Annotated in this window: 93 protein-coding genes (1 of these 93 only partly in view); 65 read left to right on the top strand and 28 right to left on the bottom strand. The window is 40.2% G+C overall.

Annotation, left to right across the window (positions count from 1 at the left end; translation table 11 throughout):
- Positions 1-208: 208 nt before the first annotated feature.
- Together malK and malT are read right to left on the bottom strand one after the other, a co-directional pair.
- The gene (gene malK, locus CW745_RS08120; RefSeq protein ID WP_101108149.1) at positions 209-1,354 is read right to left on the bottom strand and encodes a maltose/maltodextrin ABC transporter ATP-binding protein MalK; all 1,146 of its coding nucleotides are present in this window, start codon (positions 1,352-1,354) and stop codon (positions 209-211) included.
- Between the two features lie 227 nt (positions 1,355-1,581).
- The gene (gene malT / locus CW745_RS08125) at positions 1,582-4,266 is read right to left on the bottom strand and encodes an HTH-type transcriptional regulator MalT (RefSeq protein ID WP_101108150.1); all 2,685 of its coding nucleotides are present in this window, start codon (positions 4,264-4,266) and stop codon (positions 1,582-1,584) included.
- A 636-nt stretch (positions 4,267-4,902) separates the two neighbouring features.
- On the opposite strand from malT, the gene malE reads away from it, so the two are divergent.
- The 3 genes from malE (at position 4,903) to malG (ending at position 8,648) form a co-directional block, all read left to right on the top strand.
- Entirely contained in the window at positions 4,903-6,087 is a 1,185-nt protein-coding gene (malE, locus tag CW745_RS08135; RefSeq protein ID WP_101108152.1) for a maltose/maltodextrin ABC transporter substrate-binding protein MalE, read from the top strand.
- Positions 6,088-6,194: 107 nt separating this feature from the next.
- Entirely contained in the window at positions 6,195-7,748 is a 1,554-nt protein-coding gene (gene malF, locus CW745_RS08140; protein ID WP_101108153.1) for a maltose ABC transporter permease MalF, read from the top strand.
- A gap of 9 nt (positions 7,749-7,757) precedes the next feature.
- Positions 7,758-8,648, top strand: coding sequence for a maltose ABC transporter permease MalG (gene malG / locus CW745_RS08145; protein ID WP_101108154.1), 891 nt, complete (start codon positions 7,758-7,760; stop codon positions 8,646-8,648).
- 67 nt (positions 8,649-8,715) lie between these two features.
- Here the strand turns inward: malG and glpQ are convergent, their stop codons facing one another.
- Positions 8,716-9,705: a glycerophosphodiester phosphodiesterase gene (glpQ, locus tag CW745_RS08150; protein ID WP_101108155.1), complete on the bottom strand. Its 990-nt coding sequence runs from the start codon at positions 9,703-9,705 to the stop codon at positions 8,716-8,718.
- Positions 9,706-9,755: 50 nt separating this feature from the next.
- On the opposite strand from glpQ, the gene glpD reads away from it, so the two are divergent.
- Complete coding sequence (gene glpD, locus CW745_RS08155; protein WP_202973177.1) at positions 9,756-11,282, top strand: glycerol-3-phosphate dehydrogenase; 1,527 nt, start codon at positions 9,756-9,758, stop codon at positions 11,280-11,282.
- 176 nt (positions 11,283-11,458) lie between these two features.
- A complete protein-coding gene (locus tag CW745_RS08160) occupies positions 11,459-11,689 on the top strand; it encodes a hypothetical protein (RefSeq protein WP_101108157.1) in 231 nt (76 codons plus the stop codon).
- On the opposite strand, the gene greB is transcribed toward CW745_RS08160, so the two are convergent.
- Entirely contained in the window at positions 11,686-12,180 is a 495-nt protein-coding gene (greB, locus tag CW745_RS08165) for a transcription elongation factor GreB (protein WP_101108244.1), read from the bottom strand. The genes CW745_RS08160 and greB overlap by 4 nt on opposite strands.
- 113 nt (positions 12,181-12,293) lie before the next feature.
- Between greB and CW745_RS08170 the strand changes: the two genes are divergently transcribed.
- Positions 12,294-12,719: a YbaY family lipoprotein gene (locus CW745_RS08170; protein WP_101108158.1), complete on the top strand. Its 426-nt coding sequence runs from the start codon at positions 12,294-12,296 to the stop codon at positions 12,717-12,719.
- A gap of 12 nt (positions 12,720-12,731) precedes the next feature.
- Here CW745_RS08170 and CW745_RS16605 read toward each other — a convergent pair whose 3' ends face one another.
- Positions 12,732-12,983: a YkgJ family cysteine cluster protein gene (locus CW745_RS16605; protein ID WP_153069752.1), complete on the bottom strand. Its 252-nt coding sequence runs from the start codon at positions 12,981-12,983 to the stop codon at positions 12,732-12,734.
- 150 nt (positions 12,984-13,133) lie between these two features.
- Here CW745_RS16605 and CW745_RS08180 point away from each other — a divergent pair, with 150 nt between their 5' ends.
- From CW745_RS08180 to CW745_RS08190, 3 genes are all read left to right on the top strand, one after another.
- On the top strand, positions 13,134-13,634 hold the full coding sequence (locus CW745_RS08180; RefSeq protein ID WP_101108160.1) for a molybdopterin-dependent oxidoreductase: 501 nt from the start codon (positions 13,134-13,136) through the stop codon (positions 13,632-13,634).
- Positions 13,635-13,707: 73 nt separating this feature from the next.
- A complete protein-coding gene (locus tag CW745_RS08185; protein WP_193755565.1) occupies positions 13,708-14,703 on the top strand; it encodes a GGDEF domain-containing protein in 996 nt (331 codons plus the stop codon).
- A gap of 47 nt (positions 14,704-14,750) precedes the next feature.
- Entirely contained in the window at positions 14,751-16,796 is a 2,046-nt protein-coding gene (locus tag CW745_RS08190; RefSeq protein ID WP_101108162.1) for a S9 family peptidase, read from the top strand.
- 64 nt (positions 16,797-16,860) lie between these two features.
- On the opposite strand, the gene CW745_RS08195 is transcribed toward CW745_RS08190, so the two are convergent.
- Positions 16,861-17,349: an RNA-binding protein gene (locus tag CW745_RS08195; protein ID WP_101108163.1), complete on the bottom strand. Its 489-nt coding sequence runs from the start codon at positions 17,347-17,349 to the stop codon at positions 16,861-16,863.
- 490 nt (positions 17,350-17,839) lie between these two features.
- Here CW745_RS08195 and CW745_RS08200 point away from each other — a divergent pair, with 490 nt between their 5' ends.
- The 6 genes from CW745_RS08200 (at position 17,840) to CW745_RS08225 (ending at position 26,231) form a co-directional block, all read left to right on the top strand.
- Complete coding sequence (locus tag CW745_RS08200) at positions 17,840-19,897, top strand: DUF2298 domain-containing protein (RefSeq protein WP_101108164.1); 2,058 nt, start codon at positions 17,840-17,842, stop codon at positions 19,895-19,897.
- Positions 19,898-19,906: 9 nt separating this feature from the next.
- Entirely contained in the window at positions 19,907-21,985 is a 2,079-nt protein-coding gene (locus CW745_RS08205; RefSeq protein WP_101108165.1) for a DUF2298 domain-containing protein, read from the top strand.
- Between the two features lie 109 nt (positions 21,986-22,094).
- The gene (locus CW745_RS08210; RefSeq protein WP_101108166.1) at positions 22,095-23,090 is read left to right on the top strand and encodes a glycosyltransferase family 2 protein; all 996 of its coding nucleotides are present in this window, start codon (positions 22,095-22,097) and stop codon (positions 23,088-23,090) included.
- A 5-nt stretch (positions 23,091-23,095) separates the two neighbouring features.
- Positions 23,096-23,509 carry a GtrA family protein gene (locus CW745_RS08215; protein ID WP_101108167.1) on the top strand — a complete coding sequence of 138 codons (414 nt, stop codon included), beginning with the start codon at positions 23,096-23,098 and terminating at the stop codon, positions 23,507-23,509.
- 90 nt (positions 23,510-23,599) lie between these two features.
- Positions 23,600-24,727 (top strand): hypothetical protein, encoded by a 1,128-nt coding sequence (locus CW745_RS08220; RefSeq protein WP_101108168.1) that lies wholly within the window; start codon positions 23,600-23,602, stop codon positions 24,725-24,727.
- Between the two features lie 409 nt (positions 24,728-25,136).
- A complete protein-coding gene (locus CW745_RS08225) occupies positions 25,137-26,231 on the top strand; it encodes a lipid A deacylase LpxR family protein (protein WP_101108169.1) in 1,095 nt (364 codons plus the stop codon).
- A gap of 269 nt (positions 26,232-26,500) precedes the next feature.
- Here CW745_RS08225 and CW745_RS08230 read toward each other — a convergent pair whose 3' ends face one another.
- From CW745_RS08230 to CW745_RS08250, 5 genes are all read right to left on the bottom strand, one after another.
- A complete protein-coding gene (locus tag CW745_RS08230; protein WP_101108170.1) occupies positions 26,501-26,710 on the bottom strand; it encodes a hypothetical protein in 210 nt (69 codons plus the stop codon).
- 147 nt (positions 26,711-26,857) lie between these two features.
- Complete coding sequence (locus CW745_RS08235) at positions 26,858-27,736, bottom strand: LysR family transcriptional regulator (RefSeq protein WP_101108171.1); 879 nt, start codon at positions 27,734-27,736, stop codon at positions 26,858-26,860.
- Between the two features lie 354 nt (positions 27,737-28,090).
- On the bottom strand, positions 28,091-29,143 hold the full coding sequence (locus CW745_RS08240) for an acyltransferase (protein ID WP_101108172.1): 1,053 nt from the start codon (positions 29,141-29,143) through the stop codon (positions 28,091-28,093).
- Between the two features lie 5 nt (positions 29,144-29,148).
- Positions 29,149-30,501, bottom strand: a complete 1,353-nt coding sequence (locus tag CW745_RS08245; RefSeq protein WP_101108173.1) for a hypothetical protein — start codon at positions 30,499-30,501, stop codon at positions 29,149-29,151.
- Positions 30,501-32,555 carry a PA14 domain-containing protein gene (locus CW745_RS08250; RefSeq protein ID WP_193755566.1) on the bottom strand — a complete coding sequence of 685 codons (2,055 nt, stop codon included), beginning with the start codon at positions 32,553-32,555 and terminating at the stop codon, positions 30,501-30,503. The genes CW745_RS08245 and CW745_RS08250 overlap by 1 nt, the downstream gene beginning before the upstream one ends.
- Positions 32,556-32,850: 295 nt before the next feature.
- Here CW745_RS08250 and lepA point away from each other — a divergent pair, with 295 nt between their 5' ends.
- The 6 genes from lepA to pdxJ all read left to right on the top strand — a co-directional run bounded on the left by lepA (position 32,851) and on the right by pdxJ (position 38,972).
- Positions 32,851-34,647, top strand: a complete 1,797-nt coding sequence (lepA, locus tag CW745_RS08255) for a translation elongation factor 4 (RefSeq protein WP_101108175.1) — start codon at positions 32,851-32,853, stop codon at positions 34,645-34,647.
- 203 nt (positions 34,648-34,850) lie between these two features.
- Positions 34,851-35,771 (top strand): signal peptidase I, encoded by a 921-nt coding sequence (lepB, locus tag CW745_RS08260; protein WP_101108176.1) that lies wholly within the window; start codon positions 34,851-34,853, stop codon positions 35,769-35,771.
- Between the two features lie 8 nt (positions 35,772-35,779).
- Entirely contained in the window at positions 35,780-36,463 is a 684-nt protein-coding gene (gene rnc, locus CW745_RS08265) for a ribonuclease III (RefSeq protein ID WP_101108245.1), read from the top strand.
- Entirely contained in the window at positions 36,460-37,362 is a 903-nt protein-coding gene (gene era / locus CW745_RS08270) for a GTPase Era (RefSeq protein ID WP_101108177.1), read from the top strand. Before rnc ends, era begins: the two co-directional genes overlap by 4 nt.
- Positions 37,363-37,520: 158 nt before the next feature.
- On the top strand, positions 37,521-38,225 hold the full coding sequence (recO, locus tag CW745_RS08275; RefSeq protein ID WP_101108178.1) for a DNA repair protein RecO: 705 nt from the start codon (positions 37,521-37,523) through the stop codon (positions 38,223-38,225).
- Positions 38,226-38,234: 9 nt separating this feature from the next.
- Positions 38,235-38,972 (top strand): pyridoxine 5'-phosphate synthase, encoded by a 738-nt coding sequence (pdxJ, locus tag CW745_RS08280; protein ID WP_101108179.1) that lies wholly within the window; start codon positions 38,235-38,237, stop codon positions 38,970-38,972.
- A gap of 79 nt (positions 38,973-39,051) precedes the next feature.
- On the opposite strand, the gene CW745_RS08285 is transcribed toward pdxJ, so the two are convergent.
- Positions 39,052-40,596, bottom strand: a complete 1,545-nt coding sequence (locus CW745_RS08285; RefSeq protein WP_202973178.1) for a phospholipase D family protein — start codon at positions 40,594-40,596, stop codon at positions 39,052-39,054.
- Between the two features lie 176 nt (positions 40,597-40,772).
- Here CW745_RS08285 and CW745_RS08290 point away from each other — a divergent pair, with 176 nt between their 5' ends.
- Positions 40,773-42,002, top strand: a complete 1,230-nt coding sequence (locus CW745_RS08290; RefSeq protein ID WP_101108180.1) for a cysteine desulfurase — start codon at positions 40,773-40,775, stop codon at positions 42,000-42,002.
- Between the two features lie 127 nt (positions 42,003-42,129).
- Here CW745_RS08290 and CW745_RS08295 read toward each other — a convergent pair whose 3' ends face one another.
- The 3 genes from CW745_RS08295 to CW745_RS08305 form a co-directional block, all read right to left on the bottom strand.
- Entirely contained in the window at positions 42,130-45,243 is a 3,114-nt protein-coding gene (locus CW745_RS08295; protein ID WP_101108181.1) for a glycosyl hydrolase family 18 protein, read from the bottom strand.
- Between the two features lie 299 nt (positions 45,244-45,542).
- Positions 45,543-48,656, bottom strand: coding sequence for a glycosyl hydrolase family 18 protein (locus CW745_RS08300; protein ID WP_101108182.1), 3,114 nt, complete (start codon positions 48,654-48,656; stop codon positions 45,543-45,545).
- A gap of 720 nt (positions 48,657-49,376) precedes the next feature.
- Positions 49,377-51,626, bottom strand: a complete 2,250-nt coding sequence (locus CW745_RS08305; protein WP_101108183.1) for a glycosyl hydrolase family 18 protein — start codon at positions 51,624-51,626, stop codon at positions 49,377-49,379.
- Between the two features lie 507 nt (positions 51,627-52,133).
- Here CW745_RS08305 and CW745_RS08310 point away from each other — a divergent pair.
- Positions 52,134-53,684, top strand: a complete 1,551-nt coding sequence (locus tag CW745_RS08310; protein ID WP_101108184.1) for a lytic polysaccharide monooxygenase — start codon at positions 52,134-52,136, stop codon at positions 53,682-53,684.
- A gap of 183 nt (positions 53,685-53,867) precedes the next feature.
- On the opposite strand, the gene CW745_RS08315 is transcribed toward CW745_RS08310, so the two are convergent.
- From CW745_RS08315 to CW745_RS08330, 4 genes are all read right to left on the bottom strand, one after another.
- Positions 53,868-56,270: a glycoside hydrolase family 9 protein gene (locus CW745_RS08315; RefSeq protein ID WP_101108185.1), complete on the bottom strand. Its 2,403-nt coding sequence runs from the start codon at positions 56,268-56,270 to the stop codon at positions 53,868-53,870.
- 470 nt (positions 56,271-56,740) lie between these two features.
- A complete protein-coding gene (locus CW745_RS08320) occupies positions 56,741-57,604 on the bottom strand; it encodes a delta-class carbonic anhydrase (protein WP_101108186.1) in 864 nt (287 codons plus the stop codon).
- A gap of 284 nt (positions 57,605-57,888) precedes the next feature.
- Positions 57,889-57,993, bottom strand: a complete 105-nt coding sequence (locus CW745_RS08325; RefSeq protein ID WP_101108187.1) for a MetS family NSS transporter small subunit — start codon at positions 57,991-57,993, stop codon at positions 57,889-57,891.
- Between the two features lies 1 nt (position 57,994).
- On the bottom strand, positions 57,995-59,479 hold the full coding sequence (locus CW745_RS08330; protein ID WP_101108188.1) for a sodium-dependent transporter: 1,485 nt from the start codon (positions 59,477-59,479) through the stop codon (positions 57,995-57,997).
- 435 nt (positions 59,480-59,914) lie between these two features.
- Here CW745_RS08330 and CW745_RS16980 point away from each other — a divergent pair, with 435 nt between their 5' ends.
- From CW745_RS16980 to CW745_RS08365, 7 genes are all read left to right on the top strand, one after another.
- Entirely contained in the window at positions 59,915-60,364 is a 450-nt protein-coding gene (locus CW745_RS16980; protein ID WP_101108189.1) for a prepilin-type N-terminal cleavage/methylation domain-containing protein, read from the top strand.
- An 80-nt stretch (positions 60,365-60,444) separates the two neighbouring features.
- Complete coding sequence (locus tag CW745_RS16985) at positions 60,445-60,906, top strand: prepilin-type N-terminal cleavage/methylation domain-containing protein (RefSeq protein ID WP_101108190.1); 462 nt, start codon at positions 60,445-60,447, stop codon at positions 60,904-60,906.
- Positions 60,907-61,127: 221 nt separating this feature from the next.
- Positions 61,128-61,628, top strand: a complete 501-nt coding sequence (locus CW745_RS16990) for a prepilin-type N-terminal cleavage/methylation domain-containing protein (RefSeq protein WP_101108191.1) — start codon at positions 61,128-61,130, stop codon at positions 61,626-61,628.
- Complete coding sequence (locus tag CW745_RS08350) at positions 61,621-62,145, top strand: prepilin-type N-terminal cleavage/methylation domain-containing protein (RefSeq protein ID WP_101108192.1); 525 nt, start codon at positions 61,621-61,623, stop codon at positions 62,143-62,145. The genes CW745_RS16990 and CW745_RS08350 overlap by 8 nt, the downstream gene beginning before the upstream one ends.
- On the top strand, positions 62,145-62,864 hold the full coding sequence (locus CW745_RS08355; protein ID WP_101108193.1) for a prepilin-type N-terminal cleavage/methylation domain-containing protein: 720 nt from the start codon (positions 62,145-62,147) through the stop codon (positions 62,862-62,864). The genes CW745_RS08350 and CW745_RS08355 overlap by 1 nt, the downstream gene beginning before the upstream one ends.
- Positions 62,845-63,303, top strand: a complete 459-nt coding sequence (locus CW745_RS08360; protein ID WP_153069753.1) for a hypothetical protein — start codon at positions 62,845-62,847, stop codon at positions 63,301-63,303. The genes CW745_RS08355 and CW745_RS08360 overlap by 20 nt, the downstream gene beginning before the upstream one ends.
- Positions 63,300-66,173 (top strand): DUF6701 domain-containing protein, encoded by a 2,874-nt coding sequence (locus CW745_RS08365; protein ID WP_101108195.1) that lies wholly within the window; start codon positions 63,300-63,302, stop codon positions 66,171-66,173. The genes CW745_RS08360 and CW745_RS08365 overlap by 4 nt, the downstream gene beginning before the upstream one ends.
- A gap of 277 nt (positions 66,174-66,450) precedes the next feature.
- Here the strand turns inward: CW745_RS08365 and xseA are convergent, their stop codons facing one another.
- Positions 66,451-67,788 (bottom strand): exodeoxyribonuclease VII large subunit, encoded by a 1,338-nt coding sequence (gene xseA / locus CW745_RS08370; protein WP_101108196.1) that lies wholly within the window; start codon positions 67,786-67,788, stop codon positions 66,451-66,453.
- Between the two features lie 188 nt (positions 67,789-67,976).
- Here xseA and guaB point away from each other — a divergent pair, with 188 nt between their 5' ends.
- From guaB to rpoS, 11 genes are all read left to right on the top strand, one after another.
- Entirely contained in the window at positions 67,977-69,443 is a 1,467-nt protein-coding gene (gene guaB / locus CW745_RS08375; RefSeq protein WP_101108197.1) for an IMP dehydrogenase, read from the top strand.
- A 182-nt stretch (positions 69,444-69,625) separates the two neighbouring features.
- A complete protein-coding gene (guaA, locus tag CW745_RS08380) occupies positions 69,626-71,206 on the top strand; it encodes a glutamine-hydrolyzing GMP synthase (RefSeq protein ID WP_101108198.1) in 1,581 nt (526 codons plus the stop codon).
- 154 nt (positions 71,207-71,360) lie between these two features.
- On the top strand, positions 71,361-72,716 hold the full coding sequence (locus CW745_RS08385; RefSeq protein ID WP_101108199.1) for a glycoside hydrolase family 18 protein: 1,356 nt from the start codon (positions 71,361-71,363) through the stop codon (positions 72,714-72,716).
- Positions 72,717-73,023: 307 nt separating this feature from the next.
- Positions 73,024-73,593 carry a phosphopyruvate hydratase gene (locus CW745_RS08390; protein ID WP_238596753.1) on the top strand — a complete coding sequence of 190 codons (570 nt, stop codon included), beginning with the start codon at positions 73,024-73,026 and terminating at the stop codon, positions 73,591-73,593.
- A gap of 99 nt (positions 73,594-73,692) precedes the next feature.
- Entirely contained in the window at positions 73,693-73,968 is a 276-nt protein-coding gene (ftsB, locus tag CW745_RS08395; RefSeq protein ID WP_101108201.1) for a cell division protein FtsB, read from the top strand.
- Between the two features lie 387 nt (positions 73,969-74,355).
- Complete coding sequence (ispD, locus tag CW745_RS08400; RefSeq protein ID WP_101108202.1) at positions 74,356-75,039, top strand: 2-C-methyl-D-erythritol 4-phosphate cytidylyltransferase; 684 nt, start codon at positions 74,356-74,358, stop codon at positions 75,037-75,039.
- A gap of 4 nt (positions 75,040-75,043) precedes the next feature.
- A complete protein-coding gene (ispF, locus tag CW745_RS08405; RefSeq protein ID WP_101108203.1) occupies positions 75,044-75,529 on the top strand; it encodes a 2-C-methyl-D-erythritol 2,4-cyclodiphosphate synthase in 486 nt (161 codons plus the stop codon).
- Positions 75,526-76,569 (top strand): tRNA pseudouridine(13) synthase TruD, encoded by a 1,044-nt coding sequence (locus CW745_RS08410; RefSeq protein WP_101108204.1) that lies wholly within the window; start codon positions 75,526-75,528, stop codon positions 76,567-76,569. The genes ispF and CW745_RS08410 overlap by 4 nt, the downstream gene beginning before the upstream one ends.
- Positions 76,566-77,303 (top strand): 5'/3'-nucleotidase SurE, encoded by a 738-nt coding sequence (gene surE, locus CW745_RS08415; RefSeq protein ID WP_101108205.1) that lies wholly within the window; start codon positions 76,566-76,568, stop codon positions 77,301-77,303. Before CW745_RS08410 ends, surE begins: the two co-directional genes overlap by 4 nt.
- Before the next feature lie 278 nt (positions 77,304-77,581).
- Complete coding sequence (locus CW745_RS08420; protein WP_238596754.1) at positions 77,582-78,334, top strand: peptidoglycan DD-metalloendopeptidase family protein; 753 nt, start codon at positions 77,582-77,584, stop codon at positions 78,332-78,334.
- Between the two features lie 118 nt (positions 78,335-78,452).
- Entirely contained in the window at positions 78,453-79,409 is a 957-nt protein-coding gene (gene rpoS, locus CW745_RS08425) for an RNA polymerase sigma factor RpoS (RefSeq protein WP_101108247.1), read from the top strand.
- A 63-nt stretch (positions 79,410-79,472) separates the two neighbouring features.
- On the opposite strand, the gene CW745_RS08430 is transcribed toward rpoS, so the two are convergent.
- Entirely contained in the window at positions 79,473-79,658 is a 186-nt protein-coding gene (locus tag CW745_RS08430; protein WP_101108207.1) for a DUF3545 family protein, read from the bottom strand.
- Between the two features lie 191 nt (positions 79,659-79,849).
- Between CW745_RS08430 and CW745_RS16995 the strand changes: the two genes are divergently transcribed.
- The 9 genes from CW745_RS16995 (at position 79,850) to groL (ending at position 89,764) form a co-directional block, all read left to right on the top strand.
- Complete coding sequence (locus CW745_RS16995) at positions 79,850-81,469, top strand: tetratricopeptide repeat-containing response regulator (RefSeq protein ID WP_101108208.1); 1,620 nt, start codon at positions 79,850-79,852, stop codon at positions 81,467-81,469.
- A complete protein-coding gene (locus CW745_RS08440; protein ID WP_101108209.1) occupies positions 81,469-81,993 on the top strand; it encodes a GspH/FimT family pseudopilin in 525 nt (174 codons plus the stop codon). Before CW745_RS16995 ends, CW745_RS08440 begins: the two co-directional genes overlap by 1 nt.
- Positions 81,987-82,604 carry a prepilin-type N-terminal cleavage/methylation domain-containing protein gene (locus tag CW745_RS08445; protein WP_101108210.1) on the top strand — a complete coding sequence of 206 codons (618 nt, stop codon included), beginning with the start codon at positions 81,987-81,989 and terminating at the stop codon, positions 82,602-82,604. The genes CW745_RS08440 and CW745_RS08445 overlap by 7 nt, the downstream gene beginning before the upstream one ends.
- Before the next feature lie 128 nt (positions 82,605-82,732).
- Complete coding sequence (locus CW745_RS08450) at positions 82,733-85,183, top strand: glycoside hydrolase family 2 protein (protein ID WP_238596755.1); 2,451 nt, start codon at positions 82,733-82,735, stop codon at positions 85,181-85,183.
- A 70-nt stretch (positions 85,184-85,253) separates the two neighbouring features.
- Positions 85,254-86,399: a 3-phenylpropionate MFS transporter gene (locus CW745_RS08455; protein ID WP_101108212.1), complete on the top strand. Its 1,146-nt coding sequence runs from the start codon at positions 85,254-85,256 to the stop codon at positions 86,397-86,399.
- Between the two features lie 121 nt (positions 86,400-86,520).
- Positions 86,521-86,988 (top strand): FxsA family protein, encoded by a 468-nt coding sequence (locus CW745_RS08460; protein ID WP_101108213.1) that lies wholly within the window; start codon positions 86,521-86,523, stop codon positions 86,986-86,988.
- Positions 86,989-87,156: 168 nt separating this feature from the next.
- The gene (locus CW745_RS08465) at positions 87,157-87,402 is read left to right on the top strand and encodes a DUF1107 family protein (protein WP_101108214.1); all 246 of its coding nucleotides are present in this window, start codon (positions 87,157-87,159) and stop codon (positions 87,400-87,402) included.
- A 279-nt stretch (positions 87,403-87,681) separates the two neighbouring features.
- Positions 87,682-87,972 (top strand): co-chaperone GroES, encoded by a 291-nt coding sequence (locus CW745_RS08470; RefSeq protein WP_101108215.1) that lies wholly within the window; start codon positions 87,682-87,684, stop codon positions 87,970-87,972.
- Positions 87,973-88,123: 151 nt separating this feature from the next.
- The gene (gene groL / locus CW745_RS08475) at positions 88,124-89,764 is read left to right on the top strand and encodes a chaperonin GroEL (protein WP_101108216.1); all 1,641 of its coding nucleotides are present in this window, start codon (positions 88,124-88,126) and stop codon (positions 89,762-89,764) included.
- Between the two features lie 327 nt (positions 89,765-90,091).
- On the opposite strand, the gene CW745_RS08480 is transcribed toward groL, so the two are convergent.
- Positions 90,092-90,823, bottom strand: coding sequence for a hypothetical protein (locus tag CW745_RS08480; RefSeq protein WP_101108217.1), 732 nt, complete (start codon positions 90,821-90,823; stop codon positions 90,092-90,094).
- 172 nt (positions 90,824-90,995) lie between these two features.
- Entirely contained in the window at positions 90,996-92,723 is a 1,728-nt protein-coding gene (locus CW745_RS08485; RefSeq protein WP_101108218.1) for an AIPR family protein, read from the bottom strand.
- Between the two features lie 628 nt (positions 92,724-93,351).
- Here CW745_RS08485 and CW745_RS08490 point away from each other — a divergent pair.
- The 3 genes from CW745_RS08490 to CW745_RS08500 all read left to right on the top strand — a co-directional run bounded on the left by CW745_RS08490 (position 93,352) and on the right by CW745_RS08500 (position 95,747).
- Complete coding sequence (locus CW745_RS08490; RefSeq protein WP_101108219.1) at positions 93,352-94,671, top strand: DASH family cryptochrome; 1,320 nt, start codon at positions 93,352-93,354, stop codon at positions 94,669-94,671.
- A gap of 21 nt (positions 94,672-94,692) precedes the next feature.
- On the top strand, positions 94,693-94,854 hold the full coding sequence (locus CW745_RS08495; protein ID WP_101108248.1) for a DUF2256 domain-containing protein: 162 nt from the start codon (positions 94,693-94,695) through the stop codon (positions 94,852-94,854).
- 368 nt (positions 94,855-95,222) lie between these two features.
- The gene (locus CW745_RS08500) at positions 95,223-95,747 is read left to right on the top strand and encodes an aggregation factor core (RefSeq protein ID WP_101108220.1); all 525 of its coding nucleotides are present in this window, start codon (positions 95,223-95,225) and stop codon (positions 95,745-95,747) included.
- A gap of 973 nt (positions 95,748-96,720) precedes the next feature.
- On the opposite strand, the gene CW745_RS08505 is transcribed toward CW745_RS08500, so the two are convergent.
- On the bottom strand, positions 96,721-98,196 hold the full coding sequence (locus CW745_RS08505; protein WP_101108221.1) for a sensor domain-containing diguanylate cyclase: 1,476 nt from the start codon (positions 98,194-98,196) through the stop codon (positions 96,721-96,723).
- A gap of 391 nt (positions 98,197-98,587) precedes the next feature.
- On the opposite strand from CW745_RS08505, the gene CW745_RS08510 reads away from it, so the two are divergent.
- The 6 genes from CW745_RS08510 to CW745_RS08535 all read left to right on the top strand — a co-directional run bounded on the left by CW745_RS08510 (position 98,588) and on the right by CW745_RS08535 (position 105,175).
- On the top strand, positions 98,588-99,103 hold the full coding sequence (locus tag CW745_RS08510) for a TetR/AcrR family transcriptional regulator (RefSeq protein WP_101108222.1): 516 nt from the start codon (positions 98,588-98,590) through the stop codon (positions 99,101-99,103).
- Between the two features lie 2 nt (positions 99,104-99,105).
- On the top strand, positions 99,106-100,155 hold the full coding sequence (locus CW745_RS08515; protein WP_193755568.1) for an alcohol dehydrogenase family protein: 1,050 nt from the start codon (positions 99,106-99,108) through the stop codon (positions 100,153-100,155).
- Between the two features lie 607 nt (positions 100,156-100,762).
- Entirely contained in the window at positions 100,763-101,413 is a 651-nt protein-coding gene (locus CW745_RS08520; protein WP_101108224.1) for a TetR/AcrR family transcriptional regulator, read from the top strand.
- A gap of 35 nt (positions 101,414-101,448) precedes the next feature.
- Positions 101,449-102,411 (top strand): alpha/beta hydrolase, encoded by a 963-nt coding sequence (locus CW745_RS08525; protein WP_193755567.1) that lies wholly within the window; start codon positions 101,449-101,451, stop codon positions 102,409-102,411.
- Between the two features lie 55 nt (positions 102,412-102,466).
- The gene (locus tag CW745_RS08530; RefSeq protein ID WP_101108226.1) at positions 102,467-103,654 is read left to right on the top strand and encodes a serine hydrolase domain-containing protein; all 1,188 of its coding nucleotides are present in this window, start codon (positions 102,467-102,469) and stop codon (positions 103,652-103,654) included.
- Between the two features lie 150 nt (positions 103,655-103,804).
- Positions 103,805-105,175 (top strand): VCBS repeat-containing protein, encoded by a 1,371-nt coding sequence (locus CW745_RS08535; protein WP_101108227.1) that lies wholly within the window; start codon positions 103,805-103,807, stop codon positions 105,173-105,175.
- Between the two features lie 436 nt (positions 105,176-105,611).
- On the opposite strand, the gene CW745_RS08540 is transcribed toward CW745_RS08535, so the two are convergent.
- The gene (locus CW745_RS08540; protein WP_101108228.1) at positions 105,612-106,622 is read right to left on the bottom strand and encodes a zinc ABC transporter substrate-binding protein; all 1,011 of its coding nucleotides are present in this window, start codon (positions 106,620-106,622) and stop codon (positions 105,612-105,614) included.
- 138 nt (positions 106,623-106,760) lie between these two features.
- On the opposite strand from CW745_RS08540, the gene CW745_RS08545 reads away from it, so the two are divergent.
- From CW745_RS08545 to CW745_RS08560, 4 genes are all read left to right on the top strand, one after another.
- Positions 106,761-107,492, top strand: a complete 732-nt coding sequence (locus CW745_RS08545; protein WP_101108229.1) for a metal ABC transporter ATP-binding protein — start codon at positions 106,761-106,763, stop codon at positions 107,490-107,492.
- On the top strand, positions 107,482-108,279 hold the full coding sequence (locus tag CW745_RS08550; RefSeq protein ID WP_101108230.1) for a metal ABC transporter permease: 798 nt from the start codon (positions 107,482-107,484) through the stop codon (positions 108,277-108,279). Before CW745_RS08545 ends, CW745_RS08550 begins: the two co-directional genes overlap by 11 nt.
- Before the next feature lie 70 nt (positions 108,280-108,349).
- On the top strand, positions 108,350-109,009 hold the full coding sequence (locus tag CW745_RS08555) for a DUF1826 domain-containing protein (protein ID WP_101108231.1): 660 nt from the start codon (positions 108,350-108,352) through the stop codon (positions 109,007-109,009).
- Positions 109,010-109,121: 112 nt separating this feature from the next.
- A complete protein-coding gene (locus CW745_RS08560; protein WP_101108232.1) occupies positions 109,122-110,456 on the top strand; it encodes a dihydroorotase in 1,335 nt (444 codons plus the stop codon).
- Between the two features lie 100 nt (positions 110,457-110,556).
- Here CW745_RS08560 and CW745_RS08565 read toward each other — a convergent pair whose 3' ends face one another.
- Entirely contained in the window at positions 110,557-111,105 is a 549-nt protein-coding gene (locus CW745_RS08565) for a carboxymuconolactone decarboxylase family protein (protein ID WP_101108233.1), read from the bottom strand.
- Between the two features lie 261 nt (positions 111,106-111,366).
- On the opposite strand from CW745_RS08565, the gene CW745_RS08570 reads away from it, so the two are divergent.
- Both CW745_RS08570 and CW745_RS08575 read left to right on the top strand, forming a co-directional pair.
- Entirely contained in the window at positions 111,367-111,960 is a 594-nt protein-coding gene (locus CW745_RS08570) for a TetR/AcrR family transcriptional regulator (RefSeq protein ID WP_101108234.1), read from the top strand.
- Between the two features lie 8 nt (positions 111,961-111,968).
- Positions 111,969-112,673 carry a haloacid dehalogenase type II gene (locus CW745_RS08575; protein ID WP_101108235.1) on the top strand — a complete coding sequence of 235 codons (705 nt, stop codon included), beginning with the start codon at positions 111,969-111,971 and terminating at the stop codon, positions 112,671-112,673.
- Positions 112,674-112,687: 14 nt separating this feature from the next.
- On the opposite strand, the gene cydC is transcribed toward CW745_RS08575, so the two are convergent.
- Positions 112,688-114,466 carry a cysteine/glutathione ABC transporter ATP-binding protein/permease CydC gene (cydC, locus tag CW745_RS08580; protein WP_101108236.1) on the bottom strand — a complete coding sequence of 593 codons (1,779 nt, stop codon included), beginning with the start codon at positions 114,464-114,466 and terminating at the stop codon, positions 112,688-112,690.
- Positions 114,463-115,343, bottom strand: partial view of a cysteine/glutathione ABC transporter permease/ATP-binding protein CydD gene (cydD, locus tag CW745_RS08585; protein WP_101108237.1) — the 3' portion only. It continues 916 nt past the right edge of the window; the window shows 881 of its 1,797 coding nt (coding positions 917-1,797); its start codon lies beyond the right edge, outside the window; its stop codon occupies positions 114,463-114,465. The genes cydC and cydD overlap by 4 nt, the downstream gene beginning before the upstream one ends.

Here is a 115,343-nt window from a genome sequence, read left to right on the forward strand (position 1 = left end):
CCTAGTTGTTTGCTTAATAATTAAGCTGAGATTGCCTCTTCAATAGAAAACACATAAACTAATCATGTCTGCTATTTGCGGGCTGGTTTAGCCATTGTTCATGTCACTCCTACATCACCTGAACAATGGCTTCTTTTAATTTTTGCGTCCTGTATATAGCTCTCAGGAGCAATCGACTCCCCTTGTATTAAACCGAGGTAAGCGTGGTTTAATGACTGGCGCCAATTTCTTGATAGGTACGCTGACAAGCAGTGCCATCCTTTTTGAATAGGTGGCAGCGATATTCTGGTAACCTAAATTTGAACTGTTGTCCCAGTGCTACATCGGCGACATCAAAATAACGAATGATTAAATCGCTCTCGATGCAGGTTGCTTCAACGTAGATCTGCGTTTCATGGCCAAGTTGTTCTAATACTTGAATTTCACTGCTGAGTATTAGCCCGGTTTTTTCTGGGGCGCCGTTGTTACATTGTTGAGAAACAGAGGTATCAATATGCTCTGGGCGTATGCCGACAGAAACGGCTTCACCGATGCTTAAATTGTCGTGCTCAACTTGCACGGTTAAAGGGGAATCGTTAGGTAGCAAAACTTTAACGCCGTGGCTGGTTAGTTCCACGACCTTGGCATTGATAAAGTTCATTTTAGGCGAGCCAATGAAACCAGCTACAAAACGATTTTTAGGATAGTGGTACAGCTCTAGTGGTGTACCAACTTGCGCGATACGACCTCCCTCTAAGACCACAATACGATCTGCCATCGTCATCGCTTCAACTTGATCATGGGTGACATATACCATGGTAGAATTAAGGCGTTTATGCAGTTTACTTATTTCAATACGCATCTGGACACGTAATGAAGCATCGAGGTTTGAAAGAGGTTCATCGAAAAGCAATACTTTAGGGCGGTTAACTAGAGTGCGACCGATCGCAACACGTTGTTGCTGACCACCCGATAATTCTTTGGGTTTTTTCTCTAATTGACTGCCGAGTTGTAAAATTGATGAGGCGTAATCTAGACGCGCTTCAATCTCTTTTGGATCGGTTTTTTTAAGACGAAGACCAAAGGTCATGTTGTCTTTTAAATTAAGGTGAGGGTAGAGTGCATATGATTGAAAAACCATACTAATTGAACGTTCAGAAGGGGGAACATCATTTACGCGCTTATCATCTATGTACAGATCGCCAGCGGTAATATCTTCGAGGCCAGCTATCATACGTAATAGTGTCGTTTTACCACAACCTGATGGCCCTACAAAGGCAATAAATTCACCATCGATGATCTCTAAATCAATATCTTTTTGAACCACTACTTTACCAAATGCTTTGGTGACTTTTTTTAGTACAACACTTGCCATTGGTTTTTCCTCATCTTGTTATGCTTTGTTTCGATGAGGATATTGTGTCGTAGCAATCGGGTTTTATCATCCTCCTACCGAGGGGGAGTAGATAAAACCATGGATGCTGAGGGGGATGGGGTTTTGCTTGAAGTGCCTATTCTCATGGGCTTTAGGGGTTGTTTGAATATATGGCATTTGTTACAGAGTGTAACAAATGCCATGCAAGACTTTTTAGTTGGCATTTATTAAATTAGCGCGATTAATTGCTCGCTCAATTGAAGTGCCTCTTTACGGTTTTCTAAGCCGAGCTTTTGGTAAACATTACGGATGTGTGATTTTATAGTGGTCGGTGCGACGCCCATGTTATGAGCTATTTCATGGTTTCGGCATCCAGAGTGAATCAACCCCAGTACTTGCCATTCGCGTGGTGTTAACGGAATGTTTTTAACCAAACGTGGCGTACGTGAATGATTCGTTATCTTTAACACTGCGGTACTATCAAACGGGTTCTTAGGGCCTTCATTTAAACTGATTCCTGATAATGAGAGCAGTTTCATGAGTTTATTTTTTACCGCATGGATCATCGAGGGATCATTGGCTAACTCTTGATAAATTGGTTTTAAATTTTCTGATTCACGAATAAAACAGGTATCTAAGCCGGTATATAAAGAAGACTCAACTGCTTGATGTAAATGCTGACGTGCATTAGAGAATTTTTGCAGTTTTGTCTCAATACTGGTGAGTAAAATGAGATTACGATTTACTTCCATCTGTAATTGACATTGTTGTGCATCAACCATATTCGCTTGTGCTATTTGTAAAGCCTCATCAAATTTTCCGAGCTTTATATAGGCGCGAATCAAATTACGATTATGACATTGGTCAAAATGATTAAAGGCATTGTTGGGAGTTGGCGCTTTTTGTAACCATTTTTCAATAGCCGCAATATCATTATTAAGGCGCCAATATTTAAGGCGTGCATAATTGGCCGCCGCTATCCAGTCACTGTGGTAATTTTGATTACGTAATAGACGCTCAATTTCATTAATCAGTTGTTTTGCTTGTTGCATGTTGCCACGTTCAAGGGCAACTTTTGCTTGTAGCGTATAAGTATAAAGGTACCACTGTTCATCGTATGATTTAATCACCTCTAACGCTTGCTCACAAAGCTGATCTGCAAGTTCAAATTCCCCTGCTTGATAGGCGCGTTGTACTCTAAAGTGGAGCGGGAAGGCATATAAAGGCAGTGACTCTAAATGATGTTTTTTGATTAACTCAACTGCTTTTTGTAGGTGATCCTCTGCCTGCTGATGCAGGCTTTGTGCCTGTAATATTTCTGCCTGTTGATAGAGGCACCAAATAACATTTTGGTGCATATCTTGCTCACTAGCAAGCAAGATAACCTCTTGAAAATATTGATATGAAAGGTCAAGTTGACCAAGGCAGTGGTACGCCTCACCAATAATTGTCTGGGCAATAATATTAGTGCGCGCACTGGGGGATGCATGATTTAACAGTGTTTCTTTCGCTTGAGTAAGGGCATCGTTAATACGCCCTTGATTGATCGAAATTTGTGCTTTAATTACCATTAGTTCACTTAATATTTCTTGTGATAATAATAACTGGTGCTGGATAAACATTTTTTCAGCTTGTTTAATAAAGGGGGCTACTTTGTAATGCTGATGATGACTTTGAAGCATCCACGCTTTTAATATCACCAACTCTGGGTGTAGCCAGATAGACTGTCTAATTAAATTAAAACAAGCTTGTAATTGATTAAACTGACCATCATGAAAAAGTGACCAGCCAGCTTGCTGTAACAATGTAATGGTTAAATGCTGGTCTTCGCTTCGTAACACAAAGGGCAATGCTTCATCCGCTTGCTGATGTTTAAGCCAAAGTGTGGCGACTTCTGTATCGGAAAGAGGTTTAACATTGATCTGTTTGCTTTTATGCAACAGAAAGTTTTTCAAAAAACTATTACAGGCATACCAGTTTTTCTCTTTAGGTAACTTAATGATCAAATTGCTTTGTTCGCTTAGTTGTGCGAGTAAAGCATCACCTTTATCGGTTTCACACAGTTGATTAATCATCTGTGCATTAATTTTACTCAATGGTGCGATACGAAGTAGCAGTGTTTGCAGTTGCTCAGAAAGGTGAGTAAACACCTCTTCATCAAAATAATCCCACAGGTAAATATGCTCGTTATTTGCGATTTGCAGGGCATACTCTGTGAAGCTTTGCGCATCTTTACTGAGGATTGCCACTAGTTGCAATGCAGTAGGCCACCCTGAAACGGCTTCATTAAGGTTAAGCACAGTAGTTGATGGCATTGCAAAATTAAGGCTACTTTCAAAAAAAAGGAGACTTTCTTGATCACTAAACGAGAGTGCATCAAGAGACAACTCAAAGAGCTGTTGTTTAATGCGCAGATTAGAGATAGGTAAAGCTGTCGCTGCACGGGTGCTAATTAATAGTTGCCAATCGTTGGGCATATGCTTAATAAAAAAACTTAATGCTTGTAAAATACTGGTGTCGGTAATGTGGTGAAAGTCATCTAAAATGATGCAAAGAGGTTTTTGTTGCTCCGCGCTTTCATTAAAAAATAACGTGAAGAGTGCAATCAAATCTAAGTCACTGTTCTGTTTTACCATCTCTATGGTCGCAGGGCAGTGTACGCCTTCTATATCAGCCATCGCATATATAAAGTAATTAGCAAACTGTTGCGCATTATTATCGTATTTATCGATGCTAAACCATGCACAGCCATCCTGCTTATTTGCCCATTCAGATAACAAACTGGTTTTACCATAACCCGCGGGAGCCGTTATTAACCCCAGCTTGATCGCATTAAAATCATGTAATAGGTGTAAGCGAGTGACCGAATTTTTGAGTAGTCGTGGCGCATTCAGTTTAGACTTAATTAACATCTTTAATCCTTAATCGACGGCATTACTTTTCATTTTAACTATCCCTATGTGCATTAAATTAAGCATCCTGCTCATTGCATCTGTCTTTTCTCTTTATTATTGCTGTTGGAGCTCTCCCCACTTTGTGAGCCTAGGGTCTGTTGATCTTTCGAGTTTATTTTTGCAACAATTTGTTGGCTATTTATACAAGGCTGAGCCTATGCCGTGTGGTTATTCCACATCAATAGGCGAAAACGCAGTAAAAATGGTCAACAAATGTTGCCCTTCGGGTTCAACACAACACGCTTTGCCCTGTGTTAGACGAAATTCGCTTAGAATGACTAAGCCACATCCCGTCTGCCTTGCTCAAAACGCGTTGTGTTGAACAAAATTTAAACGACAAAGATCAACAGCCCCTAGAGTACGCCTTATTTTTCTCTATTACCTGCATGACTTTGTAACAAAATGAAACAGCTTGATGCAGTACGATCTTCTACTCCCTTTATAAACGGTGGTTTAGCTGGCCTTGTAACGGAAGCTTTAGGGGGCGTAGCTGAGAGGTGGATGACCCATTTGCTGATTAACCTTATTGTTTATAGCGTAAAGCACGGCAGCTAATGCCAGTCATCATACTTAACTATTAATAAGGTAATCACTATGAAAAAAACACTTAGTACACTTGCTGTTTCAGTATTAGTTGCACTTGGTAGCGCCAACATTGCACATGCAAAAATGGATGAAGGTCAAATTACAATCTGGATAAACGGTGATAAAGGGTATGACGGTTTAGCATTAGTTGGGAAAAAGTTCGAAGCGGAAACAGGGGTTAAGGTCATTGTTGCTCACCCTGATAAATTAGAAGAGAAATACCAACAGGTAGCTTCAACGGGCGATGGTCCAGATATCATTTTTTGGGCACATGATCGTTTTGGCCAATGGGCGCAAGCGGGGTTATTAGCAGAGGTTAAACCTACAGCTTCATTGAAAGCGAAAATGGTCGACTTTACTTGGGATGCGGTGACTTATAACAATAAATATATCGGTTATCCAGTAGCGGTTGAGTCACTTTCACTTATCTACAACAAAGACTTAGTGCCGAATCCTCCTAAAACGTGGGAAGAGGTGAGCGCTATTGATAAGCGCCTTAAAAAAGACAATAAGTCTGCCATTATGTGGAACTTAAAAGAACCGTTCTTCACATGGCCATTAATCGCAGCTGACGGTGGTTATGCTTTTAAGTTTTCTGAGGGGGCGTATAACCCGAAAGATACTGGCGTAAATAACGCGGGCTCAAAAGGCGCATTACAATTTATCGTCGATATGATTGAGCGTAAAGAGATAAGCCCTGATGTTGATTATTCGATTGCTGAATCTGCATTTAACACAGGTAAAACGGCAATGACAATCAATGGCCCTTGGTCTTGGGGCAACATTGATAAAAGTGGCATCAACTATGGTGTTGCTGTGTTGCCAACCTATAAAGGTCAATCTGCGAAACCTTTCGTTGGTGTGTTAACAGCGGGTATCAATAGCGCAAGCCCAAATAAAGAGCTTGCTAAAGAGTTTATTGAAAATTACCTGTTAACCGATGAAGGGTTAGCATTAGTTAATAACGACAAACCACTGGGCGCAGTCGCGCTTAAATCATTCCAAGCTGAGTTAGAAAAAGATCCACGTATTACAGCAACCATGGCGAATGCGGAAACGGGCGAAATTATGCCAAATATCGCCGAGATGTCTAAGTTCTGGTATGCAGAGCGAACTGCAATTAATAATGCGGTACAGGGCCGTCAAACGGTGTCTGAAGCATTAGATGATGCGGCTGCTCGTATTATTAAATAGTGGTCGATACCCGTTATGAGTTAAGCATCTAAACCGTAACGGGTATAAACAAGCGTAATATTTCAGCGTTGCGCTTTATTGAAAGTCGGGGGTTAAAAGAGGTATTTATGGATCAAGCAATTGAATCAGGCCGGTCGTTAAGTGTACGCGCTAATTGGATTAAATGGATTGTATTAACACTTGTTTCTTTGGTGGCCGGTTATGCCATTATATTAATGTATGCACAAAATGAGACCATTTTCGCGTTATTAACATTAGTCATTGTCGCATCTGGTGTGGTCGTTTTTGCTCGCGAAGATACCTACTCCCATCGTTATATTTATCCAGGTATTGCTGCCATGGTGATATTTATTATCTTTCCACTCATGTACACCGTAGGCATCGCTTTTACCAATTACAGTGGTACTAACCAGCTTACCTTTGAACGTGTACAGGCACAGTTTCTGGCTAAAACCTATGAGCAACCTAACTCCTCTTATGCCTTTGAACTTTATCAAGTTAGCGATAATAAAGTGCAACTACACTTTCAAAAGCAAGATAAGCATTATTCAACATCAATTTTCGCGTTAGATGAGAGTGCACCTATTTTCCTCTCTAACCGTGCCGATAAAGTCGGAGAGAAAGCGCCACTTCGTTTCGTTATTCAAAACCGTAATGCGCTACGAAAATTAGATATCGTTTCTCTGGAAGGGCATTCGTTATCCATGAGTGGCTTGCGTGAGTTTGCAGCTAGCACACCGCTGTATGAGTTACAGTCGGATAATTTGACCTTAGTCAGCCTGCTTGACGGCGAGCGATTAAAACCCAATATGGAGATCGGCTTCTATCAAGCGGTTAATGAGCAGGGCGAATTTATCGGTCGTGAAATTTCACCCGGTTTTGTGGTTGGCAATGGCTGGGAAAACTTTACTCGTATCTTCGTTGATAAAGGCATACAGGGTCCCTTCGTACAAATATTTATTTGGACAGTTATCTTTGCAGGCTTAACCGTATTATTTACTTTAGCAGTGGGTTTAGTACTTGCTTCTGTGGTGCAGTGGGAAGAGTTAAAGGGCAAAGCGATTTATCGTATGTTGTTAATTCTCCCTTACGCTGTTCCTGCTTTTATCTCAATATTGATATTTAAAGGTCTGTTTAACCAAAGCTTTGGTGAAATTAATCAGTTATTAGAAGGTTTGTTTAATTTTAAAGTGAATTGGTTTACCGACCCCTACATGGCTAAAACCATGATACTTATTGTGAATACTTGGTTGGGATATCCGTACATCATGATCCTGTGTATGGGGCTATTAAAATCGATTCCGAGTGATCTTTATGAAGCTTCTGCCATTGATGGTGCAGGGCCGATTGATAACTTTTTCAAGATCACATTGCCGTTAATGATCAAACCGTTAACGCCATTACTTATCGCCAGTTTTGCGTTCAATTTTAATAACTTTGTATTGATTCAGCTACTGACTAATGGTGCGCCAGATATTATTGGTTCATCGACGCCAGCAGGACATACCGACCTATTAGTAAGTTACACCTACCGTATCGCCTTTGAAGGCGGTGGTGGTCAAGACTTCGGGTTAGCCAGTGCCATTGCCACACTGATCTTTATTGTCGTGGGTGCTCTCGCATTATTGAACTTACGTGTTTCGAAAAAACAACAAGCTTAGGGGGCACAGATGCCAATAGTTAAATCTAAAAATGAAAAAAAACGTATTTGGTTTGCCCACCTTTTTTTATGGGTATTCTGTGCGGCCATTTTGTTTCCACTGTTAATGGTTATTGCTATCTCATTTCGTGAGGGGAATTTTGCTTCGGGATCATTAATTCCTAGCGATCCAACCCTAGAGCATTGGAAGCTAGCTTTAGGCATGGTGGTGACACACGCCGATGGTAGCGTCACCAATCCTCCTTTTCCTGTGCTGTTATGGTTATGGAATTCAGTAAAAGTCGCGGCTATTACTTCTGTATGTGTATTAGCGTTGTCGACAACCTGTGCCTATGCCTTTGCACGTATGCGCTTTGCAGGTAAAAAAGTGTTATTAGAGGGAATGCTTATTTTTCAGATGTTCCCCGCAGTATTAGCCTTGGTTGCGTTATATGCACTGTTTGACAAAGTGGGGCAGTACATCCCGTTCCTAGGGTTAAATACCCATGGCGGATTAATATTTGCGTACCTTGGCGGTATTGCGTTACACGTTTGGACCATCAAAGGTTACTTTGAAACGATTGATAAATCGCTCGAAGAAGCCGCTTCGTTAGATGGTGCAACACCTTGGCAGACTTTTAGAATGATTCTGCTACCACTGTCTGTACCTATTTTGGCCGTAGTTTTTATTCTCTCATTTGTCGCAGCGATAACAGAAGTGCCCGTGGCTTCAATTTTGCTGGTGGATGTCGATAAATACACCCTTGCGGTTGGTATGCAGCAATATCTTTACCCACAAAATTATCTGTGGGGCGATTTTGCTGCCGCCGCGGTTCTGTCGGCATTGCCTATCACCATTGTATTTTTACTCGCTCAAAAATGGTTAGTGGGAGGCCTAACAGCTGGGGGGAATAAGGGCTAGTTATTGAACACTTTTTGTAAAAATTGGGAAGCATGATGTTTACCATGCTCTCCCTTTTTTATTGGTATTATTGCCCCTGTAAAAACTGTACCGCGAGATCCGGAAAATCGGTAAATAAACCATCCACATCCGCTTTGATATAAAAAATATTAAGCAGATCATTAAAGCTATTTGCGTAATCGGGAATTTCTCCCTTATCTCGGCGGAAGGTATAGGGATGAACTAATAAATTATATTGATGTGCTTGTTCAACCAGTTGCGTAAAAATTAACTGCTGTTGTGTGGAGCGACTATCAACAATGCGAGGAAACCAAGGGCCAATCGCATCAGCATATTCACTGATTTTCTGCATCGCACCCATTTCATACATCCAGTCGTACTGATAATTTATTTTTTTGCCACCAATATAGTGACCTGTCTCAAACCAAGCGGTTTCAGCAATTAACTGCACTAGTTTGAGGTTTATATCGAGTGCTATAAACAGCTCGTTTTTAATTCGCAGCAACTCATGCGGATCAAAACACTGTAAAAAAATAGCATCGCTCTTTTGATGGTAGCCATAGTGTTTCAATGTTTGTATTACTGCCAGTGAGATATCTTTGCCTTCAGAGCGATGAAAGGCAGGCGCTTTTATCTCAGGGTAGATACCAATATTTCTACCGCGACTTTTATTCAATCCTTGAATAAGTTCAATCTCTTGCGTGAACGTATGTACTTTAAAGTCTGACTTCCAGAGTGGGAAGCGTGCGGGATAAACCGCTTTCTCCTGTGTAATAAAAGCTTCGGTCATCTGCAAAGACTGGATTTCAGAGAGTGTAAAATCAATGGCATAAAAGCGCCCATCTTGACGAGCGCGATCAGGAAAAACAGTCGCCACATTGGTTACAGTGTCCAAAAAATGATCATGTAATACTAATAACTGATCATCTTTACTCATCACTATATCTTGTTCAATGAAGTCGGCATTCATCGCATGGGCCATTGCTTTCGCCTCCATACTATGTTCGGGGAGGTAGCCACTTGCTCCTCGGTGCGCAATCACTATTTTTTTGCTCATAATTTATACTCTTATCATTCATATTCTATAGTGTAGTTATGAGTGTAGATATGAATAGAGAAATTGAAACTGTTGATATGTTAATTGTAGGAGGTGGCATTAATGGTGCGGGAATCGCCTGCGATGCAGCAGGAAGAGGCTTGTCAGTTGCACTCTATGAACAACAAGACTTTGCCGGCGCAACCTCTTCAGCAAGCTCTAAATTAATCCACGGTGGTTTGCGTTATTTAGAGCAATATCAATTTCGCTTGGTGGCAGAAGCGCTGGCCGAGCGTGAGGTACTACTCAAAAAAGCGCCACATCTTATTATGCCGATGCGTTTTGTTTTGCCTCATCAGCCATCATTAAGGCCTGCTTATTTAATTAAGCTAGGGCTTTATTTGTATGACCGCCTTAGTAGTCGAAGTCAATTGCCTGCGAGCAAAGCGATAGATTTTCATCATTCGGGAATTTTGCAATCGCAATTTGAAACCGGCTTTGAATATTCAGATTGTTTTGTTGATGATGCAAGATTGGTTATCTTAAATATTATACAGGCTAAACAGTTGGGAGCTAAGGTCAAAAATTACTGCCAAGTAATTGATGCAAAAGAGGTTGAACAATACTGGTTAGTGACACTTTATGATCAAGTTAATCACCAAACTTTCCAAAAACGAGCTCGTTTATTAGTAAATGCCGCCGGTCCTTGGGTGAGTCAATTTATTGATCAAAAGCTCAATGTTGAGAGTGAACAAAAAGTCCGTTTAGTTAAAGGTTCACATATTATTCTGCCAAAACTTTATGAGCAACCGCATGCTTATATTCTACAAAATGATGACCAGCGTATCGTTTTTGTTATTCCATATTTGGACCGATTCTCTTTAGTTGGAACGACAGATCAAACCTACCAAGAGGCAACGCATCAGGTTGAAATTTCAAAACAGGAATCTTTATATTTGTTGGATGTGGTTAATCGTTATTTTATTAAACAGAGTGGCATACAGGATATTATTCACAGTTTCAGTGGCTTGCGTCCATTGTGTGAAGACAAAAAAAGTAGTGCACAAAAGGTTACTCGCGATTATAAATTAGTATTACAACACGCGAATAATAGCGCACCACTTATCTCTATATTTGGCGGCAAGATAACCACTTATCGTAAATTAGCCGAATCTGCTTGCAAACTTGCGATGCCTTTTTTTCCTCAGATGAAAAAATCATGGACAGCAAAGACCCCTTTACCTGGCGGTGATTTTAACGGTACACCTGAGCAATTGACCTCACAACTTTTGCAAAGTTTTAACTGGTTAGATAAAAAAATTGCGCGTCGATATATTGCCCAATACGGTACTTTAGCGTGGCAGTTATGTGGCAATAAAAAAGGGCTTGGGGAATTTTTTGGCGCAGGATTATATCAATTAGAGATAGATTATCTAGTGAAAAATGAGTGGGTTATTTATCCGCAAGACTTACTTTGGAGGCGCACCAAATTAGCGTTATTTTTAGGTGAAAAAGAGTTGCAAAAAATAACGAAATATTTTAAAAATAGCCCCATCTGTAAGGGAGCCATGTCGGCTAAAGGAGAGATAAAGGACTAAACTTTAATCGCTGTAGTGAATAATTAAGGTCTGTTTTTTGACCTTTTAAATCAATAAAGTAGCATCAATTTGTTATCTTTATTGGCAACTTAACTTAAAGGTGATCTAGGTATTACCTATTTTTCAAATAAAGCGCTAAAAATAAGCTTTAAGACTAACGATAATAGGAGTGTTGTATGGGAAATCGAAACAGTGGTCATCTCTCAAATGATGCATCAGATACGGAAATCAGTGAATGGTTGGAAGACCACACCGATGAACACATTGAATTTATTGAACAGCAAGCTAGAAAAAAACACAGTGGTGCTGAGCGAGGGAAAGTTCGTCGCAGCATCGAAGAGATCAAAGAGAGAAATCGCCTGAGGGAATTACTCGGCGAAGATTATGACGAGTTATTAGACAGTTAAATTAGATCATACTCAATTGTATTAATATACCAAGTGCTAACACCACTTGGTGTATTAACCAATGCTTCGTCATCTACCTCTTTTTTGAGCAAAGCACGTGCCATCGGACTATCTATAGAGATGTAATCTTTACGCTGCTCAATTTCACCACGTTGGTATATTTCATCAGGCCCGACAATCTTAAAACGTTTTACTTCACCTTGCTCATTTTCAATGGTTACCCAAGCCCCAAAAAATACTTTTCCCGCTTGCTGTTTATTAGGTGTTACGACGGTGAGTTTTTCGAGACGTTTGTTTAAAAAGCGAATACGGGAATCGATTTGTCGTAATAAGCGTTTGTTTTCTTTGTAATCTGCATTTTCAGAGCGATCGCCTAAACTGGCTGCCCAAGCCACTTTTTCGGTTATTTCTGGGCGGTACTCCTGCCACAGGTAATTCAATTCACTTTTGAGTTTTGTAAACCCTTCAGGGGTGATGAGGTCGGTGCGCAATTTCATTGTTCCGTTAATTATTTTAGATGTAAAGGTTAGCGTTTTTTTAGCGCTAATTGAACTATTTTTAAAATACAGCCTCTAATTGTTAGATCTAATTTTAGAGGTTTTATATGTTTACAAAAAAAATAGTGACTTTAATGTGTTTGATTTTTAGCGTTGTGTTATTAACGGGATGCAATGACAGCGTCAATAAAAGCGATGATGCTTTGAGCTTATTAGAAACCGAGGTCTATTATCTACAAAAAATTCGTTTACCTGAAGGTGCAAAGCTTGAAGTGCGTTTAGAGGATGTTTCGAAAATGGATGTTGCTGCTGAAGTGATTAGTAGTGCCGTCAGAGAATTAAAAAGTTCGCCTCCCTATGCGTTACAAATTGCTTTTCCCAGTGATCAAATTAAGGCTAATCACCGATATTCATTACGTGCTTCGATTCGTTCAGGGGATGAACTGTTGTTTATCTCAACAACGCATATCAATCCTTTTGAAGTAGGTATTGCAACACCGATAAAAATCAAAGTTGACCACGTACAAAAGTAAATATCTATTTAACTATTGCGTCGATGACTCGAGTTCAGTGAGGTTAATGAAAGCGGTTTCATTTTTATCGGCGCAAATCCATTCACAAGCTTTAAAATCTAGGCAAACTTGTGGCCTAAGTGGGTTTTCAAAAAGTTTGCAAAGGTTATTTTCATCCAGCTGGATACAGCGCTCACCTGCTTTTTTACCTTTTTCCATCCCTGGAATTGCAGAGGTAATGCTTGGTGCAATGCAACATGCGCCACAGCCTAATCGACATTCCATATACTTATCCAACCCTAACTATTAAAAAAAGAGACTATTGTAACGTTTTTCGTTTTTTTTATGACAATTTTTTTCTGATTAATCGACTTTTACACTTTACTAATGAGCAGTTAGTACCATAGTTAATAAGAATAATATTGGAGATAATTAATGTTAGTAAAGCGGTCAATAAAAATTAGTTTTTTAATGCTCTATGTGGTGTTGTCTTCATGCCTTCAGGCATCGCAAAAAGCATTGTTAAATATCTCCTCTACATCTCAATCCGTTAACCAAGAGTTTTCGTTAAAGCAATTACAGCAATTGCCACAACAAAAAATTACCGCGCAACTTCCATGGTGTAATGAAGTGAATACCTATGAAGGACCACTTCTTGAAGATGTTTTTAAATTAGCAGGTATTCAAGGACGTTGGTTAACCTTTACCGGGTTAGATAATTATCAAATCTCTTTTGATTATAAGAGTATTAAAGAGTACAAGCCTATTTTGGCCTTACAACGCGATGGAGAATTGTTATCTATTAGGACTAAAGGGCCGTTATTATTGGTTTTACCCATTGATCAATACAGTGAATTAAATACACCGCTTTATCATGATTATATGGTCTGGCAATTGATAAAAATTGGGGTAGAAGATGTTAAGGGTAGCCTCTAAGCGGATTAAACGCAGTCATGTTTTAGTATTAACTGCAATTCTGTTTGTGACTTGCACCTCCATAAGTACCATCATGTTAATTAAAACCCATAATCTATTGTCATGGAGTGAGCGGGCTACTGGCCGTGCTTTGGTGCATTTGGTGGTAATGCAACAAGCATATTTATCCATTTTAGCATTGCATGAACATGTTGATGATGACGGGGCGGATGCGGAGCTATTGAAACATTACGATTTAGCTTGGTCAGCCTATGAAACCCTAATTAATGGAACTCGTCATGCGTATTTTATGCATGATCCACAGAACCTTGCTGATTTAAAAGTACATTTTAAAACTTTTAAAAAAAATGACCCCAAAAATAATGCATTGGTAAATGACAAATTACGTAATGCGTTACAACAAACACAGCAAGCTCATACCTACCTTCTTGGATTGCTAAATCATGAGTTTCAAGGTTTTGCTCGTCTGAATCATGAAAGAGATATTAAGTTGGTTAACATTAACCATGTGCTGGTAAGTAGCTTATTTGGGGTTAGTTTTAGCACTGGATTATTTCTATTTATTATCTTTCGTGATAGGCGACGCATGGCTTACTTAGCTTATCATGATGCATTAACTGGTATTGCAAATCGTGTTTCGTTAAAAGAAAAAATTACTCAGTTACAAAATAACAAAGTAGATTTTTGCAGTCTACTGATCGATATTGATGGCTTTAAATCAATTAATGATACCTATGGGCATGATATTGGAGATGAATTGTTAATTCATCTTGCTAATGAAATGAAAGCGGTTTGCGGTGAACGTCACTTTTTAGGACGATTAGGGGGAGATGAGTTTGCAATTGTTCACTTAGATAGACGTGGCATTGAGCAAATGTCGCAACAACTTTTAACGATCACTGCAAACAAAATAGTCATTAAAGGTTGTCAATGCGATGTTGGCTTAAGCATTGGGATTAGTTGTGCCATGGCAGAGCATGAAAGTTGGGTGGATGTTTTAAAAAGTGCCGATGATGCAATGTATACAGCTAAAGAAAGAGGGGGAAATCAGTACCAAATGCATGAATAGGAATAGTCATGCTATTATGTCGCCATAATTTTTAATGAGCGCTAAATATGATACCCAAAACAGCCCCTATCGCGAAAAAAAAATCACATATCCATGAAATTCATCAACATCAGCGTCAAGATAATTACTTCTGGTTGCGTGATGATAACCGCCAATCCCCTGAAGTATTAAATTATTTAAAAGAAGAGAATAGTTATACGCAGGATCAGATGCTACCCCTGAAAGAGTTGCAGCAAGAACTTTATGAAGAAATGGTGGCACGTCAAGAGCCTGAACTTGAATCGGTTCCCTATTTTAAGAAAGGTTTCTGGTATCTTTCACGCTTTGATGAAGGTAAAGACTATAGTGTTTATTGCCGTTATAAAGGCACTATGGAAGCTCCTGAAGAGGTGTTTTTAGATTGTAATCAACGGGCGGATGGCCATGAATATTACCAATTAGGGGATTTAACGCTTTCGCCTAATTCTATGTTGCTCGCCTATTCAGAAGACACCGTTAGTCGCCGTCAATATCGTTTACGTTTTAAAGATTTGCAAACCGGTCGAGATCTGGATGATGTGATTGAAGATGTTTCTGCTGTAGTCTGGGCAAATGACAATAAAACCATTTTTTATGTTAAAAAACATCCAGAAACCCTATTGCCTTATCGGGTCTACCGTCATCAATTAGGTGATGACGCTTGCGATGATGTGCTCGTTTATGAAGAGTTAGATGATACTTTTTATGTCAATATTTATAAAACTCGATCTGAGCAATATTTGGTTATCTGCATCGATAGTACGCAAACTTCAGAGTGTTTATTACTGGATGCTAATCAACCAGAGGAACAGTTTGTTGCCTTTTTACCGCGTCAGCGTGATCATGAATACAGCATCGACCATTTCCAGAATAAATTTTATATTCGCACTAATAATAGCGGTAAAAACTTTGCGTTAAAAACGTCAACACAGCCAACGCAAACCGATTGTAATAGATGGGAAACCCTTATTGAGGCGCGAGATGATACCTTGCTAGAGGGCTATGAGTTACTTAATGAATGGTTAATTGTTGAAGAGCGTTATGCCGGTTTACCGCAACTGCGCCAAATTAATCATCAGACAGGTGAATCTCAAACACTCTGCTTTAACGATCCGGTTTACACTGTGTTTAGCCATTACAATCCCGATCCTGATACGACTAAGTTTCGTTATCAATACACCTCCTTTACGACACCATCTACAGTTTTTGAACTCGACCTTGAAACAGGTAATACAACGCTCTTAAAACAGAGTGAAGTGATGGGCGAGTTTGATAGCCAACATTATCAAAGTGAGCGAGTGTGGGTTGTTGCCCGTGATGGTATCAAGGTGCCGGTATCATTGGTTTACCATAAGCAACACTTTAATCATCAAAATTCTTTGCTGGTTTATGCTTACGGCTCTTATGGCTACAGCATGGATATCGGTTTTAGCAGTGCTAACTTAAGCCTTTTAGATCGTGGCTTTGTATATGCTGTCGCGCATATTCGTGGTGGCGAAGAGTTAGGGCGAGATTGGTATGAACAGGGCAAGTTACTTAAAAAACAAAATACCTTTAATGATTTTGTCGATGTCTCTAAAAGTTTAGTAGAGCAAGGTTACGGCGATAAAAATCGCGTATTTGCTATGGGAGGCAGTGCTGGTGGCTTACTAATGGGGGCTGTCATTAATCAAGCGCCTGAAATATATAAAGGTGTCATAGCAGCTGTTCCTTTTGTTGATGTTGTGTCAACCATGTTAGATGAATCGATTCCATTAACCACCGGTGAATACGATGAGTGGGGGAATCCGAATGAGAAAACCTACTACGAATATATGCTTTCCTATAGTCCTTATGATCAAGTAAGCGAGCAGCATTATCCAAATATGTTAGTAACTACTGGCTTACATGACTCGCAAGTTCAGTACTGGGAGCCTGCAAAATGGGTGGCTAAATTACGTGACTTAAAAACGGATGATAATCAGCTGTTGTTATATACCGATATGGAAGCGGGACATGGTGGTAAATCAGGAAGATTCAAGCATTTTGAAGATACCGCGCGCGAGTTTGCTTTTTTGGTTAATTTGTCAGGCTAATTTTTAGTAAACATAAAAAAACGCCCCTCGGGGCGTTTGTTATATTGATGCCTGTTCTTACAAACTAAGCTTCTGCACCTTTAGGCTCTTCAGTGCGAGGAGTACGTTCATTTGCTTCACGTACTTTAAGAGAGCGATCTTGGAACTCTTTCTCATTTAATGCTTCAATTGCTTGTTGTGCATCTTTTTCTGGCATCTCTACAAAACCAAACCCACGACGTTTACCTGTATGTTTGTCTTTCATAAGGCGCACAGAGAGTACTTTTCCTTGTTCAGCAAAAAGAGTGCGAATCGCCATCTCGTTTGCACGGTAAGGTAAGTTACCTACGTAAAGTGTGGTAGTGGCAAAATCACCATCATTGCTTGGGGTAGCTTTAGAGCTCGAAGAACTTGATGACTTCCCTGTTTTGATGAATTGAATCGCAAGTCCTGTTGCGATAGCGCCAATGGCAAAAGAAATTTCAGCTGAAATAGGTAAAGCGGTGAAATTAATAATGATAAAACCTAAAATCGCAACGGCGATAGAAAGCAAGATTGAAGTGTTTGACTTCATAATAAAATAACCTCAAAGGTAAAAATGAATATGTATAAATAGGAATTACTAAATCAACTTTTTCAAAGGATTTGTAGAAAATATAACCAGTACATGTCTGATTGCGCTACGTTTAATCATCCTCAAAAAAGCAAACATATTGTAAGCTAATTATTTTTCTTTCGTTAACTTCTTTAACAAAATGAGATTTAGGTAGACTACTAACACCCCTATTTTGTGAAATAGGGCACGCTTAAAGAATCTACAATATTTCTATTTTTATATTCCTATCTCTTTATTGGTAGGTTATGTAAGCCATTTTTTCTTTAGGAGTGTTAATTCACTCAAAGAATATAAGTTTACTGATCAAATTTATCGCTACTGGGGATTAAAATTTGTTATAGTTAGGCCCCTTTTAACTTCTAAGATAAGGCGTTTATATTAAATAAAACATGAGGTTACGTTAGTTCTTGTTTGTTAATATGAGTGTTGCTAATACAAGGAGTGTATTATGCACTTAATCTTTCTATTTTTAATGGTATTGATTATTACCATTAATTTCTCAGCGATTGCGCTTTTTGCAACACGTTGGGTTAGTCATTATGCATTGGCAAAAATAAGTGGATTATTATTGCTGTGTTTAACGCTATTTTTTATTGAACACTTTATCGGCTTAGGTAATCTCAATTGGTTATGGCCGATATCAACCTGCTTTTCACTATTTTACCTCGCTAAAAATAAAACAACTTTATTTAAGCAGCATAAAACCTGTGAGTTGGTGTTCTTCATTGGCCTTGTTTATGGATTAATGTGGCGTTTAGCTTTTCCCGATATTAATGGCCAGTCGGAAGACTTAACCGACCTTGCTTTTTTAAGTAGCTATTACCCTGGGCACACATTACCCGCAGTGGATAACTGGTTACCTCCCTACAGCTTTAACTTCTATTATGCGTTTCAACATTACTGTGGCGCATTGCTCGGACGCTGGTTAGCTCTGCCGATTGGCATGACTTACAACGTCGCCTTTGCTGTGTTACTGGCATTCTTAGTAAGCATGGTGTGGAGCATTGCTTCACTAGCAACCTCAAAATACTTACCTCGTGTGTTGTTGGTGGTTGCTGTGGTGATGGGGGGATCTGGCATTAGTGCATTTGTTCCTTTTATGTACCAAGCTAATGCGAAAGATGCGGGGGGGCAGAGTTATGAGTCGCTTAGCCGTCTATGGTCAAGCGTGCGTTTTATTGGTATGTACGATAAAAATGTCAGTACCGACTTTGGTAAAAGCTTAGTGGGTATTGAATCGACTGAAAAAGCACCACAAAATCCTGATTTACCGATAGAAACAATTGGTTATTTAACGATGCAGGGGGATTTTCACCCGCCATTAGGTGGGTTCTTGCTAGTGTTGATCGCAATATGTGCGATTCTCTTAATTGAGCAACCTCGTGCTTATCCCATTAACCCCAATGCGCCCCCTACTAAAGGAGCCTATCAAGCTATCTTAGTAGCAACCGGCCCGTTGATGTGGATAACAAATACTTGGGTGCTTCCTCTGCAGTCGATATTAGTGTTTGCATGGATTGCCTACCGTTGTATCAGAAAATTATCGGTTAATTGGACAGCAATAATATTAGGTGGCTTAATTCCACTGTTTTTGATGTTGCCATTTCTAAACGAGTTTACGCGTAGTGCGTTGTCTTTATCCATTGGCTTGGTGAGCAGTGAACTACGCACTCCGTTTGTTTCTGGTTTATTACTACTTTGGCCACAGTTATTACTACTTGCAATAGGTGCATACCTTGGGCGTAAACAACCGATCATCTGGTTATTTGTGGTCACTTTTACGCTGTTTTTAATCGCTTCAGAACTATTTTTTGTTGATGATCCGATGGGCGGGTTATATGAGCGATTTAATACCACTTTAAAATGGTGGTCTTGGTTACAGGTTGCCGTTGTTGTGTCGTTATCAACGCTATTTATGGCAAGCAAAAATCGTATCGTGCGTGGCGTTAATTTGATTGTCCTATTTGCCCTTGCTAGCTATGCACTGGAATTAGCTTATTACTTTAATAAAACCAGTAAACCTTCTCGTGGCAAATTAAAGGGGGATTACTTCCTGACAAAAGATCAAATCAAAAAGCAGACTCTAGAGTATCTTATCTCTGCTCCTTATGGTGTTGTCCTAGAAGGGATTGATAATGCTGCTTATGGCAAAACATCAAGCTTTGCACTGTTTAGTAATAAGTCTTCTCTAGTTGGTTGGCACTCACATGAGTCTCAATGGCGAGGGCATCCAGCCTTTATTAATCAGCGTGGTAGTGATGCGCGTGCTTTCTATCAGGGGGAGCTTGAAAATAGCCTTGCATGGTTACAACAAAACCGCGTTACTTATATTGTTTGGTCACAAGAAGACAGTACCCGAGCAAAACAACAGAACACCAGACAACGAATTCACTCACGTATCCATTTGCAATACCATTGGGTGGCTATTCAAAAGTATGGATACGAAGAGTACGGCATTTGGGTTTTAAAAGATCCTAAAATGCAAAAAAATAGCACTAAAGGTTAAGGATTTAACATGCAAACTATCTACTTAGTACTGACAATGGGGCTGTTATGGCTGAATATCGCCGGCCTAACCCTTGCCAGTTATCGCTTTTTACCAGATCACCATTTAGCGCGTTCGACGGGCATTATTGTGGTCTGTTTAGTGCTTTTTTTCATTGAGCATTTTATTGGTCTGGGCAGTTTAAATTGGTTATGGCCATTTAGTAGTGCACTGTCGCTACTTCTGGTTTATAAGCACCACGCATTGCCCGCTGAAAAACGTTTTTGGCGTTCAGAGTTATTATTCGCGATGGTGTTTTTCTACAGCTTTGCGTGGCGCTATAGTTACCCAACTATCTACCCATCATCTGAGCGAATTACCGATCTTTACTTTATTAGTAACTACTTACCGGGTAATACCTTACCGCCTATTGATAACTGGAATCCGCCACACGCTTTCGATTTTTATTATGCCTTTCAGCATTATGCTGCGGCTCTTATCGGTCGTGTTTTAAACTTTGACCCCGGCACCACTTATAATGTCGCTTTTGGTTTGATCATGGCGTTAAGTATCACCCTTGCATGGTCGGTTGCGAGTAAATTTATTAAAAGTCGCGCCCTTAAAGTATTACTTGTTGCCACTATGGTCTTTGGTGGAACAGGTATTTCGCCCCTTGCACATATCGCCTTTAATGGCGTAGAAGGGCCGAAAAATGATAGTGAGCAGGAAGCGTCGAGTTATAAACATAGACAAGCAACCGATGCCTTTAAAATGCTTATTTATAGCGCGCGCTTTGTGGGATCGCGAGAAGATGTCAATTTAGATGAGTTACATAATGCGAATGATTGGTCGCGTACCATTTTCCCATCTACGACGCCTGATCCATTACCGAGTAGTAATTGGGAACCTCGCGAGCTGCCAATGGAAAACTTTGGTTATCAGTTCTTTGTTGGGGACTACCATCCGCCATTAGGTGGCTTCTTCCTCTTGCTGTTTACGCTTGCATTACTCGCCGCTATTGAGCGTGGCGTGCAAGTTAAGCTATTACAAGCATTATTAGGTCTAAGTGTGCCTGTGATGATTATTACCAATACTTGGACGTTCCCACTTCAAGGTCTGTTATTAATGGGCTGGGTCGCTTATCGCTACTGGGATAAAAAAGTGGTCAATTGGGATTGGTTAATTGGGGGAGGGCTGCTGGCAGGTATGCTGATTTATCCTTTCTTCACCGATTTTGCTAATGGCTCATTAAGCACACCGGTGAAACTGGTGACTGGTTTTGATCATACCCCTATTTCGCGCTTTTTAGTGTTATTGTGGCCATTATTATTACTTATTGTAATGGGACTGTTTGAACCTAAATATCGCAAATGGAGCATCACCATTGCACTCACATTTGCCTTTATGTTGTTTGTTTCTGAAATGATTTACATTGACGATCCAACTGAGGGTAAGTACCTACGTACCAACAGTGTGATGAAGTGGTGGGGTTGGATCTATGTCGGCGGTATTATTTCACTCGGTGCAGTTTGTTTAGGATCGAGCAAAAAGTGGATCCGTTGGTCAACCATTGTCGTTTTATTGTTAGTGAACGTTTACGCCTATGATGTTGCGCGCCATTGGATATACTCAAGTAAAGGTGCAATGGGTAAACTTTCTGGGCATGCTTGGTATACTGCCGATGGTAGTCATCGAGACATGTTTAATTATTTACAAGCGCAGCCCTTTGGTGTGTTGCTGGAAAACTTACCTGATAACGCTTATATGAACTCTAGTATTTATGCGCTATTTAATGACAAAGCGGTATTGTTGGGGTGGCCTTCACACCTTCGCACTTGGCATGGTGATGTGCCACAGGTTTGGAACTTAACCAATGAAATTAGACTCTTTTATCAAGGTAAATTAGCCAATTCTGCGGACTGGTTACAAGCAAATAAAGTTAATTATGTTATCTTAGAGCGTCATCAAGATGCGGGCAGTTTTGAGTTAATTGATCAGCAAATTAAAGCAGATTACACATGGCAACGTTTTAGCCCACAACACCAAACGGCAAAAGGAATTTGGACACGTAAGGTGTTGTTTGAAAATCAAGAAGATATACGCCAGTAATAGTATTTACTGGACTTTATAAATGGTGGCACTCTTGAGTGGTGCCATTTAGGACGCGTTTTATATGAATAACAACGACCTAAATAATGACAACTAAAGGAATAGTTTTATGGTAGTTAATCCAGAATTAAGCATTGTAGTGTGCGTTTTAAATGAAGAAGAGAGTATTGATCTTTTTCTTGACGCCGTTACCCCTTTTATTGAGCAATCAGTAAACTCTTACGAGATTGTATTTGTTAATGATGGCAGTACCGACCGTACCCTTGAGATAATTAAAGAGCGTGTCGCCGATCCTGAGCGACACGTCAAACTGGTTAACCTTTCTCGTAACTTTGGTAAAGATACCGCATTAACTGCGGGTCTCGACTACGCCAAAGGTCAGGCGGTGATTCCGATGGATGTTGATCTACAAGATCCACCTGACTTGATCCCTGAAATGGTGAAAAAATGGCGTGAAGGTGCCGACTCAGTGATTGCGGTGCGTAAAGACCGAAGTGACGACGGCATCGTTAAACGTAAAACAGCAACGGCATTTTACAAAATAATTGGCCGCATGAGTAAAGTCGATATGCCACAAAATGCCGGTGACTATCGTCTTGTCGACCGAAAGGTTGTCGATGTGTTACAAAAAATGCCAGAAAAAGCACGTTTTATGAAAGGCTTATTCGCATTTCCGGGATTCACGAAAGACTACGTTTATTACAGTCGCCCTGCACGTGTTGCCGGCACGACAAAGTGGAACTATTGGAAGTTATGGAACTTTGCTTTGGATGGTATCTTCTCATTCTCAACCGCACCACTAAGAATCTGGACGTATGCCGGTGTATGTGTAGGTTTTGCATCACTTGCTTATTTAACCTTCGTGATTATCAAAACCTTAGTCTTTGGTGTTGATGTACCGGGTTACGCATCGTTGATCACCCTTATTCTGTTTTTCAGCAGTTTAAACCTGATTGGTATTGGTGTGTTAGGTGAATATATCGGGCGTATTTTTGAAGAGGTGAAAAACCGTCCGCTTTACGTTATCGAAGGTTATTACGGTCATGAAGAACAGGATCAAACGGTTACTCAACCTGCCTCCCGTGTTCGCCAAAAAATAGAATAATCACCATGAAACTACTCAGAGAGTTGGCGACTAACACACTGTTTCAACAGTTAGTGTCATTCGCCATTGTTGGCGTAGGAGCAACATTAACCCATGCGTTGGTGTTTAATGTTGCCTTCGACCAACTACAATTTCACCATCTCTTCGCTAATATACTTGGTTTTTGTGTTGCTTTTACTGTTTCCTATTTAGGCCAATTTCATTGGACCTTTAAGGCGCAAACAATTCAACTCGCAGATAAACGTAGCGCTTTTTTTAAATTTTTAAAAACAGCGCTACTTGGTTTTGCAGTTAATCTATTTTGGTCATTTCTCATTTTGGAAGTGTTACATCTGCACCACTATTTCTACTTAGCGTTATTAACTTTTGTCACCCCAATATTAATTTTCATGTTGAATAAATTTTGGGTATTTAAATAAAAACAATCGAATAAGTATGTGAGCTAAATTTCTGTCAGAAAAGAGAGCCACTATTTATTTCGTTTGATATAACAGTAAAGGACTACTGATATGCAAGGCATTACTGCTTCCCTGAACAATTGGGTAGCTCAATCAACCGAGGGCAAACAAGCCTATGTAACACTCGCTGGATTGGCGATATTATCGAGTATTATTCTGTTTATTCCATTTTGGATAGCGGGGGATTTCGACACTGTTTTTCGTCAGTGGGACGGCCCTAATTATGCTTACGTTGCAAAAACTTTATACGATATTCCTGCTGATCACCCTTTAACGCCTTACGGTACTACGCAGGCCTATTTTGCCTGTCATCTACCTATTTATCCGATGACCATTCGCTTGTTTTCCTTTATGGGATACAACAATGCGATGATTTTTACTACCTTGATGTACACAGTATTAGCCACGTTAACTTTTTATCAGCTACTCAAAGAGACCAAAGCGGTAGAAAGTCCAATGTGGTCGGCATTTATTAGCTTATTTATTCCTGCGCGTTATCTGCTTACACACAGTATTGGTGCAACCGAAAGTACCTTTTTATTCTTCACCTTTGCGTCTTTACTTTCATATCACCGTGGCCACTATATTTTGGCCTTTTTCTTCGGTGGAATGATGAGTATAACCCGTATTGTAGGTATCTTAATTGGTGGTGCCTATTTCATTATGTTGGTTAAGGAGCGTAAATGGAAAGTGTTACCTTGGCTGTCGATTGGTGCCTTGCCATTGTTATTAACCTTTACTTTCCACCATTACCAATTTGGTGATTTTTTTGCCTATTTTAGTTGGAATAACTCATTGATCCATGGCTCTCCTGTTGATATCTTTAAATATTATGCATCGAGCGGTAACGCGCAGTCAGCGGAGTTTTACCTCGTCATGTATGGAATTTATGGTTGTGGTGTCGCGATGTTATGGCGTAAACAGCTGTTCTTTTGGTATGCCGCTATTATGTATACCTTCTGCCTATTTATTTTCCACCAAGATGTAAGCCGATACCTTATCCCTATCGCACCATTAGCCATTGTAATTGCCTACGACCAAATACTGACCCGTAAAGAGGTGCGTATTGTGTTTATACCATTACTGATCTTGGTGTATATCTACGTATTTAATATGATGCATCATAACTTGATTGTGGAGTGGGTATTTGAAAATCTACAGAAAACCTTAGCCATGTAAGTGCTATCATCTATTGATATTTGTCGTTTAAATTTTGTATTGCGTGGTATTGATGAAGTCATTACAGAAATAGCTGATCTCTTTTGCTGGTTAAAGAAACTTACCTCTCCCTTGAAACTTTCGTAAAGGTAGCAATCATTTACGTCAAATTTCGCCTTGAGTTAAGTCACTTTTCAACGCAAAATTTAGATCACATACTTAATTCGATTGGTATTAATTAAAAAAAGGGCACTTGGTGCCCATTATTTTGTCACTAATATAATATTAGTCGGCTCATCACTTTTTAAATAAAGTCATGACCTGACCATTTATTTTATAATGCTTGCTGGCTCGATGTCGCTGGGTGATGGAAATGGGATAAATAGGTACCGATTGTATTTGGAAAGTTGCCTCGTTAAAGGATGACATTATGATTCATAAAACAAAAGCTAAATTAGTTTACCTTACCTTGTTAACATCCACCTTGATGCTAACGCATGTTTGTTTTGCACAGGAGATAAATGTAAAACAAGAAAAGAGTAAAGTAACAGAGTCCAAGCAAGCTGAACGCCCCCTCCAAACGAGCAGTGACATGTGGGTCGCTTTTACCTTAGAAAACGATATGTTTTCTATTAATCATAAAAGTGATGATGGTTATACCAACGGCGGTATTATTGCTTGGGGCTATGATACTAAAAATAGTTTTGAAGAAGTCGACATGCCAAATTGGATCCGTGCTCTCAGTAGTTGGACCTATCTAAACGATAAAAACCGTGAACATTTTTCAATTAATTATTCCATTACTCAAAAAATATATACACCTACTGACTTACAGGAAGAACAGCTGATAGAAGATGATCGACCCTATGCCGGAACATTAACATGGACAACGCGAATTCATAGTTTTGATCGTAACATTGCCAACAGCTTAGGCTTAACACTCGGTATCGCAGGCCCTGCTTCATTAGCAGAGCAAACGCAAAAGGTGATACACCAAATGACTGATTCTGAACAGCCACGTGGCTGGGATAATCAAATCTCCAACGAGTTAGTGTTTCAAATTGATGCCGAGCATATTCGTCGTTTGTATCATTATAACTTAAGCCGATCACTTCAATTCGATACAAATTTTTACAATAGCGCTGCGCTGGGGAACTTAAAAAGCAATGCGACAACCGGGTTGTCTTTTCGAATCGGTAGTAATCTAGTAAAAAGTTTTGCTTATATAACGCCTGCGCCTGCGCGAGCTGTTAATAATTTTGAAGGTAAAAGTGACTTTAACTGGTCTTTGTCTGCCTCTGCTTTTGGGTCTTATGTTTTTAATGATGTCTCTATTGATGGTAATACCTTTAAAGAAAGTCATACTGCTGAGTTAACTAACACTCAAACACTGTTGAGTTTAGGTTTAACACTAGATTGGGGGGATTGGGGGATAATATTTTCTACACAAAAAGCCAGCGATGCATTCGAAGGGCAACAAGGCGGTGGTTATTTCGGCGGTGTAAATATCGCTTATCATTTATAAGCTTTAAGGCGATTAGCACGAAAAAAATGGGCCTCAGGCCCATTTTTTGTATCGGAATTAGCAAGTAATATGGTAATACCAAATCCACTAAATAACTGTTCAATCTTACTGGTTAAAAGAAGCTATTTCAGCGTTAAAAATTTCGTAAAGGGAACAACCATTTGCATCAATTTTCGCCTTGAACTAACTCCTTTTTCCTGCGTAATATTTGATCACTATATTAGCGGAATTGGTATAAATCCTTCTTGTGATTTGTTCGATAAACTCATCTATTTATTATTTTCAGCTGCAATTTTAGCAATGCTATCGTAGGTTATTTTACCTGTTGCAACGCCTTGAACAGCTTCATTAGTAGATAAACCTGCTGCAGTTGCTTTCTGGATAAGATCGCCATTTAAGCCTGCATTTGACTGTGAAGAGCCTGTTGCGAAAACTGAAGTTGATAATAGAGCGAGTGTTATAAAGAGTATTTTTTTCATGTTCTTCACCTTTGTTTGTTAGTCGATGAAGATAATATACTGAGACATTGATCAAATAAGTAGGAAAGCCGGCATTTCCATTTTGGCAACTATGCTAAATACTAATCCGAATTAAACATTGGGAAATAATAGCTGTAAATCTGATGCTTATTGATGGTTAATTATTTTCTCACTTAGTTTAAATAACCATTTCTTTTGCGGATCATTCTGTTTTACTCGGTGATAAATCATCGCTAAGTTGAGGTTAAAATCAGAAAGAGAAGGCAATTCGATGGCGCGACAACCTTCGGGAAACTGCTGTCCCATGGTCACAGAATAGATATCAGAAGATCTGACCAGATTTTCAATCGCAAGCGTATTCTCGATTTCACCATGGCAGATAACCTTATTGCCTATTGCATTGAGTCGTTGCAATAGTGGATAACGAAAATGATCTTGGCTTGCATTACCTGTTATAACTAATGGAAATGCTTGTAGCTCTTGAAATGTGTGTGCGGGATGATTATTACGCACGAAAAAAGTAGGGGAGATATCGCAGATAGTTTTTTGCATCATTACTTGCGGCAGCGTTTCATCATAGGCGTTAAAAAGCACAGCATCTTCGCCAGCAATTAAGCGTGATCGCGCTTCTAAGTTCCATTGACGTATGAATATTTTCGCCACTGGCGCTTGTTTACGTATTTCTAGGTATAACTTATCTGCAAAGCGGTCTAAAAATAATGGTGCACCATATATGATGATATCTTGTTTTAATGTTTGCGGATTAAAGCTCGTATGTTGGATAGCATCAAGGTTTGAAAGGATATGCTCAAAATAGCCTATATTATCCTCCATAAATGGAGTCGGTTCAAAGCCACTTTTAGTTTGTACAAACAAGGGATCTTCAAAATGAATTTTTAATTTTGAAAGAATTTTGCTGATTGCACTAGAAGATTTATCAAGTGAGTTAGCCACCAATTTTACATTGCTTAATTCATACATTTTAACCAATACATCAATACTTTGAATATCTAAGTTATTACGCATCACTACATCCTTATAACGCTAACGGTAGTACTGCTTATCACCCTAGCATTATTTTACAATTTGCTCTAATGACACTGCACCTTTTTAATAAAGTGCTTATCGCCAAATATCATTATTGTTTCTGATTTTTAGGTGTGATTGTGCGAATAAATACTAATCAGCAAAACACTGCGTATAGTTTTAAACCCTTGTTGATTTGAGAGTGAGTGCTAAAAATTGACAGAAGATCTGATGGATATAACGTAAGGTTAATTTAAAGATACAAGTGGGTTTTAGCATCAAATGCCCATCAGCCCTTAACTGACAGGCATTTACTTTCTTCCCCTTTTTTATAAGGACCTACAAACTTCTTTACTATAAAAGCTTCAATCTTTTTGCCCCTTTTATCATCCACTTCTGACCCGGTTTTTCGACCAGATAATAGGTGAAAACTGACAGTGGAATAAGCGCACCAAATACCCATAAAAGGGTGTTGGTAGTAAATCCGTAGTGTGGAATATGTAGTGCTTTATATAAAGCCAATAACCAGAAATGGTTAAGGTAAATAGAGAAGGATAGGGTACCTAAGTAATCTAAACGAGTGATGCGAAAAAGATCGCTCAACCAGCCTGCTTGAAATACAAACACCAAGATAGTGATTGAAAATAGCATGGGGGCGATAAAGTCGGTGCGTGCACGAATATTGGTATGCACCATGAGGTAAAAGCAGGCCACTAATAGCGCAATTTCAATCACGGTCATGATAAGTTTTTTCGTTATCGGCCGATAGTTGGGTGTAGGCATCTGTTCAATGGCACGATAGGCGCGATAGACCACCATGCCTAAAAAGAACCCCGCAAAGCAGTGTACTAAGCCTGCATTGAGATATCCCCATAAAAGGTGAATATGCAGGTCTAAATGATGGTATTGACTACTTAATAAAATATAACCCGCCAGTGATAAAATGAGTAATAGCAGCGTATTACCCTTTTTAGCGACATACGCAAATACCACTAAATTAACCCAAAACTCAACACTGATGCTCCAGCTCGGCTCATTCCAAGAGAGCCAGTAGTTAGTAAAGCCTGTATTTTGAATCAGGAAGAAATGCGACATAAAGCTTAGTGTTGCACCATCACCAAAGTTTGGCATGCTATTGGTGGCAAGGTAGACCGCTAAAATAGTGAACAGGGTGAAGATATGCAATGGCCATAGTCGTGCTAAACGTAAAAGGGTAAATTGCGTTAAGGTTGTTTGGCGATGGTCGCTATTTTGTTGCTCATCAAAGTAACGAAAGCTGAGGATAAAGCCACTTAAAATAAAGAACATATCAACAGCAAGGTAACCCGGCCACCCAGGACTGAGGTGAAAAAAAACCACGATTAAAGCTGCCAAACCACGCAGGGCATCAAGTGAATAAAAACGCATTTAAATTATCTACCTTTTTGAATGAAAAAACGGAATAACAGTATTAATAGGAGTATTGCTACCATGGCACTGCTCGCAACGCTAAAGAAAGGCAACATATCAAGGTGGTAACGATGCAGTTCGCCCATGTATTGCAGTAGGGCAAAGCGTGGCAAGTTGCAGTATAAAACTCCGCCTAAGGCACCAAATAACGTCACGATAAATGAATAAGTGGCTAAAGCACTATAACCAATACCAAAGCTAAGGGGATCTCGATTTAATAATCGCGTCACTATGCCAGCAAGCCCAATGGTGAAAAAGGGAAGCAGTGGAATCAAATATCGTGGGCCATATTGGCAAGTGCCTAGTGTTTCAATATTAAGCAGATAAAATAGGTGTAGCAGAATAGCTAAAAATATAAATACACGAGTTTGCAATGCTAACTGCTTAGTCCACATAAAAAAGGCAAAACCAAGCATTAATAGCGGTGAGTAGTACCAAAGACTCAGTCCACCGATTCCAAAATAGGCGTTTAAGTGATGACTAAATTGCGCCCAACTAAAGTTAAAAAAGGTATCTGCATAGTTGCCCGCGACATTGGCTTGCGTTAATGGGCTACCAAAATAGTAACCGTTATAGATAGCCAGTGGTAACAGCCCGAGTAAAAAACCACATCCAGTAGCAATACTATTGTTTATTTTAAAACGACTGATTGAATATAAACCGATAGCCGCCACTATCAATGCTGGTAGCATCGATACAAAAATCGCTAAGCCTAAAAATAGTCCCGCTAAAAAGGCAAGCGGGTGTCGTGTATTGTCATATTGAAGGGCATTTTTCTCGATGCAGTACAGCGCATAAATTATCAAGCTACTGGCCATAATGTCGTGGTGCTCAATGCCTGAAAATATCAACCAAGGACTAGCGAAAGCCAGTGGAAAAAGTGCAAATAAGCTGACTTGTGGGGTAAAACGCCATAACAATAAGGTTTTATAAAGTAACATTATGGCGAGTGCGGACATGAAACTGGTTGAAAAAAAGGTTACCAATGAGGCGGTCAAATCGTAGTTGTCGTTGTAGTTATAACCGAGTGCGCGAATCGCAAAATAGGGGATGGCTGCGAGTGTAAATTGTCCCGGTTGTTTAGCTGCAAAGCGTTGTCCATCTTTCCAGAATACATCTCCAAGCGGTTGTAAATTCGGATGTTTACTGTGTCCAAGTGTGTAAGTGCCATGTTCAACAATGGCATCAATACCCATTTGCTGTAGGTTAAAAACACGTTGGTCTTGCAGGTTGATGGTAGCGCCAATAAATAACCATGAAAGGAAAAATAGTGCGCTAGGAACAGTAAATAGCGCCTTAATTTTAGTTAAACGCATTATTCTTCATCCTTTAACTTTTTAGGGTGGAGCGATGTGCTTGGGATGTTTTGCAATTTCCCTTGCGGTGTTTTATAAAATAGGCGGATAGTTGCTCCTCCCATTGCTTCCATGTAATCCACTTCGATGCGATGATATCCCGCCTTGAAATGGCGTTTATTGTGTTTTCGTTCAACACCATGAAAGCCCCAGTTATCAATTAAGATACGATCATCAATATACAATCGTGCGCCATCATCACTTTCGAGCACAAACTCATATTCTCCATTCTCTGCTAAGTGAATAAGTCCTTGCCACTGCACTGAAAAGTTATCGCTCTGAGTAATACCATCGGGAGATTGATAACCCCAATCGACATTGATGCCGGATTCAATGCGTTTAAGAATGGTCTTTTTAAAATCTAAGCCATCAAAATAGGTCGTCAACAGTCCTGTTTGTTTCATCCTATATGCTTGTAAATTAATATTTAGCAGGCCTGTAATGACTTGATCTTGTTCATCTAAATAAATCCGTTGTAGCACGCCAAACTCGCGATTAGGACGATAGAAATACTCATAAAAGGCGCGATCAGGATAGTGTTTCATCAACGCTTGATAGTTACCATTTAATGATTGTGCGATAAGCACCTCATTACTGAAGTCGAGAGCGTTTCGAGTTAAATCAACGGGATGCATTGTGCCTGAATGTGAGGTTAAGAACACCACTGCGTTGTCTAATTGCGCATCATCAATCGTGCGAAACAGGTTAGTGCGCTCAAATATTTGCTCTTGAAAATAATCAGAAGCTTGCACTAATTGTTTTAGTGAAAGGGTCGAAAAAATGAGGGTAAAGGCGTAAAACAAGCCTTTTGCGTAACGATTTTTAGCGTGTAGTAACGATAAAGAAAGTGCGCTTAACAGCGCAATGGGCACGTAAAAAGCATAAAAATAGCGTGGCCCATATTGATTTGCTGGAGGACCGCCATATAAGAGGTAGATAATAATCACAGCAGGAATGCTTGCCAATAATGCGATGATTAAACTTCTGTGTCTATTCACTTTGGCATCTTTGCCTTTAAATAAACACAGTGGTAATAATAAAAGCGCCCAGGCCCAAACAAACCAATTAAACAGCAGAGCAACGTTTGGCACTGTGCGTTGTAGATAGCCGACCTCCCATATTTTGCTAAAATCAAAGCTATCTCCGTGTTCTGTATGTACTTGGAAGATGAAACGCGTACCGGAATCATGAGGATTATAAAATTGATAAGCGGTGGTTAATACATCACCGGTTAAATGTTGGTTATAGGCTAATAAAGGCAGTAAAAAGCAGAATGCGCCTGCACAAAATAATGCTATTTCTCTCACTAATGTTTGTAGGTTAAAACGTTGTTGCTGATTTAACTGATAGAGATAATAAACCAGTAGTGGCAGTAAAAAAGGTAGCGGATCTAAGTAGCGGGTGATTAATGCAAAACCAAAAGCTAAACCGCTATAAAAGAGCAATTTGTTACCTTGCTTTGAGCCTTTTTGTTGCACGCTATTAAAAAACAGAAACAGTGCTAAACCAATAAAAAAAGCGTTGACCGTGTGCGAGAAAAATGAACCCGATGTTAATAAAAACCAAGGGTTAAGTAGTGTTAGTAATACCGCAATCCAGCCGACTTTCGAGGAAAAGTAACGCCTGCAAAAATAAAATAACAGCAACACTGTCGCTGCACCAAACAGCGCATTAACAGTCCAATAAAGCTTGATAGCAAAATGTTCCTCTATTAAAGCCGCTGGTGCTAATAACAATGAGTAACCAGGAGGGAAGCGACCATAATAACGTCCCTCATTCTCACCAATATGAACTAAGTAAAAATACGGTTGTAAGTGTTCGTTAGCGACACTTTTAGGGTGAATGTCGCTATACACTTTTCCTTGAGCAAAGTTTTTTGCTTGAAATACATAGGCGTATTCATCTGCTGAGTTTGGGAAGTGTTGAATAACGTTTTTGGCGATAAACGCAATCACAAAAAACGAGACGACAAAAATCATCAAGCCGATTTTTATCGATTTTGAAGTTACAGGCATTTTCCTTTCCATCCATGGAATGCGTATTGGTTGATACGCTGATTGTTCTCGATACTATGTTTAGCATTACTGTTCGACCATCCTAGTCTGTCAAGATAATATCATGCCTAAATCAATGATTGCTATGCTATTAGTCCACTTTTGTCGTGTGGATTTGAAAACAAAATAACGGTGCGACGGGCTAAGTGTGATAAAGATGGTGATTCTGTTATAAATTGGATAGAATGACCGCCATTTATTGACGGTCATCAAGACGCCATTTTTATCATGTAACAACACAGGTATTTTACGCTTCATGAAGAATATTCGTAACTTCTCAATTATTGCCCATATCGACCACGGTAAATCGACACTATCAGACCGCTTAATTAGCACATGTGGTGGATTAAGTGACCGTGAAATGGAATCTCAAGTTTGTGATTCAATGGATATTGAACGTGAACGTGGTATCACAATCAAAGCACAGAGTGTGACGCTAGATTATAAAGCGCAGGATGGTGAAACTTACCAACTTAACTTTATCGATACTCCAGGACACGTTGATTTCTCATACGAAGTATCACGTTCGCTGGCCGCTTGTGAAGGTGCATTATTGGTTGTTGATGCCGGCCAAGGCGTAGAGGCACAAACATTAGCTAACTGTTATACCGCGCTAGATATGGATTTAGAGGTGGTGCCAATCTTAAACAAGATTGATTTACCGGCTGCAGAGCCTGAGCGTGTTGCAACAGAAATTGAAGATATTATCGGTATTGATGCTTCAGAAGCGGTACGTTGTTCTGCAAAAACAGGTTTAGGTATTGATTTAGTTTTAGAAGAGATTGTACGCGCAGTACCACCGCCAGAGGGTGATCTTGATGCGCCACTGCAAGCGCTGATCATTGATTCATGGTTTGATAGCTACCAAGGTGTTGTATCACTGGTACGTATTAAACATGGCCAAATTAAAGTTGGCGACAAGATGAAAGTAATGTCTACCGATGGCGTTCACCTTGTCAGCAAGGTTGGTTACTTCACACCAAAACAGTATGAAACAGGCGTATTAAAAGCCGGTGAAGTAGGTTACGTGATTGCTGGCATTAAAGAGATCTTAGGCGCACCCGTGGGTGATACGTTAACCACGGTTAGCAACCCAGCAGAGGAAGCGTTAGGCGGTTTTAAACGTGTGACACCACAGGTTTATGCAGGCCTTTTCCCGGTGAGTTCTGACGATTATGAAAACTTCCGTGATGCCTTAGCAAAATTAAGCATTAATGATGCTTCGTTATTCTTTGAACCTGAAAATTCATCGGCATTAGGTTTTGGTTTCCGTTGTGGCTTCCTTGGTCTATTACACATGGAGATCATTCAAGAGCGTTTAGAGCGTGAATACGATATTGATCTTATCACCACAGCGCCAACGGTAGTTTATGAAGTAGAAACCACTGATGGTGAAGTGCAGTACGTGGATAGCCCTGCTAAATTACCTGCGGTTAACAATATTCATGAAATTCGCGAGCCAATCGCTGAGTGTAATATGCTGGTACCACAGGACTACTTAGGTAACGTAATTACCCTATGTATCGAAAAACGTGGCGTACAAACCAACATGGTCTATCACGGTAATCAAGTGGCATTAACTTACCATATCCCAATGGGTGAAGTGGTAATGGACTTTTTTGACCGCTTAAAATCTACCAGTCGCGGTTATGCTTCACTTGAATATAACTTTATTAAGTTTGAAGTCGCGGACATGGTACGTGTTGATGTACTGATTAATAGTGATCGTGTTGATGCATTAGCATTGATAACGCATCGCACTAACTCAGAAACATACGGTCGCCAATTGGTTGAGAAGATGAAAGATCTAATTCCTCGCCAAATGTTCAACATTGCAATACAAGCCGCGATCGGAAGCAAAATCATCGCACGTTCAACGGTTAAACAGCTAACGAAGAACGTATTAGCGAAATGTTATGGTGGTGATATCAGCCGTAAGAAAAAGCTCCTCAAGAAACAGAAAGAGGGTAAAAAGCGAATGAAGTCAGTTGGTAACGTTGATATTCCACAAGAAGCGTTCTTAGCAGTGCTGCATATAGGTAAAGATAAATAGTGGTAATTATTCAGGTCGCAGCTATTTAAGTATATTTTCTCGTCGAAAACGCACATTTAAACGATGTTTTTTCGTCTACAACGATATATCTAAATCGACTCGCCCTGAGCACTTATTGGATAAGCGTCAATAAGTATGCCTCATCTAAATAATGCGTTGATTTTTAATCAACGCATTTTGTGTTTTGAATATAGGAAATAAAAATGGCAAATACATTTGCACTAATTTTAGTTATTTTGACATTTGTAACCGGGATAGTTTGGGTTATCGATAAACTTAAATGGGGACCCGCACGTAAAGCTGCGCGTCAAGCCGCACAGGATCAAGCAGAAGTTGGACTTGATGAAAAAACACTGGCTACAATCCATCCTGAAAATGTACTCATTGAAAACGCTCGTTCGCTTTTTCCAGTGATTGCGGTGGTATTTGTATTACGTTCTTTTTTATATGAACCTTTTCAAATTCCATCTGGCTCGATGATGCCAACCTTGTTAGTAGGTGATTTTATTTTAGTAGAGAAGTTCTCTTATGGGGTAAAAGAGCCGGTATGGCAAAACAAGTTAATTCCTGTTGGTGAGCCTAAGCGTGGTGATGTTGCGGTATTTAAATACCCTGAAGATCCACGTGTTGATTTTATTAAACGAGTGGTTGGTTTACCGGGCGATAGTATTGTTTATAAAGATAAACAGCTTTACCTTAAGCCTGCCTGTGAATCACAGAACTGTGGTAACTACAAAGCCTTAGACACGCAGCTATTAGGTAAAGAAACCTTCAAAGATCAACCGGGTATGGTTGAGGTATATAGCGAAATTTTAGGTGAGGTGGCACATCAAATACTTATCTCTCCTCATATTCCAGATCGTGCAGCAAGCTTCTACCAGCAAAGCGATGTGAAAACCTATCAATATGAATGGATTGTTCCTGAAGGCCATTACTTTGTGATGGGCGATAATCGTGATAACAGTGCCGATAGTCGTTTCTGGGGATTTGTGCCTGAGCAAAACTTAGTCGGTAAAGCGGTCGCAACGTGGATAAGTTTTGAATTCTATCGTGATCCAAATGGCTTATTGCCAACGTGGGTACCAAGTGGCGTACGTTTTGAACGTATTGGAGCAATTAAATGAGCGACAATATGAAAGACAATGAACTAAAACGTTTAGAGAAGCGTATTGGTTATCAATTCAACGACTTTTTACTGTTAAAGCAAGCATTAACGCATCGTAGCGCATTAGGTGCGCACAATGAGCGTTTGGAGTTTTTAGGCGACTCTATTTTGAGTTTTGCGATTTCAACGGATCTTTACTTACGTTTTCCTAAGGTTACCGAAGGTGATTTAAGTCGTATGCGTGCAACCCTTGTCTGTGGGAAAATGCTGGCAGAAATAGGTCGAGAGTTTAACCTTGGCGATTGTTTAATATTAGGCCCTGGTGAGCTTAAAAGCGGTGGTTTCCGTCGTGAATCGATTATTGCAGATGGCGTTGAAGCAATCATCGGCGCAGTGTTCTTAGATTCTGATATCGATACTGCGAAAGCACTGATATTGCGCTGGTTCGATAGTCGTTTAAAAAACATTAAACCGGGAATTAGCCAAAAAGACCCGAAAACTCGTTTACAAGAACATTTACAATCTCGTAAGCAACCGCTGCCTGTCTATGAAGTATTAGAAGTGAAAGGTGAAGCACATAACCAACAATTTACCATGGCATGTATCATCGATGGTATTGACGCGGTGCAGGGCGTTGGCACTAGTCGCCGTAAAGCTGAGCAAATGGCCGCAGGCAAAATGTTAGTGGCACTTTTGGGAGAAACAGAATGACACAGAAATGTGGATTAGTTGCGATTGTGGGGCGCCCTAATGTTGGTAAATCAACGTTAATCAATGCGCTACTTGGCCAAAAGGTGAGTATCACATCGCGTAAAGCACAAACTACCCGTCACCGTATATTAGGTATTGATACAGATGGCGATTATCAGACTGTTTTTGTTGATACTCCCGGATTACATATCGAAGAAAAACGTGCTATTAACCGTTTAATGAACCGTGCAGCGTCAAGTTCGATTAATGATGTTGAGATGGTTATTTTTGTCGTTGAAGGAACGCACTGGAACGAAGACGATGAGATGGTACTGAGCAAGTTTGAATACCTGAAATGTCCGGTTATTCTTGCGGTGAATAAAATCGACAATGTCGAAGATAAAGAGTTATTGTTGCCACACTTAGAAGAGCTAGGAAAGCGTTACAACTTCAAACATATTTTACCAATGTCGGCGAAGAAGGGCGATAACATCGAAAAGATTCGCCAGTGGTCTCAAGAAATTCTACCGGAGTCGGAGTTCTACTTCCCTGAAGATTATATTACTGACCGTTCATCACGCTTTATGGCATCAGAAATTGTGCGTGAAAAATTAATGCGTTTCTTAGGCGATGAGCTCCCTTATTCGGTGACCGTTGAGATAGAGCAATTTAAGCAGCAAGCTAATGGTATGTTGCATATTAATGCACTGATTTTAGTTGAACGTGATGGCCAAAAACGGATGGTTATCGGTAATAAAGGCGAAAAAATCAAAGCTATCAGTATGCAATCTCGACTTGATATGGAAGAGTTGTTTGATGCAAAAGTCTTCCTTGAGGTTTGGGTGAAAGTGAAAACGGGTTGGTCAGACGATATGCGAGCATTGCATAGCCTTGGCTACTCTGACGACTATAGTAAATAAGCGCGTCGATATTTAACACAACTCTGCGTTGGAAATACTCATTTGCAGTAGCAAACTGCGTATTTCCGCCTTGATTAGTGATAAATCTCTTTGCGCTTAAATTACTATTTAGGAATGTTGATTGCACAATTTATCATCAGCTAAGAGCTTTCCAATTTATGTCCATTGAGTGTCACAACGCTTTTATTCTGCATCGACGGCCCTATCGAGAAACGAGCCAGTTACTGGATCTCTTCTGTCAGGATGTGGGCAAAGTTAGCCTTATTTTTAAAGGTGGCCGTAGTGGTACACGGATGCGTCGAGGCTCTGCACAGCCCTTTACCTTGTTGCAAGCAACCTATTTTGGTCGTGGTGATCTAAAAACCGTAAAATCCCTTGAAGCTAAAACTCAGGTTGTTCCATTGGCGGGTAACCGCTTGTACATGGCGATGTATATTAATGAGCTTTTGTATCGCTTGTTGCAAGCAGAAACGGCCTGTGATGGGCTGTTTAATAGTTATCAAGATACACTGCTAGCGATTGCAGGCGATGACGATCCGCAGATAGCATTGCGTAATTTTGAGTTAACCCTATTGGAAACACTAGGATATGGTGTTAATTTTGAGGAAGATATCTACAGTGGCGAGTTATTAGAGTGTGGGTTCGAATATCAATACCAGCAACAAGCTGGGTTTTTTGCTAAACAAGCGATTCATAACAAACAACATATTTATACAGGAGAGCAGATTCAAGCACTCGCTGAACGCAACTTTTGTGAACCAGATACGATACAAGCCGCTAAACGTTTTTGTCGGCAAGCATTAGCCCACCTATTGGGCGGAAAACCATTACATAGTCGCGCGCTGTTTAACAGTGCGAAATAGAGGAAGTCCATGAGTAAATTATTATTAGGCGTTAATATCGACCATATTGCAACACTGCGAAATGCACGTGGTACTTGTTATCCTGAGCCTGCTCATTTAGCTGCTGTTGCCGAAACAGCGGGCGCGGATGGCATTACTATCCATTTACGTGAAGATCGTCGTCATATTAAAGATCGTGATGTCGCCGTCTTAGCACAAACCTTACAAACACGTATGAACCTTGAGATGGCTGTTACCGATGAGATGGTTGAGATTGCCATTAAAACGCAACCTGCTTTTGTCTGTTTAGTACCGGAAAAACGTGAAGAGCTGACCACAGAAGGTGGCTTAGATGTTGTTGGCTCTTTTGCTAAGGTCGCCGATGCTGTCGCGCGTTTGAATGCTGCCAATATTCAAGTATCCCTGTTTATTGACCCTGAAAACGATCAAATTGATGCCGCTATTAAAACTGGTGCTGCATATATCGAACTGCATACAGGACAATATGCAGATGCAGAAACCGAGGAAGTTGAGCTAGCTGAGTTAAATCGTATTGCCTTAGCTGCGACTTATGCATCGAAGGCGGGTATTAAAGTCAATGCTGGCCACGGTCTTAATTACCACAATGTAAAACCAATTGCGGCTTTACCTGAAATTATTGAGCTTAATATTGGTCATGCGATTGTCGCACGTGCTGTGGTTGATGGTTTTGCATCGGCTGTGACCGAAATGAAACGTCTGATGATTGAGGGAAGAGCAGGGTTGTAAGTGCTTACTCTTACTTTCTTTATTTAGATTATTAAAAACCTATCAGCCATTGGTTGATAGGTTTTTTTATGGCTACGAATTACAGTATGCTTTTAGGCACAATACGGCGCGTTTTTACTTTTAAGCGTGTACTGGTTTTGACTAAATGATCTGGATTCCATGTTAATGTTGTTTGCCATGCATTTTCGGGTTGCATCTCAACCAACATTCCCGCTTTTACCTGTTTTGCAATTTTAGTCGATGGAATTACTGTAATGCTCTCGGTATTGAGGTTTGCGCTACGTGGATCTAAATTGAAGGTTGCGATGACGGTAATTTCATCATCAATCACCATCGATTTTGCATGTAGAGTAAAGATAGGTGGTGTGGTTAATTGACGGTGCATCTCCTCTGACATCACCTTTTTCCTAATTTGCGCATCGGGCTTAAATTCATAAATTTCGACACCAATTTCAAGTAGTGATTTGCGCACGCGCTGATAACCATTAAAGGCTTCAAAGTTATCATTAGAAGCAAGGCTATTGGTGAGGATTTTAATGCTAACACCATTGTCGATAAGCTTTTTAAACAAATTTTGACTGAGATCGGTAGTGATTAAGTAGGGGGTTTGAATAGTAATCGAGTGTTTTGCACTTTGTGTCAGTTCGATTAATCGTTTGGTTGATAAACCGCCACCTGCAAGAAATTGGCTTTGATCATTTTTTCCCGGTTTGTCAGAGACATATTCGATATCATCTAACCAATGCAGTTGGTCGCTATTTTGAATCGCTTTGATAGTCGCGGGCATATTATGAATTTGTGCGCGAATTTCTGGTAGAAAGTTGATTGGATCACAGGCGTATTGATGTAATGGCGTATAGTCTGGTTTTTTATATTTCTGTTTAACCAAATTAGCCACCGGTACGCTGAGCGGGTTATCCCAGAACTCATCAAAAGAGCCTTGTACGCGACTTACTTCGCCACCAATCAGTAACACATCCCTGTCTCTAAAATTAAACCCGTGATCGTAGCCAAAATATTCATCGGCAATATTACGGCCACCAGTAATTGACACTTTGCCATCGACGGTGAATGTTTTATTGTGCATACGTTGATTAAAACCGTGGAAGTCAGTGACTAAATTACCCAGTTTTTGAAATATATTCTTACCGACATTAGCCATCGGGTTATATATGCGTACCGACAAATTTTCGTGGGCATCGAGTTGCAAAAGTTCATCTCCCTTAGCATCAATCATAATATCGTCTACTAATAAGCGTACTTTGATACCACGGTTTGCCGCTTGTACTAAGTAATCTGTGGCGATTAAACCAATGTTATCTGTTGAGAAAATAAAGTATTGAATATCGATACTTTGTTCGGCGTATTCGGTTAGCCATGCTCTTGTTAACAGCGCCTCTGTACTTTGCTCTAATATGTAAACCCCGGTTTTATCTTTCATTTTATTGGCAATGGGCGCTAGTTGATCGGTTAAGCTGGTGGCGGGTTTATGGGTAATGGTGGCACAATGATCAACAGTCACCTCTGGCAAGCGTTGCATCGTGTCATCACATGCAACAATCGATAACAGTAATACGCTGATTGAGAAATATTTAACGAAGTGGGGGAGGTGGTGTTTAAACATTGTTAGTCCTTTATATCACTTTCCATTTTTGTGAATATAACATCAATAGTACTGATGTCGTATCGCTTTAATCGTTAATGCCTGTTCATATATCTATATTGTGAGTAAAATTGTTCCGTTAAAGTGGCAAGTTACTGCTATTTTCAATCATTTATTTTTTTGGGAGCCCTATTTAAATGGCTAATAAGTTCTTTTCTGTGAATGAGTTTCGTGAACAGTTTCCAATTTTAGCGCAACAGATGGGGAGCCACCCGCTTATCTATTTAGATAATGCAGCGACGACTCAAAAACCAAGTGAAGTGATTGATGCGATTAGCCATTATTACCTTAACGATAACGCCAATGTGCATCGTGCAAGCCATCAATTAAGTAATCGCGCTACAACTGCTTTTGAAAAAGCGCGTGAAACAGTATGCCAATTTATTAATGCGCGAAGCTGTAAAGAGATCGTTTGGACGAAGGGGACAACCGAGGGATTTAACTTACTAACACATGTTTTTTCTTCACAGCTGAGGGCTGGTGATGAGGTGATTATCAGTACACTTGAGCACCACGCTAATATTGTGCCGTGGCAGATGCTGGTAGAAAAGGTGGGTATTAAATTAAAAGTGATTCCGCTAACCGATGAATATTGTTTAGATATTGCTGCTTATCAACAATTACTGTCGCCAAAAACTAAGTTTGTTTCCGTTGCACATATTTCTAATGCTTTAGGGATTATTAACCCAATCGAAGAGATGATCTCATTAGCGCATCAGGTCGGCGCGCAAGTGATCATCGATGGCGCACAGGCAGTTGCGCATCTTCAGGTTGATGTCCAAGCGCTAGATTGTGATTATTATCTTTTTTCTGCACATAAACTATTTGGTCCAACGGGGGTTGGGGTTTTATATGGCAAGCAACATCTGTTAGACGCATTGCCTCCTTGGCAGGGGGGAGGTGAGATGATAAAAACGGTGAGTTTTACAGGTACCACCTATAATGATCTGCCCTTTAAATTTGAAGCGGGAACACCCAATATTGCCGGGGTGATTGGTTTAGCGAGCGCGATTGATTTTGTAAATAGTTACGATCGTAAAATGCTGATGTTACATGAGCAGATGTTGCTTTCAATGGCAGAGAGTGCGTTAATTTCGATACCCGAAATCACTGTACTTTGTGCAGGTATTGCTAAATCGGGCGCGATTAGCTTTACAGTTGACGGTGAACATCACAGTGATATTGCCATGTTACTCGATGCACAGGGGATTGCGGTGCGCAGTGGTAGTCATTGTGCGATGCCACTTTTATCTGCCTTGAATTGCATTGGTACGGTGCGCGTTTCTTTCTCTTTGTATAATACGCTTGCTGAAGTGACTACTTTTATTAATGCTTTAAAAGGGGTGATTAGTTTATTAAAAGAGTAGTAATGCCAGCGCACTTTTTGAGTTTTATCGCAAAAAATAAGGGATGCTAGTGCATCCCTTATTTAATTAAACGAATTAATAGTTGCTCTGCTTTACTGGTAAAGCTTCGTTTTGAGCTAATGTTAAATTATTTAACGCGCCATGCTCCCCATTCCCCGCTTGTATCGGGTTTATCACCTTGTGTCCACCATGAGGCAATATAAGTAATATCATTCATTACTACTTCATCACCTTTTTGATAGATGCTATCGGCATTCCATTGTGGAGCTCCGCTGCAGTTAGGTTGTAACATTTTTGCATATTGTGTCACTGTCATAGTATCTGATGAAGTACCAACAGTTAGCTCATATTGGTAAGTTCTTACGGGGGGCTGAGGTATCAATAAGTCATCGGTTGTGCAAAGGTTCGTTACTGCCCAATCATCTAAGGTGATTGTGGTGGTATTTAAGCGCTGATCAACAGTAACAGGCGCTGGCGCTCCCGGTGTTATTGCTTTCCACTCTCCAAAGCCTGCTGGTTGAAAGTCATAGGTATAAGAGGCTTTCCAGGTTGACTGAGAGCTGTCTAAAATGACAACACGATCATCATATGGCTCCACAATAACATCTTCACCGGCATCGCTGTTGTAAAGGATACTATGATAGTAATAATCGATATTTAGTGTGGGTGTGAGTGTTATTGTTGGGGTTGGAGTTGGCGTAACAAGTTGCAATGGCGCAGTTGGTGTCGCGGGTGGTGTTGGTGTAGCGGGTGTTTGCTCGCAGGCTACATCATTCCAAAACCAAGAGCCTGAACGTGGTGTTTCCCATTTTCCTGGATTGTTTTTTGCTTCAAAGCAACTATCTGCATAGCGCACGATATCGCCATTTTTTACTAACGTTTCACCAAGTGTAAACGTCATAATATCCTCAGTACCTGTAATTGGTAGGGGGGTCGGTGGCGGCGTTGGTGATACTGTTGGTGGTATCGTTGGTTGTGGTGGCAAAGAAGGCGTCGGGCATGCGAGTGGAAGCATAATATGATCCTGTGAAATAATCACTGAGTCAGTATCGTTACCGACAGTTAATTGATACTCGATTTGACGTGGTTTTTGGATGTTTGGACAGGTTGCATAGGATGGCATCCACGACGCTAAGGTCACTGTAGTCACCAGTTCATTGGAAATAACAACATCGGGTTCACCAGCGACCACTTTCGTCCATTTCACCTCTTCATCGGTAATCGCTTGTTTATCACCATTCAATGAATATTGCACTGTTGACGCTAAGCCAGATAACGTCACTGTAGTTGCGTTAAAGCTTGCTTCGACTTTAATATCCGGGCCTGCATTGCTGTGATAAATGACAACGGGGGCATTCGGTTTTAATGTTGGCGTTACGGCAATGGGTGTCGGCGCGATGGTTGGAATTGAAGTTGGCGTCGGAGTAGGGGCGAGCTCTCCCTTAATATTACCGACGGCTTTATTCATCGCATTTAATAGTCGTAACTCTTCATTACCGCCATCGCCATCAATGTGCCATGCCACCATGCCACCTAGGCCCTGTTGCTGAAGAAAATCCCCTCTGGCCGCAATTGATTGTGGTGTATCATAAGCGATTAATACTTTGCCTAGGCTATCCCATGAGAAAGAAGCTTGTGCTTGTTCATCCCAGTAGTAGTTTGCGTTGGGGTTAGCAACGATATATTTTAGTGATTCGTGATAGTCAATGATGCCACTTTGATTTGGAAATTCTAATACTGACTTATCGAGAAGAGGGTGGCCACTTGCACTGCTTGGCGTGATGCCATCTTCTATTTGTACATCGAGCCAAGCAAGACCATGCATAGAGGTACCCAATACTAATTTATCGGCTGGTACGCCCTGTGCGAGTAATAAACGGGTTGCGTTTGCTACGGTGGATGATGGGCGACCAAGTGGTGCATAATCGGGAGCGGTTTGATCGCTCTGTGCAGAAGGTGCAAATTCACCAATCCCTTCACATTGCTCGGTGTTGGTTGTCGCACTACAATAAAGCGCTGATGGATGACCTGTTTCTGTTGCCCATTCTGAAGTTAAATTATTAGGCATCATGAAAATATTGTCGAGGTATTGTGCCGCTTGCGCGTAATCGACATCTTGAAGTTTATCCCAGCTAACGCCAATCGCTGTGGTTAACTCATATTGTCTTCCTGTCTCAGCGCTTAACTCATCAAGCATCACGCGTAACTCTTGCATTAATGCCACATAAGCAGGACCATCATTGACAGGATCGCCAAGTAGGTTATTCGCACCGCCACCTCCGGGAAATTGCCAATTAATATCTAGACCATCAAATAATTTCCATGTTTTTAGGAACTCCTTCGCCGATGCAACAAAGGTATCGCGATTGGCTTTATTAGTGAATCCATGGAATGGGTCCGATAACGTTGCGCCGCCAACTGATGGCAAGATAGTTAGGTGCGGTTGGCCTTGTTTGAGTGCCATTAGTTGGCCAAAGTTACCAGCACCGATGTCGTTGAATGCGATTGCTTTACCGTCAATGGTCATCACTTTTTCAGACCCTCGTTGCGTACCTAAAGCTGCAAAGGTATCGTGGATCACCATTTCATAATCTTGGCTGTCGGTACAGTTTTTTTGTAATACTTTCCAACCAGTTTCATCCTCTTTTTTAAGGGATTCATTATCTCCACAAAGTGGAATAAAACCATAAATAATATGAGTTAAATTAGTCGCAGGTATATTTTCAATAAAAAACTCTTTTTCATAAACACTCGACTCAGTAAAGTAAGCGCCGACGATTTGGTCTGGAGTTTGTTGGTAATATGGGGTATCCGAGGAAATTTTGGGTGTTAGTGGGGCAAGGTGTGAGCCATCAGTATCGGCAATCACAATCATATCCCTTTCACTGTCCGTACAGCCTTCGTTATTACAGGCGCGCACGACTATTTCTTTTAAGCCACCATGCGTTATAGAGGCAACGGTATTACCACCTTCACCAATACCTGATGAAACGACTTCATCGTTAATCAATACCTGCCATGATGTGCCTTTATCGCCAGTAAAAGCCGGAAACCATGTGATTGGCAAGTCAATTTTATCAACGCGCGTCACTTGTTTTTTATAGGTATCAGATTCAGCCACGATAGTAACTAAACTGAAATTGTTATATTGCTTATTTAATATTGGGGCGCTAGGCGCAGAAGCTAATGCATTTAATGTTATTGCACTGAGTATTGAAGCAGTTAATATGCTTTTTTTCATACCATCATTCCTTTGTGTGTTGATAATGAAACATCGCTAGAGGGCGAGAACGTTTAATTGTCGTGCCTTTCCATGGCATGTTTTCATTGCTTGGGCGTTGTAAACTACTATTTTTCGCTATCATATTTAGCGACACAAAGAACTGTAGATTATTTTTGGATGATATTTAAGTACTTGTTTTTTAAATACATTGTAATAAGTAGGGTTATTGTTATTTGTGTGGGCTCGTTCCCATTTTTGTTGAGGGGTAAATAAAAAAGGGATGCAATACATCCCTTAAATGTTATCTCAAATAAGAGTTACTTAACCAATTTCCACACTCCCCAGTCGCCAGTGGTGCCAGGTTTCTCACCTTGAGTCCACCAACTTGCAACATAGGTTTTCCCTGCAACGATCACTGTGTCACCTTTGTTATAGGTCGCGTGTGAATCCCATGTTGATTCACACGCTTCGACGCATGCCACCGGGGTAGGGGTTACCGTGGGGGTTGGAATAGGAGTGATAGTAATACTGGGTGTTGGACTTGGCGCGCAAGTAACCACTGGTATTGGCATGCCTCCAGGAATGGTCACCAGTTTACCACAAATCATCACCACTTGATCGGGTGGCGTTGTTGTTGGAGTAATGACTGGGGTAGGTGTTACCACGACACCGTCACAAGCTACTTCATCCCAGAACCAAGAGCCTACTTTTGGTGTTTCCCATGTACCCGGGTTGTTTTTGGCTTCAAAACAACTACCTGCATAGTTGACGATATCGCCATTACTTACTTTTGTTACACCTGCAATAAAGCCATTAGGCATAGGTGTAGGTGTTATCGTTGGAGTAGGAGTCGGTGGCTGACAAGGGACTGGTAAAATAGTCTGTTGTTGCGTCACAATCATGCTATCGACACTATCTGCCACGTTTAGTTGATACTCAAATTGGCGTGTTTCTGCTACTGGGAAAGGTGCTTCACAGCTACCTGGTGCTACCCAGGCTGGAATGTCAATACTGGCATTAAAGCTGTTAGCGTTACTAATGCTTGGCGCGTTAGGTGTTAATGCTTTCCATTGTATTTCAGTATCGCTAGGAACTGGGATAAATTCAGAGTTCATTGTCGGTTGGTATAGTGCACTACCTTGTAGATTGATGGTGTGTGTACCGCTCATAAAATGGTGCTCGATTGATTGGTCATACCCTGCATCGACTCGGTAGTCAGGTGTAAACTGGGTACTATCTTTGCCAAACAGTGTGATGCTTTTAGCTATCAATGGACCATCTTTGTAAACCACATTAATAGTTAATTCATTTACACCTAATTGGTAGTCAGCTCCGGTCACGTTATAGACTTTTACTTCGTTATTACATGCTATCATCGGGCCATGGATTTGGCAGTCAGATGGGAGTGGAGTAACAATCACTTTGTTACTATTTACAAAGGCAAATACCTCTTCAATATCGCCCTCTAGGTTGTATATATTGAAAGATAAAGAGGCGGTATTTGCAATATCGATGATCTGGTTTTGTTGAGGAGATAGGATATTATAACCATGATCAATTGTATCCCAATTAGTTATGCCTACTGGGTTACCCACTGCTTGGTTCATCGCATTTAGTGTACGTTGTGATGCATCACCGCCGTCTCCATCAATCTCCCATGAGAAGATACCGCCTAAGCCTTGCTCTTTTAAGAACACGCCTTTTGCTGCAATTGATTGTGGCGTATCGAGTGTAATTAAGGTGTTCTTCACATCATCCCAAATGAATGAGGCCTGTGCTTGTTCATCCCAAACATATTTAGCATTCTGGTTTGCTTCAAGGTATTTCAGTGCGCCACGGTAATCCATGATGCCTGCTTCCCATGCCCAAGCAGCTTGGTCAACGGCAGTGCCTTCTCCACCTTCTGCAACTAAAGGGTTGTTTTCAGAATTACTAACGTGGTTACCTACTGCGCCAATTGGACTACCATCTACCATCTGTACATCAGTCCAACCACGGCCGTACATCGCTGCACCTACCACTAATTTTTTAGCCGGAACGCCCTGTTGTAATAATAAACGAGTTGCATTTGCTACTGTATATTCCGGACGACCTGCTGGTGCGTAGTCGGCTGCTGTTTTATCCATTTGTGAAGAGGGGCCAAATTCACCCGTACCCGCACATTTATCCGCTTCAACATGTGCGCCACAGTAAAGTGCAGTTTGATGGCCTGTTTCACTGCCCCATGCACCATAGAAGTCGTAAGACATCATGAATATGTTATCCATATATTGCGCAGCTGCTGCGTAATCAACATCCTGTAGTTTGTCCCAACCCACACCAATGGCCGAGGTAAGTTCATATTTACGACCTGTTTCAGCGCTTAATTCATCTAACATTGCACGTAGCTCTTGCATTAATGCAACATAAGCTGGACCATCATTAACTGGATCACCTAATGCAGTGTTTGCACCGCCACCCCCCGGGAACTCCCAGTCGATATCGATACCGTCAAAGAATTTCCATGTTTTTAGGAACTCTTTAGAAGAGGCAACAAAGGTATCGCGATTGGCTTTATCAGTGAAGGCATAGAATGGGTCAGATAATGTCCAACCACCAATTGAAGGAATGATTTTAAGATGTGGATTACCTTGCTTTAATGCCATTAGATGACCAAAGTTACCAGCCCCTACTTCACCGTAACCTACCGCTTTACCATCGAGTTTCATCGCTTTTTCTGCACCATTTTGACGCCAGAAGGCCGCGCCCATATCATGAATAACCAGTTCGTAATCTTGGCTCGCCGCACAGTCTGCTTGTAGCACACTCCATCCGGAAGCATTACCATCTTTGAGGGATTTGTTTTCTCCACAAATCGGCACAAAACCATAAATAATATGGGTTAAATTATTGGCCGGAATATTCTCAACAAAGAATTTTCGTCCATAAATACCCCACTCTACAAAGTAGGTGCCGACAATTTGATCTTGGGATTGTGCATAGTTAATGTTTGCACTATCAACCTGCGCACCGAGAGGTTGAAGATGAGAGCCATCAGTATCTGAAACAATCATAGTATCTGTCGCACTGTCGGTACAACCATCATCATTACAAACACGCACGACAATCTCTTTTAAGCCACCACTGGTGATTGGTACAACAGCATTACCGCCAGCGCCTGTTCCAGAGGTTACTACTTCACCATTAATTAAGAGTTGCCATGAGGTCGCTGTATCACCGCTAAAAGCGGGCGACCATGTAACAGGTAAATCAACCACATCTACACGTTTGACAAGGGTGTTATAAGCACCGGCTTCTCCTGATACCGTTACAAATCCTTTATTGGTGTAGTTAGCATACTGCTCGAGTAATACGGGGGCATTAGGGGCTGCTGCAAAGGCATTAAATGCTAATGCACTGAGTATTGAAGCCGTTAAGATATTTTTTTTCATACAGTCATTCCTTTGTTTAAAATGGTGAACAATTTGGAATGCGCGCGGATAGTGGCAAGTTATAGCAAAACTTGCTTAGTGATATGATTCGCCTATCCATGGCATTAATAACCACTTTTTAACAACCTGCTCCTAAGAACTAGGTAGTGGTGATCCAAATTAGTTGATCTCCTGATCAGTTCGGATTATTTGATGTAGCTAATTTTTATAAACTACATATTAACTGTAAGTGATATTTGATTGTTTTCTCAGCGATACATCATTAACTGTGAACTGCTTAACGATTAGAATAGTAAATTTGTGGGTTCGTTCCCATTGCGGGTGTTTAACCACTTTGAAATATTTTCACAAGCAATTAAAGAAAAGGGGGAAAGTAGTCAGAAGGAGGCTTTATACCATCGAATTAAGTATGTGATCTAAATTTTTCCTGCGTAAAATTAATACCAAACCCACTAAATAACTGATCAATCTTACTGGTTAAAAGAAGCTATTTCAGCGTTAAAAGTTTCACAATGGGAACAACCATTTACATCAACTTTTGCCTTGAACTAACTCCTTTTTCCTGCGTAATATTTGATCACTATATTAGTGGAATTGGTATAAATAACGTTCTAAATGCCTGTGGTATTAATCCGATTAATGGTTTTAGCTAGTAAATTAATTTTAGGCAAAAAAAAGGGATGCAGTTGCATCCCTTAATATGGTTAGTTTATAGAAAGATTATTTAACTTCTTTCCATACACCCCATTCACCAGTTGTACCAGGCTCTTGGCCTTTAGTCCACCAGCCAGCAACATAAGTTGTACCGTTTAGTACTACTGAGTCACCAGTGTTGTAGATTGCAGATGCATCCCACGTTGAACCGCCAACAGGCGTTGGAGTTACTTCTGGAGTTGGTGTTACTTCAGGAGTAGGTGTTACTTCTGGTGTAGGTGTTACTACAGAACCACCTTCACATGGTACTTCATTCCAGAACCATGATGCAGCAGATGGCGTTTCCCATACACCTGGGTTGTTTTGAGCTTCAAAACATGAACCATTGTAAGAAACAACATCGCCGTTAGCTACTTTAGATGAACCTGGAACAAACGCAGGTACTTCACCGATAACAGGAGTAGGCGTTACTTCAGGAGTAGGCGTTACTACAGGAGTAGGTGTTGCAGTTACTACAGGAGTCGGTGTCGCAGTTGGACGTGGACCACCAGTAGAAGCTAGACCTTCATGCATTGCATTTAAGATGTCGCCGTTATCAGCATCGATTTCCCAAGAGAAAAGACCTGCTAGACCAAGACTACGAACATAAGCACCTTTAGCTTTAGTCGAACGTGCATCATCAAATGTAATCAATTTACCGTCAGAACGGTTCCATACATATGCTGCTTCAGCTACTTCATCGTATCCGTATTCAAAACCGTTTACGCCTTGCTCATCAGCACCAAGCATGTACTCTTTGATACCTTTGTAGTCGATAACGCCAGCTTCCCAAACACCCTGTGCTTTAGTACCTGATAGTTTACCAGTACCTGTACCTGTCATTGGGTTAGTAGGATCTGTTAGGCTTGAAGGCATTACACCATCCCAACCACGACCGTACATTGCAGTACCAACAACAAGTTTATTTGCTGGTACACCTTGTGCTAATAAAAGCTCAATACCAGTAGAAGCTGTGTATGTTGGACCTTTAAATGGAACGCCTTCAGCATCTACGCCAGTACCGTCACATTGTCCTGGTAGTAGAGCATCACTACAGTATAGGCCTGCTTGATGTCCTGGAACGTTGTTCCAACCACCAAAGAAGTCGTAGTTCATTGAGAAGATGTAGTCCATGTACTGAACCGCTTGACCGTAATCAACATCTTGTAATTTGTCCCAACCTACATTGATTGCAGAGGTTAGCTCGTATGTACGACCTGTTTCAGCTTCTAAGTCATTAAGCATTGCACGTAATTCTTGCATTAATGCTACGTAAGCTGGACCATCTTTTAACTCATCACCTAGGTTAGGGTTTTCACCGCCACCACCTGGGAATTCCCAGTCAATATCTACACCGTCAAAGAACTTCCATGTTTGTAGGAACTCTTTAGTAGAAGCTACGAATGTATCACGGTTAGCTTTTTCATCGAAGTAGAAGAATGGGTCTGATAATGTCCAACCACCGATTGAAGGTAAGATTTTAAGGTCAGGATTACGCTGTTTAAGCGCCATCATCATCGCAAAGTTACCTTTGATTGGTGTGTTGAAATCATGGCCAGCTTGCTTGAATGATTTTTGGTAAGCAGCCCATGGATCATGGATTACAACTTCAAAGTCTTGTGAACCAGCACAAGCAGTTTTAAGTGCGTTGAAGCTGTTACCGCCAACTGATTTAAGTGATTCGTTTGGACCACAAATTGGAATGAAGCCGTAAAGGATGTGCGTTAGGTTGTCAGCTGGAATGTTATCAACAGTGTAGTTACGATCGTAAATACCCCATTCAACAAAATAAGTACCTACAACAGTATCTTTATCTGTGTTGTATGATTTGTTGTTTGGATCAACATTCATTGTTAATGGTGCTAAGTGAGAACCATCTGTATCAGCAACTGTGATTTGAGCAGATGTACTTGCAGTACAGCCTGTTGCATCACATGCTTCGATAACTACATCGTAAACACCACCTTGAGCGTAACCAAAGCTAGCTGTTGTTTGGCTACCTGTGATTGGGCCAGAAGCTACTTCTGCGCCATCAAAGAAAACCTTATATGTGTCGCCAGTTGTACCGCTCCACTGGTTAAATTTAATCGCGATTTGCGCTTCTTCGTTGTACTTAACCATAGACTTGTAACCAGAGGTTGTGTCCATTGCTAATTCAACTTTAGAGAATTGTAGGTTATTTGAACCATACATATCGATTGATGGTGCAGCTGGGGCAGCTGATGCTGAACTTGCAATTGCAGCCAGAATCGATGCAGCTAAGATATTTCTTTTCATATACTCAGTCCTTTACTTGTAAATGATTGTTTTACATGGGTAAAGCTAAGAATAGGCAGCAGTATAAGTAAGGGGGGGAGAGTTATCCACGGTAGAGTGAATCGTCCTTATTCATATTATCGCCAATCCTTGGCTTACATTACTAATAGTTTTACGGTCTCCTGACCCTATTAGTAACTTTTCAAACAGATCTCATCTTGAGACAGAAACACTATATGACTTTTATTCTGAGATAACAATAGGTTTGTGGTAAATAATATGATGTCAATCGTATTAAAAAACATCGTTGTGATGTTTTTTTGTACCTATAAGTAAACATTTTTAACAAAAAATTAACAAGTTGTGCCTTTTCTGTGAAATAGATCGAGATTAGAATGGCAAGATATGTAAAATGCCCCTCTGTGGCCTAGGTCACTTTTTGAACACTTTGGTTATCCATCAATTGCAAGATGTCAATTGAACTTAACCTCTTTATGGATTGTTTTTTAGCAAAAGGAGTTGTACGAGATGAAACGTTTTAGTTTAAAACTGTTGTCGGTTGCGATGTTTGGTAGTGCTGTTATTACTAGTTTGCCAGTGGCTGCACATGGTTACTTAAAAATTGCACGTCAAGTAAATTGTTATAACGATGGTGGCTACTGGTCACCGAATGGTTCTGCTATTCCTAATGCCGCTTGTAAAGCAGCATTTGATGAAAGTGGTACAACGCAATTTATTCAAAAGAATGAAATTGCAAAATTGGTCAGTGATTACAACAATATGGACGCCGTTAAACGCGCTATTCCCGATGGAGAAATATGTTCTGCAGGAGACAGCAGTAAATCAGGATTAAATATTCCCCATCCAGATTGGAAAAAAACTGCGGTGCAAGTAAGTGCTGAAAACACTATTGCCATTGAGCATGTTGCTACTGCACCACACAACCCTTCTTTCCGTCAATTTTATCTTACCAAAGAGAGCTACGACCCTAGTATGCCAATTAAATGGGATGATTTAGAGTTGATTCACTATGATGATTATACCGTTATGGAAAAAGGCAATACTTTCGTGATTCCTGTTCCTGCAGGGCGAAGTGGTGATGCTGTATTAGTGAGTCGTTGGCAGCGTTATGATCCAGCTGGTGAAGGTTTTTATAACTGTGCTGATATCACACTAGTGTCTGATGGTAGCGTACCAACAGAGCCAACACCAGAGCCGACAGATCCTGTTGTAAGTTTGGTAGAATTAGGTAGTTTCTTAGAGACTGGTATTATCAGCAATAGTGAGATTGATGATAGCGTTCGTTTTCGTATTTTCGATGCAACGGGTGTAGAAACGACTGATGTTTCACTACAAATCACTGCTCAAAACCTAGATTCATGGCCTGGTGATATCGCCGATATGGTAATGCAAGATACTAAGGACACTTGGGTAATTGGTAACTGGCATGGCGATCATTACATGTATGATTGGAACAACCACTATGCAAATAAAGTGTTTGCGCCAAGTGCTGATTTTGCTTATCAATTATCGTTAGTTAAATTTGTTCCAACGCCGGAAGTGTCGCCAACGCCTGTTGTTGCTACGCCAACACCTTCCCCAACACCAGTAATTGTAACAGCAACACCAATCATCACTCCTCCCCCTGTAACGGGTGATGTGATTGCTTTTGTACCTGGTGAGACGATAGTAGCTAATGGTGATATTGTTAGTTATGACGGATCATGTTTTGAAGCTAAGAATAACCCTGGTATCTGGGAAGCTCCTTCTAGCGCATCGTGGTTCTGGAGCGAAGTACCTTGTGAAGGTGGTGTCGAGGTTACGCCAACACCAGCTCCTATCGCAACGCCGACACCTGTGGTTACTCAAGCTCCTACGATGACACCTGCACCTACAGCGACACCTGCTCCAGTGGTAACGCCAACGCCTGTTGTTGGTGAGTCTACATGGGAAGCTGAGAAAGTTTACAATACTGGAGACACTGTAGTTGTTGATGGTATTACTTACACAGCAGGCTGGTGGACGAAAGGTGATAAACCTGGAACAACTGGTCAATGGGGTGTTTGGAAAGCGAAATAACTTTCTTTTTCACTGACTACAAAGGGATGCATGCGCATCCCTTTTTTAATATCTGTTCTAAATTTTATGCAGAAAAACCATCAATCTCAACGCGTTGATTAAAGATACGACTAATCAACGGCAAAGAGAATGATGATGTTAACCAATATAAGCGCCACTATTTAGCGATAATTAGCGGTGCTTTTAGATTTTTCTCCACACTCCCCATTGGCCAGATTTTTCAGGATCTTGGCCTTGTGTCCACCATGCAGCACGATAAGTTATACCATTAACTGTGACTTGATCACCTCCATTATAGATAGCTGTTGCACTCCATGTTGTGTTGCCGTTGGGTGTTGGTGTAACAGTTGGTGTTATCACTGGCGTAGGTGTTGTTGTGATTATTGGTGTCGCCGTAATACTTGGCGTAGGGGTAACTGTTGGCGTTGGTGTGCTGATCACATCGCCACATGATACTTGCTCCCAGAACCAAGAGTTTACTGAAGGTGTTTCCCAAACGCCTGGATTATTTTTAGCTTGATAGCAACTATTTTGGTAACTAACAATCTCACCATTTTTAGCGCGTGTTTTTCCGGCAATAAAAGAGGGATATTCAATTACAGGAGTCGGCGTAATCGTTGGCGTCGGTGTAATGACAGCTGGAGTTGGGGTCATCGTCGGAGTTGGTGTAATGATTACGGGAGTCGGCGTAATCGTTGGCGTCGGTGTGATGATTGCGGGAGTAGGTGTCATCGTGGGTGTCGGTGTAATGACAGCCGGAGTTGGGGTAATCGTCGGAGTCGGTGTACTGACTATTGGTGTAGGGGTAATAATTGGTGTTGGCGTGATCACTGTTTTGGGTTGTAATGCACTGATACTACTCAGTAGATAAACCGTAGCAGCTTGTCCGAAAATGGTTGTTTCTTGATTACTGTAATTACGGTTATGATTCACAAAAATATACTTTTGTGTATCAAATACGCTGTTATCGAGCATTGCTTGCATTTCTGATTTGTAGGGTTGTGCGATTGCCCCACTTGAAAGTGCATCTAGCAGTGAAGCACGATCAACAGGCCCCTCTGAAACGGCTCCAACGGGTTTATTGCCAGAAAGACGGTACATTTGATGATAGATTTGATCCGCACTCTTAAGTACTTTATCTGAAACGACAAAGCTTGTTCCCCAATTATTTTTTCCGTACAGGTAATCAAGGTTGTCATAAGCAAGAGGAAGGTAATACTCATCGCCACTTAATGCGTGCTCAGCAGCCATTGCACCAATTAGTAGATTATTATAAAGAGAAGCCCAATAGATAGTACTCGGTAATCCCCAAATATTTCCTGTTTGCTTTTTCGCAAAGTTGTTGAAAATCTCCAACTCGTAGGTGAATTGATTGTTAGCATGGTTATCAAATTCTCCTAAACGCTGATTGGCAGAAAGTGAATAGGATGCCCAGCTTGCGGTATATTGAGGTTGTAAATTGATTGCTTTTGCCGCTTCTAAGTATTGTGTATCAGCACTGGCTTGATAAAGTTCAACGGCGGCTAATGCTTTATTATCTTGTTCACTGTCATCTGGGTAGAACCACTCTCGGTCGTAGGGGAGGTAGTTGAGTCGGTCACTTGATTGTGCCGCTTTCCATATCGCTTTTGCTTTGCTCAGGTAACGTTCACTTAATTCAGTGTCGAAGGGTTTAAATGTTGTTGCACCATGGGCAAGGGCTGCTGCGACTAAAAACATATTGGGCGCATATTTAGCTGCAAAAGCGGGGCGGTCAAAGCCATTTAATCGGTCATCTTCAGGGTAACGATCGGCTTGATTATGATCTTTATGAGAACCCACTTGATTAATAAAAACGTCATCACTAGGCAGCAGTTTAACGAGGTAATCCAAACCATGCTTTGCTTCATCAAGAATATCAACGTAATTGGAGTTACTTAATACTTTTTTATGAATGCTAGGGTTTACTTCATAGGCGCGCGTTAGGTAATAAGCGGTCACGGCATTAGTTAATGAAAACTTTATATAGTCGCCAGCGTCGTACCAGCCTCCAGTTGCATCAACGGTGAACTGAGTATTTTTCCATTGTGTACTCTGAGCGCCAGCTGTTGCTGGGCCACTGGCTTCAACTACTTTTGCGAACTCGTCGTCCATATGCGAAAGGCTATGATTAAGCGTATCCGCAGTACCACTTCGTGCTGTTTTAAGGTGGGTTAATAGTTGTGTTAACTCACCGGCATACAGGTCTGTATTAATGTTAAACAGCGTGTGTGCTGTTTCACCATCGGGAAGGGTTACTTGAATACGATAATCACCAGTTTCACGAAGCTGGGAAAGGTCAATCTCATGATTGGAAATAAAAGGGGAGTAATCACTTTTACTCACATTATTACTATTAATATTGCCAGTTAATACCGTTTGTCCGTTTTTAACCACTTGGTAAGTCGCTTGTTGTAATGATTTGTCTGACATCACAACCAGCACTTTTTCGCGATCTGGAGTATAACCAAGTTGATTCCCACGTAAGTAGGTATCTGCATTGATAGCGGGGCTAATAGCTAATGATACTGCACTCGCGAGCAGTGTTTTTAATATTTTGTGTTGCATCGTTCAACGTCCTTATTGATTTTATTCGGTAGTAAATAGCAATCTTTAATATTCATTCTTTTTGAGTAATATCTATCTCAGATTGTTCTTTAAGTTTCTGTGTTAGTTGGGTTGGTGAAGCATCATGCTTAATCCGTTCGCACAAATGGGATCCTTCCCTATTTTATATCGGGTGGCAATTATTGTGATGTTTTTGTTATTAAAGTGTGCGTTAATGCAACATTTTTAGCTTAGGCATCAGTAAAAGGGGCGGGGAAAGGGAAGCAACTTAACCGTTGATTGCGCTTAACTGAGTGTGAAACGTAAAAAAGCCAGCAAATTAAAGGCTTAATTTACTGGCTTTGATGCGCATGAGTATAACGTTTATTAACGTTATTTCTGACATAAATTACATCATATTGAATTAAAATCAGTGTGTTATGTTCTTTAGACTCTCTGCTTGAAACGCATTTAGTTATCCTACATTGTGGTTATTTAGCAGATAATAATTCAGGATTAATCACTAGGTTTCTTACGCCATGTGCATGATCTTCGTTGAACACATTACCTTCAAGCCATTTACCCACTGTGTGAATATTTACTTTAGCAATCTTAGGGCGAACACTCCATGATACTTGAAAAGGAGAAGCTTTTTCATTATAGCTAGGTCCTGTCGTTGAGCCCGCATATTGTACCGCTTCACCAGTATTGCTTGGGATGTTTAATGCCTGTTGATAGCCATTTTTAATGCCATGGGCAGTTAAGTCGCTAAAATCTAGTGCCTTATCATCATTCACTAAAACGTAAACTTGTGTTTCAACACGTAGTTGCGGATTGCCTATGGAATCATCTAAACAAGCGCCTAATGTTGGTCCAGGTTTAACTTGTGCGCTTGAGTGAACGTAGTGAACCTCAATGGTATCACCGGGATATAAGCTACCATGCTTACTTTCACCTATCTTGTGTTTAAGAGGCGCTAGCTCTGCTTTACTTAATTTACCAGAATAAACATAACCGCTGTGGTAGCCATGGCCATCGCCATTACCTGCATATTTATTAAATTCGCCACCTTTATGTTCAGCATTTTTATGAAAGTGGATATTGCACAAGTTCATTTCCGTGTAAGCCGGAGCGCTACCAAAGTCACGTTGGTTTGTACCTTTAATGACATCAATGTCACGCGGTGACTGCGGGCCAAAGCCTTTTCCTGCTGTATTTTCAGCAAGTTGAGCACGTTGAGCTTTGATCACACTATCGGCAACTTGATCTGTGTGTTCTGTATGGGTATCAGCTGCATTGACAGCGCTTGGCAGAAGAGCGACTGATGCACAGAAGATAAGTGTTTTTTTATTCATTTTTTATATCCTTATTCTACGTTAGGCTAGCTTCTTTATTTTATTTAACGTATTGAATTGTATCGGTTATGAAGCTGGGGGTAGCTTAATATGAATATTGATATTTACCTATAAAAAAGTAGTAGTTTGATTATGTTTTGTTTTTTTAGAGGAGGAAAGATGAGGGCTGGTGTAGCCCTCATCTTGAGAGGATATTAAATGGCGTTGTCACCTTAAATGTAAGGGTTATTAGGGTAACAAACCTATTCACATCGTTAATCTATATTGATGATTGGTTGTTTAAGTTACTCTGTGTCATCACTTTTCATCGCTTTACGAATGCAGAAGGCCGCGCCTCCCCAAGTGATGCCTAAACCAAGTACCATCATAATTATTGCACCTGTTGTCATCTTATTGCTCCTGTGTGATATTTTGTTTGCTGGCTTTATTAATAAGGATTGCGGCGATTAGCATCGCAGCCACTAAGCCCCAGCCTAATAACATTAAGTCTGACTGCGCATAGCCACCATAGCCTTCTGTTAATGTTTTATAAATATTGGTTCCTAAAATTACTAATAGGAATAGCGGGCTTATAAAACGTAAACATATTTCAAACCAATTACCGATAGTAAACTCAGAAACACGATTCACATGTTGATGAATATCTGTAACTTTAATGATCCAAGCCATGATGATTAGTTCAATTAGGCAACTTGCAAGCAGTGCAATGTTATTCATAAAGTAATCAACAAGATCAAGAAGTAATAATCCGCCATTAGTAGCAAAAGAGATCGAAACAACAAAGCCAATACCGCAAACTAGTGAAGCTGCAACTTTACGAGATAGGTTTAATTTATCAATAAAGGCAGAGGTGACTGCTTCGATTATAGAGATATGTGAGCTGAGGCCTGCAATCACTAAGGCAAAGAAAAATATCGGACCTAATAGATAAGGGGCTGGCAATAAGTTAATGGCAGAGGGGATTGTTACAAAGGCAAGACCAACACCCGATGAAACTACATCGGTTAAAGGTTTTGCTTGCTCATGTGCCATGTTGCCTAAAATAGCAAAAATTAAAATACCGGCGACAATTGAAAAACCACAGTTGATTAAAACTGTCATAAAGGCATTGTTGGTGACATCTGATTTTGTCGGTAGGTAACTTGAATAGGCTAACATAATAGCGAAACCAACACTGAGCGTGAAGAATATTTGACCATATGCAGCAGACCATACTTTTGGATCGCTTATTTTACTAAAGTCTGGTTCGAATAAGTAATTTAAGCCATCTAATGCGCCCGGTAACATTATCATGCGTGCAATTAATGCTAACACCATAATAAATAGCAAAGGCATCATTATTTTACTTGCTCGTTCAATACCGCCTTTTACACCAGTAAAAATGGCTGCAAAAGTAATTAACCATGCAATCGCCATCGGGGTCGCGATATGCCACTGAATGCTACCTAATTTTGTTGGCCCATTGTCGCTACCTAATTGTAAAAACTCGCTAAAGAAGTAAGCGTTGGTATCTGTTCCCCAACTTTGCGTAAATGATAAATTAAAGTAAGAGATTGCCCAACCAATGACGGCAACATAATAAACGGCAATAATTGCCGCTAACATCACTTGAAACCATCCTAGCCATTCAAATTTACTGTTTAAACGTGCAAATACTCGTGGTGCTGCACCTCGGTACTTATGTCCCATACCAAATTCCATGATCATAAATGGAATGCCGGCAGTTAGCATAGCGAAAAGATAAGGGATGAAAAACGCACCTCCACCATTTTCATAAGCCATATAAGGAAAACGCCAAATGTTTCCTAATCCAATTGCTGAACCCACCGCGGCAAGAATAAACCCTGCGCGGGAACCCCACTGTTCTCGTTTCATAAATATTCCTTTTTTGTGCAATTTTTAATAAATGCGAATAATATTGTGCCTTTACTCGTGTAAAAGCGAACGCGCAGACTACCTATTTAATGTAAAGGCGGCAATGTTAAATGCTAACAAGCTTAATGCCTGTAATGATTTTTGAAGGTAATAAAAAGTAAAAACTAAATTGATTTATGTCGCTAACATTTTGATAATGAAAGTTGTACTATACTTTTTAAGGATTAGTTTATTGACTAATAATGTGGCCGAGAAACTATAACTAAGATCGCAAATATTTTTCAATCAAATACGATTTTATTAGCAATACTTAAGATTTGGTATATGGTTTGCTATACAAAATAGACCGATACATAGATAATCTAACTATTAATTTTTAAGCTTTGCCATCGCTAAATAATGGTGATTAAGCAATTTACAGAGGGTGCTACATATATGAAACAACAATCAGGTTTTACGCTAATTGAATTAGTGATCGTTATTATTATTCTTGGTATTTTAGCCGCGACTGCTGTACCAAAGTTCGTGGATCTTCAAGGTGATGCTCGAGCTTCTGCTTTAAAAGGCGTTAAAGCGGCTTTGGAAGGCGGGGCGACATTAACTTATTCTCAAGCCGCGATTGAAGGTAAAGAGAAGGCTTCTTCGGGGCAGTCGACCAAAAGCGGAGTTGCTCTAGTAAATGGTTATCCTGCTGCAACTGCTGGTGGTATTGAGGTCGCTGTTGAATTAAGCTCTGGAGATTGGGGAATAACACATGCTTCAGGAACAACAACTATTATTGCTTCTGGCGCATTAGATACAGCAGGTAATTGTGAAGTGACTTATGAAGAGGCTGCCGACACTAATAGTCGTCCTGTTATCACTGCAACAACTGATAACTGTTAAATAAGTAATTAAATCATTAAATTTTCAGTGTGGTGTCGTAAAGTCACCGTTATTTTTTATCTCTATTTCCAGGAACAAACATGAACAAGCAACAAAAAGGTTTTACATTAATTGAGTTGGTTATTGTTATTATTATTTTAGGTATTTTAGCTGCCGTTGCAGTACCTAAATTTATTGATATGCAAGAAGATGCACGTATTTCAGCGTTAAAAGGTGTTAAAGCAGCACTTGAGGGGGGCGCAACACTGTCTTACTCAAAAGCTGCCATTGATGGTGTTGAGAAAAAATCAACGCACGACCTAGATGTTGATGGTACTACGGTGAAAATCGTTTATGGTTATCCAGATGGAACGACAGATGGGATTATGAAGTCGGTTGATCTGAGCAGTGGTGATTGGAATACCAATGGCTCTAACCCAATCTATGTATTTGCATCATCAGCGTCATCAACACACGTAGATGGCACTTGTGATGTAGTTTACACATTAGCTGCAACATCTGATGCACGTCCAACAGTAACGGTTAACGATACTGGCTGTTAAATAAAGCATTAACTGTGAAGTTACTTAAAATCCCACATTGCCTGTGGGATTTTTTGTTTCTGCGTGCTCAAAAGTGTATACAAATTCGAAAGAAGAATAAATGTCTCTTATAATTAAGTCTTTGAATACGGTTTTATGTTGGCAATCTATTGTTATACACATAGTTTCATTATTAATTCGGCTATTGATCAAGCCACTTCTTTTTCTCTACTGAAGGTCACATGGCAAAGAGATTATTGAATAAGCAATTAGTACAAGGTTTTACACTAATAGAGTTAGTGATTGTTATCATTGTACTTGGCGTTTTAGCAGCTGTTGCAATCCCAAAGTTTGTTAATCGTTCTGGCTTTGAAGATTATACGGTCCGAGATCAATTGATAGCGCGTTTGCGTTTAGTGCAGTTACAAGGCATGAATGCAGAGCCAACAGACGATAGTAGTGATAACGCTTGCTATTGGTTGGTGGTTAAAAGTAACTGCTTTTATAACGAGCATACTGCTAGAACAGGTGGAAGTTGCCTCAATCCCTCACAATCTGGTGTGTGTAATAGTGAAAGCTATAACGACTCTGCACCTGTCAAATACCCGACAGGTATGCTTGTAACGGCTAATTATCGTTTTGACTTAGATGGAAAGTTAGCTCAAGGTAGCTCTCCTATTCAGATTAATGGTGACAATGGTTTATCTGTGACGATTGAAGCACAGGGGTTTATTCATGAATAGTCGTGGTTTTACATTGGTTGAATTAGTGATTGGTATTGTTGTCTTAGCAATTGCAATGTTGACTATGAACACCATGCTTATCTCACAAAGTAAAGATGCCCTTGAACCGCTGTATCGATTACGAGCCTCTCAACTTGGGCAAAGCATTATGCAAAGTGTGTTGTCACGTGCCTACGATGAAAAGTCAGATCATAATGGGGGGTTATATCGCTGCGATGAAGTATGGCAACCAGCCAATACGCTACACCCTTGCTCAACGGTATTAGGAATTGATGGCACAGAAGTCGCAGGAGAGCATGAAAACTACAATGATGTTGACGACTTTATCACTAATGGCTTTCAAGCCGCGGTGAATTATGGTGATGTTTTAGGAGATGCTTTACCTGAACAATATAACAATTACGCCATTGATATTAGTGTGGAAGTGTTACGCTCTAGTAGTAAAAAAGTTGTTGTGACAGTCAAAACCCCAAGTAGTGAAGAGATCCGTTTTAGCGCATTAAAAGGCAACTATTAATGACTATAAAACAACAAGGCTTTACTCTGATTGAATTAGTGATTGTGATTATCATACTCGCTGCTATTGGCATTGCGACCAGTAGTTATATTGCAACGGGGGTCAATATTTACACTGGTATTAGTGAGCGTGATAAAGAGATAAATAGCACCCGTTTTGTAATGGAGCGATTACGTCGTGATATTTTAAATGCCTTGCCGAATAGTTTAAAAGTCTCGCCTGATGGCCAGTGCCTGACTTTTACACCAATTATTAAAAGTACCATTTATGGTTACAGCTTCCCTATTTCTCCACTTGTTAGTAGCAGTGGCAGTATTACCACAATTGATAATTACAGCGTAGTCACTGGAGACAAAGCGGTTGTTTACCTACTTGATGAAAGCGAACTAATCACTGAAAAGGTACAAGTTATCAGTGGCTTGACAGATGAAACGATTAGTTTTGCCACGCCGATTAGTTTTCCTTTAGGTTCACCGAGTAAACGCTTATATATTATTCGTGATAGCAAAAGTTACTTTTTTAATAGTTTAGATGAATTGATTTTAGCGGATGATTGTAATGTCACCGGCAGTATTATGGCGAATAACATTACTGGTACATTCAGCGTGATTGCACCGACTTTACAACGTAATGGCTTAGCAAAAGTGACATTTAACCTTGATTTTGATGGACTGGAGGCTCCGATTGAACAAACGTTGCATGTTAATAATGTCCCGTAATCACCCTGCGCCCCAAAAACAGCAGGGCAGTGCGATCATATTAGCTATTTTTGTGATTATCATTATCTCTTTAATTGGCGCAGCACTCGTTTCCTTACAGCGTGACAGTGCTAAAGGCACTAGCTACGAGGTGTATGCCGCACGTGCTTATTTAAGTGCATATTCTGCGAGTGAAATAGCCTTAGTTGACCTATTTCCGCTTAATAGTTCAGCAGCCAACCCCACAAACTGTAGCGCACTCAATCCACCTAAAATTACAGTGACTTTTGATGATGATGTTGGTTTCCATGGGTGTCGTGCAAATTATCAATGTGAAATACTTAATCCAAGTATTACCTCTGGGTTGCCTACACGTTATAAAGTGGTAAGCACCGCTGTATGCGAAAATGCACAAACCGTTACCCGTCGACAAATAACCGTTGAGGCGGTCAGCTTATGAAACGCTATATCCAGTTTTTGCTACTACTTATTGCTTTGAACCCTACATTGTCAAAAGCCTACTCGACTGATCCTGATTGTGTTCCTCCTCCTGATGTAAGTGGTTATACCTATATTGCTGGTGATGTTGATTTAACTGGTGGTGAACGAATGGACGGCGACTTTTATATCGATGGTAGCCTCAGCATGTCGGGACGGAGTTTTATTATTGGTAATATCTATGTCACGGATGGCATAGTAACTGGCAACGCAGTTGTCTATGGTGATGTCTACAGTGAGAATTTGGTTGATGAAAGAGGCAATGGACGGATTAATGGAAAAAACTGTTCAAATGGGGAGCCAATAGCACCACCGCCACAGCCTGGTGTGTGTGAAATTCCTGGTTGGGAGTCTTACGATGTTATTAATGGCGACTATGTATTAAATGAAGGAGATTCATTTCCCGGTAATTTACACGTAACTGGCTCTGTAACATTAAAAGCGAGCAGTGTTGGTTCAGGTAATATATATGCGCTTGGCGATATTATTGTCGAGGCTGGGACTGATACTAGACCTACTGTATTTAGTGGGCGTTTAAATACAGAAGGGTGTTTAAGCATTGCTACCACTAATACTTCTATTTCCGGTACACAGTGTTCTACCAGTACTTGTACGCCACCTACCGACGACTATCAATTTGAAATTATAACCCTACCAGACGCATTAACCTGTGAGCCTCATAGCGTGCGCGTTAATGTGAAAGATACTAGCGGTAACTTGATTGAAGATTATGACAGCTTAATGAGTATTTCAACAACCCCTGCACGAGGCACTTGGAGTCGATTGGCTGGCAATGGCACCTTGACTGATAGTGGTAATATGGATGGTTTGGCCACCTACCAGTTTGTTACCGCAGATAAAGGCAGTGTTGAGCTTGGTTTATATAACCCAACTGTCGGTCAAGTTGAGGTGTCGGTAACGGGTGGTGCAGTTATTTCGGATCAAGCTTCAATTAATTTTCATAAGTCACTAATAAAAACACAGCTGAGTTGTATCGATACTGTTAATGGTTATTGTGTGAATACAGCTAACCTTCCTTTTTCATTACAATTAAGCGCGGTAAAAGAGAATGAAGAAACAACTTTATGTGAAGCTTATTCCCCTTCAAATATCGCCTTTTGGTCTGAATATATTTTGCCAACCTCACCAGTGGGAAAAAGTGTAGAAATTGACCTTCAAGCGATAGGTAAAAGTCAGGTAAACGCCACTCCGATAGGGATCTCTTTTGTCAATGGCATGGCAACGGTAGCGGGTAATTACCCGGATGCAGGCCAAATCATCATTCATGCTCAAGATGGCGATAACAGTGAAATTGTGGGGCAAGCTGAGCTGATTGTTAACCCGTTACAATTACAAATAAACAGTGTGAATAATAACCCTGCAGAAGTTTCAGGTTATGATCCTGTTAACGATAATGGTTTTATAAGGGCTGCAGTGCGAAGCCATAGCAACTTAGTCGATGTTGATACCTTTGATGTTACTGTAAAAGCGGTGATCGATTGTAGTAACGATACTGGTAGTCATTGTGCGACATCGGGTAACGGGCCAAACAACCCTAAAGCACCCAGTTTTAGCAATGAGGTTACCTTGTTACCTTCATTGGTTTTTCCTAACGGTGCTTCTGCTTCATTAGGGAAGGTGCATTCACAAACAGGCGCGAATCAATTGACTGAATTGATGGTTGGCGGTGAGCTAACTTATGCAGACCTTTCCTATGATGAGGTGGGGGTATTAGGCTTGCAAGCAACGAGTGTGGATTATATCCAAGCAACTAACGATATCAGTGGCTCTGAGGTGAAAGAGATAGGTCGATTTTATCCCGCCTATATTGCCTACGATAATTATAATTTTACGGAAGGGTGTAATGACTTTACTTATATGACAAAAGGAGAAACCAATGATATACCTTTTGATGAGTCGGCTGTTACGTTGAATTATGTGATGCAAGCAAAAGCACAGGCAAGCGCAGGCGAAACTGAGAGAATCACTGTAAATTATGATGCCGGCTTGAGCTACCCTGTTGCCGCTGATATTGATTTTTCAGACAGTGCCTATTCTGCGTTTAGTAGTGTCGATTTAAGTGCTCGCATTATTCCTGCTAGTTATTACGATCACACACAGTGGCTGTCAGGTGTCTATACGGTGACAGCATTAAAACTGGGTTTGCAAAAAATATTAGGTAGTGCTGATGGTCCCTATTTTGAAAACATGCCTGCAGATAGCACCATTAATGATCAAGTTGATTATTATATTCAGCTTACTGGAAAGGATGGTGAAAAACTGCAGACGAATGCCACACTCACTTGTACTTCTGATCGTTGCCGTTTACCCGCAGATAATACTTTAAGTAGCTTAGGTGATTTTGCTTATGGTCGCCTATTGGCAGGTAACGGCCACGGTAGTGAGTTTCAATCTATACGCACTTTAATTGAAGCCACATACTTTAACGGGCTACAGTTTGAACCCTTTCAGCGAGACAGTTGTACAACGATTGTTGAGGCGCAGTTGAGTGCTATTCCTACTTTGATTAGTGATGAAGTCGCGGTTGGAAGTGGTAAAACTAAGTTATCAATTTTAAATAGCCCATTAATAGCAGGTAAAGCATATTTACAATTTTCTGCACCTAATAGTCGTGGAAAGCTTGATTATTTTATTCGTTTAAAAGATCTTTCAAGTGCCAGTCTCTACGCTCCTTGGTTACTGGATTACGGAAATGAGGTGAAATGCCCTGATGAATCGGGAATATTAAAGGATTGTATCTCAGGTTATGTAGAGTTTGGCCTGTTTAGAGGCAATGACCGAATTATTTATCGACTACAAACCTTCGACTGACCTTAAAAGAGGAGGGCGTTAGATAACAAGGCTGGAAGGTGGTAAGTCAGGAAGGATATAAGGCTGAAAGGCTTGAAGGCGCTTTCCTGCGTTTTAGCTTTCCAGCTTCTAGCTTCTAGCTTCTAGCTTCTAGCTTCTAGCTTTTCAGCTTCTAGCTTTTTAGCTTTCCAGCTTTCAGCTTTTCAGCTTTTCAGCTTTTCAGCTTTTCAGCTTTTCAGCTTTTCAGCTTTTCAGCTCCTAGCTTTTTAGCTTTTTAGCTTTTTAGCTTTCCAGCTTTCTAGCCTTTATCCATCACTTGCGCTTTAAACTCACCTTTATCTAATCTGACATTAACTAAGTCACCAGTATTAATGTTATTTGCATTGGTGGTTACTCTGCCTTGTTCATCTTTAACGATAGCGTAACCGCGGGCAAGTGTTGCTAAGGGGCTCACGGTGTTTAATTGATGTAATTGATTGTTCAGATCATTTTCGCATTGTTTAAGTTTATGTTGCATTGCATTTTTTAAGCGTGTTTTTAACTGTGACTGTGCTTGAACGGCTAATTTAATGCTTTGTTCCGGGCTATGTTGCTGTAATCCGGCAATTAAGCTTGCTTCTTTTTGCATCTTGCGGGTTATTAGCCCTTGCATAGCGTGGTTTAAACGTAAACTGAGATCATCCGATACTAGCGTCTGTTGCTGTAGTTTATGTTTTGGATCTTGTGTTAATAACTTCTCATTAAGCAGTGCTTGCTGGTGTTGGTTTCGCTGTAAACACTGTTGCATTGCTCCTTTTAAACGATTAACTAAGGTATCGAGCTGTGTACTCACAAAGGTTTTATTTTGACTGACAAGTTCGGCCGCCGCAGAAGGGGTCGCCGCGCGAACGTCTGCCACAAAGTCACTGATAGTGACATCAATTTCATGCCCCACTGCACTGATAACTAGTAACTGACTATTGAAAATTGCATGTGCAACCGCTGCTTCATTAAAGCACCATAAATCCTCTAGTGAGCCACCACCACGACCAACAATCAATAAGTCACATTCATTGCGTTGATTGGCAAGTAGAATTTGTGAGGCAACTGAATCACCACTGCCTATGCCTTGAACCTGACTTGGATAAATAACCACCTGCAAGCGAGGGTCCCTTCGTTTTAGGACACTTAATATGTCGTGTAATGCAGCGCCTGTTGAAGAGGTGATAATGCCGATACGTTTGATTATTTCTGGTAAAGGTTTTTTATATTGCTCGGAAAATAGGCCTTCAGCTGCTAACTGACATTTGAGTTGTTCAAATTGCTGTTTTAATAAACCATCACCTTCAGGTTGCATGCTCTCAACAATGAGTTGATAGTCTCCGCGCGCTTCATAAAGACTTAATTTGGCACGGACGAGCACTTGTTGCCCATGGATAGGGGTAAAACCTGTTCGACGGTTATTGCCTTTGAACATTGCACATCGTACTGCAGCACTATGATCTTTAAGGGTAAAATACCAATGCCCGGAAACTGCGATGGTGAGGTTTGAAATCTCACCCGATAACCATACGACACCAAGGCCGGTTTCGAGTAGCGCTTTGGCTGCTCGGTTAAGGCTACTTACACTATAAATGTTACTGTTTTGGCTGTTCATTGGCGTTCACAAGCTGGTCAAAGGGAGGCTCATATTAGCATTGATTTTTTTTGTTAAAAAGAATCAATAATAAACGATTTTTTAATTGTACTTAGGTCACAAAACAATTAAAATCTATCCGCAATATCCTACCCAATAAATTATTGGCTAAGGAACAATCCTCCCAACTATAAGTGAGATATTGCAAGATGCTAAGAATTGCCAAAGATGCATTAACATTTGATGATGTATTACTAGTACCAGCTCATTCGACCGTACTACCAAACACTGCGGATTTAACAACGCAACTAACACAAACTATTCAAATGAATATTCCAATTCTTTCTGCTGCGATGGATACAGTCACTGAGGCTCGTTTTGCTATTGCCTTAGCGCAAGAAGGTGGCATCGGCTTTATTCACAAAAACATGTCTATTGAAGTACAGGCTGAAGAAGTGCGTTTAGTAAAAATTCACGAAAGTGGCGTGGTTGCTAACCCTGTTACTGTTTCACCTGAAACGACGTTGTTAGAGATTAAAGAGCTAACCGAAAAGAACGGCTTTGCAGGTTACCCTGTTGTAGAAGCAACAGGTGAGCTTGTTGGTATCATTACTGGTCGTGATGTACTTTTTGAAACAGATTTCACTAAACCTGTTTCTGCTGTAATGACTGGCAAAGCAGATCTTGTTACTGCTAGTCCAAATACACCTCGCGATGAAATTGAAGCGCTAATGCATGCAAAGCGTATCGAAAAAGTATTATTAACGGATGATAACTTTAAACTTAAAGGCATGATCACGGTTAAAGATTTCCGTAAAGCAGAGCGTAAACCAAACGCATGTAAAGACGAATTAGGTCGCTTACGTGTCGGTGCTGCAGTTGGCGCTGGCGCAGGCAACGAAGAGCGTATCGATGCATTAGTTGAGGCTGGTGTAGATGTTCTGTTAATCGATTCATCTCATGGTCATTCTCAAGGCGTATTAGATCGCATCAAAGCAACCCGTGCATCTTACCCGGATTTGCAAATCATCGGCGGTAATGTAGCAACAGGTGCAGGTGCAAAAGCGCTAGCAGATGCTGGATGTAGTGCAGTTAAAGTGGGTATCGGCCCAGGTTCAATTTGTACAACGCGTATCGTAACAGGTGTGGGTGTTCCACAAATCACCGCTATCTCTGATGCTGTTGAAGCACTTGAAGGTACTGGTATTCCAGTTATCGCCGATGGTGGTATTCGTTTCTCTGGTGATATCGCAAAAGCACTCGCGGCGGGCGCATCATGTGTCATGATGGGCAGCATGTTTGCAGGAACTGAAGAGTCTCCAGGTGAAATCATTTTATTCCAAGGCCGCTCTTACAAGTCATACCGTGGTATGGGCTCATTAGGTGCGATGTCTCAAGGTTCATCGGATCGATACTTCCAGTCTGATAACGCTGCTGACAAATTAGTACCAGAGGGTATTGAAGGTCGCGTTGCTTATAAAGGCAAAGTAAAAGAGATTATTCATCAGCAAATGGGTGGCGTGCGTTCATCAATGGGCCTAACTGGTTGTGCAACAATCAAAGAGATGAATACAAAAGCAGAATTTGTGAAGATCACAAGTGCGGGTATGGGTGAAAGCCACGTGCATGACGTAGCAATCACCAAAGAAGCACCTAATTATCGCACTGGCGGCTAGTTTATAAGTTATTGCTGGTTAAATTAATCTGTCACTACGTTGAAAGTGCTCACTTGGTAAACCAAGCTCCGCGCTTTCACCTTGTTACAGAATAATTTTCCGGCGCAATTACCTTATAAATACCTCAATAAGATTTAAAAATAAGGCGTTTCTATAACGTCTTATTTATTTAAGGAGTAATGATGACAACTAACATCCATGAACAACGTATATTAATCTTAGACTTTGGCTCTCAATACACTCAACTTATCGCGCGTCGTATCCGTGAAATTGGTGTTTACTGTGAGCTTTGGAGCTGGGATGTTTCTGAAGAAGACATTAAAGAGTTTAACCCAAACGGTATCGTACTTGCTGGTGGTCCAGAAAGCGTAACCGCTGCAGGCTCTCCTCGTGCACCTGAATATGTATTTAATGCGGGCGTGCCTGTGTTAGGTATCTGTTACGGCATGCAAACTATGTCTAAACAGCTTGGTGGCGAAGTCATCAAGGGTGAAGGCGAAGGCGAATTTGGTTATGCTCAAATTGAGATGCAAAACCCATCTGAGCTATTTAAATCAATTGAAGATGCCGTTTCAAAAGATGGTAAAGCATTATTAGATGTTTGGATGAGCCACGGTGATAAAGTTTCAGCGATTCCAGAAGGTTTTGTAACTGTTGCTAATACCGCGACTTGTCAGTTTGCTGCTATGGCAAATGAAGAGAAGCGTTTTTACGGTGTTCAGTTCCACCCAGAAGTAACGCATACTCGTCAAGGCGAGCGTATGTTGTCTCACTTTGTTAAAGACATTTGTGGTTGTGATGGACTATGGACGTCAGCATCTATTATCGATGATGCTGTTGCACGTATGAAAGAGCAGATCGGTGATGATGAAGTTATCTTAGGCTTATCTGGTGGTGTTGATTCATCGGTGGTTGCGATGTTATTACAACGCGCGATTGGTGATAAACTGACTTGTGTATTTGTTGATAATGGGTTACTTCGTTTAAACGAAGGTAAGCAAGTGATGGAGATGTTTGGCGATCACTTCGGGTTAAATATTGTTCATGTTAATGCTGAACATCGCTTCCTAGAGCAGATGGCTGGCGAAAATGATCCTGAAGCGAAACGTAAAATCATTGGCCGTGTATTTGTTGAGATCTTCGATGAAGAGTCTAAGAAATTATCAAACGCTAAATGGTTAGCGCAAGGTACTATCTACCCAGATGTGATTGAGTCTGCTGCTTCTAAAAATGGTAAAGCGCACGTGATCAAATCTCACCATAACGTAGGTGGATTACCTGATGATATGGCGATGGGGCTTGTTGAACCACTGCGTGAACTGTTTAAAGATGAAGTACGTAAAATTGGTTTAGAGTTAGGCTTGCCATACGACATGTTATATCGTCATCCATTCCCTGGGCCTGGTTTAGGTGTACGTGTATTAGGTGAAGTGAAGAAAGAGTACTGTGACTTATTACGTCGTGCCGATGCTATCTTCATTGAAGAGTTACACAAAGCTGAGCTTTACCATAAAGTGAGTCAAGCATTTGTGGTGTTCTTACCAGTACGCTCTGTTGGTGTGATGGGGGATTGCCGTAAATATGATTGGGTTGTTTCACTACGTTGTGTTGAAACGATCGACTTTATGACAGCACGTTGGTCACATTTGCCATATGAGTTAATCGGTCATGTATCAAATCGTATCATTAATGAAATCGATGGTATTTCACGTGTTGTTTACGATGTTTCTGGTAAACCACCTGCAACGATTGAATGGGAATAATCATTTAATTTCAAGGTGATAAATCATTAAAACGCTCTTAGAGCGTTTTTTTTTGCTTTGATATTAGTAATGAGAGATTAAGCAGAAGAATTTGTTTTTAATTTTATATACTACTCCTCGAAAAATATGGGCCAATATTTTAAAGGAATAAAAAATGAAGTTTTTAAATCATAAAGTGAGTCTACTCGCTTCAGCAATTACTCTCTCTTTGGCGCTCGGGGCTTGTTCCAGTTCATCGGACGACTCTCAGGGCGATAACCATGTAGAGCCAATGAAAGCTAAAGTTGTTGGTGCTTATTTTCCTGATTGGCGTATCTATAGTGATGATCCTTATACACCATCACAAATTCCGGCTGATAAATTAACACATGTTATCTATGCATTTTTAACCATGTGTGGCGAACATCCGGCTGATACTGGAGAAGAGTTACTTAAACAGATTGAAGATACCTGTAAAGATAAGCCAGATTTCACTGCGATTGTCGCTGATCAAAAAGCTGCGTACGGCTTAACTTTGAAAGATGGTAGCGAATACGAAGGGCATTTCAAGCAGTTCAAGGCATTAAAAGCGGCGAATCCGCATTTAACTATTTTACCTTCATTTGGTGGTTGGACTATGTCGCAACCTTTCCATGACATGATTAAAACCGATGCAGGGCGTAAGCAATTTGTTTCCTCTGTTATTAAGTTAATCGATGAAGTAGAGATCTTTGATGGTATCGATTTAGATTGGGAATACCCTGGTGGTGGAGGTTTAACGACAGCATCTTGGGATCCTAAAACGAAATTAAGCCCTGAAGTGATGAAGCATGAAACGAAGATGTTTACTGTCATGCTTAAAGAGCTACGTATGGAACTCGACGTATTAGGTGAAAAGAATGGCCGTTATTATGAATTAAGTGCTGCTGCTGGTGTGCCACCGACTAAAGTCGCGAATATTGATTACCCTGAAGCAAGTAAATACATCGATCATTGGTTTGCGATGACCTATGACTACTTTGGTGCTTGGAGTACCACTAATATTGGTCATCTTTCTAATTTAACTGGCAGTGGCGATCTTAAATGGTGGTCGGGTACCGATGGCTATGTTGCTAATATGTTAGAGGCAGGCCTACCTGCTGATAAGTTGGTGATTGGCGCTGCTTTTTACGGGCGAGGCTGGACAGGTTTAGAAAACTATCCAGAGGGGCGTCCTTATGCTAAAAACGAAGATGAAACCTATGCTGTAGCAGAATCTGGCATTAAGACAGATCTACCTTATCATGTGATTCAAAAAATGGTTAATGATAAAGACAGTGGTTGGGTTGAGTATTACGATGAAAAGCATGGTGCTGCATTTGCTTGGAATGAAGAGCAAAAAGGCTTTATCTCTTACGATAATGCAAGCTCTATAAAAGCCAAAGGTAAATGGGTGTTAGAGCAGGGCTTCGCAGGCGTTTTTGCTTGGGAGTTAACTCATGATAATAATAATGAGTTAACCAATGCATTAAGTGAAAGCGTAAAGCAGTAACGATACCAAACGGCATAAATAGCGGATCTATTTTACTGGCTAAAGTGACTGATCTCTTCGTTGAGTTTTTCGTAAAGGAACAACCATTTACGTTAAAGTTCTCTTTGAGTTAAGTCACTTTTCCTGCGCAAAATTTAGATCACATACTCCATTCGATTGGGATTCCATAAAATCGTAATAACAGCTATTAGCCCGAAAAAGGTTGCCATTGAAACGGCAACCTTTTTTTGTGCGTATAACATTCATTTTATCTTAATAAACACTGTGTGTTTGTAGTATCATAGCGCCCTTTGGTTTTTGAGGGTAAATGATGGCATTGGTTATTGAAATATTAGGTTGGACAAGTGTCGCCTTTTATATTTTTCTTTTGGTTTTCAATGGCATGAAAAACATGCGCTTAGCATCATTTTTATCCGTTGCTAATGATGTTATTTGGGGATTCATGATTGGTGTTTTACCCAAAGTATTATTGAACTTAGTTGTCGGCAGTGTCACCTTATACCGTTATTTGTGTGATTTTACTCGGACCCCTAAAAAGATCATTAATGCTGTATTGATTCTCATGATTGCTGGCTTATTGTATTTCCTCTATTTTGCAGCCAATGATTATCTGGCTAACCCATCGCTAGGTTTATTGCTGACATGGTTTGATTTTGTGCTAATTTTAATCGCATTAAGTGTTAAAAAAATACGGATTTTTCAAACTTTTATGCTGATTTCGGCATTTGTGGGTGGCTACGCATATTTGCTTCTCGGTATTGAACAGATGGTTGTCATTAAAAGTATTGTTGCCGGCATAACGGCTTATAAACTGTTTATTCACCCGCGTTTTCCACAATTAGAATCAAGATTACTGTTCTGGAAACGAAGCGAATAGTTTCAATCATATTTTTGTTAATCCAAGACTAGAAAATTTATTATTTTAATTGTTGTTTTAATATAAGATATTGATTTGTAATTTTAAAGGTGATGATAAATGCGACTTTTTTTTGCTCTATTATTATTTGTATTTGCACTTGAGCAATACCATCTTTGGTGGGGCAAAAATGGTGTGCAAGATAATCGCCAACTACAAGAAGATGTTGCTTTAGCTAAGGCCAGTAATGAAGAGTTGGCAATGCGCAATAAAATGATGTTTTCTGAAATAGATGATCTAAAACAAGGGTCAGATGCCATCGAGGAGCGAGCTCGCAATGAGTTAGGGCTAGTAAAAGAGGGAGAAACCTTTTTTCGCATCGTGCCTAAAGGATAAATAAAGCACTATTTATTGTTACATCGTTAGGGTCTGTTGATCTTTCAAGTTTATTTTTGCAACAATTTGTTGGCTATTGCTGTAATGACTTCGTCAATACCACGCAATACAAAATAAAGAGCCATTTTGCTGTTTATACAAGGCTGAGCCTATGCCGTGTGGTTATTCCACATCAATAGGCGAAAACGCAGTAAAAATGGTCAACAAATGTTGCCCTTCGGGTTCAACACAACACGCTTTGCCCTGTGTTAGACGAAATTCGCTTAGAATGACTAAGCCACATCTCGTCTGCCTTGCTCAAAACGCGTTGTGTTGAAAAAAATTTAAACGGCAAAGATCAACAGACCCTAGTACTAACCCCTTATAGAATTAAAAGTGAAGAATAGAATGGATGTAAGAAATATTGTTGCTGTTATTCCTGCTGCCGGCATTGGTAAACGTGTCGGCGCAAACATCCCTAAGCAATACTTATTATTGCGCGATAAAACTATTATTGAGCATAGTTTAACCCCATTTCTTGAGCACCCTGATATACAGCGCGTAATTGTTTCTGTGGCACATAATGATCAATGGTTCACACACTTGTCACTTGCTAATCATCCTAAAATAGAGGTGGTACAGGGCGGGGCTGAGCGTGTCGATTCAGTGATGGCCGCATTAAATATTATCGACGCTGATGATTATGTATTGGTGCATGACGCGGCCAGACCCTGTATCAGTAGTGAAGATATTAATAAGTTAATCTCTACTGTGCGAGGTAATCTTAATGGGGCTATTTTGGCCTGTAAAGTACGTGATACGATGAAACGCAGTAATAGCAGGCAGTCTATTGAAGGCACCGTTGATCGTGAAAATTTATGGCATGCTTTAACACCACAAATGTTCCTAAATGCACAGCTGTGCGATGCTATAAACAGATGTCAACAGCCTGAAAAAATAACCGATGAAGCTTCTGCACTTGAAATGGCAGGGGTAACTGTGAATGTGGTTGAAGGGCGATCTGATAACCTAAAAGTTACACGCGAAGAGGATTTAAAGCTAGCTGCTTTTTATCTTTCGCAAGGAGAATAAAAAAATGATTCGAATTGGTCACGGTTTTGATGTTCATAAGTTTGGCGGGCAAGGTCCAATTACCATTGCTGGCGTTAAAATCCCTTACATGCAGGGACTTATCGCCCATTCTGACGGCGATGTTGCACTTCATGCGTTATGCGATGCGATTCTAGGTGCACTCGCAATGGGAGATATTGGCCACCACTTTCCTGATAATGATCAACAATATGCTGGAGTTGATAGCCGAAAGTTGCTGAAGGAGGTTTACCAATTAGCGATTGAAAAGGGTTACCGATTGGGTAATTTAGATATGACCATTGCAGCAGAGGTGCCGAAAATGGCGCCACATATCCATGCAATGCGTACAGAGATTGCCAGTATACTCGATACCGATATTGGTAACGTAAATGTAAAAGCAACAACCACTGAAAAGCTTGGTTATGTTGGACGTAGTGAAGGTATTGCAACTCATGCTGTTGTGTTGTTATTTAAAAAGAGTGCAATATGAGTGACTTGCAACAAAGTGAAGCTGTAGAGCCCGCTTTTCCGTTAGACTTTAACTTTCTTTACGGAAAACCGAAGAGCCAAGGTATTTATAAGCAGCGCTGTGAAGATTTTGTGGTTAAGGAAGCTCTCGGGTTTGAGTTAACCGGTGAAGGTGAGCATGTTTGTTTGTGGATTCAAAAAATAGGTGAAAATACCCAGTATTTAGCACGTCAATTAGCAAAGTTCGCCGCCATCCCTGCTCGTAATGTCAGTTATGCGGGGCTTAAAGATCGTCAAGGTGATACTTGGCAGTGGTTTTCTCTCCATATTCCTGGAAAAATAACCCCTGATTTTAGCCTCTTTGAGTCACCAGGGGTGACCATTCACAAAGTGATTCGTCATCATAAAAAAATTAAAACAGGCGCTTTAGCGGGTAATTATTTTTCAATTACCCTACGTGATATCAGCGATAAAGAAGCTTTTCAAGTGGCACTCTTAAATATTAAACATGGTGTCCCTAATTACTTTGGCGAACAGCGCTTTGGTCATGGGGGGCATAATGTCAGTGCCGCGCTAACGATGTTTGAGGGACGCAAAATAAAAGATCGGTTTAAACGTGGTATGTATCTCAGTGCCGCTCGAAGTTATCTGTTTAATCACCTTGTTTCGCAGCGCATTAGCGACAACCTTTATCAGCAACCTATGCAAGGTGATTGTGTGCAGTTTGTTGGAAATCGCTCTTTTTTTACTTTGCCTGATCTTGAGCCAGATACGATACATCGTCTTCAGTCGCGAGAAGTTTGCTTAACAGCGCCGTTATGGGGGGCTGGAGAGTTAGCTTCGCAATCTGATGCTAAAATATATGAGACAGATAAATTACAATGTTTTGAATCATTACAGCGAGGTCTGGCAAAAAATGGCTTAAAACAGGAACGTCGTCCACTACTATTAGTTGCGGATAAACTATCGTCGACATGGATAGATGAACAAACGGCCCGTATTGATTTTTATCTTCCTTCTGGCTGTTATGCAACGAGTATTCTACGAGAGTTAATACAATGAGTTTATTAATTAGTAATGATGATGGTGTTTATGCGCCAGGGCTAAGTGCTTTATTTAATGACTTAAATGCTATATCTACAGTGAAAGTGGTTGCCCCTGATAGGAACCATAGTGGTGCAAGTAATGCGCTTACACTAGAAAACCCTTTACGTATTCAAGAGTTGAGTAATGGTTTCATTGCGGTGAGTGGAACACCGACAGACTGCGTACACCTTGCTTTAAATGAATTATGTGAAAGTCCGCCTCAAATGGTTGTCTCAGGCATTAATGACGGGGCTAACATGGGCGATGATGTGCTCTATTCTGGTACCGTCGCTGCCGCAATGGAAGGGCGCTTCTTAGGGTTGCCCGCAATGGCTATCTCACTGGTTGGTAAAACATATTATGAAAGTGCTGGGCATTATGCACAGTTACTAGTAAAAAAATTATTAGCCTCTCCGTTAGCCCAAGATCAAGTATTGAATGTCAATGTTCCTGATCTTCCTCTTGATAAAATAAAGGGAATAAAAGTTACCCGACTTGGTAAGCGTCATCAAGCAGAGATGATTGAAAAAGGGATAGATCCTCGTGGGCGTGATATTTTTTGGGTTGGCCCGCCAGGAAAAATTGCAGATGCTGGAGAGGGAACTGATTTCCATGCTATTGAGGAAGGGTATGTGTCAATCACCCCCCTTAAGATAGACCTAACAGCAACTGAGCAACTAAATAGATTAACGGACTGGCTGGATAGATAATATTAAATAATCAAGCTAGCTATTTAAATGCAGATAGCATGACAATAAGGAACTAAATTGCACCCATATATAGCACATTATAAAAAACTAAGCGTTTTTAATGTAACGATTAACCCTTTCATATCTGTGAATTAATGTTAATTAGAGCCTTAGCTATCTGCCTATCAATACTTAGTATTGTCGCCTGTTCATCGTCAACAGGGCCTGCGCCTGTTTCTGACATTACCAATGAAAATAAAAAATCTGGCTCGAAATTTGCAGTTAAATCTAAAGCTGTTGTGCAAAAGCGCAAAATTAGTCAAAAAACTTACACTGTAAAAAAAGGCGATACGTTATACAGTATTGCTTGGAGAGCTGGGTTAAGTGTGGATAATATCATTGATTACAATGCGTTAAGTGAACCTTATATTATAAAAGTGGGGCAATTATTACAGCTCTCGGGAAATAAGCAGGCCTACGCGAAAAAAGTTCACAGTAAAAGTGATCTATCTTCCCAAAATGTAAATAAAAACAGCAAGTCAGCCTGCACAGCTCAAAAGTGTCAAAAAAATGAGACAAACAAGGTTGCTCAAGAAAAAAGTAAAGCATATCCTGCGACTAAGACTGATAAAAAAGCAGTCAAAAATAAAAATAAAAATAAAATATTAAGCAATGAGAAGGTAAGTGATTGGTTGTGGCCTGTAAAAGGTCAATTAACAAAACGGTTCTCTGCATCGCCTTCGGGTTTGCAAGGGATTAGCATTGTTAATCAGCGTGGTAGTGCAATATATGCAGCTGCTGCAGGACAAGTGGTGTATTCCGGTAGTGGGCTTCGAGGTTATGGTAATTTGATTATTATTAAACATAATTACGATTATTTAAGTGCCTATGCTCATAACGAAACATTATTTGTACGAGAAAACGAACTGATCAAAATGGGCCAGAAAATAGCAACAATGGGTGAAAGTGGAACGGATCATGTCCACCTTCATTTTGAGATTCGTTATAGAGGTAAATCAGTGGATCCATTGCGTTACTTACCCCAAAGGTAAATAACATTCATTACGATGTCACAAAACATGGTTACCTTAGGGAGAAGTTATGGTTCATTGTGTCACTAATAAAACCGATAAAAATAGAAGTATCAGTGTAGTAAAGGGAGCATTAAGCATGGTGGAAGCCAGTAAAGACGAGTTAGCACAGGATTTGGATCCCGTTATTAGCAACGACGAAGATGAAGTGGTTGAGAGCGAGGAGGAAGTCATTGCTAATATCGGTACTGCTGATAATAAAGTGATGGATGCAACCCAGTTGTATCTTGGAGAGATAGGTTTTTCTCCGTTGTTAACTGCTCAGGAAGAGGTTTATTACGCAAGGCGTTCATTACGCGGTGATGAAGTGGCACGTAAGCGCATGATTGAGAGCAATCTCAGATTGGTTGTTAAAATCTCCAGACGTTACAATAATCGTGGTTTATCACTCTTAGACTTAGTTGAAGAGGGGAACCTTGGCTTAATCCGCGCAGTTGAAAAGTTTGATCCGGAAAAAGGCTTTCGTTTCTCTACCTATGCAACATGGTGGATTCGACAAACAATAGAGCGTGCGATAATGAACCAAACCCGCACTATCCGTTTACCTATCCATATTGTAAAAAAACTCAATGTATATCTAAGGACTGCCCGTGAGCTTGCTCATAAGCTAACCCATGAGCCCACAGCAGAAGATATTGCTAAAGAACTCGATGTTCCTGCTAAAGAGGTTGCGAAAATCCTTAAGCTTAATGAGCGCATTAGCTCTGTCGATATCCCTATTGGCAATAACTCTGACAAAGAGCTGTTAGATATTATTCCGGATCGTAAAGAGGCAACCCCTGAACACGAATTGCAAGATAACGATATGAAACTACGTATTGTGGATTGGTTAGAAGATCTTAATCCTAAGCAACGAGAAGTATTAGCAAGGCGTTTTGGGTTACTCGGCTATGAAGCTGCTACCCTAGAGAATGTGGGCAAAGAGATTGGTTTAACACGTGAACGCGTTCGCCAAATTCAAGTTGAAGCATTAAAGTGTTTACGTGATGTGCTATCAGAACAAGGTTTATCGATAGAATCACTATTTCAAGTATAAGCCTACTTTTCAGGTAATAAAAAAACGCATCAAATTTGATGCGTTTTTTGTTTTTAATGGTGGTTACACTAATTCAGAAAGAGAGAAATCAAAGGTTTGATCGATTTCGCGCAACTCTCTACTTAAGCGTTGCCTTTCTTTAATCTCCTCAATTTCACGCCATTTTCGTGTGCGACTTGTTTTCTTTTTTGGGGTGAAAAATAGCGCATCTTCATCAGACATTTGTGTTTCAAAATTAAGTGTTTGCATCTTCTATCCTCACTTCATTTAAGGTTAACTCACCAGTGGTGTCATTGCACGATACTGTCTCTATGTTGCAATTTTATTAAGCTACTTTATGAAATTAAAAAAAGAGATTCTAATCACTGATTGGATTCGCAAAAAAAAGTGAATCAACTATGCTATTTACTTAACCCCTTTAATTTGTAGGCATTTTTTATATGGCACTCCCGAGCAATTTCTTTTCAAGCCAAACTGTTTTAGTTGTTGATGATATCGACACTATTCGTAGCGCCGTAAAAGGGATGTTGCAAATGTTAGGCTGTAAAAATATTGCAATTGCCAGTAACGGTGAACGTGCCTTAGAGTTGTGTGAAGTTAGCCAATATGATTTTATTTTATGTGATTTTAATCTAGGAAAAGGCAAAGATGGTTATCAGCTTTTTGAGGAGTTAAAGCTACGTGATTTAATGAAACCAAGTACGGTGTTTATTTTGATCAGTGCTGAAACTGCGTTGCAGGTTGTGCACGGTTTAGTGGAACTTCAGCCCGATGATTATTTATTAAAACCATTCTCATATAAAAAACTCGAAGGAAGATTAGTACGTGCGCTTGAGAAACGAAAAGTATTAGGCGGAATTTATGATTGTTTGGCGGTAAAAGATTATAAAAAAGCCTTGCATGAATGTGGTAAAGCTTCCAAAAAACATCATAAATACAGTTTACCCATAATGCGTCTGAAGGGAGAGGTGCTGATAAACTTGCACCAGCCACAATCGGCTTTTGACCTTTACGAGTCGGTGCTTGAATTTCGTGATTTTTCATGGGCTAAATTAGGTAAAGCAATCGCTTATTATCACTTACAAGAATATAGCAACTCAGCAAAAATATTGAATGAACTTTGTGAATTACCTGAGACTCGTATTGAAGCATTAAACTGGTTATCAAGTATCTATGCAAAACGTGAATGCTATTCACAGGCCAAAGAGATCCTCATCGAATCAGTAAAGCTATCCCCTAAAAATATCCCTAGACAACGCGCCCTAGCGAACCTTTCTTTGATTGAAGGAGATTGGGAAATTGCACAACGGTGTTTTAAAACCGTGCTTGATAATACTCGTTTTTCAGTTCATGAGCATATTAATCATCATTTTAACTACATACATTGCTTGCTAGACAAAGCAAAGGCGAGTAATGAATTACAGCAAGCTAAAGTTTTTTCACAGATACAAGCAGTACTAAAGAGTGCATCGCAGCGCTTTAATAAAGATACCTTTCATGAATTAGAAAAGGTGGTATTTGCACGTATTATGGTGATGAAAAAACTATTGAAAAGTGCCAGTGAATCACTTAATGATTGTGACACGGAGGTGGTAGTACATTGCGGTAAAGACAGTGTTTTAGCGCTTGCTAAAGCTTGGTTTGAATTAGGGGAATATGAGAGACACGATGAAGTTATCGCCTTAATTGAGCTACCTGAAAATGATAACAGCATTGAGATAATGAGTGACTTAATGTTAGTAAATAAAGTGCAAAGTGAAAATAAAGATAAAATCGCTAAGCTACTTTCGTTAAATGAGCAGGGGATCGCGATGTTTAAAAGTGGTTTGTATCCTGCTTCGACAAGTTTGTTTATTGAGGCGCACGAGCTTATTCCAAATAATGTTGCTTTAGCGATAAACTTAGCACAATCGTTAATTAAAGGTTGGCCATCGAGCGAGCCTTTTACACAGAAGAAAAAAATTGCCAAACATTGCATTAATGTTATTGAAGCCAGTCAACTCGATGAGTTATCAAGTAAGCGTTACGATGCGATTAAACAAGAATTAAAGGCCGTTTAATGTTTAAGCAATGCGCTTTTACTTTAGTTGAGTTGCTTATTTCGTTAGCCGTTTTGATGATTTTAGTCTCAGTCGCCAGCCAGTCTTATAACCAACTCTTTACTCAACAGGCATTAGTAGCAAGTACTGAAAACCTTTATCAATTTTTAGTTTTTGCCAAATCAGAATCGATTAAATATAACCAGAAAGTGTATGTTCATTTTTGTCAGAATGGTACTAGCAACGAATGGCGCATGGCGCAGAGTGATCAGCCTGCTTGTGACTGTTTTGTTGCTAATAGTTGCTTGCTAAATGGTGTGCAACATAACCAACAACTCACAGATGGTAAGTTAGTCTTTACATCGAGCTCTGATATTAGTTTCACAGGATTGCAGGCTTCTTATAATCCAATGCGTTTTAGTGTTAATGCGGGTAGCGTAATTTTAAGCGATAACAGTGGTAATCGATTAAAGGTGATTCAGTCGGCCATGCGTTTAAGAGTATGTGCCCCAGATAATAAGCAACTTGGGTATGAGCAATGTTAAGACAAAAATATGACCCTACAAGCAAACGAGGTTTTTCGCTGGTTGAATTACTGATCGCTTTATTACTCGGGACTGTGTTGCTTGCAATGGTCATTGGTTTGTACGTGACCGGTGTTTCAACAGGCGCGAAAAGTTTAAAGTATTCTCGTTTAAGAACTGACTTACAATCCATTGTTGCAATGATGGAAACAGATTTTCGTCGTGCAGGCTATGGAGGCAGTGATTACCTTGTAGGTGCGAGTAGCAATAAAACTATCGATATTAATGCTAGTAATGATTGCATTGTTTATTACTACAACCATAACGATACTGCGACGGTTGAAAGTAGTAATCAAATGGCCTTTAGCTTTAAAGATAATACTGTAAAGTTTAAGAGTGGCGTTGGCAAAGTTGCGAATGTTGTTTGCGCAGTGACTACGGGGTGGACGGATGTATCGGATAATAATTTTATTAAAATCACGGCGCTAAGTTTGACTGAAAGCGTGACTTCTTCGGCCTCAGCGACAATGCGAAGTGTTAAAATAGACCTTAGTGGTGAGTTGGTTTCAGATAGCAACTACGCCCACTCTATTGCAACGCGCGTACAGGTTCGTAATCTAGAGTTTAATTAACTTAAGTTTCCCCTAAAATCTCATCGGTTTGTTGAATCCTAGCAAGTTAATGCTTTTCGTTTTAAATCTCTCGCCATTGCGCATTTTGCTATTATAAACTGCAATACACCTACTTTTATCCGGAGTAAATGATGAAATTTTCCCTAAATGGCCAATGGCTAGTTGATTGTATTGATGCAACTAATGTGTCGAAAAAAGAGATAAAAAATATGGATATTACCCTGCCTGGTGATATTCATAGTGCACTTATTGAAGCTGGGAAAATGGAAAATCCTTATTGGGCAACCAATGAGCAACAGGTACAGTGGGTAGGTGAGTGTGAATGGTGTTTACACCGTACATTTAAATTAACAGAAGCTCAGTGTGACGTTGCAAGCTTAGATTTATCTATCACCTATTTAGACACCATTGCAGAGGTCAAAATTAATGGGCATGTGGTAGCCAATAGCCAGAATATGTTCATTGCCTTAAATATCAATATTTTGCCCTTTGTTAATGTCGGTGAAAATCACATTGAGATTTTATTAAAACGTGCCGATTTAGCCGCTAAAGCAGAAGCTGAGAAGTTGCCTTTTCCTATTCCTTGGGCGGTCGGTAATAACCAAATTCCACATATGAATACGTTACGTAAAACACAATGTCATGCCGGTTGGGATTGGGGAATTTGCTTACTAGTTGCGGGTGTTTATGGTGATATTAGCCTAACGCCCGTTGCTAAAACCCGTTTGCTCTCAGTACAAACAGAACAAGCTTGGCAGAATAATTGCTGTCAACTGAGTGTGCTGGTTGAGTATGAAAAGCTTACTGCTGATAGTGAAAAGGTTTTAGTGCAATTTGCTGGTCAATCGTTAACGGCCTCGCTTGATGTGACAAATCCACAACAGACATTTTTGTTTAGCATAGAAGATGCTCAACGATGGTGGCCAGCAGGTTATGGCGATGCTTACCTCTATGATTTACATGTTGAGCTAGATGAACAAAGCATCAGTAAAAAAATTGGTTTGCGCGAATTACGTTTAGTGACTGAAAATGACGATATCGGCTCAAGCATGATGTTTGAAGTTAATGGCGTTGTCATTTCTGCAAAAGGAGCAAACTGGATACCACTTGATGCGATGCCGGGGCTTAATACTGATCAGCGTTATCGTGATTTACTTACCGATGCGCATGCCGCTAACATGAATATGATCCGTGTTTGGGGAGGCGGTATTTATGAACACGATATTTTCTATCAGTTATGTGATGAGTTGGGGTTATTAGTTTGGCAGGATCTCATGTTCTCCTGTGCGTTATATCCCTCAACGCCTGATTTTGTGGATAACGTTGTCGCAGAGGTCGACTACCAAGTCAAACGTCTGCGCGATCATAGCTGTATCGCGCTGTGGTGTGGTGATAACGAAGTGATTGGCGCTATAGGTTGGTACCCTGAATCTCGCCAAAATAGAGAGAAGTATGTGGTCAATTATGATCGCCTAAATCGCGCATTAGAGTCTGCTGTACTTAATGCCGATAATACTCGACGTTTTTGGTCTAGTTCACCCTGTAATGGAGAATTGGATTTTGGTGATGCTTGGCATGATGATGATCGTGGTGATATGCACTATTGGGATGTCTGGCATTCCGGAAAGTCGATTGATGCTTACACCAGCGTTAATCCGCGTTTTTGTAGTGAGTTTGGCTTTCAATCATGGCCATCATTACCGACGGTAAAACAGTTTGCACCCGTTGAAGATTGGAATATTACCTCGCCTTCTTTTGAGGGACATCAGAAAAACGGTCGTGGTAACTCAATCATTACAGAGATGTTTACCCGCTATTATCGTTTTCCTAAAAGTTTTGAGCAGATGTTATATCTTAGCCAAGTGCAACAATCGGTCGCGATTAAAACCGCCAGTGAATATTGGCGCGCCATTAAGCCTATTAATCGCGGTATTTTATATTGGCAATTAAATGATTGTTGGCCGGTAAGTTCATGGTCATCAATTGAGTATGATGGTCGCTGGAAACAGTTACATTATCAAACGGCGCGTTTCTTTGCGCCACTGCTAGCTGCCTTTGTTAAATCTGAAAAAGGGCTACGTTTGCAACTGATTAACGATAAGCAAGAAGCTTACGATGTCAGTGGCGAATTAATATGGCAATCATGGGCGGGTGAAGTGTTGCACCAAGAAGCAATTAATGCCTCCGTTGAGGCTGATGGCAATGCCAATATATGGTCATGGCCCGCTGAAAAACTGAGCGGTAGAGAGCAAGATGGCTTCTTCTATATACAGCTTAGTAATGGCGAGTTGTGTATTGATAACACCTACTTTCCTGCTAAAGCTAAGCAGTGTCGTTTTGTCGACCCGCGATTAACTGTGCAAGTATTACAGGGCGAATTAGGCGTTGAAGTGCAATTAACAACACAAAACCCAGCTTTTTTTGTACATTTAGAATATCAGGGAAAAGGGCGTTTTAGCGATTCAAGCTTTACCTTACTCGCTGGTGAAACGCGCATTATTCATTATCTTGGTGATGCTTCTGTTGAAGAAGTAAAAGCAGGGTTAACGATATATGACCTGTACCATAGTTACGCCTAGCCCATTCTATTTATCCGTTTTCATTATCAGGCTAGCATTAAGCTAGCCTTTGTTTTTTAAGGACGCGCATTTGTTTACTCTTTCAGCTAAAACATGGCTCACTACCTACTTTATTAACTTTTATTTTATTTGGGGAGTGTTCCTTCCATTCTGGGGGATCTGGTTAACAGGGCAAGGAGTAACGACTGAGCAGGTTGGGGTGTTATTTTCCATTGGCTTGGTACTACGATTTGTTAGCAGTTTAACGGTGTTGCCAAGGGTTTCAACAGGTAGTGGAACCCTTAAAGTGATTCGCTCGCTAGGTTTTATCACGTTACTGAGTTTTGCTTCGTTATTTTATTTACAAGGTTATGTTTGGTTAGCATCCCTCACTTTATTCATTAATTTTGTGATGGGACCAATGATGCCACTTGGCGATATCGTTGGCAGTCGCTTGGTCAAACAGGTCTCACTTGATTATGGCAAAGTTCGCCTGTGGGGGTCAGCTAGTTTTATTGCAGGGTCTACAACCATTGGCTGGTTGATTGTTGATTTTGGTTTGCAGTCCATTTTAGCGTTAATTGTGGCGACTTCCGTTGTAATGTGGGGGCTTTCATTGGCTAAACTTAGCCCACAACTTGTCGATCAAAACAATGTCCAGTCTGCACCTAAACAATCATTAATTAAGCTTCTCAAAAAACCAGAAGTGCTTTTATTTCTGTTAATTACCGGGATGATTCAAGGAAGTCACGGTGCCTATTATGCGTTTAGTGCTATCTATTGGGATAGCCTTGGTATTGCGGGAAATATTATCGCTTGGTTATGGGTAATTGCGGTACTTGCTGAGATTTTAATTCTCCGTTTCAATGTGCGTTTATTTTCTAAATGGACAATAAAACAGATGTTACTGCTCGGGTTAGTGGGTGGAATCCTTCGATGGTCGGTCATAGCAATGACTGATAATGTTTATCTATTGGCTGTAGTGCAAACACTTCATGGGCTTACATTTGCGGTGACACATCTGGCGGCTATCCGTTACATTAGTAAACAAGAATCATCACAGCTTGTTGCCTATCAAAGCCTCTATTCAGGAGTCGCGCTAGGTTTATTAATGGCGCTATTTACTTTTATATCAGGAATGACTTATGACGCGTTACAAGGAAACTTGTTTTTGTTGTCTACACTCTTATTATTGCCCGTTTTTTTATTAATAAAGCGTTGGCAAGTGATTGGGTGAACTTTCTACTTTTTTGTATGACTAATAGCTAGGAATAATTTTAGCAGAACCCTTGAAGTGGCATAAAATGCCCATATGTTAATTATTATACACGTTGATAAACCTCAAATAAGGAACAATTATGTTCGCTAGATTATTTATTCTTTTTACCACCGTCTCGCTACTTGAAATTTTTGTTTTAGTAAAAGTAGGTGGTGTGTTGGGAGCATTGCCAACTGTTGCTTTAGTGATTGTCACTGCATTAATTGGTTCGGCATTAGTAAGAAGCCAAGGTTTACAACTGGTTGCACAATTACAACAGCGACTCGCAAAGGGCGAAATGCCTGGTCAACAGTTGATTGAAGGTATTATGTTAATCGTTACCGGTGTATTACTAGTAACGCCTGGTTTTGTAACTGACTTGTGTGGGTTGTTGCTACTACAACCCTCAATTCGAGCGACTATTGCAAAGACAATATTAGCAAACGTTAAATTTTCATCGGCAACAATGGGAGGAGGGTTCTCGCAACATAACTCAGGGTTTTCACAATCTAACATCGATAATGACGTCATTGAGGGTGAGTTTGAACGTAAAGATAATGACAAATAAATTTTTGAGTATTATCACATAAGTAATTGTTTTCTACATTTGAACTGTAAATTAAAAGCATAAATTACTATTTTTACTTGAATTTTACATTGAATTCATTATTTTGTCACAAAGCAACACTATATTGACGCCTCTAGAAATTTTAGTTGAAAGAAAAAGGAAGTATCTGTGGATATTAAAAGTTCAATTACATTAAGAAGCTTTAAAAAGTATCAACCCCGCCAAATAGCAAAATTTGTGAAAGGTTTTTTTAACGGGCGAATTTTTATTGCAGGTTTAGGCCGCTTAAGAGTTATTGAAGGAAAGGTCGTTGCCTACCAACACCAAAAAACTGAAAAAAGCATTCTTATTGTTGTCAGCGAAATTAACAAGATAATTGCAGAGATGTCACAGCGACAATTATCAACCCGATAAGCAAACTTAACTATTTTAATCCGCATTTTTTTATGCGGATTTTTTTTGCCTAAAATAAATTTTTACTCTTGATTATCAATTGTTCATCCCCATCTCTAAGACATCTATATAGATAATTAATAGCAACCCGCATTATTAGAGGGCTTTTTGCTAAACAGAAGTCGTTAATAATTATTCGCGTCACCGAGCTCAACGTGAATGAAAATGATCTTTCTGAGCGAATAAGCGCATTTTAAAGCGGGTTGATATAACTCCCGGATAATTTTTTAAGGAATCACAATGACTATTCGTCCATTACATGATCGCATTATTTTAAAACGTACCGAGCAAGAAACTAAATCTGCTGGTGGCATTGTATTAACTGGTAGCGCAGCTGAAAAATCAACGCGTGGTGAGGTTATTGCCGTGGGTAATGGCCGTGTTTTAGACAACGGCGAAGTTCGCCCACTTGAAGTAAAAGTAGGCGATACAGTTATCTTTAGCGAAGGTTACGGACTTAAAACTGAAAAAATCGATGGCCAAGAAGTGCTGATTTTAAGTGAAAGTGACATTCTAGCGATTGTTGAATAAGGATTGGCTTCAACATTACTTGCGATTTTGTTTTTAAAATAGCCAGTTATTTAAGGCTTTTTGGAAACAATTTATCGAAAGTTATTTTGTAACGATCCCTAACCTCGACCGATTTAATGACTCTCTATAAAAATTTATTAAGGAAATAAACATGTCTGCAAAAGAAGTAAAATTTGGTAATGACTCTCGTCTAAAAATGTTAGCTGGCGTAAATGTGTTAGCTGACGCCGTTAAGGTAACATTGGGTCCTAAAGGCCGTAATGTTGTTATTGATAAAAGCTTTGGCGCACCACATATCACTAAAGATGGTGTGACTGTTGCTAAAGAGATCGAACTTGAAGACAAGTTTGAGAACATGGGCGCACAGATGGTAAAAGAAGTTGCTTCTCAAACCAATGATGCTGCCGGTGACGGAACAACAACTGCAACAGTGCTAGCACAAGCAATCATCTCTGAAGGTCTGAAAGCGGTTGCTGCCGGTATGAACCCAATGGATCTTAAACGTGGTATCGACAAAACAGTGAAGGCTGCCGTTGCTGAACTAAAAACACTTTCAACCCCATGTGCTGATTCAAAAGCTATCACACAAGTAGGTACTATTTCAGCAAACTCTGATACTGAAATCGGTGAAATTATCGCTTCAGCAATGCAGAAAGTAGGTAACGAAGGTGTTATCACTGTTGAAGAAGGTCAAGGTCTAGAAAACGAATTAGACGTGGTTGAAGGTATGCAGTTTGATCGTGGTTACCTATCTCCTTACTTTATGACTAATCAAGAAGCGGGTACGGTTGAACTTGAAAGCCCATTTATTCTTTTAGTTGATAAGAAGATCGGCAATATTCGCGAACTTTTACCAACATTAGAAGCGGTTGCTAAAGCGACTAAACCACTTCTTATCATCGCTGAAGATGTTGAAGGTGAAGCGCTCGCGACACTGGTAGTAAACAACATGCGTGGCATCGTTAAAGTAGCTGCTGTTAAAGCGCCTGGTTTTGGTGATCGCCGTAAAGCGATGTTACAAGATATCGCTATCTTAACGGCGGGTACGGTTATCTCTGAAGAGATCGGTTTAGACCTTGAAAAAGTACAACTTGAAGATCTAGGTCAAGCGAAGCGTGTTGTGATCAGCAAAGATGAAACAACCATCATCGATGGTGTTGGTGAGCAAGAAACAATTAGTGCACGTGTAAGCCAAATTAAGCAACAGATTGAAGCATCAAGCTCTGACTACGACAAAGAGAAACTACAAGAGCGTTCAGCTAAATTAGCTGGCGGTGTTGCGGTAATCAAAGTCGGTGCAGCCACTGAAGTTGAAATGAAAGAGAAGAAAGATCGCGTTGATGATGCGCTTCACGCAACTCGTGCTGCAGTTGAAGAAGGTGTTGTTGCTGGCGGCGGTGTTGCACTAGTGCGTGTTGCTGGTTTGTTAAAAGACCTTAAAGGTGATAACGATGAGCAAAATGTAGGTATTCGTGTTGCACTACGTGCAATGGAAGCGCCACTTCGTCAAATCGTCTCTAACTGTGGTGAAGAAGCGTCTGTTGTTGCTAACAATGTACAGAAAGGCGAAGGTAACTACGGTTACAACGCTGCTACTGGCGAATATGACGATATGTTAGAGATGGGTATCCTAGACCCAACTAAAGTAACACGTAGCGCACTACAGTTTGCCGCTTCTGTTGCAGGCCTGATGATCACTACTGAATGTATGATCACAGACGTTAAAGTTGATGCTCCTGCTGCGCCAATGCCTGATATGGGCGGCATGGGTGGCATGGGCGGTATGATGTAAGCCGTTTAAATATAACGAAAAGCCCCTAAAGCCTTTATTTTAACGCGCTTTTTGTTTTATTGAAAACCTCTAAATGTATGATTTTATTATATAGTTAGAGGTTTTTTTATGTCTGATGTTTAACTTTTAAAGAGAACCCTCTAAAAGGGATACTGTAGATTTAATGATTTATAAATTGTTTGGCTAGCTCTGATTATTTTCGATTAGTTATTCTTCTGAAAGAGAGTTAAACATCAACTTACAATTTATTGTCATTCAAGATTAAAGACCTGACCCACGGTACTCTAACTCGCTATGGGGCACATTGCGCCCTAGAAAGTTTACTTGTTATGTTGCTAGCTCGATCTTTTCTTTTGCATAAATCATACCTTCCATTGTTGTTATAGGCATTTTATCAGCGCTATGCCACATATCGATTTTACCTATGTTGTTACCCACCGTATAAGATTCATCGAGCTCTTGAATAACTGCTTTACACGAAATTTCTTCGATAGTTCTGCAATGATCCGAAATCAAATTTGTAATGTTATAAACGAACTTAAACATGTCAAAACCTAACTCATAGACTTTACCATCTAACTTTAAGCTTGGTTTATTACAGCACATTTCCATATTTGGAAGGATGTCATTTAGGTAGCTAAAGCACTCTGTAATAGTCGCTAGTTCCTTTGAAACAAAGTCCATTTTACGCTTATAGTCTTTCCGGCCTTCGACCACATTATTATCAATAAAAGATTTGACGCTTTTTGCGAATGTTTCTAATGGAATAATGACGTGTTGTGTATGACTCATGATTACATTTTCTTCAACTGTTGCAATAAGACGAACTTCGTCTACATCTCCAACATGATGAAAGTAATTTCTAATCAGTCTCAAAATTTTAAACTCTGGGGAGTTTTTAATATTACAGTCAAACAAATCCTTTAACTTATCAGCTAATGAATGGAGGTTGTTTAAATAGCTATATAGAGTATTTATATCTCTATCTTCAGAATTTCGAAAATCTAGAAGCTCTTGCTGACTATGATAATAGCGATCAATAAATGTATGATTTTTCATAACTCTCCAGTGCGATATAACGGCCGCATTAAGCGGACAAAATATAGATTCACTAGTTTTTTAATATGTAACAAACAATAAACTATTGTTTTGATACATTAGTTTATTGTTGTACTTTTGGTTTTTCAGGTGTAACTCAGTTACACCTAGCCTTTTTTATTAATTCGTTGACTTAAGGAGCAATAACCTTAGCTTTAAAATCGTCAAATATTACGGAATTAATTGCACGGGTTGCTGTAACTAAAGATCGAAATGTATTTACTGCTCTTTCAATCTCTGCTGTGTTTTTTAACCCATTAACTGTTGCAGAATTTAAATGTTCAAAAAATGGAATCACAGCATTTATTACGGGCTCCCAAATTTCCATACTTTGATGTGGCGAAATATTTTTCCCAAATGATATTCGAAATAAATTTGGAACAGATCTTCCTAAAAAAGTCTCTAAACACGCTGCGACTGCATATGTTGATAGATAAATAGCCCCACGTTGACGTAAAAAATCTAGTGTTTTTTCATCACCAATAGTTAAATTAGCCTTATTATGTAGTAGCTTCTTTTTAGATTCGATGACTTTAACGAGTGAATAGCAAGTTACAATATGAGCCGCTTTGGTATTATCATTAAACAACTTGTCATAAGTTTTGTTATTAATCCAAATACCAGCTTTTTTGTTATAGGCCACAATTGGTTCACCATGAAATGCTGCTAACGCTTGACCTACTGAATATGAACCAAGTAAATTTGGTCGTCTTCTAATAACTTCACCTGTACTACCTCTCCTACCTCCCTCGTATTCTGCATTAGGTATGCTTTTAAACTCTTCTTTTAATCTCTTTTGTGTTTTGTCAGTACTTCGAAAGTCAGCCGCTTCAACTTTATTTTGGCTATTGTTATAACGAATTATATTTTCGATTAAATCATGTGAGTCATTGTTTACCGCTATAAACCTTGCTTGAACCATTGCAGAAGGATCGGGTAATTTGCTTAATGAGCCAATGGCTCCTGTTGTTTGAGCTCCATTTACAATGGAAAGCCCTACAATTTTTATTTTCTGTTTGTCGACTTCAAAGCTATGTGTGAGTATTGTTAATCCGTTATTGTATGCCCAGAAGTTTCCAACATCACTTTCAATTGTTCTCCTTATGCCATTATTGATATTAGAGTCAGATGATCGAGCTCCAAGATAGTCACGTACATTTGCTGAGAATATTTTTGTTCGATGCTTTTTAAACAAACGATGAAGATCTCTAGCTTGAATTGCAGTGGAATAAGAAGACCATCCCTCAGATGCTATTTCATATCCATCTAAACAATTTAGCTCAATTTGCTCGTTGATTAAAATTGGGGTCTTACAATCTTCATACCAAGCTTGGAATGTGCTATCGCCGACTTCTTTGTGAGTAATATTTAATTTAATACCTGAATAGTCTTGATCTAAAATAGTTTTAGCTGTTTGCTGAAGAGTAATTAGCTCATTTTCGACATGGTGTGATTCAGGTAAATTATGCACATACCATAAATGGATATTCTTTATCTCACCATTTCTTATTGCTTGCCTTAGGTTAATTGCAGCTGATTTAATCCTATCAGGGACGTCATTAATATCACGTTGAAGTAGCCAAGGAAGTCCAGTATTTAAGTCGCTAGCTTTATTGGAAGGGGCTCCAATTTTGTCTTTAGCTGAATAATAACACTGCCCGATAACTGCGTATTCTTCTTCTGTATTAATGAATACCATGTCTAATTTTTTATCATCAGCCCCATCAGTTATGGCATCAGCTCCAATACTTGCTAAATCGTCCAAACCAAATTTCAAACCTAACGCAAACAACCCTAACGCGTTGTCACTATATTCACTCAAGTCAGTAAGGGCTTCATAAGCGGCTTTCCATGTAGACATACATCACCTATTTGTTGTTGTATTTCAAATGTTTGAACCACTATATCAAAAGTATGTAAATATAGATAAAGGTAATGTTGTTAATGTAATATTTGATATCTAAAAAAACATATTATATTTAGTAATGATCACTGTCTGTAGGTGGCGACTAAACTCAAAGTTGTTGTGGCTAAGTAATATTGGCCACTGATTTATAAGTTTCTAACTCGCTACGGGGGCGAAAGCGAGCGAGTACTTTTGATTATAAGTACGTACCATTTTACGTTCACATTCCCATATTTATGATCATACTTTGCATCTTTTCGATATAAATAAAATGTAGGGGATAAAGGGGGAGATTAGTCATTAGTAAAAGTAACTGGCTATCGGACGTTAGCTTGTATGGCGGGAATAGGCATAAAGTGTGTTGGATTCATTAAACATTAAACAACGGGTCTCATTATTATTTGGGGACCATAATTAACGTCGCCATTATTCTTCAGCCACAAAATCCCCACTAATAATAGATCTTCTGCTCGCGCTTTTTCGTATCAATGATCATCAAGTAAATTGCTCGCATAAAATAAATTAGCATCATAGCAGCGCAACACGGGTTTGCACGACGGACTATGTTAAAGGTGAATAACAGATGAAAAAAGCACTGCATTGGTTTAGTAACGATCTCCGGCTAGAAGATAACAGTACTTTAAGTGCACTCATTGAAAAGGCGGACTGCATTGCTTTTGTCTACGTTATCGACCCGCGTGATTTTAAACCTAATAACTATCATCATCAGCCTATAGGCAAGCATCGTTGGCGTTTAATAAGTGATTCACTCAGACAACTTGATAAGCAGTTACAAAACAAGGGGCATCAACTAACGATTTTACACGGTCATCCGGAAATGCTGATCACTAAACTCGTTACATCGCACCATATTGATTTATTAGGGTACAACAAACCCGTTGGATTACATGAAAGGCAGCGTTGGCAAACTGTTCAACAGGCTGTTGCTTACACTGAATGTATTTCTGAGTCGGATAATACCCTTTTTACAGAAGCTCAGTTAAGTTTAGAAGAAAAGCATTTTACCTCGTTCAGTCAATTTAGAAAAAGGGTAGAAAAGATGGCTATCGAGCCTTTTTTAGCGCGTCCATTGACGACCCTTCCTGCTTGCCTTGAGTTAGCAGAAAATGAGACAACTTCTATCGCTTGGCAGGCCTTAAGCCCCATTTCAGATAATGGTCATATTTTTTCAGGCGGAGAGCTAACTGCTAAAGCCCATCTCAAGCAATATTTTTCAGGCGCATTACCCAGTTCTTATAAGCAAACACGTAATGCGCTGTCAGGGTGGCATAACTCTACTAAAATGAGCCACTTTCTAGCGCTTGGCAATTTATCTGCACGTCAAATTTGGCAACAGCTTAAACACTACGAAAAGCAAATACAAAAAAATGATTCAACCTATTGGATAGGCTTTGAATTGCTTTGGCGTGAGTACTTTCAATATTTAGCGTTAAAGCTAAAGGCACAACTATTTGCTTTTAAAGGCAATGCTTCAACGGCACCGATGACTAGCTTTTTTGCAGAGCGCTTTCAGAAGTGGTGTCAAGGCAATACTCCCTTTGCGTTGGTTAATGCCTGCATGCACGAACTTAATGCAACTGGGTATATTTCAAATCGAGGAAGACAAATCGTTGCTAGTTGTTTAGTTAATGAATTAGGTATTGATTGGCGATTTGGGGCTGCTTATTTCCAGCAACAATTAGTTGATTATGATGTCGCTACTAATTGGGGGAACTGGCAATACATTGCTGGGGTAGGCGCAGATCCGCGAGGTGGCAGGCACTTTAATATCGAAAAGCAAACTGCACAGTTTGACCCTCACAAAGCGTTTATAACGCAATGGCAAGGTGAAGTGAGGCAAAGTGAACTCGATAGCATTGATATAACTGACTGGCCAATATAAGTAATCATGAAGCACAACAACATGAATAATAAAGTGCTACCTGAAAAAATATGTTGCGTCTGCCTAAGGCCTTTCACATGGCGTAAAAAATGGGCAAAAGAGTGGGCCAACGTCAAGTATTGTTCAAAACGTTGCCGTGGTAACCGAGGCAGGCTGAAGTCAAATACAATAGACAACCATTAATACGCGAGTGTGTAGAGCTGAGTTAACAAAGAAGTAATTAGCGATACGCATTAAACTTCAAATGTTTGCCTATTTTGGCTTAGTCTATTTGCGCGATAATTGGTTGGAAAAGTCAATGTATGATGACTTTCTCTCTGTAGATAAATAGAAAAGCAAGATTTGACCCTACTCCCTTCATTTGCAAAAAAGACAAGCTCACCAATGACAACAGAGTACATCAGTGAAAGTTTCTGAGTGTCATGTTTTATCTTCTAGCACATTTTCAGATTGTTACTTACGGTTAATATTGATCTTCAAACCATGATCGCTCGTATTGCTATTTTATAACTTAATATCAATGCAATACTATCAAAGCTAGGGTGAATATTATGTCGAATATCTTATTGTCAGTAGCGTTACTCGTTATGTTGTGCAGCAGCCAATATGCCTATGCTGATATAGAAGTGAAGTTTTTGGAAGGTGCACCAAAAGATAAATTTGTGTTTAAAAATACCAGCGAATGTAATTTACAAAATATTGTTTTGAAAGTGGATCTTTCTAACAGTCAAGGTGGTTTGATATTTGATACAACGGCAACGGGTCAAGGTGTGGAAGTTTTTCAACCCTTTGAAGTCACAGAGGGAGAGTTAGCTTTAACATCTTCAGGAAAAGTGAAAGATGGTGCTAAACACTTATCATTGAATGTTAAATCAATTAATGCAAAGCAGTCAGTAAGTTTTACTATTGATGTTGACGATACTCTGGATAGAAGTGAATTAGGTAATATTAGAGTGTCCGGTAATGAAATAACCAATGCAGCAGTCGACATAAACTTTGACAGTGAAGAGTCAGCTACGGCTGTATTTAATAAACAAGGTAAAGCACTTTTATTGATGCCTCAATGTACTGTTTAAGGCTAAAATCATTCAGCCAACATAAATTTACTAATAGGTTACTCAAAAATAACCTCTGTAGCCTTGGTATTTGTAGGTAAGGTATACATTATCGTTACATAATTGAATGCGACCTGTAAAAGGGGGGATTTTCTATTACTGTCTCAAATCCCCCGGAGGCGGGGTAAGTATCGGTCTCTCCTATACGTTGAGTAGAGGTCAATATTTGGATGTTGAATCATTACTTCATTGCCATTGAGTAGCTGAGTACACTGTTGTAGGCCTTGATAAAACTGGCCATCAATATTGTCTGAGGCTACCTAGCTGTTGATGAGTTCAACGAGTTTGGCTGAATGCTCTCATTGCCGTTGGTAGTGCAATAACATTATCTGCATGGTGGTCTACTTCCCAAGCGCCACTTTTTAACGATTCTTGCCCTTGGTCAAAATATACGAATTGGTATATTTTGCCTCCAAAATTGACACATGCATCAATTGTGTAAGGCTGTGTTACAGACCAAGCTTGGTAGTCTTCGCTTAATGACTGCCAAGCCGACCATGCTTTAGTCGGCAGTTCATTTTTACTCCACCATTTTGCAATATAATTTTTCTGTTGATAGCTGATTTTGCCATCTTTTAAATAGACCGCTTGTTCACCCCAAGCGGGCGCAAGTATTATTTGCTTTGACGACGCTCATAGTTGAGTATTTTGAAGTGGCGACTCAGTAATCATGCTTGTTGCAAACAGTGCACTGCTTGGTAATAATAGTGAAATGTAAATAGCTATCTTATCTAGTTTTTTCATGGATCTTCTTTGAAATATTTCCCAATAATCATCATCATATACTGCTGTATTTACCTGTTTTGATAACAGTCCCATTGCACGTGTTAAGGGGATTATTTGTAAGGTGACTGCTCACAGTTTAATTAATCACTTATTTTATAAGGTTAGGTTGAATGCGAATCTATCTATAAGATATTAAATATGCACTAGTTTAGGCACTGTATTCAAAAGATACCACTCTATTACGTCCGGCAGATTTGGCCGAATACAATGCTTTATCCGCATCAACATAAGCTTTATCGATTGGATTTTCATTAGCTATATCTAATAGTGAAATACCTATACTTATCGTTACATTGTTCCCTTTGGGAAGGAATTCAAAAGGCAGTTTACTCACCGCAATACGAAGTTGTTCTGCACGTTGTGTCGCAGTTTTTAAAGAAGCACCCGATAACAGCACCATAAATTCTTCTCCGCCAAAACGTGAAGCTATGTCTCCTTGACGGGTGTTATCTTGAATAGTCCGGGCAATAGTTTGTAGAACCTTATCACCGATAGGGTGTCCGTAATTATCATTAATCTTCTTAAATTCATCGATGTCCATGATCAAGATAGCAGATACATCTTGTTTTTCATGTAATTTAATAACTTCATGTTCTATAAACTTTGATAGGGATGAACGATTGTGTAAACCAGTGAGAGGGTCTGTGCCCGCTTGATACTCTAGTATGTGTGTTTTTTCATCTACCTGACGTCGAATATAAGTAAGTGCGATAAAAATAACTAAAAATAATACAATTCCGAGAGCACTGCCTAATAAAGCACTGGTTTTCCAGCTTTGATTAATACGGGACTGAATACTTTGAGCTGTTTTTTCTACTACTAACCAAGTATTCCAAGGTTCCATATAGCGCATCCACAACATTGCCTCATCAGTATCAAGTTCATTCACAAGAACTAAACCAGAGTTATCTGTATTGTTTAATACTGCGGTCAAATCGGTTTGCCAGAGTTCGTTTAAATTTCGTTGCTCTGCCAATAACTGCCGATTATTTGCATAGACTAATTGTCCATCTGAGCGCGACAAGTAAACATTTAATCCATCTAGACGACCATAAGCCATAAGCATATTACTGAAGTCTTCACCATTAACTCCAACACCTGTTAGCCCTAAAAAATCACCTTTTTTATCAAAAAGAGGAGTATTAACCCATATATGCAATTCATCTTTTTCTGTGTAATACCATGTATCTATATTTGTAGATTTTAGAGTGTCGCGATAAAGATAATACCAACCATCTCGCTGTACATTTTTTGGATCAAGTTTTACAACACGAGAGTCACTCGAATAGTAGGTTTCAGAGCGATCACTGACCACACTTACATCTGCTAAATCAAAGCGACTGTCCACATTCTTTAAGAACTGACGAAGGGCATCTATGTCTTTTTCGCCAGCTACAATCCAATTTCTTAAGAAATCATCGCGCTGCATTTCGTTGCTGATACGATAATATTCTCCTGCAGTTAGATCGAGGCTTGCTGATAAAGCCATACCAATAGAGGGCAGTTCATGTGTCTGTATAAAGTGCTTAATCCTGCGATTGTCTTGCCATGCATAAAAAATTGTCAGCACCACGAATGTGATAAATACTAGTAAACTTAGCTTTTGAAACAGTTGTGTTTTCAATTTACAGACTCCTAAAATACGATCCTACTAGTAGCTTGGCACCTTAATATTGATATCTGATAATTGTAGCTAATATTCAATAATATTTGCCTATATACAGGTGTTTAAAGCTATAACTACCTTTGTTTCACACTTTTGAGTAAAAGGCATTGTTGTGGCGTTCTGATTCGTTGGGGGCGTGAGCGAGTTTACTTTCTAAGGTGGAAAGAGCACAGAATCCCTCAGCTATTTAGTGATATTTATCTATTAGAGTAATACCACTTAGCTCAGTTTCTCCCCAAAGCAAGCGAGATTTAATGGTACATCCCTATTACCTAACAGAATATATTGACAAGAGTAGAGTAAACATTCTACCCTTTGGTAGAGCAAGTATTCTACCTGTGGAGGGGTTATGCTTAAAGAACAAATTGCCGCCAGTCTTGAAGAGGTGTTTAGTAAATATGGTTTCGCTGAGCCGAGCGTTGCTCAGCTAAAGACCGCGTGTAATGTTAGCCTGCGAACGCTCTATAAACACTACCCATCCAAAGAAGTGATGATAGTCGGTGCGCTGGAGTACCGTCATCAAAGATATCTCGCTTTTCTACTTAACGAGTCACCTTCTCTTGGCGTGGAGTCTGTTTTACATATTTTTAATAAACTGGAGCAATGGATGAAGGAATTTGCACCACACGGCTGCCTTTCGATGAACGCTATTGCGGCATTTCCCGATAATCTGGTGATTAGCAAGGCCGTTAAAGAACACAAAGAAGCAGTTCGCCAGTTCTTAGGTGTGCAAAGCCAGAGGGAAGATCTTTCTACGGCTCTTTTTGTACTGCATGAAGGCGTATCAAGTGCATGGCCGATACTGGGGCGAGATGCGGTAACTTCAGCGCAAAAAGCGCTATTACAACTTTTAAAGGAAAATTAATGATGATGACTATTCCAAAGACGATGAAAGGTGTACAACTTGTCGCTCACGGTGGCCCTGAAGTTCTTCAACACAGAGATGATATTCCTGTCCCAACACCAGCTTCAAATGAAGTGCTAATCCGCGTATCTGCCGCTGGCGTCAACAATACCGATATCAATACAAGGACGGCGTGGTACTCGAAAAATGAAGGCGGTAGCTCTGATGCAACTTGGTCTGGTAATCCCTTAGTTTTTCCTCGTATTCAAGGTGCGGACGTTTGTGGCACTATAGTTGCAGTGGGTGAGAACGTTGCTACAGAGCGTATCGGGGAACGAGTTTTAATTGAACCTTGTCTTAGCGAAGCCAATGGCCAAACACTTAGCTCACCTTGGTACTATGGCTCTGAATGTGATGGAGGATTTGCAGAGTACACTGTGGTTGCTACCAAACATGCCTATGCTGTAAGTAGCTCTCTTTCTGACGTCGAGCTAGCTTCGTTTCCTTGCTCTTATTCAACAGCAGAGAATATGCTTTCACGGGCGGGCGTTACGTCAGTGGACAGAGTGTTAATATCTGGTGCCTCTGGTGGTGTTGGCTCGGCTGCGATTCAGCTTGCCAAGGCTCGTGGTGCGTATGTCCTTGCCATTACTAGCCCAAGCAAAAATCAACAACTGCTAGATCTGGGAGCAGACCAAGTCATATCGCGAGATGCTGACTTAATCGAAACTTTAGGTGAAAATAGTATTGATGTAGTTATCGATCTAGTCGCAGGAAAGCAGTGGCCTGATTTTTTACGATTATTAAAACCAGGTGGTCGATACGCCGTCTCTGGTGCTATTGGTGGGGCCTTGGTTGAGTTGGATGTTAGAACGCTTTATCTAAAAGATTTAAGCTTTTTCGGTTGTACAGTGCTTGGGCCTGAAGTGTTCCAAAACCTAGTTAATTACATCGAGCAAAGTAAAATTAACCCCATCGTGGCGCAAACTTTTCCACTGGAAGAGATAAATACGGCTCAAGACATTTTTTTGAAAAAGGAACACGTAGGAAAAATTGTTCTGAAAGTATTTTAATAATAACAATTAGCTAACGGGTAATAGTGAGTGAATGGCTTTATGTTGCATGTTCAGTTCAGGGGCTATTTTTAACCATGCTCAAGCTTTTTGTTTTGCGATTAAATCAAACAAAAAATTTAATACGCGCCTTTTTCAAAACAAGCATAAGCGCATATTTATAGGTTTCTGAGGCGTTTGGGCTGTTAGCAACTGAGATCCCTAGCTCGATTTGGGAAACAAAATGCCCTAAAAGAGCTAGACTATTTCACTTTAAATTCGTGCCTTAGTTTGTTATGCCACTGCAATGATCTTCAACTACAGAGAGCACTTTATTGGCGCATATGTCTTTGTCCTTTTATACCTAATACCAAACGAAATAAATAGCTGATCTATTTTACTGGTTAAAGAAACTTACTTCTTCGTTGAAATTTTAGCAAAGGAAACAGCCGTTTACGTAAAATTTCGCTTTGAGTTAATTCACTTTCCTGCGAAAAATTTGGTCATGTATTTAATTCGATTGGTCGCAAAAGTCTATCCCTAATATTAACCTTTAAACTTATAGTTGACTTTAACTTTTTACTACTCTAATCTTTAACTTATAGTTGACTATAAGTTTGGAAGATGTATGGCAGTTAATAAGCGTGAAATTAAAACCGCACAAAATAAACAGGCAATTCTCAACAGCCTGTTAATCAGAATGGATTCAGAGGCGTTTGATGCAATCAAAATAAGTGCGCTATGCGCCGATGCTAAGCTTTCTCAGGCAAGTTTCTATAACTATTTTCCGCAGAAAACAGACATACTTATCTATTATATTCAGCTGTGGGCTGTAAAGATGCATTGGCAGATCACCTTGCATCGTCAGTTAACCGGGCTAAGTGCAATCGAAGCGCTATTCAATAGCACAGCAAAAATTTGTGCCACTCAGCCACAGTTAATGGCAGAGATAATCTCATACCAAGCCAAAGCGGGCAGAAACATTCAAATGCGCCCGCTAACTGATGCCGATAAACTGGTTGCTTATCCAGATTATAAAGCCGTAGAAACGGTTAATATCGAAAATTTAAGTGCACTATTGTCTGTGAATATTGAGCAAGCCGTGCGCAGTAATGAGCTTCCCCCATCGAGTGATACAAACAGTTTAATTGTCTCTTTGTGCGCCATCTTTTTTACTGTCCCCATTATGTTTAATCAACGTCCGCTTATTGAAATAGAAGAGGCTTATCAGCAACAGTTGAGCCTATTTCGACATGGCGCGAACAGTAAATTTAGCTAATAGACACCATATATCAGGGCATAAGGATGAAGTCGATGAGAAAAATAATTACTACGCTACTCACTAGCATGAGTCTTGCTGGCTGTATTGAAATGCCAAAAACAGTTGAGCACGATAGTAACCTAACCTTTACGCAGTTAGACGGCTATCGATTTCATACGGTTATTAAAGGGCAATCTCACTCACCCGTGGTCATCATTGTACACGGCGGTCCCGGTGCAGATCATCAATACCTCACCTCGCTAAGCCCACTTTCTAAAACCCATCGGGTTATTTTTTATGATCAACGTGGCAGTGGATTATCGCCTAGGGTTGATAGTTCGCAGTTAACTATCGCGCAAAATATAGCTGATCTTAACCTGTTGGTTGAGCATTTCTCAGCCACAAATAAAGTGAAATTGATTGGTCATTCATGGGGCGCGATGTTGGTCTCGGGGTATATGTCGACTTACCCAGAAAAGGTTTCACACGCAGTCCTAGTTGAACCCGGCATGCTTACGCCGGAGTCTGCTAAAGCATTTATTAATAAGATGAACGAATTTCAGTCTCTCTCAACGTTTTTTTCAGTTGCTAAATATATGTCTGTTTACCCCTTAGTGAAGAAAAACGATGGCAAAGAGGGTTTTGATTACGTCATGACTAAGTTATTAAATCAAAATACTAGCGGTGCACCTTATCAGTGTGAAACCGAGTCTCTACCTGCAAACGCTTTTGTCCGTGGAGGCTATGATGCCTTTAACAGTATGTTAAAACCGGTCATGGAAAATCCTGCATTATTTAGCGATGACCTTACCGATGGTATAAAAAACTATACAGGTCATTTAATGATGATCAGTAGTGAATGCAGTGAGTTTGGTTACGCGTTTCAGGAACAATTTCATCAACCCCAAATGCCTAAGCAGACGATTCACATCAAAGCAAAAAAAATGGGCCATTACATGCTGACGCTCAATCCGCAATGGAGCTTAGTGAAGATTAACCCTTTTTTGGCTAAATAATAGCTAACTGGACTCTGCTTCATATCATCAATGAGTGGGAAATGGGAGTTGTAATGTGAACAGTCAAACCTTGGTAGCAAGTATAAAGTGGCCTTTTATATCATTCATGCTATTGGCTCTTATTAGTTGCACTTTGCTACAAACAGACAAAGAGGTAATAGAGATGGACGATAAAGCGAAGGGGATTCTCAATAACCTTGTGGATGAAAAGAGCCCAGGGATTCAATATATCGTGGTTAATAAAAACGCGACTATTTTTGAGCATACTGTTGGCTTGTCTAATATTAAACAGGCAACACCCCTTAATGCTACGCATACAATGTCAGCTTTCTCGATGACCAAAACATTGACCGCTATTGCTGTATTGCAATTGGTCGAGTCTCACAAAATCAAACTCGACGATCCTGTGGCTGATTATATTGAACACCCATACAGCGAGCATATTTCAATACGCCAATTATTGAGTCATACCGCAGGTATTGGTAACCCCATTCCCCTTAAATGGGTTCACCTTAGCACTGAACATACCAGCTTTGATGAAGCCTCTGCACTGAATAAAGTACTCAGCGACAATCCTGACTTAGAAAGCCAACTAGGCACTGAGTACCGTTATTCTAATATTGGGTATTGGTTGCTTGGAAAGGTTATCGAGCAGGTTAGCGGTCAGTTATATTCTGATTATGTTAATGAGCATATTTTCGATGTTTTAGGGCTTGCTTCCAGTGAAATTGGTTTCTTGGTGGTAGATGAAAATAATCAGGCCAAGGGTTATTTAAAGAGATGGTCGTTGATGAACCTATTTGGACGATTCTTTATCGATGGGAAGCTATTAGGTGAGTATGAGGGCAGTTGGTTACATATTGAAAACGTATATTTAAATGGTCCATCATTTGGAGGTGCAATAGGCTCTGCAACTGCATTTTCTAAAATCCTACAGGACTTATTGTCCGAACAATCCAAGCTACTTAATAAACAATCGAAACAATTACTCTACTCACAGCAGCAAACCGATGCTGGGAAAAATATCGAGATGACACTTGGCTGGCACATCGGCAATTTGAATGGTGTCAGATATTATTTTAAAGAAGGTGGTGGCGCTGGTTTTCGTTCTGAAATGCGTATTTACCCTAGTAATGGGATAGCATCAGTCATCATGGCTAATAAAACGTCACTTGATTCGCGAAAAATTTTGAGTGAGCTTGATAGTTACTACCTTGAAAATCATGACTCATGTTGTGGCTAAGGAATACTAGCAAATTCAAGCTTAAAAAGCGGACCAGAGCTAATTGATAGCTCTCCACTTTAGCGTCAAGTTGCTTATCACTGACTAGCACAAAATGCACCTATTTGTTAAACTCAATATGTTAAAAAAATGTTATATTAAGGATCAAGGATGAATAAACTTACATTGGTTTGTCTAATAACAACATTATCAATCGCTGCATGTGGCGGAAGCGGCGGAAGTAGTGATAGCGCACTAACGCCAACTCCAGAGCCGGCTCCAACGCCAGAAGTTGAGATATCTACTCTGCCAAATGTTACAGGTTTTGATATTGTCAGTGACATTATTAACTTAGATTTAAATCGCGATGGACTAGAAGATTTAGTTTATGTGAGGACTCCAGAAGAGCCATATTATCAAGGTGCTTACTTTCAAGCTTTAATTAATAATGGTGATAGGACATTCACTGATCAAAGTACAACCTATTTCCCTAATTTAACAACTAATTGGAGATGGATTGAAAAAGTTTATCTTGTAGATATTAATGGCGATGGTCATAAAGACATCATCCCACATCTTGATATGGACTTTGAGAGTCCAATGCCACCACTTATTCAAGCCGATGATGGTGTGTTTTCAATGGCTAATGATCAGGTCTTAATTGATAATGCGGGAGCTATGCTTCCCCTTGATGTTGATAAAGATGGTGATATCGATATTATCGTTCGCAAAGTGGCTAACTGGGGAGATGAAACTTTACAACAGCATCAATTACAGCTACTGCTCAACAATAACAATACCAACTTTAGTGATGCAGGCATTGTTTCTACAGATACACGTATGGGGTGGAATAATGCCGCTTTTGTATATTCACCAGTTATTTTAGATATCAACAAAGATAGTTATCCTGACATTATTTATGGTGGTGCAAGGTGGGAGGGGGCTAATTGGGTGGATAAACGAACCTCTATGACCGTTTTCCTTAATAATCAAGATAATACCTATTATGAAAGTACTAACACCGTTTTCTCTGATCCCATTCCTAGTTACACTCTATCCCGTGAATTAGTTAAAGCTGATTTTGATAGCAATGGAGAGGAAGATATTTTAGTCGCCAATACAGGTTATGATGTCGAACCGTGGAATGGAGAAAACAATGGTATTTTATTCAATAATGGTGCCGGTGAGCTAAAAGAGCAACGTGGTTCTATCGAAACTCATGACTATCGTGGTATGACTCACTCGGGTGATGTCGCAGATATCGACGCTGATGGAGATATCGATATTATTTATAATGACATTTTAGGGTTAGATACTACTAATGAAACTAAAATTCGTATCTTAAAAAATGATGGAGCAGGTAATTTTACAAATCAAAATTTCACTTTACCGACTCAATATACAACAGATGGCTCTTGGGGCTCAACTGCGACTTTACTGGTTGATTTAAATAAAGATGGTTACCCTGAAATTGTATTAGGTGGAATGGGGGCAGATGCTGCTAGCTTAATAATCTGGAACGATGGCAGCGGTCACTATTAATTTTAATAACCATGGGACTTAACAGTTCCATGGTTTTCGCGAATAATAAGTAACCTTCAGTAATAAACCACTACCAAATAAATATTATTTCCAACTTATATAAACCAAAACTTTAATGAGAAACGCTTAACAAGACGCTTTATACGTCAATATCTCTCTCGGCTTAATAATGTCATTAATATCTGCATGCGGAGGCTCTGGAAGCGATAATTTCATTTTGATTAATATATGCTTCATTCATAGCAAAAGAATTAAAAAGGTGATCAGTTTTGCTTGCTAAAGTTTACGCTACTTTTACTGTGAGTGTTGAGCGAAGAACAACTCACTGTGGCATCTCACGGCTTGGTCGTTTAAAATTTCCTGTGCAATACAAGATCACTTTTTAAATTCCACTGTTATCAGTTTTTCTTATCAGCTACATAGGCATTAAAAGTGCTTAGCTTTGGCACTGTTGAAGGCTATTAATCATCGCCTGTAACAGTAAACTATATTGATCTTTACCTACCGTAATATCAGCGCCTAGGGGATCCATTGTGCCGATGGTTGCAACGGTTGTGTTTTCAAACACACTGTTCACTAATTCTGGATTGTATTGAGGCTCAGTAAATACGCAGGTCACGCCTAACTCTTTTACTGTCTGACGAATTTCAGATACGCGAGATGGACTAGGTTTAGCTGCGTCAGAAACCGAAATAGCACCAGTTGTTAGCAGTTGAAAGCGTTGCTCAAAATATTGATACGCATCGTGGAATACGATGAATTTAATCCCTTTTAATGATTGTGCTTTTTGCTCTATCTCATCGGTTAACGCATGCAAACGGTTAATTGCTTCTGTTGCATTTTTTTCATAAATAGGTGCATTTTTGCTATCCGCATGTGATAGCGTTTTGGCTATCATTTTTAGCCAAACTTCAGCATTTTTAGGATCTAACCACACATGCGGATCAAAGCCTTCGTGATGATGCGCATGTGCTTCATCATTTATTTCGTGTTTATCACCATGATGTTTATCGTGCTTCTCATCATAAGAGTGATGATCTGCTTCTTGGTGCTCATGTATTTCTTCATCGTGATGTGGGTGTGCTTCAAATGTCGCCCCTTCGCGGAAGTTATGCAGTGTTGTTCCTGCAACCGTCATCATTTCAATTTTAGTCGCGTCGTTTGCCAAGCTAGATAGCGATTTTTCAAGCCAAGGTGTTAAGCCTTCGCCAATCCAAAATACGATATTTGCCTGTGAAAGTACTTTTGCGCCCGAAGGACGTAAATGATATTCGTGAGGAGAGTCTTCAGGTCGAATTAAGAGTGCAGGCTCTCCAACTCCGTCCATGACTTGAGTCACCAGTGAATGGAGTGGCGCAATGTCTACGACGACTTTGGGAACTTGAGCGTGGACTTGTACGGTCATAGCTAAGCCAATAATAATGACCGAGATGGTTTTTCTGAACATGTGTTTCTCCGTTAACAACAAGATATAAAAAATTGGAAAGTATATATTGTTATGTTATAACATTACAATATATAGATGATTCGCAATTTACTTTTATCTCGTACCTTGCCTGCATCACCACTTACGTAGAGAGGATAAATGTTAATTTCATCACATGCATTGTCAGTGCAGTTTGGCAATCATCTTATTTTGGACCAGATCAATCTCTCGGTCAGCCACGGTGAAATAGTGACTATTGTTGGTCCGAATGGCTCCGGTAAATCTACGTTATTAAAAACCTTAATTGGCGCTGTATCACCTTCTAGTGGCTCTCTTTCACGCGCTAAAGATTTAAAAATTGGCTATGTCCCACAACGGTTACATATTGATGAAACCTTACCGATGACGGTATTTCGTTTTTTAACTCTGCCGCTACGACGTTCGAAGAAGGCAATCAACGATGCACTACAAAAAGCGGGGGTGGCGGGGGTTGAAAAACAACAGTTAATATCATTGTCTGGTGGTCAACTTCAGCGTGTCCTTTTAGCGCGAGCACTACTAGAGGAACCAACACTACTGTTATTAGATGAAGCGACTCAAGGGCTGGATCAGCGTGGCATGATTGATTTTTATCAACAGATTGATGCGATTAGAAAAGAAACTGGCTGCGCAGTCATTATGGTCAGTCACGATTTGCATGTCGTGATGCGCCGTGCTGATCGCGTTATTTGCCTTAATGGTAAAATTTGTTGTCAGGGTGTGCCTGAAAAGGTCAGTGCCTCGGCAGAATACAAAGCACTGTTTGGTTTGGATGATGAACAGGTACTCGGTGTATACCGACATTCGGTTCCAGAAAATGGCTTTTTAAGGGAGGCATTAAATGCTGGATGATTTTATATGGCGCGCAGCGCTAGCTGGAGTCGGGGTAACATTAGCAGCTGCTCCTTTAGGCTGTTTTATTGTTTGGCGACGTATGGCCTACTTTGGTGATGCAACTGCGCATGCCTCGATGTTAGGTGTTGCGTTATCTCTTGCGCTTTCTCTGCCTATTTTTCCTGGTGTGTTGTTTATTACGCTTATGATGGCTATTACCGTTTCAACGTTCAGTGGGCGAGGTTACGCAATGGATACATTACTGGGTGTGATGGCACACTCCGCCTTAGCGATAGGGCTGGTGGCCGTCTCGTTTTTGTCTGGTATTCGTTTGGATCTAATGGCCTATCTGTTTGGCGATATTTTAGCGGTGAGCAAAAATGATTTGTTGATTATTTGGGGAGGCACGGCGCTGGTCATTGCCTTGGTTACTCTTCGCTGGTCTGGCTTATTGCTTTCAACACTGAATAAAGATTTAGCCTTGGCAAGTGGCTTCTCTCCTAAACGTGAACAGTTAATTTTAACCATTGCACTCGCAATTGTTGTTGCTGTGGCCATCAAAGTGGTCGGTGTTTTGTTGATTGTGGCAATGCTTATTATTCCAGCTGCCACAGCTCGGCCTTTTAGCCGTACTCCTGAGATGATGGTGATACTTGCCGCTTTGATAGGCAGTAGTTCCAGCTTGATTGGTTTACGTACCTCCTATGTGATGGATACGCCGACAGGCCCAACCATGGTGTGCATCGCTGCCGGCTTATTTATCACATCAAGTATCGTATGGAAAGTTATGAATTGGCGTCAATAAAAGGAGAAGCAGATGGCTAGAATAATAAAGATAGCGACACAGTATTTAAAAATACAGGGAGTAAAGCACAATGAGTTTGGATTTGATGAGCAGGGCTGATGAAACGATTGAGGCGCCAGTGAACGCTATCATGCCAACAATATTGACTGATATTTATCAGCCGCAAAACAATATTTCGATTTGGGAGCGCACGCTACCCACTTCATTAACTGACAATATCGAGCAGATGTTAGTGCAAGATAGCTCAATAGCGATAGTCAAGGTTGTCACACCAGATGATGTTGCAGATTGGATCCAATATAAACTTTCTGGGCATGCCTGTGCAGATGCATTAAGCGAAGATATTGCCTTAATCGTAGAGATGTTTTGTTGCTTGTTTGATTTGCAACAGGTTGGTTTACGACTAACGGCTCTAGACAAAGCAATGTGTCCCAACTTTCATGTTGATCATGTTCCGTGTCGCCTTGTTTCAACTTATGTTGGTGCTTCTACACAGTGGTTAGATAAAGATGATATAGAGCGTGTCGAACAAGATACGACCAGTTTGAAAGTCTCAGGGCCTTGCGTAAGTTTCTCTAATGAAGGGGCCGCAATACAACAAATGCAGCCCGGCGATGTGGCGCTGCTCAAAGGGACTGGGTGGGAAGGCAATGAAAAATCGGGCTTAGTACATCGTTCTCCTGCGCTCGTTAATGAACGACGATTATTACTGACACTCGATATTGTGTAATCACCGAGAAGCACTTAATTACGGTGCCTATTGTCATCATCTGCTAACTTTTTTATTGGCCTGACGTCGAGTTGAGGTTATTCATTTACACCAAAGGATACGCTGAAATATTATGTCCGACACTGTTATTAAAAATGCCCGTATTGTTAACCAAGGCAGTATCATTGATGCTGACCTCCGCATTGTTAAGCAAAGAATTGAGACTATCGCACCAGAGATAGTTATCAAGCCAACTGATCATATTGTAGATGCTCAAGGGGCTTACTTACTGCCTGGAATGATTGATGATCAGGTTCATTTTCGTGAGCCTGGTTTAACCCATAAAGGCTCTATTGCGACAGAGTCTCGAGCTGCTGTTGCGGGTGGCATCACCAGTTATATGGAAATGCCAAATGTAAATCCAGCCACAACAACAATTGAAGCATTAGAGCGTAAGTTTTCTATCGCTAAACAGAGTTCATTAGCGAACTACTCATTTTATCTTGGTGCAACCGCGGATAATCTTGATCAAATCAAATTGCTTGATGCCCATAAACACTGTGGCGTTAAGGTGTTTATGGGGGCGTCGACGGGGGATTTACTGGTTGAAGATCCACAAGCACTAGATGCTATTTTTCGTGATTCTCCTGTCTTAATTGCAACGCATTGTGAAAGCGGGCCTGTCATCGCAAGAAATACAGAGAGAATGCGACAAAAAACAATACCTTTCACTATTGAAGATCATCCCGTGTTACGTGACGATGAAGCTTGTTTTGCATCCTCTTCCTATGCAGTGGCACTTGCAAAAAAACATAATAGCCAATTGCATGTATTGCATATAACAACAGCGAAAGAGCTGGCTTTATTTGAAGCAGGGCCTATTCAACATAAGCACATCACCGCAGAGGCCTGTGTGCATCATCTTTGGTTTACGAATCAAGACTATGCCACCCTTGGGAATAAAATTAAATGTAACCCCTCTATTAAATATCCTGATGATCGCGCAGCGTTACTCAGCGCATTAAACAGTGGGAAAATTGATATTATTGCAACGGATCATGCACCGCATACTTTAGCAGAAAAACAAGTACCTTATGAGCAAGCACCTGCAGGGTTACCTTTGGTGCAACATGCGTTATTAAGTTTATTTGATCATGTTAAACAAGGGAGCATGACTGTCGCTCAAATTGCTGAAAAAACAGCTCATAACCCAGCGATTCGTTATGCCATTAAAGACAGAGGCTTTATCCGTGAAGGTTATTACGCGGACTTGGTGTTAGTGGACAGTAAAAAGCAAACGCTAGTAAGCGATGAAAACAGCCTTTATCATTGCGCTTGGTCCCCATTTTCTGGGCATCCCTTTTCGGCTCAAATAAAAAATACTTGGGTAAACGGACATTTGGTGTATGACAAGGAAACGATCATTGATAAGCAAAGCGCAGCGATGCGTTTGTTATTTGAGCGATAATTAATAACATAAACAACTATTATTCGATTTCGATGAATGAAGTGAAATGGACAGTGGCTATTAAACATTAAAAGTTAATAGCCACTATCAAATGTACGAACTATTTAGTCCATGCAAACGGTGCAAACATCGGATCAACCTCGGTATCAGCAACATGATTGACGTAGTTGCTGATCACTTTTTGTGATAACCCAAGAATAATCTCTAAGACCTGTTGTTGCTTATAACCTGCATCAAAGAATACTTTCATTTGCTCCGCTGAAACATTACCGCGTTCACGTACCATCGCTAAGGTAAAATCATGCAGTGCTTGTAGTTTTGCACTTGGCATCGCTGTTTGATTGCGTAACGCATCAGTTAACAGCGGATCAACCGACATTGAATTCGCGATAGCGGTATGCGCAGGTACACAGTAATGGCACTCATGTTCCACATTAATCGTTTGCCAAACAACGGTTAACTCTTCGGCATTAAATGAGGTCGCAGTGAAGGCTTGATGAAGTTGCTGATAAGCCTTTAATGTTTCAGGTGACTCGGCCATTACCGAGTACAAGCCTGGAATGGCGCCCATTTGCTTAGCGGCTCCCGCTAAAATTTCTTTACTTTGTTGAGGTGCTGTTTCTACGCTATGTCGTTTAAATTCACTCATAATATTTACTCCTAGTAATGTATCGGTTGTTCAGTACGCTTTGTTGATAGAGCAACTATAGAAGTAATTGAACGATCGCTCAAGTGTTATTTTGAACAATCGTTCAATTTCTTTGTTTCGAAATTTATCTGTGTGAGTTGTTTTTAAGAAAAGTGAAAGTGAATGAGCTACATTTGCTATTAACCTTTACCGCTATGCAATTAATAACTATAATTGAACGACTGTTCATTATTTGGGCGATGAGAGAAAATAGGTAGTGATATGGCAAAGACAGCAAAGTTTGTGCGAAACGAGGTGGTTGATAAAGCAACACAACTTTATTGGAAGAAAGGTTTCCATGCGACTTCGATGCGTAATCTCCAAGATGAGATAGATATGCGCCCGGGCAGTATTTATGCAGCCTTTGGCAATAAAGATGGGTTGTTTAAAGAAGCACTAAGAAATTACACGGATATGGGCATTGCACAGTTGCAGCAATATCAGCAGATGCATGGCTCGCCTCTTAAAGCACTTAGTGAATTTGTTAAAGCGCAGGTGATAGATACGCAAGATAGTGCGCCTAACGGTATCTGCATGTTATCGAAAACCATTGCTGAATTAACTGATGATAACCAAGAACTCATTGATATTACGCGAGGGCATTTACGAGAAATCGCTAGCGAATTCGTTAATTTGATTGAAAAATCACAAGAATTAGGTGAATTGGATAATAAGCATAGTGCTGAAGATCTTGCTAACCATTTACAAGTGCAAATCGCAGGTTTACGTACCTTTGCTAAAATCAACAACGATAAAAGCCTGCTAAATAGGATGATCGAGAATATATTTATCCATTATCCTTTTAACGGTCAATAAGGGACGATATGCGACACGCTGTGATTGTATTTGATATTAATGAAACAGTATTAAACCTTGCCCCTTTAAAACCGAAATTTGCACATTACTTTGGTGATAAAAACTATGTCGACACATGGTTTTCAATGTTGCTACATTGTTCGACGGTGTGTGTTATTACCCAAGTAAATACTGATTTTAAAAGCTTAGCTGAGACAGCGTTATATTCTTTGGCTGCGAAATTGAACCTGTCATTAAGTGAACAAGATTGCCAAGATTTACTGAGCACATTAGCAAGTTTACCGGTCCATGAAGATGTTAAACCCTCACTTACTAAACTGCGCAATGCAGGCTTTAAATTGGTCGCATTTTCCAACTCATCAACCACATTACTGACCTCTCAATTGCATAACGCAGGACTCAATAGCTATTTTGATGACGCGATATCGGTACAAAATTCCGGAACATTTAAACCCGCCGCCGATGCCTATCAATTTGTGTTAAAACAGCTAAGGGTCAGTGCAAGTGATGCGTGCTTAGTAGCTTGCCACGATTGGGATATACAAGGGGCACTCAGTGCGGGTTTAAAGGGGGCATTTATTGATCGCGCTAGTATGCGCTATAACCCGGTTTATGCTAAGCCAGATATTTGCGCGACGAGTATGGGAGAAATTGCTGATAAACTTATTACAGTAAACATGGTTAAGCCCATTGAAGTTAGCAATGGGCTTTAATGTATTATTTTAGTTTAACTGAGTTGCTGATAAAGACTGGCGTAATAAGCATCGTTCAACAATAGCTGTTGATGTGTGCCAGAGTCGCGTAATACGCCGTCCTCCATTAAGTAAATTTTATCCATTTTACTCATCGCGGTAAGTCGGTGACTGATCATCAATAGGGTTTTATCTTTGGCAAACTCAAATAAAAGCGCTAAGATTTCTCGCTCTGTGCGTTTATCTAATCCTTCCGTTGGCTCATCAAGCAATAACAGTGGCGCGTTGCGTAATAATACACGTGCAACGCCAATTCTTCGTTGTTCTCCACCTGAAAGTTGACGACCACCTTCACCTATCCAAGCATCTAGTGGGTTACCGCCCTCGGTTAAAGTGTTTAGCCCAACCTTATTTAATATAGCAATAAGTTGCTTATCGTTGTTATCTTGTGCTGCTTTGTTTGCAGCATAATCATTAAACTTAGGTAATTCCGGTTGTGCAATGATTAAGTTATTTCTCAATGTATCGGTGAACAGATAGATACGTTGACTGACGATAGAGATGCCATCGGTTAACGCTTGTTGACTATATTGGCTGATGTCGGTCGCGTCGATTTTAATGCTCCCTGCATTCGCTTGCCATTCTCGCGTCAATAGGGCGAGTAAACTGGATTTACCACAGCCTGTTTGGCCTAATAAAGCCACTTTTTCACCGGCGTGAAGCGATAAATTAACCCCGTTAAGCACCATTTGATTATCATCTTGGTAGGAAAACGTAACCCCTTCAAGGGTGAGTGCGCCTGTTGTGATTTGCTTATTGCTACTGTCGTTAAATACGATATCGGGTGTTTGCTCAACTAATTGGTTGACGCGATTAGCCGCGTTTACACAGGCAGATAGATGCTGAAATGCGCCAGCAATTGGCATTAACATCTCAATGCAAGCAAGCGCCATAAATGCAATTAGGGCTAGCATCGCTCCCGGCGGTTGATGCTCTCCTACGCCAGAGGCTGCCACGTAAAGAATCAAAAATACAATCAAGCCATGTAAGAAAATAAGCATCGCTTGGCTTAGCGCGACCACGTGGTTAATGCGTGCCTGAGCAGCTAAAAGCTGTTTTTCTGTTTGATGTAGTTGGTCACGAAAGCGCGTCTCGGCAGCAAATAATGAGATTTCAGCTAATCCTTGGATATATTCCAGTATTTGTACGCGAAATAAACGTTTACTTTGTAGTTGTTGGATACCAGGTTTTTTCCCCAAGGCATAAAATAACCACGGCATGACTAACCAAATTAACAGTAAGCTCGCTGTCAAAATGAAGGCTAATTGGCTGTCTATCCACGCGACAAAAAAATACAAACCAGCGAGCGTAAGAAGTGAAGCCAGCATCGGCGTAAGCAGTCTTAAATAAAGGTGATCTAAGGTGTCGATATCGGCAACCAGACGATTAAGCAGTTCACCTTGGCGAAACCCCTGCATATTGCTTGCACTGAGTGGTAAGACTTTACGCCAAGCCCAAACACGTAGTTGTGTCAGCAGTTTAAAGGTCGCTTCATGCGTTGATAATCGTTCGCCGTAACGACTTGCTGTGCGCATAATGGATAGGAAGCGTACGCCACCACCGGGGGTGAAATAGTTAAATGCTTGCGCTGTTACTAGCGTTAACCCCGCCACTGCAGAGGCTGAGATAAACCAACCAGAGAGTGATAATAACCCGATTGCAGCCATCAGAGTGACGATGCTTAACAATAGGCCAATCGACATCATTAACCATTGGTGTTTGAAGAGTTTAATAAAAGGTAATAAAGACTTCATTTTGCTACCTCGCTTGACGGGTCACGTTCATCGCGTTGCATCTGTTTAAATAGACCATCTATTTGGTTTAAGGTATCAAAGTTACCCTGTTGAACAATCGTGCCTTTATCGAGTACTAGTATGTTGTCCATTTTTGAAAGCTGATCTAAACGATGCGTTACTATTAAGCAGGAAGCGTTTGCCATTGCGCTGTCTAGGGCGGTTAATACCGATTGCTCGCTATGCCTATCGAGACTAGCGGTAGGCTCATCAAGTAAAAAAAGTGAAGCTTGTTGCCCCAGCGCGCGTGCTAAAGCGATACGTTGTGCTTGCCCGACAGAGAGGCCACTCATCTGCTCTCCGATTGGATGCTCAAGTCCAAGTGACTGCTGATTCACAAAGTCGAGAATTTTTGCCTGTGATAATAATTTCATGACATGATCATCATCCATATTGGGATCCGCCATGGCGACATTATCGCGTATTGTGCCATGGAATAACTGTGGCTCCTGGCCAAGCCAAGCAAGGTGTTTGCGCCAGTTTGCTAAAGAGAGCGATTTTAACTCCATGCCATTAATGGTTAATGAACCTTGATAGGGCAAAAAACCTAATAACCCATTGAGTAAACTACTTTTTCCTGCGCCACTTGGGCCGACAACAGCAATATGTTGACTACTTTCAAGGCTAAAGTCGATCGGTCCAACTAAACAAGTGCCAGAATGGCTATGCACACTGAATGACTTGGCAACTATTTGAATACCAGATTGACTATCAATAGTCAGGTCTGCCTTTATGTTGTTTGAGTTGGCGCTATTGGGAACTTGGTAGTCGAGCAATTTCATTAGCTCTTCAGCCGCACCAATTGCCTGTGCTTTTGCGTGGTAATGCGTGCCCATAT

Source organism: Psychromonas sp. psych-6C06, from assembly GCF_002835465.1.
Taxonomy (GTDB): Bacteria; Pseudomonadota; Gammaproteobacteria; order Enterobacterales; family Psychromonadaceae; genus Psychromonas.

What these genes read in the sequence shown, in the direction of transcription:
- malK (WP_101108149.1), bottom strand. Translation starts at nt 1,354, where the DNA reads ATGGCAAGTGTTGTACTAAAAAAAGTCACCAAAGCATTTGGTAAAGTA.
- malT (WP_101108150.1), bottom strand. Translation starts at nt 4,266, where the DNA reads ATGTTAATTAAGTCTAAACTGAATGCGCCACGACTACTCAAAAATTCG.
- malE (WP_101108152.1), top strand. Translation starts at nt 4,903, where the DNA reads ATGAAAAAAACACTTAGTACACTTGCTGTTTCAGTATTAGTTGCACTT.
- malF (WP_101108153.1), top strand. Translation starts at nt 6,195, where the DNA reads ATGGATCAAGCAATTGAATCAGGCCGGTCGTTAAGTGTACGCGCTAAT.
- malG (WP_101108154.1), top strand. Translation starts at nt 7,758, where the DNA reads ATGCCAATAGTTAAATCTAAAAATGAAAAAAAACGTATTTGGTTTGCC.
- glpQ (WP_101108155.1), bottom strand. Translation starts at nt 9,705, where the DNA reads ATGAGCAAAAAAATAGTGATTGCGCACCGAGGAGCAAGTGGCTACCTC.
- glpD (WP_202973177.1), top strand. Translation starts at nt 9,756, where the DNA reads ATGAATAGAGAAATTGAAACTGTTGATATGTTAATTGTAGGAGGTGGC.
- CW745_RS08160 (WP_101108157.1), top strand. Translation starts at nt 11,459, where the DNA reads ATGGGAAATCGAAACAGTGGTCATCTCTCAAATGATGCATCAGATACG.
- CW745_RS08170 (WP_101108158.1), top strand. Translation starts at nt 12,294, where the DNA reads ATGTTTACAAAAAAAATAGTGACTTTAATGTGTTTGATTTTTAGCGTT.
- CW745_RS16605 (WP_153069752.1), bottom strand. Translation starts at nt 12,983, where the DNA reads ATGGAATGTCGATTAGGCTGTGGCGCATGTTGCATTGCACCAAGCATT.
- CW745_RS08180 (WP_101108160.1), top strand. Translation starts at nt 13,134, where the DNA reads ATGTTAGTAAAGCGGTCAATAAAAATTAGTTTTTTAATGCTCTATGTG.
- CW745_RS08185 (WP_193755565.1), top strand. Translation starts at nt 13,708, where the DNA reads ATGTTAATTAAAACCCATAATCTATTGTCATGGAGTGAGCGGGCTACT.
- CW745_RS08190 (WP_101108162.1), top strand. Translation starts at nt 14,751, where the DNA reads ATGATACCCAAAACAGCCCCTATCGCGAAAAAAAAATCACATATCCAT.
- CW745_RS08195 (WP_101108163.1), bottom strand. Translation starts at nt 17,349, where the DNA reads ATGAAGTCAAACACTTCAATCTTGCTTTCTATCGCCGTTGCGATTTTA.
- CW745_RS08200 (WP_101108164.1), top strand. Translation starts at nt 17,840, where the DNA reads ATGCACTTAATCTTTCTATTTTTAATGGTATTGATTATTACCATTAAT.
- CW745_RS08205 (WP_101108165.1), top strand. Translation starts at nt 19,907, where the DNA reads ATGCAAACTATCTACTTAGTACTGACAATGGGGCTGTTATGGCTGAAT.
- CW745_RS08210 (WP_101108166.1), top strand. Translation starts at nt 22,095, where the DNA reads ATGGTAGTTAATCCAGAATTAAGCATTGTAGTGTGCGTTTTAAATGAA.
- CW745_RS08215 (WP_101108167.1), top strand. Translation starts at nt 23,096, where the DNA reads ATGAAACTACTCAGAGAGTTGGCGACTAACACACTGTTTCAACAGTTA.
- CW745_RS08220 (WP_101108168.1), top strand. Translation starts at nt 23,600, where the DNA reads ATGCAAGGCATTACTGCTTCCCTGAACAATTGGGTAGCTCAATCAACC.
- CW745_RS08225 (WP_101108169.1), top strand. Translation starts at nt 25,137, where the DNA reads ATGATTCATAAAACAAAAGCTAAATTAGTTTACCTTACCTTGTTAACA.
- CW745_RS08230 (WP_101108170.1), bottom strand. Translation starts at nt 26,710, where the DNA reads ATGAAAAAAATACTCTTTATAACACTCGCTCTATTATCAACTTCAGTT.
- CW745_RS08235 (WP_101108171.1), bottom strand. Translation starts at nt 27,736, where the DNA reads ATGCGTAATAACTTAGATATTCAAAGTATTGATGTATTGGTTAAAATG.
- CW745_RS08240 (WP_101108172.1), bottom strand. Translation starts at nt 29,143, where the DNA reads ATGCGTTTTTATTCACTTGATGCCCTGCGTGGTTTGGCAGCTTTAATC.
- CW745_RS08245 (WP_101108173.1), bottom strand. Translation starts at nt 30,501, where the DNA reads ATGCGTTTAACTAAAATTAAGGCGCTATTTACTGTTCCTAGCGCACTA.
- CW745_RS08250 (WP_193755566.1), bottom strand. Translation starts at nt 32,555, where the DNA reads ATGCCTGTAACTTCAAAATCGATAAAAATCGGCTTGATGATTTTTGTC.
- lepA (WP_101108175.1), top strand. Translation starts at nt 32,851, where the DNA reads ATGAAGAATATTCGTAACTTCTCAATTATTGCCCATATCGACCACGGT.
- lepB (WP_101108176.1), top strand. Translation starts at nt 34,851, where the DNA reads ATGGCAAATACATTTGCACTAATTTTAGTTATTTTGACATTTGTAACC.
- rnc (WP_101108245.1), top strand. Translation starts at nt 35,780, where the DNA reads ATGAAAGACAATGAACTAAAACGTTTAGAGAAGCGTATTGGTTATCAA.
- era (WP_101108177.1), top strand. Translation starts at nt 36,460, where the DNA reads ATGACACAGAAATGTGGATTAGTTGCGATTGTGGGGCGCCCTAATGTT.
- recO (WP_101108178.1), top strand. Translation starts at nt 37,521, where the DNA reads ATGTCCATTGAGTGTCACAACGCTTTTATTCTGCATCGACGGCCCTAT.
- pdxJ (WP_101108179.1), top strand. Translation starts at nt 38,235, where the DNA reads ATGAGTAAATTATTATTAGGCGTTAATATCGACCATATTGCAACACTG.
- CW745_RS08285 (WP_202973178.1), bottom strand. Translation starts at nt 40,596, where the DNA reads ATGTTTAAACACCACCTCCCCCACTTCGTTAAATATTTCTCAATCAGC.
- CW745_RS08290 (WP_101108180.1), top strand. Translation starts at nt 40,773, where the DNA reads ATGGCTAATAAGTTCTTTTCTGTGAATGAGTTTCGTGAACAGTTTCCA.
- CW745_RS08295 (WP_101108181.1), bottom strand. Translation starts at nt 45,243, where the DNA reads ATGAAAAAAAGCATATTAACTGCTTCAATACTCAGTGCAATAACATTA.
- CW745_RS08300 (WP_101108182.1), bottom strand. Translation starts at nt 48,656, where the DNA reads ATGAAAAAAAATATCTTAACGGCTTCAATACTCAGTGCATTAGCATTT.
- CW745_RS08305 (WP_101108183.1), bottom strand. Translation starts at nt 51,626, where the DNA reads ATGAAAAGAAATATCTTAGCTGCATCGATTCTGGCTGCAATTGCAAGT.
- CW745_RS08310 (WP_101108184.1), top strand. Translation starts at nt 52,134, where the DNA reads ATGAAACGTTTTAGTTTAAAACTGTTGTCGGTTGCGATGTTTGGTAGT.
- CW745_RS08315 (WP_101108185.1), bottom strand. Translation starts at nt 56,270, where the DNA reads ATGCAACACAAAATATTAAAAACACTGCTCGCGAGTGCAGTATCATTA.
- CW745_RS08320 (WP_101108186.1), bottom strand. Translation starts at nt 57,604, where the DNA reads ATGAATAAAAAAACACTTATCTTCTGTGCATCAGTCGCTCTTCTGCCA.
- CW745_RS08325 (WP_101108187.1), bottom strand. Translation starts at nt 57,993, where the DNA reads ATGACAACAGGTGCAATAATTATGATGGTACTTGGTTTAGGCATCACT.
- CW745_RS08330 (WP_101108188.1), bottom strand. Translation starts at nt 59,479, where the DNA reads ATGAAACGAGAACAGTGGGGTTCCCGCGCAGGGTTTATTCTTGCCGCG.
- CW745_RS16980 (WP_101108189.1), top strand. Translation starts at nt 59,915, where the DNA reads ATGAAACAACAATCAGGTTTTACGCTAATTGAATTAGTGATCGTTATT.
- CW745_RS16985 (WP_101108190.1), top strand. Translation starts at nt 60,445, where the DNA reads ATGAACAAGCAACAAAAAGGTTTTACATTAATTGAGTTGGTTATTGTT.
- CW745_RS16990 (WP_101108191.1), top strand. Translation starts at nt 61,128, where the DNA reads ATGGCAAAGAGATTATTGAATAAGCAATTAGTACAAGGTTTTACACTA.
- CW745_RS08350 (WP_101108192.1), top strand. Translation starts at nt 61,621, where the DNA reads ATGAATAGTCGTGGTTTTACATTGGTTGAATTAGTGATTGGTATTGTT.
- CW745_RS08355 (WP_101108193.1), top strand. Translation starts at nt 62,145, where the DNA reads ATGACTATAAAACAACAAGGCTTTACTCTGATTGAATTAGTGATTGTG.
- CW745_RS08360 (WP_153069753.1), top strand. Translation starts at nt 62,845, where the DNA reads ATGTTAATAATGTCCCGTAATCACCCTGCGCCCCAAAAACAGCAGGGC.
- CW745_RS08365 (WP_101108195.1), top strand. Translation starts at nt 63,300, where the DNA reads ATGAAACGCTATATCCAGTTTTTGCTACTACTTATTGCTTTGAACCCT.
- xseA (WP_101108196.1), bottom strand. Translation starts at nt 67,788, where the DNA reads ATGAACAGCCAAAACAGTAACATTTATAGTGTAAGTAGCCTTAACCGA.
- guaB (WP_101108197.1), top strand. Translation starts at nt 67,977, where the DNA reads ATGCTAAGAATTGCCAAAGATGCATTAACATTTGATGATGTATTACTA.
- guaA (WP_101108198.1), top strand. Translation starts at nt 69,626, where the DNA reads ATGACAACTAACATCCATGAACAACGTATATTAATCTTAGACTTTGGC.
- CW745_RS08385 (WP_101108199.1), top strand. Translation starts at nt 71,361, where the DNA reads ATGAAGTTTTTAAATCATAAAGTGAGTCTACTCGCTTCAGCAATTACT.
- CW745_RS08390 (WP_238596753.1), top strand. Translation starts at nt 73,024, where the DNA reads ATGATGGCATTGGTTATTGAAATATTAGGTTGGACAAGTGTCGCCTTT.
- ftsB (WP_101108201.1), top strand. Translation starts at nt 73,693, where the DNA reads ATGCGACTTTTTTTTGCTCTATTATTATTTGTATTTGCACTTGAGCAA.
- ispD (WP_101108202.1), top strand. Translation starts at nt 74,356, where the DNA reads ATGGATGTAAGAAATATTGTTGCTGTTATTCCTGCTGCCGGCATTGGT.
- ispF (WP_101108203.1), top strand. Translation starts at nt 75,044, where the DNA reads ATGATTCGAATTGGTCACGGTTTTGATGTTCATAAGTTTGGCGGGCAA.
- CW745_RS08410 (WP_101108204.1), top strand. Translation starts at nt 75,526, where the DNA reads ATGAGTGACTTGCAACAAAGTGAAGCTGTAGAGCCCGCTTTTCCGTTA.
- surE (WP_101108205.1), top strand. Translation starts at nt 76,566, where the DNA reads ATGAGTTTATTAATTAGTAATGATGATGGTGTTTATGCGCCAGGGCTA.
- rpoS (WP_101108247.1), top strand. Translation starts at nt 78,453, where the DNA reads ATGGTGGAAGCCAGTAAAGACGAGTTAGCACAGGATTTGGATCCCGTT.
- CW745_RS08430 (WP_101108207.1), bottom strand. Translation starts at nt 79,658, where the DNA reads ATGCAAACACTTAATTTTGAAACACAAATGTCTGATGAAGATGCGCTA.
- CW745_RS16995 (WP_101108208.1), top strand. Translation starts at nt 79,850, where the DNA reads ATGGCACTCCCGAGCAATTTCTTTTCAAGCCAAACTGTTTTAGTTGTT.
- CW745_RS08440 (WP_101108209.1), top strand. Translation starts at nt 81,469, where the DNA reads ATGTTTAAGCAATGCGCTTTTACTTTAGTTGAGTTGCTTATTTCGTTA.
- CW745_RS08445 (WP_101108210.1), top strand. Translation starts at nt 81,987, where the DNA reads ATGTTAAGACAAAAATATGACCCTACAAGCAAACGAGGTTTTTCGCTG.
- CW745_RS08450 (WP_238596755.1), top strand. Translation starts at nt 82,733, where the DNA reads ATGATGAAATTTTCCCTAAATGGCCAATGGCTAGTTGATTGTATTGAT.
- CW745_RS08460 (WP_101108213.1), top strand. Translation starts at nt 86,521, where the DNA reads ATGTTCGCTAGATTATTTATTCTTTTTACCACCGTCTCGCTACTTGAA.
- CW745_RS08470 (WP_101108215.1), top strand. Translation starts at nt 87,682, where the DNA reads ATGACTATTCGTCCATTACATGATCGCATTATTTTAAAACGTACCGAG.
- groL (WP_101108216.1), top strand. Translation starts at nt 88,124, where the DNA reads ATGTCTGCAAAAGAAGTAAAATTTGGTAATGACTCTCGTCTAAAAATG.
- CW745_RS08480 (WP_101108217.1), bottom strand. Translation starts at nt 90,823, where the DNA reads ATGAAAAATCATACATTTATTGATCGCTATTATCATAGTCAGCAAGAG.
- CW745_RS08485 (WP_101108218.1), bottom strand. Translation starts at nt 92,723, where the DNA reads ATGTCTACATGGAAAGCCGCTTATGAAGCCCTTACTGACTTGAGTGAA.
- CW745_RS08490 (WP_101108219.1), top strand. Translation starts at nt 93,352, where the DNA reads ATGAAAAAAGCACTGCATTGGTTTAGTAACGATCTCCGGCTAGAAGAT.
- CW745_RS08495 (WP_101108248.1), top strand. Translation starts at nt 94,693, where the DNA reads ATGAATAATAAAGTGCTACCTGAAAAAATATGTTGCGTCTGCCTAAGG.
- CW745_RS08500 (WP_101108220.1), top strand. Translation starts at nt 95,223, where the DNA reads ATGTCGAATATCTTATTGTCAGTAGCGTTACTCGTTATGTTGTGCAGC.
- CW745_RS08510 (WP_101108222.1), top strand. Translation starts at nt 98,588, where the DNA reads ATGCTTAAAGAACAAATTGCCGCCAGTCTTGAAGAGGTGTTTAGTAAA.
- CW745_RS08515 (WP_193755568.1), top strand. Translation starts at nt 99,106, where the DNA reads ATGATGACTATTCCAAAGACGATGAAAGGTGTACAACTTGTCGCTCAC.
- CW745_RS08520 (WP_101108224.1), top strand. Translation starts at nt 100,763, where the DNA reads ATGGCAGTTAATAAGCGTGAAATTAAAACCGCACAAAATAAACAGGCA.
- CW745_RS08525 (WP_193755567.1), top strand. Translation starts at nt 101,449, where the DNA reads ATGAGAAAAATAATTACTACGCTACTCACTAGCATGAGTCTTGCTGGC.
- CW745_RS08535 (WP_101108227.1), top strand. Translation starts at nt 103,805, where the DNA reads ATGAATAAACTTACATTGGTTTGTCTAATAACAACATTATCAATCGCT.
- CW745_RS08540 (WP_101108228.1), bottom strand. Translation starts at nt 106,622, where the DNA reads ATGTTCAGAAAAACCATCTCGGTCATTATTATTGGCTTAGCTATGACC.
- CW745_RS08545 (WP_101108229.1), top strand. Translation starts at nt 106,761, where the DNA reads ATGTTAATTTCATCACATGCATTGTCAGTGCAGTTTGGCAATCATCTT.
- CW745_RS08550 (WP_101108230.1), top strand. Translation starts at nt 107,482, where the DNA reads ATGCTGGATGATTTTATATGGCGCGCAGCGCTAGCTGGAGTCGGGGTA.
- CW745_RS08555 (WP_101108231.1), top strand. Translation starts at nt 108,350, where the DNA reads ATGAGTTTGGATTTGATGAGCAGGGCTGATGAAACGATTGAGGCGCCA.
- CW745_RS08560 (WP_101108232.1), top strand. Translation starts at nt 109,122, where the DNA reads ATGTCCGACACTGTTATTAAAAATGCCCGTATTGTTAACCAAGGCAGT.
- CW745_RS08565 (WP_101108233.1), bottom strand. Translation starts at nt 111,105, where the DNA reads ATGAGTGAATTTAAACGACATAGCGTAGAAACAGCACCTCAACAAAGT.
- CW745_RS08570 (WP_101108234.1), top strand. Translation starts at nt 111,367, where the DNA reads ATGGCAAAGACAGCAAAGTTTGTGCGAAACGAGGTGGTTGATAAAGCA.
- CW745_RS08575 (WP_101108235.1), top strand. Translation starts at nt 111,969, where the DNA reads ATGCGACACGCTGTGATTGTATTTGATATTAATGAAACAGTATTAAAC.
- cydC (WP_101108236.1), bottom strand. Translation starts at nt 114,466, where the DNA reads ATGAAGTCTTTATTACCTTTTATTAAACTCTTCAAACACCAATGGTTA.